This is a genomic window from Nonomuraea marmarensis (assembly GCF_043197025.1).
Taxonomy (GTDB): domain Bacteria; phylum Actinomycetota; class Actinomycetes; order Streptosporangiales; family Streptosporangiaceae; genus Nonomuraea; species Nonomuraea marmarensis.
In genome coordinates this window covers 114,770-226,843 of sequence record NZ_JBICRM010000012.1, presented here as the reverse complement: position 1 = coordinate 226,843, position 112,074 = coordinate 114,770, and the positions used below count along the sequence as shown (strand labels likewise).

Annotated in this window: 108 protein-coding genes (2 of these 108 only partly in view); 63 read left to right on the top strand and 45 right to left on the bottom strand. The window is 71.4% G+C overall.

Annotation, left to right across the window (positions count from 1 at the left end):
- A protein-coding gene (locus tag ACFLIM_RS21970) for a TIGR02679 family protein (RefSeq protein ID WP_393168210.1) crosses the window boundary here: on the top strand, positions 1-728 show its 3' portion. Its footprint begins 424 nt before the window's first position; 728 of the gene's 1,152 nt are visible here — the last part of the coding sequence; its start codon lies beyond the left edge, outside the window; it ends in the stop codon at positions 726-728.
- 45 nt (positions 729-773) lie between these two features.
- On the opposite strand, the gene ACFLIM_RS21965 is transcribed toward ACFLIM_RS21970, so the two are convergent.
- Complete coding sequence (locus ACFLIM_RS21965; RefSeq protein WP_393168208.1) at positions 774-1,763, bottom strand: carbohydrate kinase family protein; 990 nt, start codon at positions 1,761-1,763, stop codon at positions 774-776.
- Between the two features lie 148 nt (positions 1,764-1,911).
- On the opposite strand from ACFLIM_RS21965, the gene ACFLIM_RS21960 reads away from it, so the two are divergent.
- From ACFLIM_RS21960 to ACFLIM_RS21945, 4 genes are read left to right on the top strand one after another with little or no spacing between them, the layout of a single operon-like run.
- The gene (locus ACFLIM_RS21960) at positions 1,912-2,910 is read left to right on the top strand and encodes a sugar ABC transporter substrate-binding protein (RefSeq protein WP_393168206.1); all 999 of its coding nucleotides are present in this window, start codon (positions 1,912-1,914) and stop codon (positions 2,908-2,910) included.
- Positions 2,911-2,921: 11 nt separating this feature from the next.
- Positions 2,922-3,884, top strand: coding sequence for an ABC transporter permease (locus ACFLIM_RS21955; protein ID WP_393168204.1), 963 nt, complete (start codon positions 2,922-2,924; stop codon positions 3,882-3,884).
- Positions 3,881-4,699 (top strand): ATP-binding cassette domain-containing protein, encoded by an 819-nt coding sequence (locus ACFLIM_RS21950; protein ID WP_393168202.1) that lies wholly within the window; start codon positions 3,881-3,883, stop codon positions 4,697-4,699. Before ACFLIM_RS21955 ends, ACFLIM_RS21950 begins: the two co-directional genes overlap by 4 nt.
- A 21-nt stretch (positions 4,700-4,720) precedes the next feature.
- A complete protein-coding gene (locus ACFLIM_RS21945; RefSeq protein WP_393168200.1) occupies positions 4,721-5,731 on the top strand; it encodes a LacI family DNA-binding transcriptional regulator in 1,011 nt (336 codons plus the stop codon).
- A gap of 25 nt (positions 5,732-5,756) precedes the next feature.
- On the opposite strand, the gene ACFLIM_RS21940 is transcribed toward ACFLIM_RS21945, so the two are convergent.
- Positions 5,757-9,164 carry a S8 family serine peptidase gene (locus ACFLIM_RS21940; RefSeq protein WP_393168198.1) on the bottom strand — a complete coding sequence of 1,136 codons (3,408 nt, stop codon included), beginning with the start codon at positions 9,162-9,164 and terminating at the stop codon, positions 5,757-5,759.
- Positions 9,165-9,302: 138 nt separating this feature from the next.
- Between ACFLIM_RS21940 and ACFLIM_RS21935 the strand changes: the two genes are divergently transcribed.
- Positions 9,303-10,268: a helix-turn-helix transcriptional regulator gene (locus tag ACFLIM_RS21935; RefSeq protein ID WP_393168197.1), complete on the top strand. Its 966-nt coding sequence runs from the start codon at positions 9,303-9,305 to the stop codon at positions 10,266-10,268.
- Between the two features lie 133 nt (positions 10,269-10,401).
- On the opposite strand, the gene ACFLIM_RS21930 is transcribed toward ACFLIM_RS21935, so the two are convergent.
- The gene (locus ACFLIM_RS21930; RefSeq protein ID WP_393168196.1) at positions 10,402-11,244 is read right to left on the bottom strand and encodes a PIG-L family deacetylase; all 843 of its coding nucleotides are present in this window, start codon (positions 11,242-11,244) and stop codon (positions 10,402-10,404) included.
- Positions 11,245-11,459: 215 nt separating this feature from the next.
- Between ACFLIM_RS21930 and ACFLIM_RS21925 the strand changes: the two genes are divergently transcribed.
- Positions 11,460-11,918: an SRPBCC family protein gene (locus ACFLIM_RS21925; RefSeq protein WP_393168194.1), complete on the top strand. Its 459-nt coding sequence runs from the start codon at positions 11,460-11,462 to the stop codon at positions 11,916-11,918.
- Between the two features lie 197 nt (positions 11,919-12,115).
- Here the strand turns inward: ACFLIM_RS21925 and ACFLIM_RS21920 are convergent, their stop codons facing one another.
- Both ACFLIM_RS21920 and ACFLIM_RS21915 read right to left on the bottom strand, forming a co-directional pair.
- A complete protein-coding gene (locus ACFLIM_RS21920; protein ID WP_393168192.1) occupies positions 12,116-13,528 on the bottom strand; it encodes a tetratricopeptide repeat protein in 1,413 nt (470 codons plus the stop codon).
- 96 nt (positions 13,529-13,624) lie between these two features.
- Complete coding sequence (locus ACFLIM_RS21915; protein WP_393168190.1) at positions 13,625-14,719, bottom strand: glycerophosphodiester phosphodiesterase; 1,095 nt, start codon at positions 14,717-14,719, stop codon at positions 13,625-13,627.
- Between the two features lie 74 nt (positions 14,720-14,793).
- Between ACFLIM_RS21915 and ACFLIM_RS21910 the strand changes: the two genes are divergently transcribed.
- From ACFLIM_RS21910 to ACFLIM_RS21885, 6 genes are all read left to right on the top strand, one after another.
- Entirely contained in the window at positions 14,794-15,189 is a 396-nt protein-coding gene (locus ACFLIM_RS21910; protein ID WP_393168189.1) for an SDR family NAD(P)-dependent oxidoreductase, read from the top strand.
- A 66-nt stretch (positions 15,190-15,255) separates the two neighbouring features.
- Positions 15,256-16,080 carry an ABC transporter permease gene (locus tag ACFLIM_RS21905; protein WP_449291478.1) on the top strand — a complete coding sequence of 275 codons (825 nt, stop codon included), beginning with the start codon at positions 15,256-15,258 and terminating at the stop codon, positions 16,078-16,080.
- Positions 16,056-16,781 carry an ABC transporter ATP-binding protein gene (locus ACFLIM_RS21900; protein ID WP_393168187.1) on the top strand — a complete coding sequence of 242 codons (726 nt, stop codon included), beginning with the start codon at positions 16,056-16,058 and terminating at the stop codon, positions 16,779-16,781. Before ACFLIM_RS21905 ends, ACFLIM_RS21900 begins: the two co-directional genes overlap by 25 nt.
- Positions 16,778-17,749 (top strand): ABC transporter substrate-binding protein, encoded by a 972-nt coding sequence (locus tag ACFLIM_RS21895; RefSeq protein ID WP_393168185.1) that lies wholly within the window; start codon positions 16,778-16,780, stop codon positions 17,747-17,749. Before ACFLIM_RS21900 ends, ACFLIM_RS21895 begins: the two co-directional genes overlap by 4 nt.
- Complete coding sequence (locus ACFLIM_RS21890) at positions 17,746-18,834, top strand: LLM class flavin-dependent oxidoreductase (protein ID WP_393168183.1); 1,089 nt, start codon at positions 17,746-17,748, stop codon at positions 18,832-18,834. Before ACFLIM_RS21895 ends, ACFLIM_RS21890 begins: the two co-directional genes overlap by 4 nt.
- A gap of 72 nt (positions 18,835-18,906) precedes the next feature.
- Entirely contained in the window at positions 18,907-19,806 is a 900-nt protein-coding gene (locus ACFLIM_RS21885) for a hypothetical protein (protein WP_393168181.1), read from the top strand.
- Positions 19,807-19,824: 18 nt separating this feature from the next.
- Here the strand turns inward: ACFLIM_RS21885 and ACFLIM_RS21880 are convergent, their stop codons facing one another.
- The gene (locus ACFLIM_RS21880) at positions 19,825-20,814 is read right to left on the bottom strand and encodes a sulfotransferase family protein (RefSeq protein ID WP_393168179.1); all 990 of its coding nucleotides are present in this window, start codon (positions 20,812-20,814) and stop codon (positions 19,825-19,827) included.
- Positions 20,815-21,034: 220 nt separating this feature from the next.
- On the opposite strand from ACFLIM_RS21880, the gene ACFLIM_RS21875 reads away from it, so the two are divergent.
- The 4 genes from ACFLIM_RS21875 (at position 21,035) to ACFLIM_RS21860 (ending at position 23,733) form a co-directional block, all read left to right on the top strand.
- A complete protein-coding gene (locus ACFLIM_RS21875) occupies positions 21,035-21,562 on the top strand; it encodes a flavin reductase family protein (protein WP_393168177.1) in 528 nt (175 codons plus the stop codon).
- A 16-nt stretch (positions 21,563-21,578) separates the two neighbouring features.
- Complete coding sequence (locus ACFLIM_RS21870) at positions 21,579-21,827, top strand: ABC transporter permease subunit (protein ID WP_393168175.1); 249 nt, start codon at positions 21,579-21,581, stop codon at positions 21,825-21,827.
- Between the two features lie 74 nt (positions 21,828-21,901).
- Positions 21,902-23,008, top strand: coding sequence for an LLM class flavin-dependent oxidoreductase (locus ACFLIM_RS21865; protein WP_393168173.1), 1,107 nt, complete (start codon positions 21,902-21,904; stop codon positions 23,006-23,008).
- The gene (locus ACFLIM_RS21860; RefSeq protein WP_393168172.1) at positions 23,005-23,733 is read left to right on the top strand and encodes a GNAT family N-acetyltransferase; all 729 of its coding nucleotides are present in this window, start codon (positions 23,005-23,007) and stop codon (positions 23,731-23,733) included. Before ACFLIM_RS21865 ends, ACFLIM_RS21860 begins: the two co-directional genes overlap by 4 nt.
- A gap of 45 nt (positions 23,734-23,778) precedes the next feature.
- Here the strand turns inward: ACFLIM_RS21860 and ACFLIM_RS21855 are convergent, their stop codons facing one another.
- Complete coding sequence (locus ACFLIM_RS21855) at positions 23,779-24,363, bottom strand: 1,2-dihydroxy-3-keto-5-methylthiopentene dioxygenase (RefSeq protein ID WP_393168170.1); 585 nt, start codon at positions 24,361-24,363, stop codon at positions 23,779-23,781.
- Positions 24,364-24,448: 85 nt separating this feature from the next.
- Between ACFLIM_RS21855 and ACFLIM_RS21850 the strand changes: the two genes are divergently transcribed.
- The 4 genes from ACFLIM_RS21850 to mtnK are packed head-to-tail and all read left to right on the top strand — an operon-like array spanning position 24,449 to position 29,419.
- The gene (locus ACFLIM_RS21850; protein WP_393168168.1) at positions 24,449-25,531 is read left to right on the top strand and encodes a substrate-binding domain-containing protein; all 1,083 of its coding nucleotides are present in this window, start codon (positions 24,449-24,451) and stop codon (positions 25,529-25,531) included.
- Positions 25,528-27,153 carry a sugar ABC transporter ATP-binding protein gene (locus ACFLIM_RS21845; protein ID WP_393168166.1) on the top strand — a complete coding sequence of 542 codons (1,626 nt, stop codon included), beginning with the start codon at positions 25,528-25,530 and terminating at the stop codon, positions 27,151-27,153. Before ACFLIM_RS21850 ends, ACFLIM_RS21845 begins: the two co-directional genes overlap by 4 nt.
- Positions 27,150-28,178, top strand: a complete 1,029-nt coding sequence (locus ACFLIM_RS21840) for an ABC transporter permease (protein WP_393168164.1) — start codon at positions 27,150-27,152, stop codon at positions 28,176-28,178. The genes ACFLIM_RS21845 and ACFLIM_RS21840 overlap by 4 nt, the downstream gene beginning before the upstream one ends.
- Positions 28,175-29,419 carry an S-methyl-5-thioribose kinase gene (gene mtnK, locus ACFLIM_RS21835; RefSeq protein WP_393168163.1) on the top strand — a complete coding sequence of 415 codons (1,245 nt, stop codon included), beginning with the start codon at positions 28,175-28,177 and terminating at the stop codon, positions 29,417-29,419. The genes ACFLIM_RS21840 and mtnK overlap by 4 nt, the downstream gene beginning before the upstream one ends.
- Here the strand turns inward: mtnK and mtnB are convergent.
- The 8 genes from mtnB to ACFLIM_RS21795 are packed head-to-tail and all read right to left on the bottom strand — an operon-like array spanning position 29,370 to position 37,114.
- Positions 29,370-29,993 (bottom strand): methylthioribulose 1-phosphate dehydratase, encoded by a 624-nt coding sequence (mtnB, locus tag ACFLIM_RS21830; RefSeq protein ID WP_393168161.1) that lies wholly within the window; start codon positions 29,991-29,993, stop codon positions 29,370-29,372. The two genes, mtnK and mtnB, sit on opposite strands and share 50 nt — an antisense overlap.
- Positions 29,990-30,667, bottom strand: coding sequence for an acireductone synthase (gene mtnC / locus ACFLIM_RS21825; protein ID WP_393168159.1), 678 nt, complete (start codon positions 30,665-30,667; stop codon positions 29,990-29,992). Before mtnC ends, mtnB begins: the two co-directional genes overlap by 4 nt.
- A gap of 11 nt (positions 30,668-30,678) precedes the next feature.
- Positions 30,679-31,629 (bottom strand): nucleoside hydrolase, encoded by a 951-nt coding sequence (locus ACFLIM_RS21820; RefSeq protein WP_393168158.1) that lies wholly within the window; start codon positions 31,627-31,629, stop codon positions 30,679-30,681.
- Positions 31,626-32,633, bottom strand: coding sequence for an S-methyl-5-thioribose-1-phosphate isomerase (locus ACFLIM_RS21815; RefSeq protein ID WP_393168156.1), 1,008 nt, complete (start codon positions 32,631-32,633; stop codon positions 31,626-31,628). Before ACFLIM_RS21815 ends, ACFLIM_RS21820 begins: the two co-directional genes overlap by 4 nt.
- Positions 32,630-33,520, bottom strand: coding sequence for an ABC transporter permease (locus ACFLIM_RS21810; RefSeq protein WP_393168154.1), 891 nt, complete (start codon positions 33,518-33,520; stop codon positions 32,630-32,632). The genes ACFLIM_RS21815 and ACFLIM_RS21810 overlap by 4 nt, the downstream gene beginning before the upstream one ends.
- Complete coding sequence (locus ACFLIM_RS21805; protein WP_393168152.1) at positions 33,517-34,584, bottom strand: ABC transporter permease; 1,068 nt, start codon at positions 34,582-34,584, stop codon at positions 33,517-33,519. The genes ACFLIM_RS21810 and ACFLIM_RS21805 overlap by 4 nt, the downstream gene beginning before the upstream one ends.
- A complete protein-coding gene (locus ACFLIM_RS21800) occupies positions 34,581-36,086 on the bottom strand; it encodes an ABC transporter ATP-binding protein (protein WP_393168150.1) in 1,506 nt (501 codons plus the stop codon). Before ACFLIM_RS21800 ends, ACFLIM_RS21805 begins: the two co-directional genes overlap by 4 nt.
- A gap of 2 nt (positions 36,087-36,088) precedes the next feature.
- Complete coding sequence (locus tag ACFLIM_RS21795; protein ID WP_393168148.1) at positions 36,089-37,114, bottom strand: BMP family ABC transporter substrate-binding protein; 1,026 nt, start codon at positions 37,112-37,114, stop codon at positions 36,089-36,091.
- Positions 37,115-37,506: 392 nt separating this feature from the next.
- On the opposite strand from ACFLIM_RS21795, the gene ACFLIM_RS21790 reads away from it, so the two are divergent.
- Positions 37,507-37,851, top strand: a complete 345-nt coding sequence (locus tag ACFLIM_RS21790) for a hypothetical protein (protein ID WP_393168146.1) — start codon at positions 37,507-37,509, stop codon at positions 37,849-37,851.
- Positions 37,852-37,927: 76 nt separating this feature from the next.
- Here ACFLIM_RS21790 and ACFLIM_RS21785 read toward each other — a convergent pair whose 3' ends face one another.
- On the bottom strand, positions 37,928-41,245 hold the full coding sequence (locus ACFLIM_RS21785) for a CARDB domain-containing protein (RefSeq protein WP_393168144.1): 3,318 nt from the start codon (positions 41,243-41,245) through the stop codon (positions 37,928-37,930).
- A 517-nt stretch (positions 41,246-41,762) separates the two neighbouring features.
- On the bottom strand, positions 41,763-42,455 hold the full coding sequence (locus ACFLIM_RS21780) for a sulfotransferase family protein (RefSeq protein WP_393168248.1): 693 nt from the start codon (positions 42,453-42,455) through the stop codon (positions 41,763-41,765).
- Between the two features lie 168 nt (positions 42,456-42,623).
- On the opposite strand from ACFLIM_RS21780, the gene ACFLIM_RS21775 reads away from it, so the two are divergent.
- From ACFLIM_RS21775 to ACFLIM_RS21765, 3 genes are read left to right on the top strand one after another with little or no spacing between them, the layout of a single operon-like run.
- The gene (locus tag ACFLIM_RS21775) at positions 42,624-43,445 is read left to right on the top strand and encodes an aldo/keto reductase (protein WP_393168143.1); all 822 of its coding nucleotides are present in this window, start codon (positions 42,624-42,626) and stop codon (positions 43,443-43,445) included.
- Positions 43,446-43,502: 57 nt separating this feature from the next.
- Positions 43,503-43,871: a YciI family protein gene (locus ACFLIM_RS21770; RefSeq protein WP_393168141.1), complete on the top strand. Its 369-nt coding sequence runs from the start codon at positions 43,503-43,505 to the stop codon at positions 43,869-43,871.
- On the top strand, positions 43,868-45,097 hold the full coding sequence (locus ACFLIM_RS21765; RefSeq protein WP_393168139.1) for an RNA polymerase sigma factor: 1,230 nt from the start codon (positions 43,868-43,870) through the stop codon (positions 45,095-45,097). Before ACFLIM_RS21770 ends, ACFLIM_RS21765 begins: the two co-directional genes overlap by 4 nt.
- A 137-nt stretch (positions 45,098-45,234) precedes the next feature.
- Here ACFLIM_RS21765 and ACFLIM_RS21760 read toward each other — a convergent pair whose 3' ends face one another.
- Positions 45,235-46,410, bottom strand: a complete 1,176-nt coding sequence (locus tag ACFLIM_RS21760) for an MFS transporter (RefSeq protein WP_393168137.1) — start codon at positions 46,408-46,410, stop codon at positions 45,235-45,237.
- 63 nt (positions 46,411-46,473) lie between these two features.
- Between ACFLIM_RS21760 and ACFLIM_RS21755 the strand changes: the two genes are divergently transcribed.
- From ACFLIM_RS21755 to ACFLIM_RS21745, 3 genes are all read left to right on the top strand, one after another.
- A complete protein-coding gene (locus tag ACFLIM_RS21755; RefSeq protein WP_393168135.1) occupies positions 46,474-47,454 on the top strand; it encodes a LysR family transcriptional regulator in 981 nt (326 codons plus the stop codon).
- A gap of 90 nt (positions 47,455-47,544) precedes the next feature.
- Entirely contained in the window at positions 47,545-48,351 is an 807-nt protein-coding gene (locus ACFLIM_RS21750; protein WP_393168133.1) for an NUDIX hydrolase, read from the top strand.
- Between the two features lie 133 nt (positions 48,352-48,484).
- On the top strand, positions 48,485-50,059 hold the full coding sequence (locus ACFLIM_RS21745) for a benzoate-CoA ligase family protein (RefSeq protein ID WP_393168131.1): 1,575 nt from the start codon (positions 48,485-48,487) through the stop codon (positions 50,057-50,059).
- Here ACFLIM_RS21745 and ACFLIM_RS21740 read toward each other — a convergent pair.
- The 7 genes from ACFLIM_RS21740 to ACFLIM_RS21710 form a co-directional block, all read right to left on the bottom strand.
- Positions 50,056-50,697 carry a class I SAM-dependent methyltransferase gene (locus ACFLIM_RS21740; RefSeq protein WP_393168129.1) on the bottom strand — a complete coding sequence of 214 codons (642 nt, stop codon included), beginning with the start codon at positions 50,695-50,697 and terminating at the stop codon, positions 50,056-50,058. The two genes, ACFLIM_RS21745 and ACFLIM_RS21740, sit on opposite strands and share 4 nt — an antisense overlap.
- Before the next feature lie 146 nt (positions 50,698-50,843).
- Positions 50,844-52,358, bottom strand: coding sequence for an acyl-CoA synthetase (locus tag ACFLIM_RS21735; RefSeq protein WP_393168127.1), 1,515 nt, complete (start codon positions 52,356-52,358; stop codon positions 50,844-50,846).
- An 86-nt stretch (positions 52,359-52,444) separates the two neighbouring features.
- Positions 52,445-53,200 (bottom strand): aminotransferase class IV, encoded by a 756-nt coding sequence (locus ACFLIM_RS21730; RefSeq protein ID WP_393168126.1) that lies wholly within the window; start codon positions 53,198-53,200, stop codon positions 52,445-52,447.
- A gap of 5 nt (positions 53,201-53,205) precedes the next feature.
- A complete protein-coding gene (locus ACFLIM_RS21725) occupies positions 53,206-54,207 on the bottom strand; it encodes a hypothetical protein (RefSeq protein WP_393168124.1) in 1,002 nt (333 codons plus the stop codon).
- Positions 54,204-54,686, bottom strand: coding sequence for a SigE family RNA polymerase sigma factor (locus tag ACFLIM_RS21720; protein WP_393168122.1), 483 nt, complete (start codon positions 54,684-54,686; stop codon positions 54,204-54,206). The genes ACFLIM_RS21725 and ACFLIM_RS21720 overlap by 4 nt, the downstream gene beginning before the upstream one ends.
- 71 nt (positions 54,687-54,757) lie before the next feature.
- On the bottom strand, positions 54,758-55,714 hold the full coding sequence (locus ACFLIM_RS21715) for an adenylate/guanylate cyclase domain-containing protein (protein ID WP_393168120.1): 957 nt from the start codon (positions 55,712-55,714) through the stop codon (positions 54,758-54,760).
- A 30-nt stretch (positions 55,715-55,744) separates the two neighbouring features.
- Complete coding sequence (locus ACFLIM_RS21710; protein WP_393168118.1) at positions 55,745-56,497, bottom strand: FadR/GntR family transcriptional regulator; 753 nt, start codon at positions 56,495-56,497, stop codon at positions 55,745-55,747.
- 88 nt (positions 56,498-56,585) lie between these two features.
- Here ACFLIM_RS21710 and ACFLIM_RS21705 point away from each other — a divergent pair, with 88 nt between their 5' ends.
- The 9 genes from ACFLIM_RS21705 to ACFLIM_RS21665 are packed head-to-tail and all read left to right on the top strand — an operon-like array spanning position 56,586 to position 68,302.
- Entirely contained in the window at positions 56,586-58,082 is a 1,497-nt protein-coding gene (locus tag ACFLIM_RS21705) for an ABC transporter substrate-binding protein (protein ID WP_393168117.1), read from the top strand.
- Entirely contained in the window at positions 58,079-59,017 is a 939-nt protein-coding gene (locus ACFLIM_RS21700) for an ABC transporter permease (protein ID WP_393168115.1), read from the top strand. The genes ACFLIM_RS21705 and ACFLIM_RS21700 overlap by 4 nt, the downstream gene beginning before the upstream one ends.
- An 8-nt stretch (positions 59,018-59,025) precedes the next feature.
- Positions 59,026-59,847, top strand: coding sequence for an ABC transporter permease (locus tag ACFLIM_RS21695; protein ID WP_393168114.1), 822 nt, complete (start codon positions 59,026-59,028; stop codon positions 59,845-59,847).
- Positions 59,834-60,748, top strand: a complete 915-nt coding sequence (locus ACFLIM_RS21690) for an ABC transporter ATP-binding protein (RefSeq protein ID WP_393168112.1) — start codon at positions 59,834-59,836, stop codon at positions 60,746-60,748. The genes ACFLIM_RS21695 and ACFLIM_RS21690 overlap by 14 nt, the downstream gene beginning before the upstream one ends.
- A complete protein-coding gene (locus ACFLIM_RS21685) occupies positions 60,717-61,517 on the top strand; it encodes an ATP-binding cassette domain-containing protein (RefSeq protein ID WP_393168110.1) in 801 nt (266 codons plus the stop codon). The genes ACFLIM_RS21690 and ACFLIM_RS21685 overlap by 32 nt, the downstream gene beginning before the upstream one ends.
- Positions 61,514-62,692, top strand: a complete 1,179-nt coding sequence (locus ACFLIM_RS21680; protein WP_393168108.1) for a M20 family metallopeptidase — start codon at positions 61,514-61,516, stop codon at positions 62,690-62,692. The genes ACFLIM_RS21685 and ACFLIM_RS21680 overlap by 4 nt, the downstream gene beginning before the upstream one ends.
- Positions 62,692-63,798 (top strand): P1 family peptidase, encoded by a 1,107-nt coding sequence (locus ACFLIM_RS21675; RefSeq protein ID WP_393168106.1) that lies wholly within the window; start codon positions 62,692-62,694, stop codon positions 63,796-63,798. The genes ACFLIM_RS21680 and ACFLIM_RS21675 overlap by 1 nt, the downstream gene beginning before the upstream one ends.
- Entirely contained in the window at positions 63,795-65,225 is a 1,431-nt protein-coding gene (locus ACFLIM_RS21670; protein ID WP_393168105.1) for an aldehyde dehydrogenase family protein, read from the top strand. Before ACFLIM_RS21675 ends, ACFLIM_RS21670 begins: the two co-directional genes overlap by 4 nt.
- A 53-nt stretch (positions 65,226-65,278) precedes the next feature.
- Positions 65,279-68,302, top strand: coding sequence for a chondroitinase family polysaccharide lyase (locus ACFLIM_RS21665; RefSeq protein ID WP_393168104.1), 3,024 nt, complete (start codon positions 65,279-65,281; stop codon positions 68,300-68,302).
- 28 nt (positions 68,303-68,330) lie between these two features.
- Here ACFLIM_RS21665 and ACFLIM_RS21660 read toward each other — a convergent pair whose 3' ends face one another.
- Both ACFLIM_RS21660 and ACFLIM_RS21655 read right to left on the bottom strand, forming a co-directional pair.
- A complete protein-coding gene (locus tag ACFLIM_RS21660; protein WP_393168102.1) occupies positions 68,331-69,092 on the bottom strand; it encodes an SDR family NAD(P)-dependent oxidoreductase in 762 nt (253 codons plus the stop codon).
- Between the two features lie 156 nt (positions 69,093-69,248).
- Complete coding sequence (locus tag ACFLIM_RS21655) at positions 69,249-70,259, bottom strand: zinc-dependent alcohol dehydrogenase (protein ID WP_393168100.1); 1,011 nt, start codon at positions 70,257-70,259, stop codon at positions 69,249-69,251.
- Between the two features lie 30 nt (positions 70,260-70,289).
- On the opposite strand from ACFLIM_RS21655, the gene ACFLIM_RS21650 reads away from it, so the two are divergent.
- Positions 70,290-70,901, top strand: a complete 612-nt coding sequence (locus tag ACFLIM_RS21650; RefSeq protein WP_393168098.1) for a nucleotidyltransferase domain-containing protein — start codon at positions 70,290-70,292, stop codon at positions 70,899-70,901.
- Here the strand turns inward: ACFLIM_RS21650 and ACFLIM_RS21645 are convergent.
- Positions 70,898-71,539, bottom strand: coding sequence for a TetR/AcrR family transcriptional regulator (locus tag ACFLIM_RS21645; protein ID WP_393168096.1), 642 nt, complete (start codon positions 71,537-71,539; stop codon positions 70,898-70,900). The two genes, ACFLIM_RS21650 and ACFLIM_RS21645, sit on opposite strands and share 4 nt — an antisense overlap.
- Before the next feature lie 46 nt (positions 71,540-71,585).
- Here ACFLIM_RS21645 and ACFLIM_RS21640 point away from each other — a divergent pair, with 46 nt between their 5' ends.
- The 6 genes from ACFLIM_RS21640 to ACFLIM_RS21615 all read left to right on the top strand — a co-directional run bounded on the left by ACFLIM_RS21640 (position 71,586) and on the right by ACFLIM_RS21615 (position 75,097).
- Positions 71,586-72,455, top strand: a complete 870-nt coding sequence (locus ACFLIM_RS21640) for an NAD(P)-dependent oxidoreductase (RefSeq protein WP_393168094.1) — start codon at positions 71,586-71,588, stop codon at positions 72,453-72,455.
- A gap of 88 nt (positions 72,456-72,543) precedes the next feature.
- A complete protein-coding gene (locus ACFLIM_RS21635; RefSeq protein ID WP_393168092.1) occupies positions 72,544-72,729 on the top strand; it encodes a DUF1918 domain-containing protein in 186 nt (61 codons plus the stop codon).
- Positions 72,730-72,747: 18 nt separating this feature from the next.
- Positions 72,748-73,152, top strand: coding sequence for a hypothetical protein (locus ACFLIM_RS21630; RefSeq protein WP_393168090.1), 405 nt, complete (start codon positions 72,748-72,750; stop codon positions 73,150-73,152).
- Positions 73,149-73,559 (top strand): hypothetical protein, encoded by a 411-nt coding sequence (locus ACFLIM_RS21625; protein ID WP_393168088.1) that lies wholly within the window; start codon positions 73,149-73,151, stop codon positions 73,557-73,559. The genes ACFLIM_RS21630 and ACFLIM_RS21625 overlap by 4 nt, the downstream gene beginning before the upstream one ends.
- Positions 73,560-73,695: 136 nt before the next feature.
- The gene (locus tag ACFLIM_RS21620) at positions 73,696-74,511 is read left to right on the top strand and encodes an SDR family NAD(P)-dependent oxidoreductase (RefSeq protein WP_393168086.1); all 816 of its coding nucleotides are present in this window, start codon (positions 73,696-73,698) and stop codon (positions 74,509-74,511) included.
- Between the two features lie 43 nt (positions 74,512-74,554).
- Positions 74,555-75,097: a GNAT family N-acetyltransferase gene (locus ACFLIM_RS21615; protein WP_393168084.1), complete on the top strand. Its 543-nt coding sequence runs from the start codon at positions 74,555-74,557 to the stop codon at positions 75,095-75,097.
- Between the two features lie 5 nt (positions 75,098-75,102).
- On the opposite strand, the gene ACFLIM_RS21610 is transcribed toward ACFLIM_RS21615, so the two are convergent.
- Complete coding sequence (locus ACFLIM_RS21610) at positions 75,103-75,909, bottom strand: class I SAM-dependent methyltransferase (RefSeq protein ID WP_393168082.1); 807 nt, start codon at positions 75,907-75,909, stop codon at positions 75,103-75,105.
- Positions 75,910-75,924: 15 nt separating this feature from the next.
- Entirely contained in the window at positions 75,925-76,311 is a 387-nt protein-coding gene (locus ACFLIM_RS21605) for a MerR family transcriptional regulator (RefSeq protein WP_393168080.1), read from the bottom strand.
- A gap of 72 nt (positions 76,312-76,383) precedes the next feature.
- On the opposite strand from ACFLIM_RS21605, the gene ACFLIM_RS21600 reads away from it, so the two are divergent.
- The 4 genes from ACFLIM_RS21600 to ACFLIM_RS21585 all read left to right on the top strand — a co-directional run bounded on the left by ACFLIM_RS21600 (position 76,384) and on the right by ACFLIM_RS21585 (position 81,765).
- Entirely contained in the window at positions 76,384-76,725 is a 342-nt protein-coding gene (locus tag ACFLIM_RS21600) for a hypothetical protein (RefSeq protein ID WP_393168078.1), read from the top strand.
- A 5-nt stretch (positions 76,726-76,730) separates the two neighbouring features.
- Complete coding sequence (locus ACFLIM_RS21595) at positions 76,731-77,063, top strand: YnfA family protein (RefSeq protein ID WP_393168076.1); 333 nt, start codon at positions 76,731-76,733, stop codon at positions 77,061-77,063.
- 69 nt (positions 77,064-77,132) lie between these two features.
- Positions 77,133-77,639: a methyltransferase family protein gene (locus tag ACFLIM_RS21590; RefSeq protein ID WP_393168074.1), complete on the top strand. Its 507-nt coding sequence runs from the start codon at positions 77,133-77,135 to the stop codon at positions 77,637-77,639.
- A 118-nt stretch (positions 77,640-77,757) separates the two neighbouring features.
- Positions 77,758-81,765 (top strand): hypothetical protein, encoded by a 4,008-nt coding sequence (locus ACFLIM_RS21585; protein ID WP_393168072.1) that lies wholly within the window; start codon positions 77,758-77,760, stop codon positions 81,763-81,765.
- Here ACFLIM_RS21585 and ACFLIM_RS21580 read toward each other — a convergent pair.
- Positions 81,762-82,958 (bottom strand): alpha/beta hydrolase, encoded by a 1,197-nt coding sequence (locus tag ACFLIM_RS21580; RefSeq protein ID WP_393168070.1) that lies wholly within the window; start codon positions 82,956-82,958, stop codon positions 81,762-81,764. The two genes, ACFLIM_RS21585 and ACFLIM_RS21580, sit on opposite strands and share 4 nt — an antisense overlap.
- Before the next feature lie 122 nt (positions 82,959-83,080).
- On the opposite strand from ACFLIM_RS21580, the gene ACFLIM_RS21575 reads away from it, so the two are divergent.
- On the top strand, positions 83,081-84,061 hold the full coding sequence (locus tag ACFLIM_RS21575) for an acetylxylan esterase (RefSeq protein ID WP_393168068.1): 981 nt from the start codon (positions 83,081-83,083) through the stop codon (positions 84,059-84,061).
- Between the two features lie 45 nt (positions 84,062-84,106).
- Here the strand turns inward: ACFLIM_RS21575 and ACFLIM_RS21570 are convergent, their stop codons facing one another.
- Positions 84,107-84,394 (bottom strand): HesB/IscA family protein, encoded by a 288-nt coding sequence (locus ACFLIM_RS21570; RefSeq protein ID WP_393168066.1) that lies wholly within the window; start codon positions 84,392-84,394, stop codon positions 84,107-84,109.
- Between the two features lie 149 nt (positions 84,395-84,543).
- Here ACFLIM_RS21570 and fxlM point away from each other — a divergent pair, with 149 nt between their 5' ends.
- From fxlM to ACFLIM_RS21545, 5 genes are all read left to right on the top strand, one after another.
- Complete coding sequence (fxlM, locus tag ACFLIM_RS21565; RefSeq protein WP_393168064.1) at positions 84,544-85,680, top strand: methyltransferase, FxLD system; 1,137 nt, start codon at positions 84,544-84,546, stop codon at positions 85,678-85,680.
- Between the two features lie 140 nt (positions 85,681-85,820).
- Positions 85,821-86,366, top strand: coding sequence for a DUF4142 domain-containing protein (locus ACFLIM_RS21560; RefSeq protein WP_393168063.1), 546 nt, complete (start codon positions 85,821-85,823; stop codon positions 86,364-86,366).
- 190 nt (positions 86,367-86,556) lie between these two features.
- Entirely contained in the window at positions 86,557-87,039 is a 483-nt protein-coding gene (locus ACFLIM_RS21555) for a cation:proton antiporter regulatory subunit (protein WP_393168061.1), read from the top strand.
- Between the two features lie 9 nt (positions 87,040-87,048).
- Positions 87,049-88,209: a cation:proton antiporter gene (locus tag ACFLIM_RS21550; protein ID WP_393168059.1), complete on the top strand. Its 1,161-nt coding sequence runs from the start codon at positions 87,049-87,051 to the stop codon at positions 88,207-88,209.
- 17 nt (positions 88,210-88,226) lie between these two features.
- Positions 88,227-88,820 carry a pentapeptide repeat-containing protein gene (locus ACFLIM_RS21545; RefSeq protein WP_393168057.1) on the top strand — a complete coding sequence of 198 codons (594 nt, stop codon included), beginning with the start codon at positions 88,227-88,229 and terminating at the stop codon, positions 88,818-88,820.
- A 5-nt stretch (positions 88,821-88,825) separates the two neighbouring features.
- Here ACFLIM_RS21545 and ACFLIM_RS21540 read toward each other — a convergent pair whose 3' ends face one another.
- Entirely contained in the window at positions 88,826-89,692 is an 867-nt protein-coding gene (locus ACFLIM_RS21540) for a helix-turn-helix domain-containing protein (RefSeq protein ID WP_393168246.1), read from the bottom strand.
- A 117-nt stretch (positions 89,693-89,809) separates the two neighbouring features.
- Here ACFLIM_RS21540 and ACFLIM_RS21535 point away from each other — a divergent pair, with 117 nt between their 5' ends.
- Positions 89,810-90,409 carry an NADPH-dependent FMN reductase gene (locus tag ACFLIM_RS21535; protein ID WP_393168055.1) on the top strand — a complete coding sequence of 200 codons (600 nt, stop codon included), beginning with the start codon at positions 89,810-89,812 and terminating at the stop codon, positions 90,407-90,409.
- Positions 90,409-91,377, top strand: a complete 969-nt coding sequence (locus ACFLIM_RS21530) for an aldo/keto reductase (RefSeq protein WP_393168244.1) — start codon at positions 90,409-90,411, stop codon at positions 91,375-91,377. The genes ACFLIM_RS21535 and ACFLIM_RS21530 overlap by 1 nt, the downstream gene beginning before the upstream one ends.
- 6 nt (positions 91,378-91,383) lie before the next feature.
- Here ACFLIM_RS21530 and ACFLIM_RS21525 read toward each other — a convergent pair whose 3' ends face one another.
- From ACFLIM_RS21525 to ACFLIM_RS21515, 3 genes are all read right to left on the bottom strand, one after another.
- A complete protein-coding gene (locus ACFLIM_RS21525; RefSeq protein ID WP_393168053.1) occupies positions 91,384-92,376 on the bottom strand; it encodes a hypothetical protein in 993 nt (330 codons plus the stop codon).
- The gene (locus tag ACFLIM_RS21520; RefSeq protein WP_393168051.1) at positions 92,366-92,971 is read right to left on the bottom strand and encodes a copper resistance CopC family protein; all 606 of its coding nucleotides are present in this window, start codon (positions 92,969-92,971) and stop codon (positions 92,366-92,368) included. The genes ACFLIM_RS21525 and ACFLIM_RS21520 overlap by 11 nt, the downstream gene beginning before the upstream one ends.
- A gap of 115 nt (positions 92,972-93,086) precedes the next feature.
- Positions 93,087-93,656: a hypothetical protein gene (locus ACFLIM_RS21515; protein ID WP_393168049.1), complete on the bottom strand. Its 570-nt coding sequence runs from the start codon at positions 93,654-93,656 to the stop codon at positions 93,087-93,089.
- 72 nt (positions 93,657-93,728) lie between these two features.
- On the opposite strand from ACFLIM_RS21515, the gene ACFLIM_RS21510 reads away from it, so the two are divergent.
- Positions 93,729-94,034 (top strand): hypothetical protein, encoded by a 306-nt coding sequence (locus tag ACFLIM_RS21510; protein WP_393168047.1) that lies wholly within the window; start codon positions 93,729-93,731, stop codon positions 94,032-94,034.
- Here the strand turns inward: ACFLIM_RS21510 and ACFLIM_RS21505 are convergent.
- The 7 genes from ACFLIM_RS21505 to ACFLIM_RS21475 form a co-directional block, all read right to left on the bottom strand.
- Complete coding sequence (locus ACFLIM_RS21505; protein ID WP_393168046.1) at positions 94,024-95,064, bottom strand: fatty acid desaturase family protein; 1,041 nt, start codon at positions 95,062-95,064, stop codon at positions 94,024-94,026. The two genes, ACFLIM_RS21510 and ACFLIM_RS21505, sit on opposite strands and share 11 nt — an antisense overlap.
- A gap of 199 nt (positions 95,065-95,263) precedes the next feature.
- Entirely contained in the window at positions 95,264-96,403 is a 1,140-nt protein-coding gene (locus ACFLIM_RS21500; protein ID WP_393168044.1) for an FAD-dependent monooxygenase, read from the bottom strand.
- A gap of 26 nt (positions 96,404-96,429) precedes the next feature.
- Positions 96,430-98,010 (bottom strand): MFS transporter, encoded by a 1,581-nt coding sequence (locus tag ACFLIM_RS21495; protein WP_393168042.1) that lies wholly within the window; start codon positions 98,008-98,010, stop codon positions 96,430-96,432.
- An 81-nt stretch (positions 98,011-98,091) separates the two neighbouring features.
- Positions 98,092-99,492 (bottom strand): FAD-binding oxidoreductase, encoded by a 1,401-nt coding sequence (locus tag ACFLIM_RS21490; protein WP_393168040.1) that lies wholly within the window; start codon positions 99,490-99,492, stop codon positions 98,092-98,094.
- A 66-nt stretch (positions 99,493-99,558) separates the two neighbouring features.
- Positions 99,559-99,813 (bottom strand): hypothetical protein, encoded by a 255-nt coding sequence (locus tag ACFLIM_RS21485; protein WP_393168038.1) that lies wholly within the window; start codon positions 99,811-99,813, stop codon positions 99,559-99,561.
- A gap of 72 nt (positions 99,814-99,885) precedes the next feature.
- A complete protein-coding gene (locus ACFLIM_RS21480) occupies positions 99,886-100,785 on the bottom strand; it encodes a hypothetical protein (RefSeq protein ID WP_393168036.1) in 900 nt (299 codons plus the stop codon).
- Between the two features lie 554 nt (positions 100,786-101,339).
- Positions 101,340-102,182: a DUF2382 domain-containing protein gene (locus tag ACFLIM_RS21475; RefSeq protein WP_393168034.1), complete on the bottom strand. Its 843-nt coding sequence runs from the start codon at positions 102,180-102,182 to the stop codon at positions 101,340-101,342.
- 224 nt (positions 102,183-102,406) lie between these two features.
- On the opposite strand from ACFLIM_RS21475, the gene ACFLIM_RS21470 reads away from it, so the two are divergent.
- The 3 genes from ACFLIM_RS21470 (at position 102,407) to ACFLIM_RS21460 (ending at position 104,664) form a co-directional block, all read left to right on the top strand.
- Positions 102,407-103,051 (top strand): response regulator transcription factor, encoded by a 645-nt coding sequence (locus tag ACFLIM_RS21470; RefSeq protein ID WP_393168032.1) that lies wholly within the window; start codon positions 102,407-102,409, stop codon positions 103,049-103,051.
- A gap of 100 nt (positions 103,052-103,151) precedes the next feature.
- On the top strand, positions 103,152-103,592 hold the full coding sequence (locus ACFLIM_RS21465) for an ATP-binding protein (protein ID WP_393168030.1): 441 nt from the start codon (positions 103,152-103,154) through the stop codon (positions 103,590-103,592).
- Between the two features lie 40 nt (positions 103,593-103,632).
- Positions 103,633-104,664 (top strand): PAS domain-containing sensor histidine kinase, encoded by a 1,032-nt coding sequence (locus ACFLIM_RS21460; protein ID WP_393168028.1) that lies wholly within the window; start codon positions 103,633-103,635, stop codon positions 104,662-104,664.
- Here the strand turns inward: ACFLIM_RS21460 and ACFLIM_RS21455 are convergent.
- Entirely contained in the window at positions 104,659-105,831 is a 1,173-nt protein-coding gene (locus tag ACFLIM_RS21455; protein ID WP_393168026.1) for an acetate/propionate family kinase, read from the bottom strand. The genes ACFLIM_RS21460 and ACFLIM_RS21455 overlap by 6 nt on opposite strands.
- Complete coding sequence (locus ACFLIM_RS21450; protein WP_393168024.1) at positions 105,807-108,110, bottom strand: phosphoketolase family protein; 2,304 nt, start codon at positions 108,108-108,110, stop codon at positions 105,807-105,809. Before ACFLIM_RS21450 ends, ACFLIM_RS21455 begins: the two co-directional genes overlap by 25 nt.
- Before the next feature lie 61 nt (positions 108,111-108,171).
- On the opposite strand from ACFLIM_RS21450, the gene ACFLIM_RS21445 reads away from it, so the two are divergent.
- The 3 genes from ACFLIM_RS21445 to zwf all read left to right on the top strand — a co-directional run.
- Complete coding sequence (locus tag ACFLIM_RS21445; RefSeq protein ID WP_393168022.1) at positions 108,172-109,878, top strand: IlvD/Edd family dehydratase; 1,707 nt, start codon at positions 108,172-108,174, stop codon at positions 109,876-109,878.
- Positions 109,879-109,973: 95 nt separating this feature from the next.
- Positions 109,974-111,605 (top strand): glucose-6-phosphate isomerase, encoded by a 1,632-nt coding sequence (gene pgi, locus ACFLIM_RS21440; RefSeq protein WP_393168021.1) that lies wholly within the window; start codon positions 109,974-109,976, stop codon positions 111,603-111,605.
- A 1-nt stretch (position 111,606) separates the two neighbouring features.
- Positions 111,607-112,074, top strand: the beginning of a protein-coding gene (zwf, locus tag ACFLIM_RS21435) for a glucose-6-phosphate dehydrogenase (protein WP_393168019.1). The gene runs 921 nt beyond the window's last position; the window shows 468 of its 1,389 coding nt (coding positions 1-468); its start codon is at positions 111,607-111,609; its stop codon lies beyond the right edge, outside the window.

Below are 112,074 nucleotides of genomic sequence, written 5' to 3'. Positions count from 1 at the left end.
TGCCCGGCTCCGGACGGCCGCTGGCCGCGGTGGCCGCCGACGTCACCGGAGATCCGCACGCCCTCGACGACGGCACCCGGCTGTCGGCGCTGGTCATGAAGGCCCTGTCCGTGCTGTACGACGTGCCCGCCCCGGAGGGTGCCCAGGAGCGGCGGGCACTGTGGGAGCGGGCGGGCGTGGCCTGCGACGCCCTGTCCACGACCGTGCTCGTCGCCGGATTACTGCCGGAAGGCGACGATCCGCTGGCCCGGGTGTTGCGCATCTGGGGCGGCCAGGCGAGCGTGATCACGCTCGCCCAGCTCCAGCACACCTTGGAACTGCGGGAACGGGACGTTTGGGTGGTGGAGAACCCGACCGTGCTGGCGCTCGCCCAGCAGCGGTTCGGCACGGCCTGCCCGCCCATGGTCTGCACCTCCGGCTGGCCCAACAGCGCCGCCATCCGCCTGCTGCGCTCGCTGCCGGGTGCCCGACTCCGCTACCACGGCGATTTCGACGGGGAGGGGCTGAGGATCGCGGCTTACACGATGGCCAAGACGGGTGCGGAGCCGTGGCGCATGTCCACCACCGACTACCTCCGAGCCCTTGAAGACCGCCCGTCCGGCTGCGTTCCGCCTGGCCGGGTGACCGATGCGCCGTGGGATCCCGAGCTGGCCCCCGCCATGCGTTCGCACGGGCTCGCGGTCCCCGAGGAACTCGTCGCGGAGCGGCTGCTCGACGACCTGGCATGACGGCGGACATGACGGCTGGTTGCGGGGCGACGCGCACGCATCCCGTCAACTCGTGAGCTGGGCGGCCCAGGGCGGGTCGGCGCCGGGCACCGAGCACGTCAGCGCCGACACCCGGGCCGCGAACTCCGCCGCCTCCACCGCCGCCCCCAGGTCCACGTCGTCGAGGCGGCCGCCCAGCAGGCCCTTCGTACCGAGGTGGTGCAGGAGCCCGGCGGTGAAGGCGTCTCCGGCACCGACCGTGTCCACGACCTCGACCTTCGGTGCTCGTACGGTGGCTCGTTCGCCGTCCAGGGACACCAGCGCGCCCGCCGCGCCCCTCGTGACGACGATCAGGCGGGCGCCGGCGGCGTGCCAGGTGTCGCAGGCACGTTCCATGGGCACGCCGGGCAGCAGGAACGCCAGGTCGTCGTCGCTGAGCTTGAGGATGTCGGTCCACTCGCACCAGCGGGCCACCGGGTAGTCGTCGATGGAGGCGAGGCTGGGGCGTACGTTCGGGTCGATCGAGATGGTGGCGCGCTCGGCGGCGGCCCGCGCGAGCTCCTCCACCGCCGTCCTCCCCGGCTCCCTGACCAGCGCCAGCGAGCCGGTGTGCAGGCACTTGACCGGGCCGAGGCGCTGGAGATCCAGCTCGTACGGACTCCACTGCCAGTCGGCCGTGCCGTCGGCGTAGAAGGTGTACTCGGCCTGGCCCCCGGCGTCCAGGGCGGCGACCGCCAGCGTGCTCGGCTCCTTGGCTTCAACGGACGAGGACAGGTCCACGCCGGAGGAGGCGAGGTGCTCGCGGAACAACCCGCCGAACACGTCGCCGGAGATGCGGCCGAGGAACCGGGTGGGAGTGCCGAGCCGCGCCAGCGCAACCGCCGTGTTGGCCGGCCCGCCACCAGGCAACACCCGCAACGCCAGCCCTGCCACCCCGCCGCCCACTGCGTCGCCGATGGGCCCATCGGTGGGATGCCCCGTGGAGAGTGCGGGTGGCGGGCCGGGGTGGCGCTCGGTGAAGCCGTCGGCGACGCACTCGCCCAGGACAGCGATCATCGGGCCTGCCTTTCTGGCACGTTGCCGATTTGTTACGGCATAAGGGCATTGACGTTTCTCGGATCGGAGTCCATCATCGCAGCACGGCAGATGTCAACGTTGACATATGTCAACGATGACATCGAATTCTCGCTGATAGGAACCGCCCATGAATGCAAAGCTTCCGGCCGGCCTCCTCGTCACCGCGCTACTCGTCACCGGGGTCACCGGCTGTGGCGGGAGCGGCGGCAGCGGTCAGAGCGCCTCCGGCACCCCCAAGGTCGGCCTGATCACCAAGACCGAGACGAACCCGTTCTTCGTCAAGATGAAGGAAGGCGCGCAGAAGGCCGCCCAGGCCAACGGCATGGAGCTGATGAGCGCCGCGGGCAAGTTCGACGGTGACAACGCCGCGCAGATCACCGCCATCGAGAACATGGTCGCCGCCGGCGTGAAAGGCATCCTCATCACCCCGAGCGACACCAAGGCCATCGTTCCGGCGATCAAGAAGGCGCGCGACGCCGGGGTCCTGGTCATCGCGCTCGACACGCCCACCGAGCCGCAGGAGGCCACCGACGCGCTGTTCGCGACCGACAACCTCAAGGCCGGCGAGCTGATCGGTCAGTACGCCAAGGCCGCCATGGCCGGCAAGCCAGCCAAGATCGCCACCCTCGACCTGGCCCCCGGCATCACGGTCGGGCAGCTCAGGCACGACGGGTTCCTCAAGGGGTACGGGATCCAGGAAGGCGACCCGTCCATCGTGTGCTCCCAGGACACCAGGGGCGACCAGGCCAAGGGCCAGACCGCCATGGAGAACTGCCTGCAGAAGGCCCCCGACATCAACCTCGTCTACACCATCAACGAGCCCGCCGCGCTGGGCGCGTACACGGCGTTGAAGGCCAAGGGCCGCGACAAGGAGGTGCTGATCGTCTCCGTGGACGGCGGCTGCACCGGCACCAAGGCCGTGCAGTCCGGCCAGATCGCCGCCACGAGCCAGCAGTACCCGCTCAAGATGGCCGAGGACGGCGTCAAGGCGGTGGCCGCGTTCGCCAAGAACGGGCAGAAGGCCAGCGGCTACACCGACACCGGCGTCACCCTGATCACCGACAAGTCCGTTACCGGCGTCGAGGCCAAGGATACCGCCTTCGGCCTGGCGAACTGCTGGGGCTGAGCATGGCAGTGATGGAAGCGACGCTGCCGCGCCGCCTGATCAGCACCCCCGTCGCGGGCCCGCTGGCCGCCCTCGTGCTGGCCTGCCTGTTCTTCGGGCTGAACACCGGCCAGTTCTTCACCGGCCCCAACTTCTCCCTGATCATCCAGCAGGTCATGGTGGTCGGCACGCTGGCCATCGGCCAGACGCTGATCATCCTCACCGCCGGCATCGACCTGGCGAACGGCGCCATCATGGCGTTCGGCGGGATCGTGATGACCAAGCTGGCCGTGGACAGCGGCCTGCCCGCGCCGCTGGCGCTGGCCGCCGGGCTCGTCGTGTGCGCCGGGTTCGGGCTGGTCAACGGGTTGCTGGTGACGCGGATCTCGCTGCCGCCGTTCATCGTGACGCTCGGCATGCTGAACGTGGTCTTCGCGCTCACCCACATCTACTCCAACGAGCAGACGGTCACGGACCTGCCGGCACTGCTGACGTTCCTCGGGCAGACGTTCCAGGTCGGCCAGACGAACGTCACCTACGGCTCGCTGCTCACGATCCTGCTGTTCCTGCTGTTCGCGTACCTGCTCGGGTCCACCGCGTGGGGCCGCCACGTGTACGCCCTGGGCAACAACCCCGAGGTGGCCCGCCTGACCGGCATCAGGACGAAGCGCCTGACCATCGGCGTCTACACGCTGGCCGGCTTCGTGTACGGCATCGCCGCCCTGCTGCTCGTCTCCCGTACCGGCGTGGGCGACCCGCAGGCCGGCCAGACCGACAACCTGGACAGCATCACCGCGGTCGTGCTCGGCGGCACCAGCCTGTTCGGTGGCCGCGGCATGGTGATCGGCACGCTGGTCGGAGCGCTCATCGTGGGGGTGTTCCGCAATGGCCTGCAGCTGATGGGCGTACCGTCGATTTACCAGACGCTCATCACCGGCATCCTGGTGATCCTCGCCGTCGCCGTCGACCAGCTCTCCCGCAGGAGGAACCGATGACCGGCCAGACCCCCGTGCTGCAGGCCCGCGGCCTGGTCAAGCGCTACGGTCAGGTGACCGCGCTCGACGGCTCCGACTTCGACCTGATGCCCGGCGAGGTGCTCGCGGTCATCGGCGACAACGGCGCGGGCAAGACCAGCCTGATCAAGGCGCTGACCGGCGCGCTCCAGCCCGACTCCGGCGAGATCCGGCTCGACGGCGAGCCGGTGCGCTTCCGCGACCCCCTCGACGCGCGCCGCCACGGCATCGAGACCGTCTACCAGGACCTCGCGGTCGCGGCCTCGCTCGACATCGCCACCAACATGTTCCTGGGCAGGGAGATCCGCAAGCCGGGCGTGCTCGGCAGCGTCTTCAGGCTGCTGGACAAGAAGCGGATGCGCGAGGAGTCGGCCCGGCACATGGCCGAGCTCAAGATCGGGCTGCGCTCGCTCACCCAGCCGGTCGAGTCGCTGTCGGGCGGGCAGCGGCAGGGCGTAGCCGTGGCCAGGGCGGTGGCGTGGGCCACGCACGTCGTGGTCATGGACGAGCCCACGGCCGCGCTCGGGGTCAAGGAGTCCGGCCAGGTGCTCGACATGATCAAACGAGTCCGGGACCGAGGCACGCCGGTCGTGCTGATCAGCCACAACATGCCGCACGTGTTCGAGATCGCCGACCGCATCCACATCCAGCGCCTGGGCCGCAGGGTCGCCGAGATCGCTCCCGGCGACCACAGCATGGCCGAGGTGGTGGCCATCATGACCGGCGCGCTCCAGGTGTCGGAGGGCAAGGCCGTGGTGGCGGACAAGGATGCGGCGGAGGCGATCGGCCTGTCCTGATGAGCATCTAGCATGGGCGGAATGCGCCGTCCGACGATGACAGATGTGGCCCGTGAGGTCGGGGTCACGGCGAAGACCGTCTCGCGGGTGCTCAACGACGACGGCCCGGTCGCCGTGGAGACCCGCGAACGCGTCATGGCGGCGGTCACGAAGCTGGGCTACCAGCCCAACCTGATGGCCCGCAACATGCGGGTCGGCGCCCGCGATGCCGCGATCGGCCTGGTCATCCCCGAGATGGGCAACCCGTTCTTCGGCATGGTCGCGGGCGGCATCGAGAGCGCCGTCCGCGCCCGCGGGCTCACCCTCATCGTCGGCTCCTCCAGCGAGACGGCGGACCTGGAGCAGTCGCTGATCGCCACGTTCCTGGCCCGCAGGGTGAGCGCGCTCATGGTCGTCCCCTCGGCCGCCAGCGACCACCGCCACCTGCGCACCGAGCGGGTGGCCGGCCTGCCGATCGTCTTCCTCGACCGCCCGGCCGTCGGGCTGCGGGCCGACAGCGTGGTCAGCGCCAACCGGGAAGGCGCCCGGTCGGGTGTCGCCCACCTGGTCGCGTACGGCCACCGCAAGATCGGCTTCGTCGGCGACCTGCCCGCCACCCTCTACACCCGACGCGAACGTTTCCAGGGCTACCGCGACGCCCTCGACCAGGCGGGCCTGCCGTTCGACCGGTCGCTGGTGGAGACGGGCCACGACCAGGAGGCCGCGTCCCGCGCCGCCTTGCGGCTCCTGTCCCTGGACGATCCGCCGACGGCGCTGTTCGCGGCCAACAACCTCGCCTCGATGGGCACGGTGCTGGCGCTGTCGCGGGCGGGGCGCAGGGATGTGGCGCTCGTCGGGTTCGACGATCTGCCGCTGGCGGAGGTGCTCGATCCGCCGTTGACGGTCGTGGCGCAGGATCCGGCGGGGATGGGGGCCACGGCGGCGGAGCTGGTGTTGTCGCGGCTGGACGGCGACCGGTCCAGGGCCCGCAGGTCACTGGTGCCCACCCGGCTGCTCGTCCGGGGTTCGGGCGAGTTGCCCCCGCCCCGATGACGCTCGGGACGGGGGCGACTCGACGTCAGCGTTTGACGGTGAACTGGCCCGCGAGCGGCCCGAGCACGACACTGTACGTGCCGGGTTCGGTGCGGCGCACGTCGAACGAGATCCGCGTGCTCCGCCCGTTCTGCAACGGAACGCTCTTGTGCTGCTCGTCCTCTCCGTTGATGCGGAGCACGGCGTCGTACGAACCGGGCTTTTCGCCCACGTTCGTTACCCAGGCTCCCACCTGGACGCGCCCTGAGCGGGACGCCGACACCTCCAGGTCGCTCACCGCGAACAACGCCTCCGGGCCGGCCACCCGGTCGTGCACGAAGACGTCGGTGCGCTTGTTCGTGTCGCCTTCGACCAGGTTCGACGAGTCGCTCTCGAAGGCCACGTACCGGCCGTCCTCGCTGATCGACGGCAGGTCCGCCCGGGCGTCGCCCTCCACCCCGTTCGGAGCGGTGGAGATGCGCTTGGTGGTGCCGGCCGCGACGTCGCGGACGAACACGTCGTTGCGCACGTTGGCGTCGTCGCCGACGATGTCGTTCCCGTCGCCGTAGAAGGCCACCGTACGCCCGTCGGCGCTGAGCGAGGGGGCGAAGGACATGCCCTTGGACCCGTTGCCGTCGAGCGCCACCGACACCAGGTCGGTCTTGCCGGTGGTCAGGTCCTGGACATACAGCTGGCCGAGCCCGACGCCGTTGCTGAAGGCCACCGCGTTGCCGTTGGCGCTGATCACCGGCCCGGTGCTCTCGGTGTCCGGGTAGGGCCCGGTGACCCGCTTGACGGCCCCGGTCTGCCGGTCCTTCACGAAGACGTCGATCAGGTCGTTCGTGTCTCCGGGCACCAGCGTGGCGGCCGCGCTCTGGAACGCGACGTAGCGGCCGTCGGCGCTGATCGTCTCCTCGCGCGAGTGGCCGTCGAGCTGGGACCCGTCCGGGCCGACGGAGACCCGCTCGGTCCTGCCCGCCTGCCGGTCGCGGACGAAGATGTCGGTCTTCCCGTTCGTGTCCCCTGGCACCAGGTTCGTCGCGTCGCTGTTGAAGACCGCGTACCGGCCGTCGGCGCTGAACCGCGGCGCACCGGACAGCCCGTCTCCCGGCACGCCCTCGGGCGACACCGAGAGCATCTCCGTCTTGCCGGTCTGCCGGTCGTGCACGAACGTGTCCGTCTGGCCGTTCGTGTCACCGGCCACCAGGTTGGTGGCCCCGCTGTTGAACCCGGCCAGGCGCCCGTCGCGGCTGACCGTCGGCGACACCGAGAACGCGTCGGCCAGCCCGCCGCCGGACGGCACCGAGACCCGCTCGGTCACCCGGGTACGCAGGTCGGTGGCGAAGATGTCCAGCTCGCCGTTGGTGTCGTCGCCGCCGGCCAGGTTGGACGCCGGGCTGGCGAACACCACCACGGAGCCGTCGCCGCTCAGCTCGGGCCACCACGCCTCGTGGTTGCCCTGCCGCCCGTCGGTGCCCAGCGACACCCGCTCGGTGTCCGGGCGGCGCGGCAGGGTCACGTTCGCGTCGGGGTTCCGCTTGCCCACTTCCACGTCTGCGGGTTCCGACCTGGACACGCCGGAGGCGTTCGCGGAGATCCGGTAGTCGCCGTAGGGGACGTCCTTGATCGTGTACCGGCCGCTCCTGTCGGTCGTCGCCGCCAGGGGGTCGGGCACGTCGAGCACCGCGACCGTGGCGCCGGGCACCGCCGTGCCGGTCGGGCCGTACACCACCCGTCCCGAGATCGTGCCCCGGCGCGTCTGCTCCAGCTCCATGCGCACGTCGGAGAGCCGGTCAGCCTGGACGCGCACGGTCTCGGTGTCCGTCTCGTAGCCGAACCTGGACAGCGTGAGCTCGTGCCTGCCCGCGGGCAGCCGCAGCTCGAACCGCCCATGCGCGTCCGTCTCGACGCTGCGCCCATCCGCCCTGGCGACCTTGACGCCGGCCAGCGGCTTGCGGGTGCGCTCGTCGGTGACGGTGCCGCGGACGCCGCTCTTCAGCCCCGCCTCCGCGACGGCCGCGGCGGCGTCGATCCGGCCCCGGCCGACGCGCGGGTTCGGGCGCGCGCCGTAGCGGTCGTCGGAGACCGACGTGCCCTCCAGGATCTCCAGCGCGGCGTCCACGGTCAGGCCGGGGCGGGCCTGCAGCATGAGAGCGACCGTGCCGGACACGTGCGGGGTGGCCATCGAGGTGCCGCTCAGCGTGGCGTACTCGCCGCCGGGCATCGACGACACGACGTCCACGCCAGGCGCCGAAATATCCGGTACGACGTACGAATCCGGCCACTCCGGCGGCGCGTCGATCCAGTCGGTGTGCTTGACCACGCCACCGCAGGAGAAGTCCGGCACGTCGTCGTTGACGTCGGTCGCGCCCACGGCCACGGCCTCGTACACGTTGCCCGGGCTGCTCGACTGCCCAGCCGCGCAGTCGTTGCCGATGGCGAAGGAGGGGAACGCGCCGGCGAAGTAGATGTTCCTGGCCGGTTCGATCAGCTCGTCGGCGTAACCCTCGCCGCCCAGCGACATGCTGACCACGTCGGCCGGCTCGCCCGCCGGCTTGCCGTCGGCGCCGAACGGCGCCACCGCCCACTGCATGCCCGCGACGACCTGCGCGAGCGTGCCCGAGCCGTGCGGGATGACCAGGCCGGCCATCAGCTCGGCGCCGGGCGCGACCCCGATCTGCGTGCCGGACGCGTTCCCGCCCGCGATCGTGCCCGCCACGTGCGTCCCGTGGTACGCGCTGTCGTGCGGCTCCGAGGCCACCGGCTTGCCGTCGGCGTCGAACTCGATCCAGCCGCCCGGATGCTTGGCGTCCGCGGCGTCGTCGCTGACGAGCTTGCCCTGCAGGTCCGGGTGGGTGAGGTCGATGCCGGTGTCGAGGATGGCCACCCGCACGCCCTTGCCGGTGATCCCCTCGCTCTGCACCTTGTCGGCGCCGATCTTCTCGACACCCCAGGCGGCCTGCTGAGCTGCTGTCTTCTGCGCTTTGCCCTGCTCGGGCTCGGGAACGGTGAGCGTGAAGTTGGGGATGATCCGCTCGACCACGTCCAGCTCGGCCAGGGCGTTCAGGGTGCCGGGCGTGGCCCGTACCAGGACCATGTTCTTCAGCCAGAACGTGTTGAGCACCTGGTCGCCGCGCGACTCGACAAGTTGGACCACGGGGTCCTGCACGGGCTCGGCGCTCGCGGACAGCGCGGCCCGCGCCTCGGCGCGGGACTTCGGCGCGGGCAGGTCGCCCGGCGTGCGCAACACGACGGCCGCTTCGACGCTGCCGCTCCTGAGCTGCGCGGTCAGCCTGGGATCGATCTTAGGCGGCGGAGTCGGCTCCGCGATGGTGTTGACGGCGGCGCTCGCCGTCGCCGGGCTTGCGGCGAACGTCCCGGACGCCAGTAAAACGGCAGATAAGGCGGCTACGAGCAGGCGTCGCCCAGGGGATCGGCGGGGGGACAGCGGCATGACGCTCCTTCGTTCCTGTGGCCACAGGGGGCCCAATCGTGCTCATGAACGCTGACATCTTCCGCTGTTTGCTGACAAGCTAAGTCGATGACGAGTTTCCGTCATGTGACGTAAACCCGACACGAGGAGGGGTCACGGGTGCTCGAGGCGATCGGACTCGGCCATCAGGACGAGGAGGTGTACGACGCCCTGGTCAGCCGGACCCAGGCGACGGTGACGGAGATCGTCCACGACTGCCACCTCCCGGCGTCGGCCGCCCGGCGGATCCTGCAGTCACTGGTCGACCTGGGCCTCGCCACCCGCTCGACCGGCCGGCCCACCCGCTACGTCGCCGTCTCGCCGGACAGCAGCCTGGAGGCCATCCTGCGGGAGCGCGAACGGGAGCTGGACGGCGTACGTACCCACATCCGGGCACTGATGGACGTCTACCGCGCCAACACCCGCTTCGCCCACCCCGGCGAGCTGATCGAGGTGGTCTCGGGGCGCGACGAGGTCAACCACCGGTGGGTGCAGATGCAGCACGACACGCGGGCGCAGATGCGCGGCTTCGACCTCCCGCCGTACGCGGCCCCGCAGGAGCACACGGAGTCGAACCCGATCGAGCTCAACCTGCTACGACGAGGCGTGAAATATCGCGTCATCTACGACACCAGCGTGCTGGAACTGCCGGGCTGGCTGGAGGACGTCACGGTGGGGGTGCAACACGGGGAACAGGCCAGGATCGCCGCGAACCTGCCGATGAAGCTGGGCATCTCCGACGACCGGCTGGCCATCATCCCGTTGTTGCGGGCGGGCGACAGCGTGGTCACGGCGTCGTACCTGATCCACCCGTCGCCACTGCTGGACGCCCTGGTGGCGCTGTTCGAGGCACTGTGGGAGCGCAGCGTCCCGGTCCGGTTGACGGCTCCCGGAGGGGACCTGTCGGAGGACGAGGAACGGCTGCTGATGTTGCTGGCGGCGGGGGCAACGGACAAGGCGGCCAGCCGGGCGCTGGGATGGAGCGAACGCACGGTGCAACGGCACATCACGCGGCTGATGCGGCGGCTGGGGGCGCAGACCCGCTTCCAGGTGGCCATGGAGGCCACGCGCCGCGGCTGGATCTGACGGCCTGTTTGACCCAGGTAGGTCGGGGTTCTCCGCATCAAGGCGCGACTCATTGCCCAGCGGCAAGGTTCACTTCAAGGCCGACTGGCGAGGCGGTGGAGAAGCGTCGGCCGCCACCACGCCCGCCTTCGCCTTACTGATCCGGATGCGAGGCGTCACGTAGGCCGGCGAACAGGTCCTCCTCGTGGTCGGGAGCGTCCACCCTGCACAGTTTCCGCTCGAACGCCTCATGCGAGAACGCCTGGTGCTGTGCCTCCTCCGGCATGCGCAGCAGGAAGATGTTCTCCCCCTGGCTCTCGTGCGCCTTGAGAGCCTTGAGCTTGCGCTCCACGTAGGGTGTGACATCGATGATGCTGGTGACCCGATCGTCGGGGGTGCCGAAGTCGTCGGAGGGCTCGAAACCGCCGAGGTCGACCCCGCTGTCGCGCATCAGCTCGAACATTCGCAAAATGGCGGTCCGGGGCATGGCCGTGTAATAGAACTTGTCGGGAATGCCTGTCGATTCCACCGCCGCTGCCGTGATGCGGTGGGCCTGGACGTGGTCCGGATGGCCGTAACCGCCGCCGCCCGTCTCGTCGTACGTCACCACGACCTGCGGCCGGTAGTGCTCCATCAGCGCGGCGAGCTTGGCGGCGGCCGTCTCGACGGGCACGTTCGCGAACGCGTCGGGGTGGGCGTTGGTGTCCCAGCCGTCCATGCCGGAGTCGCGGTAGCCGAGCAGCTCCAAGTGGTCGAGGCCCAGGTGCGCGACCGACTCGCGCAACTCGGAGAGCCGCCGCTCGGCCACCGCCGCGTCGTCGTGACCGGGCTCGCCCGGTTTGACGCCGCCCTGGTCGTCGCCCTGTTCGCCGTTGGTGCAGGTGACCAGGACCGTGCGGATGCCCTCGTCGGTGTAGCGGGCGAGGATGCCGCCGGTGCTCAGGCATTCGTCGTCGGGGTGAGCGTGCACGACCATCAAAGTGAGTTGCCGATCCATGGCTTGGGACACTACCCGCCGGCCCCGACAATCCCGGTACCCGGTGCTCGCCAACTGGGCTGGGCAGGACTTGCCCGGATGCAGCCCACGCTACGCCAGGAGGCGGACGGCTGGACCGTCCATGTGGCGCTGGCCAGGAGGGCGTGAGCGGCGAGGCGGTCACCCATAGGGCGAATTTCGGTCGGCTCGTGTCGTCACGACCGTAAGCTGGGCACATGTATTCGACGCAGATCTCTCGTCGCGTGAACGCACCGCGTTCGGCGGTGTATCGGGCGCTTGTCGATGCGGACGCGATCGCGAAGTGGCGGGTGCCGACCGGTATGACCAGCCACGTGCATGAGTTCGAGGCCCGCGAAGGTGGTTTGTTCCGGGTTTCGCTCACGTACGACGCGCCGAACGAAACCGGCAAGTCGATGGCGCATACCGACACCTACCACGGCCATTTCGTGAAACTCGTGCCGGACGAGCAAGTAGTCGAAGTGTTGGAGTTCGAGACGGTGGATCCCGCGCTTGGCGGCGAGATGAAGATGACCACGACGCTCACTGAAGTAGACGGTGGCACCGAAGTTCTCATCGTGCACGAAGGCATTCCCGACATTGTGCCTGCCGCCGACAACGAGACCGGTACGCGGCTGGCGCTGGAGAATCTCGCCAGGCTCGTTGAGGGGGAGTAGGGCCTATTGAGGGCCGCCCGCCTCGTTGGCCCGGCTTGAGATCCAGACCGACCAGACCATGGCCAGCGCGAAGCCAAGATCGTCGAAGCAGGCTGACGAAACGGTCATAGTCGAGCGCGAACCGGTCGAAGGACTGCGGATCAGCCACCGGCGTCATGCCTCTCCCTCCGCGGTGGGTCAGCCGCGATGGCAGAACGTTAGTACGCCCGGCCGCCGTTTCGTGCCAGTTCGTCGGCTTGGAGGCGGGCTGCGGTTGCTGCCGCGCGGTTGCCCAGGGTGTCGGCGAGGGTTGCTTGTTTGAGCCAGTTGTACGGGCTGCACGGTCGTACGTTGATTCGTTCGCTCACCAGGACCCGCGCCACGTCCCGCCGGCCTGCCCGAAGTGCCGCCTCCAGGAGTGTTTTCTGGACGGCGTCCCGCTGTGCGTGGCTGCCGCCGAACTCGTTGATGCGGTGCCTGATCGGGTACAGCAGGTCCACCACCGACTCATAGTCGGCGCGGCCGAATGCCACGATCGCGCGGCACACCGGCAGGCCCACGTGGAGGGTCATGTCCCGGTTGGTGATGCCTGGGTGCGGCTCGAGTACGTACGCCTCCCGCGTCGCGATCAGCTTCTCCGCGTCCCCGATCCGGCCGGCGCCCACGTACGACATCACCGCGTGCATGTCGTTGAACGCGTAGAACGGCTCGGCCACCCTCAGCGGCCAGGCGTCGGCCAGGGCTCGCCAGCGTTCGTCGAGCTCCGGCTGGTCGGAGCCCTCCAGGAGGAGCCGCCAGAGCAGGGCGGCCGCGTCGAGCAGCTCCATGGAGGACTGCCCGTCGGCCAGCACCGAGTCGTAGATCGCCAGCGCCCGCGGCACGTCCCCGGACTCCAGCGCGTACAGGGTGTAGTGCCACCAGTTGTGGATGTTGAAGAACGTGCCCGTCGACCAGTCCCGCGTGCGCGCGTCGAGGTAGCGCACCCCGTCGCCGAATCTGCCCTGCATCTCGTACGTGTGCACCACCGCGTGGATGCCCCACACGTCGCGCGGGTTCAGCTCGACCGCCCGCAACCCGACCTCTTCCGACCTGTCGTAGTGTCCCGCCTCTTCCAGGCCGAAGGCGTACATGCCCAGCATGTGTCCGAAATGCCGGTCGTCTTCCCGCCAGGCGGTCAACGCCCCGCCGATCCGGTCGCGGAGCGAGCGCGCGTCGCCGGTGAAGAAGTCGATCTGGTGCCCGGCGGCCAGCGCCAGCGCGTCGCGCGGGTGCGCCACGGTGATCTCGCCCAGCAGTGCCCCGCACGTGAGGAAGTCGCCGTCGAGCAGGGCCTGGACGGCCGCCACGTGGGCGCGTTCGCGGGGCAGCAGCGCCGGCTCGTCGATCCTGCGGCGGAAGGCGCCGAACCGCACTCGCGCGGTCCGGGCGTCCTCCACCTCGGTGGTCAGCAATCCCAGGTACGCCGACAGGACGTTGCCCATCGCGAAGTCGGGCGACTCGGCCAGCGCCGCGTTCGCCTCGGCGTCGACCTCCACCCGGAAGTGCAGCAACTCGTCGATCGCACGGTCGTAGTGCCGTGCCGCGGCGGCGCCGGCCCCGGTCATCGCCAGGCCGTGCTGGTCGTTGGTCACCGATCCAATGTACCCACCGCTTCAGTGGGGAATGAGGCCCTGGTCCGCGTATGGGTACAACCAGGCACGCCGCCGCAGCACCGCACCGTGCGCCGGTTACAGGGAACGCTGCGCCACCACGGCCCTGCCCATGGCCGGGTCGTCGCAGAACGCGCCGTCGATGCCCAGTTCGAGGAGCCGCGACAGCCAGCCCATCACGTTACCGGTCGCCCGCGGGTAGGCGGGGCTCGCCGGGTTGCCCAGCCGGTAGTCGGCCGGGAGCTGGGAGTTCTCGTTGCGTATCGTCCAGACGACCACGTCCAGCTGCCTGCGGTGGGCGTCCGCGACGAGCGTGGTGGGCTCCAGGGTCTTGCCCGCGGCGTCCACCGGCACCACGCGGCGGGTGTCGACGCCGATCCCGTTCGCGTAGCGGGCCACCTCGCGCAGCCCGTCCGGCTTCACCATGTCGTCGTAGGTGCGCGTGCTCCCCGAAGCGACCCAGTCGTACGGCGCGCCGGTGGCCGTGATGAGCTGGACCAGCGGCAACCGGGTCTTGGAGCGCAGCTCGCGCAGGTTCGCGGTCTCGAAGGACTGGATGTACGCCTTGCGCACGTGATAGCGGTTCAGCAGGTCGAGCAGCGGCTCCTCCAGCGACAGGCCGATGGAGTCGAAGTAGGTCGGGTGCTTGGTCTCGGGGTAGACGCCGACGCCGTGCTGGAGGGCGAGCTTCACGACCTCCTCGAACGTCGGGATCTCCGCCAGCCCGTCGAAGGCGGTGTTGTCCGGCCGCAGGTCGGGAACACGTTCCTTGGCCCGCAGCGTCTTGAGCTCGGCCAGCGTGAAATCCTCGGTGAACCAGCCGGTGACCGCCACGCCGTCCACGGTCTTGGTGGCGCGCCGGGCGGCGAACTCGGGGTGCGCGGCCACGTCCGTGGTGCCCGAGATCTCGTTCTCGTGCCGGGCCACCAGCACGTGGTCCTTGGTGGAGACGAGGTCCGGTTCGATGTAGTCGGCGCCCATGGCGATGGCGGCCTCGTACGACAGGAGGGTGTGCTCGGGCCTGTGCGCGCTGGCGCCCCTGTGCCCGACCACGATGGGGGCCTGGCCGCGGCGCTCGGCCGTGGCGGGTGGTGTCTGGACCAACACAACGGCGACCGTACCGCCGGCCAGGACACCGGCCAGTACGCTCGCGAGTAACCTGCGCATCGTCATGCGCGCACCGTAGACCGTTCAGATGGACCGCGAGTTACGCGTGGGCACACAGGGGAAGAGGCGTTACAGGCGGGATGGCCGTCAATCTGCGGGCGCCGTTCCTGCTGGTGCAGCGGGCGCTGCCGGGGATGGTCGAGCGGGGGTTCGGGCGGGTGTTGTTCATGTCGTCGGTCGCGGGCTTCACCGGTGGCATCGTCGGGCCGCACTATGCGGCGTCCAAGGCGGGGCTGCACGGGCTGGTGCACTACCTGGCCGCGCGGGTGGCGCCGCGCGGTGTGACCGTGAACGCCCTGGCGCCCGCGCTGATCGAGGACACCGACATGCTGCCGGCCACGGCCAGCCCGGGTAACCTGACCGTCGGCCGGTTCGGGCGCCCGGAGGAGGTGGCCGACCTGGCGATGGCCGTGCTGGGCAACGGCTACCTCACCAACCAGGTCCTGAGCTTGGACGGCGGCGCGTACCCGCGCTGAGAGAAGCCGCACCAATCCCCTGATTACCGATTGACTTTATAGGTTTTTCGACACAGCATGATAATCGTGTCCTCAATCGAGCTGGACGTCCGAGCCACCTCCCCGCCCGCCCGCGTCAGGTCACGACGGCGACTGCCGGGCACGGGCTGGAAACGGCTGCTCAGCCCGCTGGCCTTACTGGGACTCTGGCAGGTGGCCAGCGTCACGGGGCTGCTGCCCGAACGCCTGCTCGCCGCCCCCGCCGCGGTCGCGGCGACCGCGCTCGACCTGGTCCTCGACGGCACGCTGCCCGAGGCCATCGCCGTCTCCATGCAACGCGTCCTCATCGGGTTCGGCGCCGGGGCCGCGATCGGGGTCGGGCTCGCGCTGGTCGCGGGGCTGAGCCGGGCGGGCGAGCACACCGTGGACCCGCCCATGCAGATGTTGCGGGCGCTGCCGCTGTTCGGGCTGATCCCGCTGTTCATCCTGTGGTTCGGGATCGGCGAGACGCCCAAGATCGTACTGCTCGCGCTGGGCGTCGCCTTTCCCCTCTACCTCAACACCTTCTCCGGCATCAGAGGCGTCGACGGCCGGCTGGGCGAGGTGGCCGAGATGCTCCGGCTCACCCGGGCCGAGCTGATCAGGCACATCGTGCTGCCGGGCGCGCTGCCGCAGGCCCTGGTCGGGTTGCGGCAGAGCCTGGGCGTCGGCTGGCTGGCCCTCATCGTGGCCGAGCAGATCAACGCCGACGCCGGGCTCGGCCACATGATCAACGACGCGCGGGAGTTCCTGCGCACGGACGTCATCGTGGTCGGCCTGCTCGTCTACTGCGTGCTCGGCCTGCTCACCGACTCCCTCGTACGGCTGCTGGAACGGAGGGCGCTGACGTGGCGACGCGGGCTGCTGACCTGAAGGTGGCCACCGTACGCGGGCTGACCAGGGACTTCGACGGGCGGCGGGTGCTCGACGGGCTCGATCTGGACATCGCGCCCGGCGAGTTCACCGCCCTGCTGGGACGCAGCGGCTCGGGCAAGTCCACGCTCCTGCGCATCCTGGCCGGGCTGGACCGCGAGGCCAGGGGAGAGGTACGCGTCGAGGGCGAGGTGGCGGTCGCCTTCCAGGAGCCCCGCCTGGTGCCGTGGAAGCGGGTGCTGGCCAACGTCGTGCTCGGCCTGCGCGGGCCCGCCGCCGTCGACCGGGCACGATCCTCGCTGGCCGAGGTCGGGCTGGAGGGGCACGCGGGGGCGTGGCCGCTGACCCTGTCCGGCGGCGAGGCGCAGCGGGTCTCGCTGGCCCGCGCGCTGGTCCGCGAGCCCGGCCTGCTGCTGCTCGACGAGCCGTTCAGCGCGCTCGACGCGCTCACCAGGATCGCGGTGCACCAGCTCGTGCTCGACCTGTGGGCCCGCCATCGGCCCGGCATCCTGCTCGTCACGCACGACGTGGACGAGGCGCTGCTGCTGGCCGACCGGGTCCTCGTCCTGGACGAGGGCCGGGTCGCGCACGAGAGCGCGGTGCCGCTGGCCCGGCCCCGCCATCGCGACCACTCCGACCTCGTCACCCTGCGCGCGGAGCTGTTGCGGCGGCTCGGCGTCAACCCGGAGGAGACGGCATGAAGCGAGCCCTGGCGCTCATCGTCCTGTTGATCGCCGCGACGGCCTGCGGCGGAGGCGGGCCATCGGGCGGTACGCAACCGTCGCCGGGCGGCGAGGTGACGCTGCGCATCGGCGACCAGAAGGGCACCGGGCTGCGGGCCCTGCTGGAGGCGTCAGGGCAGCTCGACGGCCTGCCGTACCAGATCACCTGGTCGCAGTTCACTTCCGGCCCGCCGATCCTGGAGGCGATCAACGCCGGGTCGCTGGACCTGGGCGCGGTGGGCAACGCGCCGCCGGTGTTCGCCGCCGCGGCCGGATCGAAGATCGCCGTCATCGGCGTGGCCGAGAAGGGGGTGGGCGGCGCGGCGATCCTGGTGCCGCCGGATTCGCCCATCAAGACGCCGGCCGAGCTCAAGGGCAAGAAGATCGCCGTCGCGAAGGGCAGCTCGGCGAACTTCCACCTGCTGGCCGTACTGAAGAAGGAAGGGCTCGGCTTCTCCGACATCAGCCCGCAGTACCTCCAGCCGCCGGACGCCCTGGCCGCCTTCTCCACCGGCCGGGTCGACGCCTGGGCGATCTGGGATCCGTACACCGCGCAGGCGCAGGACCAGGCCGACGCCCGCATCCTGGTCGACGGGACCGGCTACGCCAACGGCTTCGAGTTCCAGATCGCCGGTACGGACGCGCTCGCCGACACCGCCAGGGCCAAGGCGCTCGGCGACTACATCACCCGCATCCGCCGGGCGCACACCTGGGCCAACGACCATCCCGCGGAGTGGGCCACGGTGTTCGGCAAGCTGAGCGGGCTGCCCGCGCCGGTCGTGGAGCAGGCGGTCGCCCGCAACAAATACACCGATCTCAAGCTCGACGCCGACGTCATCGCCCGCGAGCAGCAGGTCGCCGACGCCTTCCACGAGGCGGGCCTCATCCCCACGGCAGTGCAGGTCGCCGACATCACCGACAGCCGGTTCAACGAGGGAGCGCAGTGAGGTTCCACTGGTTTCTGCCGACCAACGGAGACAGCAGGCAACTCGTCGGCGGCGGGCACGGCCTCACCCGCGAGCACGGCCACCAGGGTGGGTTCCGTGAGCCCGACATCGAGTACCTCGCGCAGATCGCCCGCTCGGCCGAGCAACTCGGCTTCGAGGCCGTGCTCACCCCGACGGGCACCTGGTGCGAGGACGCGTGGCTGGTCACCGCCGCGCTGACCCGGGAGACCGAGCGGCTGAAGTTCCTCGTCGCCTTCCGCCCCGGCTTCGTCTCCCCGACCCTGGCGGCGCAGATGGCCGCCACGTACCAGCGCCTGTCGCGCGGCCGGCTGCTGCTGAACGTCGTGACCGGCGGCGAGCCCGCCGAACAACGGCGCTTCGGCGACCACCTGTCGCATGACGACCGCTATGCCCGGACGGCCGAGTTCCTGCAGATCGTGCGCGGCGCGTGGAGCGGCACCCCGTACGACTTCAAGGGCGAGCACTACCACGTCGACGGGGCCACGGTCTCCATCCCGCCCGACCTGCTGCCGCAGATTTATTTCGGCGGCTCGTCCACGGCGGCGGGGCCGGTGGCGGCCAGGCACGTCGACGTCTACCTCACCTGGGGCGAGCCCCCCGAGCAGGTCGCCGCGAAGGTGGCGTGGATGCGGGAGCTGGCCGCCGAACAGGGGCGCGAGCTGCGCTTCGGCATCAGGCTGCACGTCATCTCGCGCGACACCGAGGCCGCGGCCTGGGCCGAGGCCGAACGCCTGCTGGAGGCGCTCGACCCCGCCGACATCGCCCGCGCCCGCCAGGTGCTCGGCCGCAGCGAGTCCGTCGGGCAGCAGCGCATGCTGAACCTGCACGCGGACTTCGACGGCGGCGGGGCGCGGTCCCTGGAGATCCATCCCGGCCTGTGGGCGGGGGTCGGCCTGGTACGGGGCGGCGCCGGCACGGCCCTGGTCGGCAGCCACGCCCGGGTCGCCGAGCTGGTGGAGGAGTACGCCGCGATCGGGATCGAGGAGTTCATCCTGTCGGGCTATCCGCACCTGGAAGAGGCCTACTGGTTCGGTGAGGGCGTGCTGCCCAGGTTCGCCGGCTGACCGGGGTCAAGAAGTGACCATGAACGGGGGATCTTGATGAGTGCTGCCGCCCTGCCGCCTAGTCTCGTGCCCATGCCGATCGACGAGAACGCCTGGCTCCCCGATCCCGAACGCTCGCTCGCCGCGGTCGTACCACCCGGATCCGGGCCGGGGCACTGGGCGGGCGCGCCCAGCGCGGTGGCCGCCGACGGGTGGATCCATCTGGCCTACCGGCTGCGCAGGCCGGTAGGGGAGGGGCGCGGTCACGCCGTCGTCGTGGCGCGCTCCCGTGACGGCGTGCGGTTCGAGAGCCTACTCACGATCATCCGGGAGGAGATGGACGCCGAGTCCCTGGAACGCCCGTCGCTGGTGCGCACCCCCGAGGGCCGCTGGCGGCTCTACCTCAGCTGCGCCACCCACGGCACCAAACACTGGCGGATCGAGGCCCTCGAAGCGGGCGACCCCGCCGGGTTCGACTCCCGGTCGCGTACGACGGTGCTGCCCGGCGACCCGAAGACCGGGGTGAAGGACCCGGTGATCGTATGGCGGGGCGGCATGTGGCATTTGTGGGCCTCCTGCCATCCGCTGGCCGACCCCGGCGAGGCCGACCAGATGACGACCTGCTACGCCACCAGCGCCGACGGCCTGTCCTGGGCCTGGCACGGCACCGCGCTGAGCGGCCGGCCGGGGAGCTGGGACGCGCGTGGCACCCGGGTGAGCGCCGTGCGGTTCACCGGTGGCGGGGTGCTGGCGTACTACGACGGGCGGGCGAGCGCGGCGGAGAACTACGAGGAGCGGACCGGGGTGGCCGTGGGGGTGGACCCGGCGGCGCTGACGCCGCTCGGCGACGTGCCCGCCGCCGCCTCGCCCCACGCCGGCGGCGGGCTGCGCTACCTGGACCTGGTCGATCTGCCTGGGGGAGGCGTGCGGCTCTACTACGAGTACGCCCGGCCGGACGGCGCCCACGAGTTGCGGACGGAGTTGCGCGTCTGACCGATCGTCCCGCGGGGTTCATTGCGGGCGTGGGCGGCCGTTGCGGGACTGGCGCTGGCCCTCCGGCCGGGAGCCGACCAGTCCGCCTGAACGTTCGCGCGGGCGCAGCCAGTCGGAGAAGTCCTCGCCGGTGACGCGCTGCAGCAGCTCGATGTCGTCGGCGAAGCCCGGGATGAGCCGGCGCCGCTGCTCCCAGGTGAGCGGGCGCCGCGCATCGCCGCGCCGCTGCAGCAGGTGCTCGATCGGCTCGGTCAGCGCCCGCGCCAGACGGTACGGGAGCAGCCGGCTGGCCTGCGCCCCCGCCCTGAGCGCCGCCGACAACAACGTGTGCCGGCCGCCCGCCTCCGGTTGGGCGGTCACGTTCTGCCTGGGCACCTTCGTGAGCAGGCCCTGCTCGACGCCGAGGAAGGCGCAGATCCTGTCCAGCGTGCGCGCGGGGTCGTCGAGCAGATCCCGGTATCTGAAGATCAGCACCTGCTCGCGCGGGAACAGGGTGAGCAGGTGCGCGAGCTGCTCGCCGTACCGGCCGAGTGCCGTGTAGTGCCAGAAGTGCGCCCAGCCCGCCTCGATGCGGTCCGGCTCGGCCTCGCAGGCGCGGACCAGGTCGCCGATCGGCTCCAGGCCGGCCGACCACAGGTGGGTCCAGTTGGAGTGGGCGCGCTCGACGGGATCGCGCAGGATCGCGATGAGCCGCGCGTGCGGGATCGCCGCGTGGATGCGGCGCTGCGCGGCCAGGTCGTACAGGTAGAACGGGGTGGACTCGCCCAGCAGGGCGGCTTCGGGCGCGGTGGCGAACAGGGCCTCGTAGTCGGCGCGCCGCCAGACGTGCTCGCGGTAGGTCTGGGCGTCGCCGGGCCCGCCGCGGGCCGGGGGCGGGCCGTCGGTGAGGAAGAACTTGGGCTCCTTCACGTGGGACAGGAAGAGCGCGGGGTGTTCCTGGAGCGCCGCGTGCAAGGCCGTGGTCCCGGCTTTCGGGGCGCCGATCACTAGGAAGTTCGGTAAGGGCATCGTCCTCGTCCTTCCTGCTCCTCGCCAGTTTTCCCAATTTTCCTACCAAATGTGTGGGACATCCACCCGTTGACAGATATACCCAGTTTTCCTACTGTTTGACTAGGTATTGGCTTTCATGCTGATCCGCGCGAGGAGCCACAGTGATCGAACGCAAGCGCGCCGACCGGGCGCGGCCGTACTCCACTTCTGCCGACGCCGGGCGAGAGACGGCGCTCTCATGACCGAGACCCTGCCCAGCCGTTCGCGGCGCGCCCTCGACCCGGATGGGTTCAGGCGTGCGCTGGCCGTGCACGCGGCGGGCGTCGTCGTCATCACGGCGCAGAGCGGCGGCGTCCCCGTCGGGCTCACCGCCACGTCGTTCTCCTCCGTCAGCCTGGACCCGCCGCTGGTGTCCTTCTACGTCGACCGGTCCTCGACCACCTGGCCGTCGCTCCGGTCGGCCGGGCACTTCGCCGTCAACGTGCTGGCCAGCGACCAGGCGGAGCTGGCGGCCAGGTTCGCGCGCAAGAACGTGGACCGCTTCGCCGAGCCCACCCGCTGGCGGCCGGGCCCGCTCGGGGCGCCGTTACTGCAGGACGTCTCGGCGCACCTGATCTGCCTGCCGCACGAGACCGTGTACGTGGGCGACCACATCCTGGTCGTCGGCCAGGTCGCCGAGGCCACGGTGCACGGGCCCGGCCGTCCCCTCATCTACCACCAGGGCCGCTTCGGCCGCTTCATCGCCCATCCCGAGGAACGGGCATGACCGCCGGGGAGCCGTTATGACGCTTCCCGGCGTACAGGCTCGGCCGCGGCAGGAAGAGGAGCGGCCGCTGGAGGTCGGCCACGGGCAGCGGGAGGCGGCGGCCGCGCTGGGCATCCCGCGGGTGCGGCGGTTGTTCCGGATCATCCTGCCGCAGGCCATGCGGACCATCGTGCCGACCGCCGGCAACGAGATCATCGGCCTGGGCAACGAGGCGATCCCGGCATCGCAGATCAACCCGCCGGGGCTGCCCAGGCAGACCGCCTGAAGATTTTCCTAAAATCGAGTAGGGATTAACGGAATACTGATATCCGTTCACGCACACCAGAAAGGCCTCGGCTCATGCCTGTGGAGTTTCTCGGGATCGGGGGGACGAACGACGGCTCGGAGACCTCGCCGCGCTCCGGTCCCTCCTTCGACAAGCAGTACACGCTGCGGCTCGCGCGTGCGCACCAGGAGTACGGCTGGGATCGGGTGCTGTTCGCCTACGGCTCGGGCTCGCCCGAGCCGGCCCAGGTGGCCGCCTACGTGGCCGACCGGGTGGAGGACCTGCAGATCCTGCTGGCGCACCGCCCGAACGTGTCGTATCCGACGTACGCGCTCAAGACGTTCGCCACCCTCGACCAGATCAGCGACGGGCGGCTGACGGTGCACTTCATCACCGGCGGCAACGACCACGAGCAGGGCCGGGAGGGCGACGTCCTGACCAAGGACGAGCGCTACTCCAGGACCAGGGAGTACATCCAGATCGTCAAGCAGGGGTGGACGTCGCGCGAGCCGTTCGACCACGAGGGGCCGCACTACTCGTTCAAGGACTTCGTCTCCGACGTGTTCCCGGTGCAGCAGCCGCGGCCGCGGGTGTCGTTCGGGGGGTCGTCCGCGGCCGCCTACGCGGCGGGCGGGGCGGAGGCCGACATCTACTGCCTGTGGGGCGAGCCGCTGGCGGAGACCGCGCAGCAGATCGCCTCGGTGAAGGAGGCCGCGGCGCGGGCGGGGCGCACCGACGTGCCCAAGTTCCAGGTGGCGTTCCGGCCGATCATCGCGCCGACCGAGGAACTGGCGTGGGAGAAGGCGCATCGGATCCTGGGTGATCTGCAGCGGGTCGGGGCGAACCGGCGGCGATTGTCCGGCCCGCCGCAGAACGCCGGGTCGCAGCGGCTGCTGGAGGTGGCGGCCAAGGGGGAGCTGTACGATCGTGCGCTGTGGACGCCGACTGCGGCGGCCACCGGGGGTGCCGGGAATTCGACGGCGCTCGTGGGCACTCCGGAGACCGTGGCCGAGGCGCTGCTGGACTACTACGACCTGGGGGTAGAGATCCTTTCGGCGCGTGGCTACGACATCCTGGACGACGCCATCGACTTCGGGCGGCACGTGATTCCGCTGGTCCGGGAGGGGGTCGCCGAACGCGACCGCCAGCAGGCGACCCCACTGACCCCGGTCGCCCCATGACTACACCAGCCGTGCCCCCGCCCGCCGTGGCGGGTGCGGTGCATCCGTTGGATGATCCCGCTCGGGTCTCGCTTCTTGGGGCGCATGCGCACCTCGCCGAGCGGCGCGGCCGGGTGTTGCGCTACCTCGTCGACGTGGCCCCGTTCCATTCGATGCCGCCCGCGCCGGGTCCCGCCGACTGGGCCGACATGGCCGCGCTGGTCGGGCCCGGCGGGCTCGTGCCCCTGACCGGGGTGGTGTCCCCTCCGGCCGGATGGGAGGAGGCCCAGAGCGTTCCGGGAGTACAGCTCACCGGTGACGACGTCGTCGGTGGGCACGACGCCGAGGCGGTCCGGCTGGGAGCGGCCGACGTGCCGGAGATGCTGGACCTCGTCGAAAGGACCAAACCGGGCCCGTTCCGGCTACGTACCGTCGAACTCGGCACCTATCTCGGGATCCGGCGCGGCGGCGCGCTGGTGGCGATGGCCGGGGAGCGGCTGCACCCGCCGGGCTGGACCGAGATCAGCGCCGTCTGCACCGACCCCGCCCACCGCGGCCAGGGGCTGGCGACCCGGCTGGTGCTCGCCGTCGCGGCGGGCATCCGGGATCGGGGCGAGACCCCGTTCATGCACGCGGCCGCCGCCAACACGAGCGCCATCCGCCTGTACGAGTCGCTCGGCTTCCGGCTGCGCCGCACCACGACCTTCCGCGCGGTACAGGTGCCGGCGGACCTCCTGGTCGGCTGACCACCGGCACCCGGCTGGCCGCGGGCCCGTTCGGCGGGAGAAGGCCTAAGCCCCCGAGCGGCCCGCGGCGATGGTGTCGTAGTCGGGGATGCGACCGGCGATGCCGTCGCCGGTGAAGTCCCCGACCCAGCCGTCGTCGTCGTGGAAGAAGCGGATGGCGGTGAAGTCCGGCCGGGTGCCCATGTCGAACCAGTGCGTGGTCTTGGCCGGCACGCTCAGCAGGTCGCCCGCCTCGCAGAACACCGCGTGCACCTTGCCGTCCAGGTGCAGGTAGAAGATCCCGGAGCCGCTGACGAAGAAGCGCACCTCGTCATCGTCGTGGGTGTGCTCGTTCAGGAACTTCGCCCGCGCCGCGGCGGCCCGCTCCGGCCAGTCGGCGGAGTCGTCCGGGTGCAGCTGGGCGACGTCGACGAACGTGTAGCCCTCCTCGGCGACCACCCGTTGGACGTGCTCGCGGTACGCGTCGAGGATCTCCTCCTGGCCGGCTCCGTCCGGCAGGCCCGCCACGATCCCCCAGTGGCGCAGCACGACGCCGATCTCCTTGAGCGAGACGGCGATCCGCTCCTGGTCCTCGGTCCGCAGCAGCGTCTGCGGGCTCTCGTCGTCGGTGTACACGGTGAGGTACGTCATGGGTCCATCATCCCCTACTCCATCTTCTTGGTAAATCCTACATGTAAAGTGGACAATACGGGTGAACTGCGCTTAGCATCCGCATGTGATTCGTGCAAGACACCTCGGAGCGGCCTTCCTGCTGTGCGCCCTGGCGCTGGCCGGCTGCTCCCAGGCAACCACCGCCCCGAAGCCGGCCGCCGCCCCCACCACCGCGCCGGCGTCTCCCACCGGCGCCGTTCCGGCGAAGTTCGCCGCCGGCGGCGTCAGGATCGCGCTGGTACGCCAGCTCTCCTCGGGCGACTACTTCGAGCAGTGGCTGGCCGGCGCGCAGGCCGAGGCCAAGGGGCTGAACGTGACGCTGGAGCTCTCCAGCGGCGACGGCAACAACGACAAGCAGGCGCTCAACCTGGAGCAGGCCGTCAACCAGAAGCCCGACGCGATCATCGTCGACCACGGCTTCGCGCAGACGGTACAGCCCGCGATCAAGAAGGCGGTCGCGGCGGGCATCCCGCTCGTCGCCTTCGACGTCGAGGCCGGCACCTCCGAGGCCGTCACCCTGTCCCAGGACGACCACCAGATCGCCGCGCAGACGCTGGGCGCGCTCAAGGCGGACACCGGAGGCAGCGGCGACGTCGTGTACGTGTACGTCGCCGGCTTCGCCCCCCTCGACCGGCGCAACGAGACCTGGGAGCAGTTCAAGAAGGACAACCCGGGCATCAAGCAGGTCGCCCAGATCGGCGTGGTCAACAGCTCGACCGCCTCGGCGGTCGCCGACCAGGCCAAGGCCGCGCTCCAGGCCAACCCGAACGTGAAGGCGATCTTCGCCCCGTACGACGAGTTCGCCAAGGGCGCGGCGCTCGCGGTCAAGGAGCTCGGGCTGCAGTCCAAGGTCAAGATCTACGGCGCGGACATCTCGACCGCCGACATCGCCGTCATGACCGAGCCGAACAGCCCGTGGGCCGCCACCTCGACCACCGACCCGTCCAACGTGGGCCGCGTCGCCGTACGCGCCGCCGCCCTGCTCGTCGCCGGGCAGCAGGTGGCCAAGGACCTCAAGGTGCCGCCCGCGCTGGTCACGCAGCAGCAGCTGCACGACGGCGGCATCACCAACATCGAGCAGCTCACCCAGGCGGTGCCCGCCCTGCGCACTCCCGACGTCGCGCGGGTGCCCTGGGCCGCGTCGTGATCGCCGTCTCCGGTCTGTCGAAGGTGTACGGGGCCACCCGGGCGCTCGACGACGTCACGTTCGACGTACGGGCCGGTGAGATCGTCGGACTGATCGGGACCAACGGCGCGGGCAAGTCCACGTTGATCAAGGTGCTGTCGGGGGCCGTCCGGCCGAGCTCGGGCACGATCACGCTGGACGGGCGGCCCTTCGAACCCCGCGACCCGCTGGACGCCCAGGCGGCGGGCGTGCAGACCGTGCACCAGAACATCGACGACGGCATCGTCCCCGGCGCCACCGTCGCCGAGAACCTCACCCTGGACCTCATCGCCCGCCCGGGGACCGGCTGGTTCACCACCCGTTCCGGCATCACGGCGCAGGCGCGGGCCATCGCCGCCGAGGTCGGGCTGCCGGTGCCGCTCGGGGCCCGGGTCGAGGCCCTGCCCGCGAGCGACCGGCAGCAGGTCGTGATCGCGCGTGCCCTGTCCCGCCGCGCCCGCCTGCTCGTCTTCGACGAACCCACCTCCACGCTGTCGGCCACCGAGTCCGAGGTGCTGACCGCGAGGGTGCGCGAGTCGGCGGCCTCGGGGGTGGGGGTGCTGTACGTGTCGCACCGGCTGGCGGACATCGAGTCGCTGTGCGACCGCGTGGTGGTGCTGCGGGACGGGCGGTTGCGCCGCGTCTTCACGGCGCCGTTCACCCGCGCCGCGATCGTGCGGGCCATGCTCGGCGAGATGGCCACGCATGGGCTGGGCCCGCATGGGTCGGTCCCGCATGGGTCGGTCCCGCCTGGGTCGGGCGCGGACGGGTCGGGCGTGCCCGGGGCGCCCGACCTCCAGGCCCCGTCTGGGGCAGTCGTGCTCTCGGGGCGTGGAGTCCGGGTCGCGTCCGGGCGGGCGGCGTTCGACTTCGAGGTGCGGGCGGGGGAGGTGCTCGGTGTGACCGGGCTGGTCGGAGCGGGCAAGACCGAGCTGCTCGAACAGCTCGCCGGTGCGCGCCCGCTCGTCTCCGGTGAGTTGCGGCTCGACGGCCGCCCGTACCGGCCGCGGCACGTGAGCGGGGCGATCGCCGCCGGGGTGGCGTTCGCGGGGGAGGAGCGTTCGGCTCAGGCCGTGGTGCCGGGCTGGTCCGTGCGGGCGCTCGTCACGCTGCCGTGGTTGCGTGCGCACAGCCGGGCCGGGCTGCTGTCCCGCCGTTCCGAGGCCGCCTCGGCGCGGCGGGTCGCGCAGCGGTTCGGGGTGCGGCTGGCCGGGGTCGAGGCGCCCATCGAGACGTTGTCCGGGGGCAACCAGCAGAAGGTGGTCGTCGGGCGGTGGCTGGAGCAGGCGCCGCGTGTGCTCCTGCTCGACGAGCCGTTCCGCGGCGTCGACGTCGGCGCCCGCGCCACCATCGGCCAGACCGTGCGCGAGGCCGCCCGTGGCCTCGTCCAGGAGGCGGCCGGCAACCCGGCCGGTGACGGTGCGATGGCGGTGGTGGTGGCGTCGTCCGATCCGCAGGAGATCGTCGAGGTGGCCGATCGGGTCCTGGTGCTGCACGAAGGCGTGCCCGCCGGAGAGCTGGCCGTCGCCGACGCCACTCCCGAACGGCTCGCCGCGCTCATGTCCGGCTCCGACCACGCCGAGCACGCCGGGGAGGGTGCATGACCGCCACCCGCCAGGCCGCCGCCCCTGCCACGGGCGCGGCGGGCGGGCGCAGGGCGGGGGCGCTGGCGTACCGTTACGGGCTGCTGATCGTGCTCGCCGCCATGATCGTGATGTTCGCGGCCCTGCGGCCGGGTGCGTTCGGCACGTACGCCAACGCGCTGATCGTGCTCCAGTCCGTCGCCGTCGTCGGCATAGTCGCGCTCGGCGTGACCGTCTCCATGACGACCGGCGGCTTCGACCTGTCGGCCGGCGCGTGCGTCGGCGCGGTGGTCATGGTGACCGCCCTCGCCATGGTCAAGTACAACCTGACCGGCGCCACCGCGGTCGTCGCGGGCCTGCTCACCGGGCTGCTCGTCGCGGGCGTGAACGTGCTGCTCACCGTCGTGGCCAGGGTCCCCGACCTGGTCGCTACGCTGGGCACGATGTTCCTGTTCCAGGGCCTGGCGCTGATCATCACCTCGGGGCAGTCGGTCTCGGCGGGCATGACGGTGGACGGCGCGCCCGCCCCCGGCCGCTACACGGAGGGCTTCGCGTGGCTCGGCGGCGGATCGGTCGGCTCTGTGCCGGTGCCGGTGATCGTGTTCGGCCTGCTCGCCGCCGCCGTGTACGTCCTGCTCAACCACACCCGCTGGGGCCGCGCCCTGTACGCGATCGGCGGCAACCCCGAGGCCGCCAGGCTGGCCGGCATCCGGGTCGCCCGCTACCGGGCGCTGGCCTACGCCGTGTCCGGGCTGTGCGCCGCGGTCGCGGGCATCCTGCTGTCCGCCCGGCTGGGCCGCGGTGACGTCGGCGCGGGGGACCCGTACCTGCTGCAGTCGGTGGCGGCGGCGCTCATCGGGTACGCCGTGCTCGGCGCCAACCGCCCCAATACCCTGGGGACCGTCGTCGGCGCGCTGTTCATCGGTGTGATGATCAACGGCATGACGATGCTCAACGCCCCGTACTATGCGCAGACCTTCGTCCAGGGGGCGCTGCTCGTCGGCGCCCTCGTCGCCGGCTACACGTTCAAGGAGAAGATCAAGTGACCGTGGTCTCCGGGCAGTCGTACGAGCTGCTCACCGCCGAGACCGTGCCCGCCTATGTCGCCGGCCGCCCCGCGCTGCGCGCCAGGATCGACCCCGCGCGGATCACGCGGATCCGCGAGGTCGGCGACGGCAACATGAACACCGTCTTCGCCGTCGAGGTCGACGGCGGGCCCGGCGTGGTGCTCAAACAGTCGATGCCGTACGTGCGGGTGGACCCGGACTGGCCGATCACCCCCGACCGCAACCGGATCGAGGCGACCGTGCTGGCCGAGCACGGCAGGGTGGCGCCCGGCCTCGTGCCCGAGCTGTATGACGTGGACGAGGCCGGCCACGTGCTGGCGATCGAGGACCTGTCCGACCACCGGGTATGGCGCGGCCTGCTGAACGAGGGCCGGCGGTACGACGGGGTGGCGGCGGACCTCGGCCGGTACGTGGCCCGGGTGGCGTTCGGCACCTCGGTCTTCGGGCTCGGCGCCGAGGCGCACAAGGCGGCGGTGGCGGCCTCGGTCAACCCGGAGTTGTGCGAGATCACCGAGGACCTGGTGTTCACGGAGCCGTACATCGAGCACGAGCACAACAAGATCCTTCCCGCCAACGAGGCCGACGTGGCCGCGTACGCGGGGGATCCCGCCGTGCGCACCGCGATCGGGCTGGCCAAGCTGGCGTTCATGACGCACGCCGAGGCGCTCATCCACGGCGACCTGCACACCGGCTCCGTGCTGGTACGCGACACGCCGCACTCGACCCGCGCGTTCGACGTGGAGTTCGCCTTCTACGGGCCGGTCGGGTTCGATATCGGGGCGTTGTGGGGCAACTACGTGCTGGCCGCGGCGCGCGCCCTCGCGCTGGAGGACGAGGAGCACGCGGCCTGGGTGCTCGAACTCCCCGGGCAGACGTGGGAGGCGTTCCAGGAGGAGTTCACCAGGTTGTGGCCGGGCCGCGAGGACCCGCGCGTGTACGGCGACGGCGTGCTCGACGCGTACCTGGCCAGGGTTCAGGCTGACGCGGCGGCGTTCGGCGCGGCCAAGGCGGCCCGCAGGGTGATCGGCTTCTCCCGCGTCACCGACATCGAGACCCTGGGGGAGGACCTGCGGGTCAGGGCCATCCGCGGTGTGCTCCACTCCGCCCGCCACCTGCTCACCAGCGCCGCCCCGACGTTCGACCGGGTGGGCGAGCTGCTGGCGGACGCGCTCAGCGGATGGCGATCGCGTACGACAGCAGCCATTCCACGCACTCAGTGACATGCCGGGCCCGGCGCAGATTCGGGCCCCACGTGTACAGGCCGTGGGAGGCCACGATCACCGCCGGGGTACGCGGATCGTAGGCGGCCTCGAACCGGTCGCCCAGCTCCACCATGTCCTGGCTGTTGGCGATCACCGGGATGAGCACCTCGTCGTCGTGCGCCAGCCGCCCGATGCCCTTGAGCGTCTCGACGTCCCGCAGCAGCACGCCCTTCGGCCAGTGGTGACCGGCGACGACGGCGCTCAGGGCGTGCACGTGCACGACCGCGTCCGCGCCGGTCAGCGCGGCCACCCGGGCGTGCAGTCCCGCCTCCGCCGACGGGACTAGCGGCTCGACGCCGTCCACCGCGACCGCGGCGCCGTCCGGGCCCACGACGGCCACGTCGGTGGCGGCCAGCTCGCCCTTGTCCAGGCCGCTGGCGGTGACGGCCAGGCGCAGCGGGTCCCGGGTCACGACCTCGGACAGGTTGCCCGACGTGCCGCGCATCCAGCCGAACCCGGTGTAGCGGGCGGACTCGGCCGCCAGCCTGCCGCCCGCCGCCAGGACGTTCTCGGCGGTGGGAAGGTCGCTCATTTGATCTCCTCGAAGGACGTGACCACGGGGTGGTCGCCGAAGCCGGCGTGTTCGCTGGGCTCTCCCGGGCGGCGCACGCCCGTCGTACGCCAGCCGGCCGCTCCGGCGGCGTCCAGCTCGGCGGGCACGTCCGACAGGAACAGCAGCTCGCCCGGCTGGGCCCCGAGCGCCTCGGCGATGCTCTGGTAGGAGGCGGGCTCGCGCTTCGGCCCGGCGTTGACCGTGTCGAAGTGCCGCTCGACCAGCACCGACAGGTCGCCCGCCGCCGTGTGCGCGAACCACGGCCGCTGGCTGGCGACCGACCCCGACGAGAACACCGCCAGCCGCCGCCCCTCCTCCCGCCAGGCCCGCAGCGCGGGCGGCACGTCGTCGAAGAAGTGCGCGGTCAGCTCACCGCGGGCGAAGCCGTCCGCCCAGATCTGCCCCTGCAACGTCTTCAGCGGTGTCGCCTTGACATCGCCGTCCATCCAGCCGTGCAGGATCGCCACGGTCTCCGCGGTCGTGGCACCGCCGGTCTCAGCTACTGCGGCGGCCACCACGGGGTCGTCGCGGTGCGCGTCGATCCACGGGCCGAGGCGGGGGCGGGCGTAGGAGTAGAGCCCGACATGTACGGACTCGGTCGAGCTCGTCGTGCCTTCGATGTCGAGCACGATCCAGACTGGTGATTCGCTCATCGGGTCTGTGCTCATTGGGTAAGGGCCTCCACGAAGTCGGCGACGAAACGCGGCGCGTCGACCGCGGTGATCACCCGGGTGTCGGGCGCGGGCTCGTACGGGAAGGCCGGCGGCAGCCCGTCGTGCGTGCGCATCAGCCGCGCCCTGGACAGGAACCCGTCGCTCCTGATGTTGACGGGACCGTACATCGACGCCGTCGCGAACCCCGGATCCAGCAGGATCCCCGCCGCCAGCGGGTCGTGCAGCGGGATGATCCGGCGCCCCCACTCGTTCTGGTAGAAGTCCAGGTAGGAGTCCAGGATCTCGGTGGCGAACCTGGCCCGGGGCGTGCCCGCCGCCCGCAGCGCCCCGATGGCCCGCTCGTCCAGGATGGTCGTCCCGGTGACGTTGACGCCCACCATCACCAGCTCGTTGCGCGGCGCGGCGAACACGGCGCGGGCGGCGGCCGGGTCGTTGTGCACGTTCGCGTCGATCATCAGCAGCGTGCCGGGCGGCGCGTACGGTCCCGAACCGCCCATCAGCACCACGGACCGGTACCGGGTGAACAGCTCGGGGTCGAGGCGCAGCGCCGCCGCCAGGTTCGTCAGCGGGCCGAGCGCCAGCAGGTCGAGCTCGCCCGGCTGCTCGGCCGCCAGGCGCACCAGCAGCTCGGCGGCGCTCTCGCCGGTCACGGGCGGCAGCGGCCGGTGGTAGCCGCGGTCGCCGAGGCCGTCTTTGCCGTGCACGTGCCCGGCGATGTTCGCGGTCCCGGCCAGCGGCTCGGCGGCGCCGCGGGCCACCGGCACGTCCAGGCCGATCAGCCGGTTGACGTGGCCGATGTTGCGTACCGCGTCCTCCTCCTCGCAGTTGCCGAACACCGACGTGATCGCGACGATCTCGGCGTCCGGGCGTCCGGCGAGGTAGAGCAGGGTGTGGGCGTCGTCGATGCCGGTGTCGGTGTCCACGACGATCCTGCGAGTCATACGGCCTCTTTCACGTGTTCCGGGCGGTAGACGCCGCTTTCGGTGATGATGCGGGTGACCAGGTCGGGCGGGGTGGTGTCGAAGGCCGGGTAGTGGCCGGTGACGCCATCGGCGGCCGTACGGGTGCCGAGCACGTGCAGCACCTCGTCGCCGTCGCGGTGCTCGATGACCACGTCGGCCGCCGTGGGCGCGAGCGGGTCGGGCGCCTGCACCATCGCGTAGAACGGCACCCGGAAGCGTTGCGCCGCCAGTGCCACCCCCAGCGTGCCGACCTTGTTGACCACGTGCCCGTCGAGCGTCACCCGGTCGGCCGCCACCAGCGCCACGTCGGCGAGCTTGTCCGCCAGCACGGCGGCGACCATGCCGTCGGTGATCAGCGTGGGCCGGTAGCCCATCTCGACCAGCGTAGCCGCCGTGAGCCTGGCCCCCTGCAGGTAGGGGCGCGTCTCGGTGCAGACGAACTCCAGCCGCTTGCCCGCCTCCTGCGCCGCCTCCACGGTCGCGATCAGGTACGCGTCCGCCCAGCAGTGGGTCAGCACCCGGGCGCCGTCCGGCAGCAGCCCGGCCGCGTGCCGCCCAAGTGACGCGCTCCTGGCCCGGTACGCCGCGTCGTGCTCGGCCGCCGCCGCCTCGACCGCCTCCGCCAGCTCGGCGCCCGACGCCTGGGCGAGCGGCCCGTCGATGGTGGCCGCCAGGATCGCTCGCACGGCGTCGCGGATGTGGTTGTTCGTCGGCCGCGTCACCACGAACCGGGCGCCGGCCGCCCGCAGCCGGTCGGCCGCGACGCCGGGCGGCTCGTGCCGCGCCTCCCTGGCCGCCAGCACCAGCCCCGCCGTGGTCGCGAACAGCGGCCCCGAGCTCTGCGTCACCATGCGCTCGATGGCCACCGCCACGTCCTCGCTGGTGGCGCAGCGCACCCACCGCCGTTCGAAGGGGTAGACGCGCCGGTCGAGTATCTCCACCACGTCGCCGGTGAGGCGTACCGAGTTGGCGAGCGTGCTCATGTCGACTCCCTCGGGCGCCGCCTGGCCGCCGCACCGGCCAGGATCAGCGCGATCAGCGTGATCACGTACGGTGCGGCGTCGGCCGCCTGCTGCGGCAGCCCCACGCCCTGCAGCCGGAAACCCACCGCCTCGGCGACGCCGAACAGCAGGCAGGCCAGCAGCACGCGGTACGGCAGGACGCCGCCGAGCATGACGGCGACCACCGCGATCCAGCCCCGGCCCGCGCTCATGCCCTCGCTGAACAGCGTCACGTTGCCCAGCGCGAGCTGCGCCCCCGCGAGCCCGCACAGGGCGCCCGCCGCGAGCACGGAGCCATGCCGGTATGCGCCCGCCTTCAGCCCGAGCGCCTCCGCGGCCTCCCGATGCTGGCCGATGGCCCGGATCCGCAACCCGGACCGGGTGGCGCGCAACCACCAGGCGACGGCCGCGACCAGCACGAGCGCCAGCGGCACCAGCGGTGACTGCGGCCCGAGCACGGGCACGTCCAGGCCCAGCTCGGCCAGCGTCGGCAGCCCCGCCAGATCGGGGGAGCTGTAGGTGCCGCCGCTGCCGAAGATCTGCCGCATCAGGAACCCGGTCAGGCCCAGGGCGAGCAGGTTCGTGCCCACGGCGACCACGATCGGGTCGGCGCGGAAGGTCACCGAGGCGGCCGACAACATCGCCGCGTACAGGACGGTGGCCACCACCGCGCCCGCGACGCCCGCCCAGGCGCTGCCGGTCAGATCGCTGAACACGACCGCGGTGAACGCGCCCCACAGCAACTGGCCCTCCAGGGCGATGTTGAACACGCCCGCGGCCTGGCACAACATCCCGCCCAGCGCGGCCAGCACGACCGGCGCGGTGGCGGTGAGCACGGCGGACAGGAACGACCATTCGAAGATGTTCACGCGCCCGCCCTCCGCCTGCGCACGGTCGCGAACACGGCCACGATCACGATGATCAACCCCTGCACGACCTGGGTGAGCTGGCTGGGCACCCCCGCCTCGCGCTCCATCCCGGGCCCGCCCGCCTGGATCACGGTCAGCAGCGCGACCGTGAACGGCACGGCCACCGGCCTGGCCGCCGCCAGCAGCACCGCCGCGACCGCGGTGAAGGTGTAGCCGGGGGCGGTCAGCGCGCCGTCCACGAACCGGTACGGGGGCCCGAGCACGATCAGCCCGCCCACCAGGCCCGCCATCGCGCCGCCGCCGGCCAGGGTGATCGCGGCCAGCCGGTCGACCGGGACGCCGCCGTACCGGGCGAACTCCCGGCTGTGGCCGGTGGCGCGGATCTCGTAGCCGAGGACCGTGCGCGTGTCGGCGTAGAGCCAGGCGGCGGTGAGGATCGCGATCAGTGGGAGGCCGAGCGTCACGTAGGCGCTTCCCGCCAGGGCCGGCAGGTGGGCGGCCTCGGGGAGCGGTGGTGTCTGGGCGATGCCGGTGCCGCGTTCGGCGAGCGGGAAACGTACGAGGTAGGAGGAGAGCGAGACCGCCGGGGCGCTGATCAGCAGCGTGGTGACGATCGCGGGGACGCCGAGCCGGGTGCGCAGCGGCGCGGACACGCCCGCGACCAGGCCGCCCGCCAGCGCGGCGGCGATCAGCGGGAGCAGGACGGCGAGCACGGGCGGGAGCGGAGTGTGCAGGGCCAGCGCCGCCGCCACCACCCCGCCGATGGCCAGCTGGCCGTCGCCGCCCAGGTTGAACTCGCCCGCCCGCAACGGGATCGCGAACGCCAGCGCCATGCCCAGGGTGGGGACGAAGGCGGCGATCGTGTATTCCAGGTTGCCGTCGGCGATGGCCCCCCTCACCAGGGCCGGGTACGCCAGCGCGGGGTCCACGCCGACGGCCAGCATCACGAGGGTGGTCAGGACGAGTGCCCCGGCCACGGCGATGACCGGCGTGGACAGGACGGCGCGGCGCGCGAGGCCGAGAGAAGCCCGTGGTGGCGCTTCAGATGTCGAGGAGACCGTCATGCCGCGCTCCCCGTCATGGCCTGGCCCAGGAGGGCGTCGGTCGCGTCGGCGGCGGGGTACTCGGCCACGACGCGGCCCTCGTACATGACCAGGATCCGGTCCGCCAGGTCGCGCAGCTCGGACAGCTCGCTCGACTGCAGCAGCACCGCCTGGCCCCGGTCGCGGGCCTCGGTCAGGAGCGCGTGGATGCGTTCGCGCGCGCCCACGTCCACGCCCTGCGTCGGCTCCTCGACCACGATCACCGGGGTGTGCCGGGAGAGCTCGCGGGCCAGCACCGCTTTCTGCGCGTTGCCGCCGGACAGCGCCGAGACGGGCACGTCCGCGGAGGCGGCGCTGATCGAGAACCGCTCGACCAGATCCCGCGCCCGCGCCCGCACCACGCCCCTGGCCAGCCGCCAGCCGCCCACCTCGTGCTGGTCGCCCATCAGGAGGTTCTCGGCGAGGGACATCTCCGGCGCGGTGGCGCGGCCGTGGCGGTCCTCGGGCACGTAGGCGACCCGCCGATCCCGGCCCGGCCGGACCGGGGTGCCGCCAAGGAGGACCTGGCCGGTGTCGCCAGCGCCGGACGTCCGCAGGCCGGTCACCGTGTCGACGAGCTCGCGCTGGCCGCTGCCCGCGACGCCCGCGAGGCCCACGATCTCGCCCGGCCGCACGCCGAACGACACCTCGGACAACCGCGCGACGCCGTCTCGATCCCGGACGCTCAGATCGCGCACTTCGAGCACGTGATCCGCATCGGACACCGCCCCCGGGCGGTGTGTCGCGGTGGCGGTGAGGGAGCGGCCGATCATCGCCTGGACGAGTTCGTCGGCCGTGGTCTCGGCCGTGGTGAAGCGGCCCGTCACCCGGCCCTGGCGGAGGACCGTGACCCGGTCGCTGGCCGCCAGCACCTCGCCCAGCTTGTGCGTCACCAGCAGGACCGACACACCCCCGGCGGCCAGCGTGCGCAGGACCTCGAACAGGCGGTCCGCCTCGCCCGGCGTGAGCACGGCGGTCGGCTCGTCGAGGATCAGCACCTCGGCCCGCCGGTAGAGAGCCCTGAGGATCTCCACCCGCTGGCGTACCCCCACCGGCAACCGGCCGACGCGGGCGGACGGGTCGGCGCGCAGGCCGTACCGTTCGCCCAGGTCCGCCACCGCACGGCGGGCGGCGGCGCGGTCGACCGCGCCGCGTGCGACGGGCTCGGCGCCGAGCACCACGTTCTCCGCCACGGTCAGCTCGGGGAAGAGCCGGAAGCGCTGGTGCACCATGCCGAGGCCGTGCGCGATCGCGTCGGCGGGGGAGCGCAGCCGCACCCGCCGGCCCTCGCGCAGCACGTGACCGGCGTCCGGCCGGTGCAGGCCGTACAGGACGGACATGAGGGTGGACTTGCCGGCCCCGTTCTCGCCCACGACGGCGTGCACCTCGCCCCTGGCCACCGCCAGGTCGATCCCGTCGTTGGCGAGCACGGAGCCGAACCGTTTGGTGACGCCAACGAGCTCGGCGGCGGCGGAAACCGTCACCGTTAGCCCTTGAGCGGGTCGGCGACGGTGATCTTGCCTGCCACGATGTCGTCGCGGGCCTGCTTGACCTTGGCGATCACCTCGGGGCTGGCGGCCACGGTGCAGCCGGAGGAGGCCACGTCGGCTTCCAGCGCGTTCACGCCCACGCCGCCCTCGGCCAGGCCGTACACCTTGACGCCGCCGGTCTTGCCCGACGCGATCTCCTTGATGGCGGCCTGCTCGGCCACGTCGACGTTCTTGAGCACGTTGTCGATGACGTTGCCCGCGCTCTGCCCGCACTGGTTGACGTCCACGCCGAACGCCTTGGCGCCCGCCGCTGCGGCCGCCTCGAACACGCCCTGGTTGCCGCCGGAGGCCGCCGCCGCGACGATGTCGCCGCCGCGGCCGATGAGCGCCTGCGCCTGGGACTTCGCGCGGGCGGGGTCGCTGAACGGGTTCGCGCCGCCGACGTAGAGGGGCGTGCCGGTGACGCCCTCCTTGACCGAGGCGGCGCCGGCGAAGAACGGCTCGATCCAGCGGTGTACGAAGGGCGAGTCGAGCGCGGCCACCACGCCGATCTTGCCGCTCTTGGTGAGGAGTCCCGCCTCGATCCCGGCCAGGTACGCCGCCTCGTGCTCCTTGAACGACACACACGCCAGGTTGGCCGCCTGGTCCTTGGCACACGAGTCCACCTGCAGGAACTGCTGGTCCGGATGCTGCTTGGGCACCGTGGCGAACACGTCGTCGAAGGAGAAGCTGATGCCCACGATGACGGCCGGCTTGGCGCGTACCGCGGCGTCGACGTTCTGGGCGATGCTCGTGGGGTCCTTGCTCTCGTACAGCTTGAAGGAGGCGCCGATCTCCTTGGCGGCGGCTTCGGCGCCCTTGACGCCGAGCTGCAGGAAGCTGTTCGTGCCGACCGGGTTGGGAGTGATCAGGATGACCGACTTGGCCGGCGCGGCGGCGGTGCCGCCGGAGGTGCCCTGCCCGCCGCACGCGGCGAGGGTGAGGAGTGCGGCGGCCGCGGCGATGAGTGGGGAGATTCGCATGGTTTCCGGTTCTGTCTTTGCGGGTGGTGCAGATGGGATCATATCTCCATATTTCCTACCAAACCAACCTGTATAGTCGCTCCCGCTCGTTCTTACTACATCGAGCGGGCCAGCGCGACTCTCGCCTGCCGGGCGGCCGCGATGACCTCGCTCGGACCGGCATCCGTCCCCTGCGCCGCTAGGAGCGCGGCGAGCCACTCCACCAAGTCGTCGATGCTTCAACTCCAGCGACAGGTCGTCGACGGCCAGCCGGTCGCTGTAACGCTTGCTCAACCTTTGGGACTGATCACGCCGCCCCACGCTCGGCGGGCGTCGAGGCCCAGCTTCACTCGGCCGCGCCGCGACGGACGGCCGGGCCGTGCGCGCTGCGCGGGTTCCGTACCGCCGAGGTGGTGGACGCGGGGGCGCGCGGGGCGCGGCTGGCGGCCGGGGTGTCGCTGGTGCTGGCGGCGGGACGGCTGCGCGACCAGGCAGCCGACGGCGACGCCGCCTTTCCCGCGGCGCGGCGGCGGCTGGCGGCGCGGTGGGAGGCGGGCGGGACGCGGCTGGCAGCTGGGGTCGGCTTCGACACCGGCCCGCCCCGGGCTGCTGACGTTTCTGACGTGCGGGTTGTGGCGGCCCCGGTGGAGCAGGAAGGCCGGCCGGCCGTGCGGCGAGCGCTGCTACCTGCGCGACGGCTGCGACTGCGACTGCAGCGGCTGTTGCGACTGCTGTGGCTGTTCATGCGACTCATGTGACTGCTGTGACTGCTCGTGCGGCCATTGAGCCCGCCCCGGTATCGCGGCCAGGGGCGGGCCCAAGGCGCCGGAGCGGCTAGCCGCCCGTGATCACGAAGCCCGATCCCGGTTCGCGGACGATGTCGCCGGTCGCCGAGTTGGTGATGGTCACGTTGGTCAGCCGGGCGCTGCCGCGGGCGCTGCCCATGGCCAGGATGCCGGCGCCGTTGTTGGACTTGTCGATGCGGACATTGATGATCGCGACGTCCGGCATGTTGCCGCCGCCGGCCTTGAACTGGATTCCGTCGTAGGTCGAGTCGGAGATGTCGGTGTCGCGGATGGTGACACCGGGGATGTCCCCGTTCGGCGCGAAGAGGGTGATGGCGCCGAACTTCTGCGCCTCGCCCCAGAACACCCCGCCGGTGCGGTGGAGCGCGTTGCCGGCGATCAGGGTCTGCCCCGAGAAGGGCAGCGGGTCGTGGTCGGTCGCCAGCATGATGCCGGGGTAGTTCATGGTGTCGTAGATCAGGTTGTTCTCGATGGTGTTGCCGTAGCCGCCGTAGATCGCGATGCCGTTCGCCCGCCACGGCAGCTGGACGGTGTTGTTGACGAAGTGGTTGTCGTGCGCGATGTCGGTCGTCGTGTTCTTCACGAACCGGTTGGCCCAGACCGCCAGCGAGTCGTCGCCGGTGGTGCGGAACGAGGAGTTGAACACCCGCGAGTTCCGTGTGCCGTTGGTGAAGTTGATGCCGTCGGCGTAGGTGTCGCGGATGCGCATGCCACTGAACTCCAGCCCGTCGCCCGGCCCCCACAACTCGGGGATGTTGTCGTAGTCGCGGCCAACCCAGACGCCCACGTTGGCGTGCTCGATCCAGACGTTGCTGATCTTGGTGTTCCGGCCGAACCTGCCATTGAGGCCCACTCCGCCTTCGGCCCCGCCCGGCCCGCCGCGGATGCGGCCCGAGCCGAAGATGGCAATGTCGGAGATCTGGACGTTGTCGTCGATGTCGAAGCCGAAGTTGCCCTCGTGCGGGTGGTTGATGCTGCCCGTGGCGAGGTGCGGCTCGGTCAGGGTGTACAGCTGGGAGTGCCACATGCCCGCGCCGCGGATCGTGACGTTGCTGATGCCCACCTGGTTGTACTGGCCCCGGTTCAGCGGGTCGTCGGTGAGGATCTTCTTCTCTTGCCGCCACTGGCCCGGCGGGATCCACACGCAGCTGATGACGCCGTTCTGGTCGTCGGTCACGGCCCGCTGGATGGCGGCCGTGTCGTCCTGCCCGTCGTTGGGCACGGCGCCGTAGGTGGTGATCGAGGTGCACCCGGCCGGTTGGCCGGCCGGCGGCGCGACCTGCTCCAGGTCGATCAGGTCGATGATGTAGAACGGCGCCGAGTCGGTGTTGTCGCGCTGCAACCGGAACTTGGTCCCGACCGGGTACGACTGCGACAGCAGCGCGTGCGACTCGTCGAACAACCGGCGGGCGTCGGCCTGCGGGGTGTTCGTCAGGTCCTCCGCGCCGTCGCTGTTGCCGTACAGCCAGCTGTGGCGTGAGGAGAGGGTCAGTTTCTGGACGAAGGCGCCGTTGACGTACAGGCTGATCGTGGCCTCGGTGCCGCCGCCGCCCGGGGCGTCGGGGATGGAGTTGCGCACCACGATCGAGTTGGCGGGGGTGGTCGAGGTGAACTCGACGTACTGGCCGGTGCTGTTCAGCCGGACCGACTTCCGGCCCGAGGACTCGGTGGCGAAGTTGGTGTGGCCGAAGGTGCGCAGCGGATCGGTCTCCAGCAGGGTGCCCTGGTAACCGGCGGCTTCGGCCTCGTACTCGGTCCACGGCACCGCCGCGCCGCGCCCGACCACGATGGCCTGCGTGAACGTGTTGTTGTTCTCGTTGGTCTCGGCGACGACGCCGGTGGCGTCCGCGGTGGCGGTGATGGTGGCGCCGCCGCTGGTGGCGGTCCAGCTGCCGCTCATGGCCACGTTGGCGGTGGCGCCCGCGGCGATGGCCGCGGTGCTGGCGTTGAGCGTGGTGCCGCCCACCGCCAGCCGGGTGACCGTGGTGGCGCTCACGGCGCTGGTCCCGCGGTTCTTCACTGCCACGGTGAACGTGACCGCCGCCCCGACGGCCGGGTTCGGCGGGTTGGAGGTGACGCCGAGCACCTGGAGGTCGGGGCCTGGCGCCTCGGCGACCGTCAGGGAGGACGTGGCGGTGTTGTTGTCCTCGTTCTGCTCGATGATCGTGTTGTCCGCGTCCGCCTTGGCGCCGACCGTGTAAGTGCCAGCACCCCTTGTCCCGATATTTGCGGACACGGTGCTTGACGCTCCTGCGGCCAGGCCCGGGACCGCGGCGGTGCCGACCGATGTGCCGTCGAGGGAGAAGGTGACGTCGTCCGCGCCGGAGGCCGTGCTGCCCGCGTTCCTTACCGTGGCCGACAACGTGATCGCATTCGTGGCGGTCGGGGAGGCCGGGGTCCACGAGAGGTTCGAAAGCGTGAGGTCGGGGTTGGGCGCCGGGGTGCCGAAGATCTGGAATTCGGCGACCTGGCCGCCGGGGGCGCCGGTGTTGGCGGTGATCTGCAGGCGGACGTCGGCGGCCTTGGCGGTGACCGGGATGGTGACGGTGTTGCCGGTGGCCGGGTCGAAGGTGTAGGTGGCCGAGCTGACCAGGTTGGTGAAGGTGGTGGCGCTTTGTTCGCGGCCGAGGACCTGGATGGTCTGGGTGCGGCGGCTCCAGGCCGGGTCGGGGTTGAGTTTGAGGGTGAGGGAGGTGAGGTCGGCGTTGGCGCCGAGTTGCACGGTCAGGGTGTTGGGGTAGGCGGCGCCTTCCCAGTAGGTCTGCAGGTTGTTGTCGTTGGCGTTGGTGGCGATGTAGGTGTGGGTGTGGGAGGACTCGGTGATGGTTTTGCCCAGGGCCAGGTTGGTGCCGTCGCCTGGGGGGTTGTCCGGGGTGCTGCCCCAGATCTCGAGTTCGGAGAGTTGGCCTGCGGGCCAGCCGGTGTTGGCGGTGATGCTCAGGCGGACGTAGCGGGTGCTGGTGGCGGCGAAGGTGATGGTGGCGGTGGGGTTGAAGGTGTAGGTGGCCGAGCCTGCGAGGGTGGTGAAGCTGGAGCCGTTCGGGCTGGTCTGGACGGTCAGCGTCTGGGTGCGGCTGGGCCAGCCGGCGGGCAGCTTGAGGACCAGTTTGTTGATGTCGGCGGTGGTGCCGAGGTCGACCTGGATCCATTGCGGGAAGGCGTTGTTGGCCGATTCCCAGTAGGTGGCCTGGTTGCCGTCGGTGGCGTTGGCGGCGGTGTAGGCGTCGGTGGAGCTGCTGGCGGTGGCGGGTTTGCCGGCGGCGAGGTTGGTGTCGGCGGCGGCGTGGGCGGCGGGGGCGGCGAGGAGTCCGATGGCTAACGTAAGGGCGGCTAAGAGTGCTCTCATGGGGGTGGCCCTTCGGGTAAGGCGGTTGGCCGAACCATAAGATGTCGAGCAGATAGCCGCAATATTTCGACTTAATTTCGCAAAAAACTACTTGTGATCTGTCCGGTTATGAGGGGCCTTTCTGCTTGTCAGGAGGGGTGAAAGGGACAGAGCCATGGCTTCGGCCTCACGTAAGAGACGACGTCGGAAATCCGCAAGCGCACGCAAATATTTGCGGTGAGCGTGGTGCGGTTTGCGCGGGTTCAGCTGGACTGTTCGCGACGGTAATCGGCGCCCGCCGCCACGTACCTCTGGTGTTCCGCCTCGTGGTCGGCGATGCTCGCCGACGGGCGCCGCGATCAAGGTGGAACGAGGGCGCGCCGCGACGCCAACTTGCAGAGCAGGGCAACCCGAACACCGCCGACGAATCGATGTTCATGTCAGCTTTTCTGGTGGAAGCCGGTTGGCCGCAGGGGTATAGCGGTCAACCGGCCGCCATTTCAGCGCTCCCGCGCGAAGAGTCCGCGCGAAAAGCCGGTTACGCGAACGGCGAGTCGATGTTGCCGCCGCTGATCAGCTTCTCCATCGTGCGCGCCATCGACTTGGCGTCGTTGAGGTGCGGGAACGGCTCGGCGGGCACGTCCACGCCCAGGAACCGGCAGAGCGGCTCCCATCCTTCACGCACGTCGAACACCAGGAGCCGGTCCGCGGGCAGGCTCTCCTTGACGGTGGTCACGTGCCGCTCGAACGCCGCCACTGCGACCTCCTCGTCGGGCAGGCCCTCCCTGAAGCCCCCCGTGCCGCCGAGCGCGGAGCGGCTGATGTGCTCCAGCAGGGGACCGAGCCGCCTCATGCCCGCGAACACGGCGGCCGCCGCGTCGGGCAAGTCCTCGGGGAGCTGCCGGCCGGGGCCGTTGGCGACGAGCGTCCGCATGCTGACGTACCAGGCGTGCGGGTCGCGTACGGTCAGGACGACCTTCGCCTCCGGGTACGCCTGCGCGTGCTCGCGCCAGAAGAAGGAGGCCGGCCAGTCCTGTGTGGACCGGAACCCTTCGAACACGTGCTCCCAGTCCACCTGCGCGCCGGTGGTGAGGGGCAGCCACCTGTCGACGCGAGCAGGGTTGGTGAGGATGTCGAACATGTGGTGGCAGGGACCGAATCCGAGCCGTTCGAGTGCCGCCTTCATCGAGCTGGTGCCCGTACGCGGGAATCCCGCGCCGATCACGGTCAACATGATTGTGCCTCCATGGGGTGTTTGGCTGGCTATTCCCGATGCTGAGCCGGGAAGGAGGGCCTGGCAACCGCCGGGCCCGTCCCCTTGAGTTGGAGCGGCGCCGGAGTGTGACACCTCATAACGCGGTGGCGGTTGACCCCGGCGGCGAGGGGGAGGAGGCACGTTATGACCATCATGCTTTCCGACGGCCGCCCGATGCCGCGCATCGGCCTCGGCACCTGGCCCATGAACGACAACGAGGCCCGCCAGGCGGTCACCCACGCCGTCTCGCTCGGTTACCGGTTGATCGACACCGCCGCCAGCTATGGCAACGAGACAGGCGTCGGCGCCGCTGTGGCGGACGCGCGCGTGGCCCGCGAGGAGCTGTTCGTCACCACGAAGCTGCGCGGCTCCCAGCACGGATACGACGCGGCCATGCGCGGGTTCGAGGAGAGCAGGGCCCGGCTCGGCCTCGACTACGTCGACCTCTACCTCATCCACTGGCCCCTGCCCGGCCGCGGCCTCTATGTCGACACCTGGCGGGCCTTCGTCCACCTGCGCGAGCAGGGTCTGGCCCGGTCCATCGGCGTCTCCAACTTCACCCCCGAGCAGATCGAGCGCCTGGTGGCGGAGACCGGCGTCTGGCCGGTCGTCAACCAGGTCGAGCTGCACCCCCTCTTCGCCCAGCGCGACCTGCGCGCCTGGCACGCCGAGCACGACATCGTCACCGAGTCGTGGAGCCCGCTCGGCGCCGGCGGCAAGCTGCTCGACGAGCCCGTCGTGGCCGACCTCGCCACCGCTCACGGCCGCACCCCCGCCCAGGTCGTGCTGCGCTGGCACGTCCAGCTCGGCGCGGTGCCGATCCCCAAGTCGGCCGATCCCGGGCGCATGCGGCAGAACTTCGAGGTGTTCGACTTCAGTCTCTCGGACGAGGAGATGGCGCGGCTGGCCGCACTCGACGGCGCGGGCCGCATCGGCGGCGACCCCGACACGTACGTCGAACTCTGAGAGGTTTGTCGTATAGCGTCGGTCGCCGATCGTCTTCCTTGCAACAGATCGAAGGAGATGGGCGACGTGAAGTACGTGCTGATGTTCGTGGACACCGAGCAGTACGCCAAAGAGCTGGCGGCCATGACCGACGAGGAGCGGGCGCAGGTCGTACGGCAGGTCGAGCACTGGTTCGCCGACCACGCGGACAAGGTGGGCGTCGGCAGCAAGCTCCAGCCCGCCCACACCGCCACCACCGTGCGCTTGGGCGGCGGGGGCGAGCCGGTGATCACCGACGGGCCGTTCGTCGAGGGCAAGGAGGTGGTCAGCGGGTTCTGCGAGATCGAGGTGGCCGACCTGGACGAGGCCCTGCGCATGGTACGCACCTGGCCGGCCTGCCCGACCGTCGAGATCCGGCCCGTCGAGACCATGCCCCCCGGACGATGACCGACGTCCCCCGCGCCGAGCCGGCCCACCCCGGGCTGCCTCGCGCCGAGCTGGCCCGCGTCGTGCGGGAGCACGCGGGCCGGCTCGCGGCGTCGCTGGTGTCGCTGCTCGGCGACTTCTCCGCCGCCGAGGACCTGGTGCAGGACGCGGTGGAGACGGCCCTGGTGCGCTGGCCCGTGGATGGCGTGCCGGAGCGACCCGAGGCGTGGTTGTTCACGGTGGCCCGCCGCCGCGGCCTGGACCTGCTGCGCCGCGAGTCCAACTACCGCGACAAGCTCGCCGGGCTGCACGAGCCCGAGAGGGGCGAGCCCGACGACCGGCTGCGGCTGATCTTCATCTGCTGCCACCCGGCGCTGCCGCGCCAGGCGCAGATCGCGCTCACCCTGCGCGTGGTGTGCGGGCTCACGACCGCGCAGATCGCCGCCGCGTTCCTGGCGCAGGAGAGTACGGTCGCCCAGCGCATCACCCGCGCCAAGAAGAAGATCGCCGAGGCGGGCATCCCCTACCGCGTGCCCGCGGCCGACGAGCTGTCCGGGCGGCTGCGGGAGGTGCTGACGGTCATCTACCTGCTGTTCAACGAGGGCTATCTGTCCAGCACGCTGGAGCGGGCCCAGGCGCGTGACCTGGTCGACGACGCCGAGTGGCTGGCCTCGCTGCTGGCCGGGCTGATGCCCGACGAGCCCGAGGCGGCCGGACTGCTGGCGCTCATCCGGCTGCACCGGGCCCGCGGCCCCGCCAGGTTCGGCCCCGGTGGCCGGCTGGTGCTCCTCGCCGACCAGGACCGCTCGCTCTGGGACCGTACGGCCATCGACCAGGCCATCCAGCTCCTGACCCGGACGGCGCGCAGGTATCGACGTCCTGGGTCGTACCAGCTGCAGGCGGCCATCGCGGCCTGCCACGCCGAGGCGGAGCGGTGGGCCGACACGGACTGGCGGCAGATCGTCGTGCTCTACGACATGCTGCTGTGCCTCGACCCCTCACCGGTCGCCCGCCTCAACAGGGCCATCGCCGTGCGCTACGTGGACGGCGCCGAAGCCGCGCTCGCCGGGCTCAAGGACCTCGGCGAGGCGCTCGGCCGCTACCCGCTCTACCACGCCACCCGCGCCGAGCTGCTGCGCGACCTGGGCCGCCGCCAGGAGGCCAGGCAGGCCGACGAACGCGCCCTGGCGCTGACCGCCAACCCCGCTCAGCAGGCGCTGCTGGAAGAGCGCATCACGTGGGGCTAAAACGTCGTACGCGCCAGCCAGTGGTCCAGCAGCGCGCGACGTGGTGGTGGCGCGCGGGCGGGACTATTCGGACGTGCCGCCGCTCAAGGGCATCTACCAGGGCCCGCCGGACAGCACACAGGAGATCACGGTGACGGTTACCCGCCGACGCGGGTAGCACCGTTCCTGGACACGAGCACGGCGAGTGCGGCCAGCAGCAGCCAGGCCGATGTCAGGACGATCAGCCAGGTCCAGCCCGCGTGACCGTACACGACGCTGCCCGCCGTGCCGCCCGCGCCGCTGCCAAGGTAGTAGCAGAGGGTGTAGCCACCGGCCGCCCCGCCGCGGGCGTGCGCGGGCGCCTCGGCGGTGACCCAGGCGTTGGCGATCGCGTGCGCGGCGAAGAACCCCGCGGTGAGTACGGCGAAGCCGACGGCTATGAGGGGGAGCGCGGTGGGGATGGTGAGCACGGAGCCCGCCGCCGTCACGATCAGTGCCGTGACCAGCGCGGTCGAACGTCCCACGCGACCCGCCATGCGACCGGCGGCGGCCGAGGAGGCGGTGCCCATGGCGTAGGAGAGGAAGACCAGGGAGGCCGCGGCGGGAGTGAGGGAGAGGGGCGGTGCGGCCAGGCGGAAGCCGGCGGCGTTGTAGAGGGCGACGAACGCCCCCATGGCCAGCGCACCCACGGCGAACGGAGCGACCATCCCCAGCCGCCACCCCCGCACCGGCGCCGTCCCGGCATGGGGCTCGACCGCGGCTGCCGGCGGCAGTGTCAGCACCGTGAACAGCGCACACACCACGCATACCCCCGCGACCACCAGGAGCGCGCCCTGCCAGCCCAGGCGCTCGGCCGCGAAACCGGCGCCGAGCCTGCCCAGCATCCCTCCGACCGAATTCCCCGCGATCATCGCCCCCACCGCGCCCGCCAGCCTGGCCGTGCCAAGCCGATCGGCCAGGTACGCCGCCGCGACCCCCGCGAACCCGGCGATCGCGACCCCCTGCACCGCCCGCATCGCCAGCAGCACCGGAAAGGACGGCGCCAACGGCAGCAACAGCCCGACCACCGCCGACACGACCACCGACCAGAGGATCACCCGCCGCCGCCCCACCAGTCCAGCGAGCCCGGCCAGCGGTAACACGGCCACGGCGAGCGAACCCGTCGCCACCCCGATCGCCAGCGAGGCGCTCCCAGGAGCCAGCCGGAAGGCCGAGGCGAGCTGCGGAAGGACGGGCTGTGGCGCGTACAGCAAGGCGAACGACGACACCCCGGCCGCCGCCACGGCCGCACTGACCCGCCGCGTGTCAACGGGGGAATCCTGGATGAGCACCACGTTCACAACGCTAAGCAAGGCTAATAAATACGTCTAATGCGGAAATGGGCGATAATTCATACCATGATGGATGGGTCCGACGAACAGCTGGCCGCCCGCCTCGCTCCCGCCCTGGCCCTGCTGGCAGCCGTAGGAGAGACGGGCCACGTGACGCGCGCGGCCGAGCTCCTCGGCATCCCCCAGCCCACCGCCAGCCGCCGCCTCGCCGCGCTGGCGGACCTGTTCGGCGCTCCGCTCGTACTCCCGTCCGGTCGCGGCATCCGCCTGACCAGCGCGGGCCGCACCCTGGCCGCCGCCTCCGCCCGCGCACTCACCACCATGGCCGCCGCCACCCGCGAGGTGCGAGAGGAGATCGACCCGGGCACCGGCCGCATCGTCCTCGGCTTCCTGCACCTGCTCGGCCGTACCCTCGTCCCGTCCCTGATCCGCGGCTTCCGCGAGCGGAACCCGGGAAGCCGGTTCAGTCTGGCGCAGGGCTCGCGCCAGGACATGCTGCGTGCGTTGCGCGAAGGCGAGATCGACCTGGTGTTCGTCGCTCCCATGCCGCTGGACGACCCGGACCTGATCAGCACGCCTCTCGCCGACCAGGAGCTGGTCCTGTCCGTGCCGCGGTCCCACCGTTTCGCGACCCGCGAGTGGGTCGGGGCCGGCGAACTGGCGGGGGAGGAGCTGGTGACGCTTGAACACGGGCACGGCCTCCGTCAGATCACCGACGACCTGTGTGCGGCGGCGGGGTACGAGCCGCGGATCGCGTTCGAGAGTCAGGAGTCGGAAACCGTACGCGGGTTGGTGGCGGCCGGCCTGGGCGTGGCGATCCTGCCCCGCTCCGGCCCGGCGCCACCCCCGAATGCGGCCCGCCCCACTCCGGGGGTGGTGGAGATTCCCCTATCGCCACCGGTGTTCAGGACGATCGGAGTGAGCTGGCCCGCCGGAGAGCGCCTGACCCCGGCCGTGCGGGCGTTCAGAGACCATGTGCGCTCGGGTGCCACCGACCTGGGTCCAGGTTTCCGCCCCGCGCCTCTCACGGAATCGGGTGGCACCTGACCTTCCGCTACCCGGAACGCCTCGGCATCCCGGTGCCCCACCATCGAATTCCTGTCCGACCGGCGCGGCGACTGGGCCAAACTGGGGCTCATGACACACGACGGGGATGCGCACGACGGGGACGCGGGCGTGCCGGGCTCATTGGCGGGAGTGCTCGCTGACGTGGCAGCCGAGCGGTCGGCTCAGGACGCGAGGTGGGGCATGCAGATGCTCCCAGACGGAACCGGTGGCGAGGAGAGGGTGACCGACTCGGACCTGGCCAGGCACGAGACGGAGACGGCGGCCAAGGCCGGAGCCCTGACCTGGCGCCACATCCTGGCGGAGGAGGTGCTGGAGGCGTTCGCGGAAACGGACCCGGAACGATTGCGCGCCGAACTGGTCCAGGTGGCCGCCGTGGCCGTCAAATGGACCCAGGCCCTCGACCGCCGCCCCACCGAGCCTCCAACATCCGCGAATCGCTTCCGGGTCATCGTTGACGTGCACATACTCCTGCTACGCCACGTTGCAGAACGAGGCGAAGTGCTGCTCGGCAGGCGAGCCGGCACCGGTTACGGCGATGGCCTGTGGCACCTGCCCTCCGGTCACCTCGAGGCGGGTGAGTCGGCGACCGACGCGGCGGTCAGGGAGGCGGGCGAGGAAGTGGGCGTGACGATCGACCCGGCCGACCTGACGTTCGCCCACGTCATGCACCGCGCCCCCGACCGCGTCGGCCTCTTCTTCGTCACCGACACCTGGACCGGCGAGCCCTACAACGCCGAACCGGCCAAGTGCTCCGAGCTCGCCTGGCGGCCCTTGAACGATCTCCCCCACGACATGATCGACTACCCGGCGGCGGCCATCGCGCACATCCTCGACCACGTCCCCTTCGCGCTGCACAAATGGTCTACAGAACATTAATTAACCGCTAAGAAATGTATATGGTCTGGGCTGCATCTGATCAGACGCGGACGAGTGCTACAAGTCATTGACGGAGCTTCGATTCTGTGTAGAAGATTTGCCTACGAATGTCCGCCTGTGGATGGGGACGGTCATGACGTCCGAGTCATTCAACGCCAGCGTCTTTCTCGTGGACCGCCAGGTCGAAGCAGGCCGAGGGGATCGTACAGCGATCACAGGCCCTGCGGGCGGCCTTACCTATGCCGAGCTCGCCGCCCACGTAGCCGAGCTGGCCACCGGATTACAATCCCTGGGCGTCAGGCCCGAGGAGCGGGTGCTGCTCGTCATGTCCGACCGGCCCGAGACGGCGATCACCATCCTGGCCGTCATGCGGATGGGGGCGGTCGCGGTGCCGGTCTCCACCATGTACAACGGCACAGAGCTCGCCACCCTGATCCGGGACTCTCGGGCGAGGGTCGTCGTGGCCACCCCGGAGTTCGCGCCGACCGTGCAAGAAGCCCTGCTGGGCGCCCCTGAAGTGGTGCTGTTCGTCCTCACGGACGCTCCCGATCGCCGGCCGGCTCAGTCGATCCGGCCAACTGTGCGCCTGTGGTCCGACGTGCTGGAGACCGGCGGCCAGGCCGGCCGTACGTACGACACCTGGCGCGACTCCTCCGCACTCTGGCTCTACACCTCAGGCACCACCGGCGCTCCCAAGGCGGCCATGCACCGGCACGGCGCCATCCAGGACGTCTACGAGACCTACGGCCGGCAGGTGCTCGGCATCCGCCCGGAGGACCGGTGCTTCTCCGTCGCGCGGCTGTTCTTCGCGTACGGGATCGGCAACTCCCTGTTCTTCCCCCTGGCCGCGGGTGCCACCGCCATCCTCGACCCGGCCCGCCCGACCCCAGGGGGCGTGATCGCGAGGGTGATGGAGGAGCGGCCGACGTTGTTCTTCGCGGGCCCGACGTTCTTCGCGGCGCTGCTCGCCTCCGACGCCCCGGACGACGCGTTCCAGTCGGTACGCCTGGCCGTCTCCGCGGGCGAGGCGCTGCCCGCCGAGATCTACCGGCGCTTCACCGACCGGTTCGGAGTCGACATCATCGACGGGCTCGGCTCCACCGAGGCGCTGCACATCTTCGTCTCCAACCACCCGGGCCGGGTACGACCGGGCAGCTCGGGAACCGTCGTACCCGGGTATGAGGCCAAGCTGCTCGACGACTTCGGCGCCCCCGTCAAGGACGGCGAGCCCGGCCACCTGTACGTCCGCGGCGACTCGGTCGCCACCGGCTACTGGTGCCGCACGGCCACCACCCGCCAGGTGTTCCAGGGCGAGTGGCTGCGCACGGGAGACACCTACGTCCGCGGTGAGGACGGCTTCTACCAGTGCCTGGGCCGTTCCAACGACATGATCAAGGCGGGCGGGATCTGGGTGTCGCCGATGGAGGTCGAGGCCAGGCTGCTGCAGCACACGTCGGTGGGCGAATGCGCCGTCGTGGCCTACGTCGACGCCGACGGGTTGGAGAAGCCGGTGGCCTGCGTGGTGTCCGCCCCAGGTCGCACGGTGGACGCCACCGAGCTCATCGGGTTCTGCCGGGACGGCCTGGCCTCGTTCAAACGGCCGCGCGAGGTCCTGGTCCTGGACGAGCTGCCCAAGACGGCGACCGGCAAGATCCAGCGCGTGGTGGTCCGCCAGATCGCCGCCGACTTGCTGGGCAAGACCCGTTAGACCGACTTCGTACCGTAGACCGCGACCGCGAACGGCCGCGGAGGGGCCTGGTAGACCTGCTCGGTGAGGCGGGACAGCGCCGCGTGCGAGTCCAGATAGTGGTGCAGCCGGGTGGCCTCGGGCCAGGGGTGGACCGCCACTAGCACGCCGTCGGGCTCGAGCAGGGCGCTGAGCTGCGCCGACGCGCGCCGCAGGCGTTCGTGGCGGCCCAGGTAGTAGAGCGTCTCCGAGCAGAACACGAGGTCGAAGCTCCGGTCCGGCCGGTGGGTGAGGATGTCGGCCTGGATGAACCGCACCCGCCCGTCCTCCGGCACCCGCTGGCGCGCCCGCGCCAGCGCCCGCGCGGACACGTCCACGCCGATGATCTCCGCGTCGGGGTACGTCGTCGCGAGCGTGTGCGTGAACACCCCCTCGGCGCAGCCGACCTCGATGATCCGCCGATACGGCCTGGCGGGCAGGTGCTTGAGGGTAGAGCGGTATTTCTGCTGCTCGTAGCTGTCGGTCGCCAGCTTCCACGGATCAGGGACCCGGTGGCGCCAGTCGAAGTAGCGTCGGAGGATCAACCCCTGCCCCGCCGGTGACAGCAGGGACAGCGTCCGGAAGAGCGTACGGTGCATGATCTCTGGAAAACTTGGCATGCGGCCTCTCTCGGTCGAGACGCGAGCGGCGTCCCGGGGCTTGAGCTGAAGTCGTCGCCGAAAGGGGATGCCCGCTGAGGGCGGGGATGACGCCTGATAATCGGCGTCCTGCTGGGAGCGGAGATGGTGCCCGATGCCGGGTGCCGTCAGTATGTGTGGCGCAGCTCCCTTTTGAGTACCTTGCCGGAGGCGTTCTTCGGCAGCGAGTCCATGAACACCACGCGCTTGGGCGTCTTGAACGCGGCCAGCCGCCCCCGCAGAAACGTGATCAGCTCGTCCGCGGTCACCCCGGCTCCCTCGCGCAGCACCACCGCCGCCGTCACCGCCTCGACCCACTTCTCGTCCGGCACCCCGAACACCGCCGCCTCCGCGACCGCCGGATGCTGATAGATGGCCTCCTCGACCTCGCGGCTCGCGACGTTCTCGCCGCCCGACTTGATCATGTCCTTCTTCCTGTCCACGACCGACAGGTAGCCGTCGTCGTCCATGACGCCCAGGTCGCCGCTGTGGAACCAGCCGCCGCGGAACGCCTCCGCGGTCTTGGCCGGGTCGTTCCAGTAGCCGAGCATGGCGTGCGGGCTGCGGTGCACGATCTCGCCGACCACGCCGGGCGGCACCGGCTCGTCCTCGTCGTCGACGATCCTGGTCTCGACGTTCAGCGCGGCACGCCCGGCCGAGCCGAGCCTGGTGAGCTGCTCCTCAGGGCCGAGGATCGTGGCGACGGGGGCCATCTCGGTCTGGCCGTAGAAGTTGAACAGGCGCACGTCCGGCAGCCGCGCGGCGATCTCCTTCAGCACCTCCACGGGCATGATCGAGGCCCCGTAGTAGCCCTTGCGCAGCGACGACAGGTCCCTGCGGTCGAAGTACGGGTGGCGCAGCAGGCCGATCCAGACGGTGGGCGGGCAGAAGAGTTTGGTGGCGCGCTCGCCCTCGATCGTGGCCAGGATCGTGCCCGGGTCGGCGCCGGGCAGGATGATGTTGGTGGCGCCCAGGTAGAGGCCGGGCGTGAGGAAGCAGTGCAGTTGCGCGCAGTGGTAGAGGGGCAGGGCGTGCACCTCGACGTCGTCGTGGCTCATCTCGCCGTCCACCAGGCACGTGACGTACTGGGAGATCAGGCTGCGGCTCGACAGGGTGGCGCCCTTGGGGCGGGCCTCGGTGCCGCTGGTGTACATGAGCTGGATCGGGTCGTCGTCGGCGATCTCGGCGAGCGGCTCCGAGGCGTCCCCGAAGGCGGCCCACGCGGCGAACGGCTCCCAGCCGTCCGCCGACCCGATCACACCACGCACCGACACCTGAGGCCCCGCCGCCGCCGCGGCGACCGGCAGCAGCGCCTCCTCCACCAGCATCCCGGTGGCGCCCGAGTGCTCCAGGATGTACGCGACCTCCTCGGCCCCCAGCATGAAGTTGATCGGAACGGAGATCGCGCCCAGCCGCGCCAGCGCGAAGTACGTCACCACGAACGCGTGGTTGTTGTGGCTCAAGACGGCGAACCTGTCGCCCTTGCCCACCCCCCGCGCGGCCAGCGCGTTGGCCGTGCGGTTCACCGCCCGGTCGAGGTCGGCGTAGCTCTGCCGCAGGTCGCCGTACACGATGGCGGTCTTGGCGGGATAGCGCGCGGCCGAGCGCCGCAGCAGGTCACCGATGGCATGCTGACGAGTCATCCGGACACCCTTCAGTCGCGCAGAGCGATGTTCGGGTGATCCTAACTCCTAAATCGCGCCGCGAGTCGACGGCGGGAGTCGAGAAGTCAATCCAGCGGATCGCCAGGAATGCCGTCGTAGTGCTCGCGCAACAGCGCCATCAGCTTGTCGTCCTGGCGCAGCTCGACGCCGTCCACCGAGCCCACCGCCATGACCCCCCACGAGTTGCTCAGGAACACCTGGTCGAGCTCCAGCAGGTCGGCGACCTTCAGCGGCCGCCTCTCCTGCGGCACGTCCAGCCGCTCCAGCAGCCTCATCGTGATCCCGCGCAGCATGGGCGCGTCCGGCCAGACCAGCCGGCCGCCGGAGAAGCCGCCCAGGTTCGTGATCGAGCCCTCGCTGATCAGCCCGTCCCCGGTGGTCAGCAGCGCCTCGTCGAAGCCCTCCTGCCGGGCCCGCCGCCCGATGTGCGCCTGCTGGAACCCGGCCGCCTGCTTGATGTGCGGCAGATACCGCTGGTAGACGACCGGGGTGACGCGGAACGGCCGGCTCGGCGCCTGTCTCGGAGGGGCGGCGGTGGCGAGGACGTGCGGCCGGCCGGACTCCACGACGTAGACGCGCACGCTCGCGTCCCGCAGGTCGTCGCCGAGCACGGCCCTGATCGAGCCGAGCACCGCCGCACGGTCCAGCCCGACGCCGAACAACTCCCTGCTGGCCCCTTCGAGCCGCTCGAAGTGCAGGTCGAGCCCCCGCACCCGCCGGTCCCTGACCTGCATGGCGGTGAAGTGCCCGTAGCGCGCGCCCAGCGCGAACCGCGCGTCGGCGTCCACCAGCCTGCCCTCGATCGCGGCGCGTTCCGTCACGTGATCTACTTTACGTAGACGCCGAACGACCAGCGAACCGGGCGGTTGGTGTAGTCGCCCCAAAGGCCCATCCTGCCGCTGATCGTCGCCCGCTTGCCCTTGGGTACCGCGAACTCGTGCAGCGCCATCGGGAACGGGCCCTCCTTCCAGACGCCGCAGCTCGCCGTCACGGGTATGTCCGCGCCATCGATCTGGTACCTGAACCACATCCGGCCGGCCAGGTCACCCGTGCAGAGCTGGTCGATGGCTACCTTCCCGCCGGGGCTCGTGACCTGGAGCGTGAAGGCCGAGTCCTTCCCCCACATGCCCGACGTGAACGTGGCCAGCTTCATGCCGCCCAGTCGCGCGGGGAAGGCCCTGACCGGCTCGGGCTCGATCTGCCGGGCGGGCGGGTTCCACTCGTAGACGGCCAGGCTCCAGTCGGCCTGCCGGGGCCTGGTCGGCACGCACGGCCCGTTCTTCTTCTCCAGCACGCAGCCGTAGGCGGTCGTGTCGAACGTGACGGTGACCTCCGTGGCGCCCGTGGGCACGATCAGGGGCCGCAGCTCCATCTCCTTCGCGCAGGGCGTGAAGCCGGGGCCGCCGGTGTGGTTGCCGTTCACGCTGATCCTCGGCATGTCGCTGCCGAACGTGCCGTTGCACAACCCGGCCACGTCCAGCGGCCTGCCGGAGACCGGGACCGTGACGGAGGTCTTCCTCTCGCCGTTCGCCTTGAGCGTGGCCGTAGCCACGCGGCGGTACTCGGTGCCGTCGTCTGAGGTGAATCGCTCGGGCAACGAGGGCGCGGGCTGCGCGGCCGCCGTGATGTCGCGCGGCGGCTCCGCCGTACCGGGGAGCAGGGAGAAGCCGACCACGACGGCCGCCGCCACCGCGGCGCCCGCTGTCGCCCGCCTGCGCAGCCGGGTCCTGCGGATGCGGGAGCGGACCTGGTCGTGGCGGTACGGGTTCGCGGGCGACGGGGCCTCGGCCCGCTCCCGCAGGACGTCACGCAGGTCTTGCACGGTCATGGGCGCAGCTCCTTCACGATCGACTCGTCCACTCGCAGCTTGGCCAGCGCCTTGGCGGTCTGGCTCTTGACCGTGCCCTCCTGGCAGTCCAGCAGCCTGGCCACCTCGGTCACCGGCAGGTCCTCGTAGAAGCGCAACACGATCACCGCGCGCTGCTTGGCGGGCAGCCTGCCCACCGCCTGCCACAGCTCCTCGCCCTCGCCGCCCACCGCGTCGTGCGCGCCCGGATCGGGCAGGTGGTCGCTCGGCAACTCCCTGCGCCACCTGCGCCGCCACCACGACGTGTACGTGGTCACCAGCACCCTGCGCACGTACGCCTCCGGCTCCTCGATGCCCGGCCAGGCGAACCAGGCCTTGGCCAGCGACTCCTGCAGCAGGTCCTCCGCCGTGCCCCAGTCGCGGGTCAGCAGGTACGCGGTGCGTAACAGCCGGTCCGACCTCGCCACCACGAAGTCCTGAAATATCGCCCTATCCGCCAACTTGTACTGCCCTCCGTCGGAGCCTGACGACGGTAGTGACGCATCGAGCGCGACCCCAGGTTGCCCGTGAGTCAGGTCGGCTCGGCACGGGTGACCGTGAACGGTGCCAGCTCGCCCAGCCCCCGCACCGACAGCCGGTTGACCTCGCGCACCCGGAACGCCCGATCCCCTTCCAGTTCCTCGGCCAGCTCCGGGTCGGCCAGGATCGTCCCGGGCAGCGACAGCGCCGTGAGCCGGCTCGCCAGGTTGACCGTCGTGCCGAACACGTCCCCCATGCGCCACATCACCGGCCCGGCCGCCAGCCCCACCCGCAGCTCCGGCATGTCCCGGCCGCGGGCGTGCGTCTCCACCAGCCGCACCGCGATCTCGGCCGCCACGTGCGACTTGTCGGCCACGAACAGCACCGAGTCGCCCAGCGTCTTGACCACCCGCCCGCCGGAGGAGGTCACGATGTCGGCCGAGCGCCCCTCGAACCTGTCGATCAGCCGGGCCAGCTCAGCGGCCGTGATCTGCCTGCTCAACCGGGTGAACGCGACGAGATCGGCGAACCCGACGGCCAGGCGTACGGCGCTCATGTCCTGGTAGGCGATGCGCCCGGCGGCGGCGGCGAGCTGCCGCTGCCAGGCGTAGACCAGCAGCTTCGCCAGGTCGGGCACCACCCGTTCCGCGCGCCTGCGCCAAGCCCGCGGCCGGTCCACCAGCGGCACGCCCGCCTGGTCGAGCGCCTCCACGCCCAGCTCGGCCTGCGACTCGGCCAGCCTGGCCGTGGCCCGGCCGAGCGAGCGGGCCAGCAGGAGCACGTGCTCCTCGTCGTAGATGCCCGAGGTGACCATGCCGAGCAGCGTCTTGAGCGCCTCCACGTCGGAGTCGGTGAACTCGACCGCGTCGTCGGCCACATTCGCGAACCCCAGGGCACGCCAGAACCGTCGCGCGCGGTAGACCGGCACCCCCGCCATGTCGGCGACCTGGTGGCTGGTGTAGCGGCGCGGTTCGCGGAGGAAGGCCTCCACCAGCCCATCCCCGTCCATGCGCGCCAAGATAACACCCTGTGGGCCAGGTCACTCCAACAGTGCCCGCAAGGAGGAACGCTCACCGACCGGCACATAGCCGGCGTAGTAGTCGTACATTGCTTTTCTCGACAAGCGAGCCGCCAGCGGGCCGTCTTCCGCGCGTACGGCGGCGATCACCTCCTCATGGTGCCTGATGCTCTGCCGCATCAGCGCCTCACGGTCGGGAGCGGTGGCGATCTTCTCCGAGATCAGGTCGAACACGATCGAGCGGACCACGTCGGTGCAGATCTGGATCAGCTTGTTCTTGCTCGCCCGGGCCACCGCGTCGTGGAAGGCCACGTCGGCGGCCCCGAACGCGTCGTGGCCCGCCTCCACGGCGGCCCGCATGCGGGCCACGGCCTCGTCCATCTCGGCGAGTTGTTCCTCGGTGCGCAGCCGCGCGGCCAGCAGGCTGGCCGAGGAGTCCAGCACCATCCTGAACTGCACCAGCTCGGCCAGCGACAACCCCTCCACCCGGGCCAGCGTGGTCATCGACTTGTGCAACGCGGCGGGCGAGAAAGGCAGCACCTCCGCCCCGTGCGGATCCCCCGGCCGCGAGCGCACCAGGCCGCGCGCCTGCAGCACCCGCAGCGCCTCCCGCACGGTGGACCGGCTGACGGAGAACTGCACCATCAGCTCGCGCTCGCTGGGCAGCCGCTCGCCGGGGCACAATGAGCCGCTCTCGATGGCCTCCTCGACCTGCTCCACGACCCGCTCATAAGCGCGTACGGCACGTACCGGCTCGAAGCGCGGACCACCCATGCAAGCCCCCTTGACCTGAGCCGCCGACGACTGGCATCGTGCGTAGCCTACTGGTCCGACCAGTGCACTAGCCAGGAGGCTGTAAGAGATGAGGCGAATCGGGATCTGGGTCGCCGCGGGCGGTCTCCTGCTGGCCACGGCCGCCTGCGGGGGCGGCTCCGGCAGCGGCGGCGGCGCCGGCACCACCCCTGCGAACCAGTCGTTGTCCGTCGGATTCGTGGCCGAGCCCGCGAACCTCGACTTCACCTCCACCGAGGGCGCGGCCATCCCGCAGGCGCTGCTCGTCAACGTCTACGAGGGCCTGGTCAAGCTCGGCCAGGACGGCAAGATCGTGCCGCTGCTGGCCGAGAAGTGGGACGTCTCGCCCGACCGGAAGACCTACACGTTCACGTTGCGCAAGAACGTCAAGTTCAGCAGCGGCGCGCCGTTCACGGCCGACGACGTGGTGTTCTCGCTCGACCGGGTCAAGACGGACTGGAAGCTGAAGATCAAGTCGCAGCTCGACGTCATGGACAAGGTGGACAAGACCGACGACTCCACCGCCGTCGTCACGCTCAAGCGGCCGAGCAACGGCTTCCTCTACTCGATGGCCACCAGGCTCGGCGCCATGTTCAGCCGCACCGGGGTCGCCGACCTGGCCAACAAGCCCGTCGGCACCGGCCCGTACGTGCTCGGCTCGTGGCGGCGCGGCGACTCCATCCAGCTCAACCCGAACGCCTCCTACTGGGGCACGAAGCCGTCGCTGCCGGCGGTCACGCTGAAGTACTTCAAGGACGCCACGGCGATGAACAACGCGCTGCTGACCGGCGGCATCGACGTCATCTCCAGCGTGCAGGCGCCCGAGTCGCTGCAGCAGTTCGCCGACCCCAACCGCTTCCAGACGGTCGAGGGCACCACCAACGGCGAGGTCGTGTTGTCGATGAACAACAGCCGCCCGCCGTTCAACGACCAGAAGGCCAGGCAGGCCGTCCGCTACGCGATCGACCACAAGGCGCTGCTGGAGACCGCCTGGGCCGGGCGCGGGCAGCTGATCGGCTCGATGGTGCCGCCCACCGACCCCTGGTACGAGGACCGCACCGCCGACTACCCTTACGATCCGGCCAAGGCCAAGGAACTGCTCGGCGGCAAGACGCTCGACGTCAAGATGCGCATCCCCAACCTGCCGTACGCGGTCGCCAGCGCGCAGGTCGTCAAGTCACAGCTCGCCCAGGTGGGCATCACGGCCGAGATCGAGCCGCTGGAGTTCCCGGCGCGCTGGCTGGACGTGGTGTTCGCGAAGGGCGACTACGACCTGTCGATCATCAATCACGTCGAACCCCGGGATATGGGGATTTTTGCGGATAAGTCGTACTACTTCCGTTACGACAACCCCGAGTTCGGCAAGCTGCTCGCCGCCGCCGACGAGGGCACCGAGCAGCAGCAGACCGACGACCTGAAGCAGGCCGCCAAGCTCCTGTCCGACGACGCCGCGGCCGACTGGCTCTTCCTGTTCCCGAACCTGATCGTGGCGAAGAAGGGCGTCACCGGGCTGCCGAAGAACGCGATCGCGGAGGCCTTCGACTTCACCGCGCTCGCCAAGCAGTGACGCTCTACCTGCTCAAACGGCTGGCTGTGCTGCTCGCGAGCACCGCCGTGGCCGGGGTGGTGGTGTTCGCGTTCATGGCGCTGCTGCCCGGCGACCCGGCCGAGATCGCGCTGGGCGTCAACGCCACGCCCGGCGCGGTGGCGGAGCTGCGCCGGCAGTTCGGCACCGACCGGGCCCCCGTCGTGCAGTTCCTCGACTGGTTCGGCGGGCTCGTCCAGGGCGACTTCGGCACCTCCTACGTCACCCAGTCCGCCGTCGGCCCGCAGATCAGCGACCGGCTCGGCGTGACGGCGGTGCTGGTGCTCGGCGGCATGGTCGTGGCGCTGGTGATCGCGGTGCCGCTGGGCACGTTCGCCGCGGTGCACCACCGCAACCCCCTCGGCGCGGCCATCAGCGCGGTCAGCCAGCTCGGCATCGCCATCCCGGCGTTCCTGGCGGGGATCCTGCTGGTTTTCGTGTTCGCGGTGCAGGCCCAGGCGCTGCCGTCCGGCGGCTACGTGCCCATCGCGGAGAATCCGGGGGAGTGGCTGCGCAGCCTGCTGCTCCCGTGGCTCTCCCTGGGGCTCGTGCAGGGCGCGGTGCTCACCCGCTACGTGCGCAGCGCCGTACTCGACGTGATGCGCGAGGACTACCTGCGCACGGCCCGCGCCAAGGGCAGGGGCAGCACCGGCGCGCTGTGGCGGCACGGGCTGCGCAACGCCTCGATCCCCGTGGTCACCGTGCTCGGGCTGCAACTGGCCACGCTGCTCGTCGGCGCGGTCGTGGTCGAGCGGGTCTTCGTCATCCCCGGGCTCGGCGACCTGCTGCTCAACGGCGTCGCCGGGCGTGACCTGCTGCTCGTGCAAGGCGTGGTGATGGTGCTGGTGGCGGCCGTGCTGCTGATCAACTTCGTGGTGGACGTGACGTACCACCTGCTCGACCCGAGGCTGCGATGAGGGGGCGGGTGAACGCCGGGCTGCTGGTCGGCGGCGTGCTCGTCGGGCTGGTGGCGCTGGCGGCCGTGGCGTCGTTCTTCTGGACGCCGCACGACCCGACGCTCGTGGACGCGGCGCGCAAGCTGCGCGAACCGGGCGGCGGCTACCTCCTGGGAGCCGACAAGTTCGGCCGCGACACCTTCAGCCAGCTCATGGTCGGCGCCCGCACCACGCTCTACGTGGGCATCGTGGCCGTCGGCATCGCCGCCGCGCTCGGCGTGCCGCTCGGGGTGATCGCCGGGATGACGCCGCGCGGGTGGTTGTCCGAGCTGATCATGCGGGTCAACGACCTCGTGTTCGCCTTCCCGGCGCTGCTGCTGGCCGTCATGCTCGGCGCGGTCTACGGCGCGGGCACGCTCACCGCGATGATCGCGATCGGGGTGGCCACCGTGCCCGCGTTCGCCCGGGTGGCCCGCGCCGCCACGCTCCAGGTCATGGTGACCGACTACATCCTGGCCGCCAGGGCCGCCGGGCGACGGCTGCCGGCGATCGCCGTGCGGCACGTGTTGCCGAACATCTCGTCCGTGCTGATCGTCCAGGCGTCGGTGTCGTTCGCGATCGCGATCCTGGCCGAGGCGGCGCTGTCGTTCCTCGGCTTCGGCACCCGCCCGCCGACCCCGTCGTGGGGGAGGATGTTGCAGGAGTCGCAGGAGCTGTTGTTCTCGACCCCGCGCCTGGCGCTCTGGCCGGGCCTGGCGATCGCGCTGGCCGTGCTCGGCTTCAACCTCCTCGGAGACGGCCTGCGCGACTATCTCGACCCCAAGCTCAGGAGGATCCGTGCTGAGCGTTGAGGGGCTGACCGTCCGGGCCGATTCCGTCGACCTCGTGCACGAGGTGTCGTTCGAGATCGCGCCCGGCGAGCGCGTCGGGCTGATCGGCGAGTCCGGCTCGGGCAAGTCCTTGACCGCGCTGTCGCTCATGGGCCTGCTCCCGGACGGCGTCACCGCGTCCGGGCGGGTCAAGCTCGGGGAGCACGACCTGGTCGGCGTGCCCGAGAGCCGGATCAAGGCCCTGCGCGGCCGCGACGTGTCGATGGTCTTCCAGGAGCCGATGACCGCGCTGAACCCACTCATGCGCATCGGCGCCCAGGTGGCCGAGGTCATGACCCTGCACGGCACGGCCCGCTCTCAGGCTCGGGAAAGGGCTCTCGACCTGCTGGAACGCGTGCGCCTGCCGGAACCAGGCCAGATCGCCCGCGCGTACCCGCACCAGCTCTCCGGCGGCCAGCGGCAGCGCGTCATGCTCGCCATCGCCCTGGCCAACGAGCCCGAGCTGCTCATCTGCGACGAGCCCACCACCGCGCTCGACGTCACCGTGCAGAAGCAGATGCTGGAGCTGATCGCGGAGGTCGCGCCCGCGCTGCTGTTCATCACCCACGACCTCGCCGTCGTGGCCTCCGTCTGCGAACGGGTCCTGGTCATGTACGGCGGCCGCGTCGTCGAGAGCGGCCCCATCCGCGAGGTCTTCACCAGCCCCCGCCACCGCTACACGCAGGGCCTGCTGGCCGCCTCCAAACTCACCCCGCGCGGCATCCGGCTGCCCACCATCAAGGGCAGCGTCCCCCCGGCCGGGCGGTTCCCCGGCGGCTGCGTGTTCCGGAACCGCTGCCCGCACGCCACCTCCACATGCGAGAAACTACCGGCGCTGACAGGAGACGGACATGCCCACGCATGCTGGCACCCCGCTGATTGAGGCCCGGAACCTCAGCCGCGTCTACCACCGGCCGCGCACCTCGCTCACCAAGCCCGGCGCCGCCGTCCACGCGCTGCGCGAGGTGTCGCTGACCGTGCACCGCGGCGAGCGGTACGGCATCGTCGGCGAGTCCGGGTCGGGAAAATCCACCCTGCTGCGCCTGCTCTGCGCACTCGACCAGCCCACCAGCGGCTCCATCCGCTTCGACGGGCAGGAGATCACCGGCAGATCGGAGCAGCGGCTGCGTTTCCTGCGCGAGAACCTGCAGATCGTCTTCCAGGACCCGATGAGCTCGCTCGACCCGCGCATGCGCGTCCGCGACCTCGTCGCCGAGCCGCTCGCCGCCCTCGGCCTGCCCGCCGGCGACCGGGTGGCCGAGCTGCTGGAAGCGGTCGGGCTGCCCGCCACGGCCGCCGACCGGTACCCGCACCAGTTCTCCGGCGGGCAACGCCAGCGCATCGCCATCGCCCGCGCGCTCGCGCCCCGGCCGAAAGTGCTGGTCGCCGACGAGCCCGTGAGCGCCCTGGACGTCTCCGTACGCGGCCAGATCCTCAACCTGCTGGCCGACCTGACCGACGAGCTCGAGCTCACGCTCGTGTTCGTCTCGCACGACCTGTCCGTGGTGCGGCATGTGTGCGAGACGGTCGCGGTCATGAGCGGGGGCGAGATCGTGGAGACCGGACCCGTGGACGACGTCTGGGCCGCGCCCGCCCACGCCTACACGCGTACGTTGCTGCAGGCCGTACCGACTCTGGAGGGGTTGTTGTGATCGACGTCGATGCCGCGGGAGTGGTGGCGTTCACCCAGGCGCTGGTGCGGATCCCCAGCACCAACGACCCGGCGCGCGGCCGGAACGAGCGGCCCGCCGCCGAGCTGGTCGAGGCGAAGATGCGGGAGTGGGGGTGGCGGCCGGTCGTGTACGAGGCCGCGCCCGGCAGGCCGAACGTGGTGGCCGTGGTCGAGGGCGGCGGCGGTGACGGGCCCACGCTGATGTTCGAGGGGCACACGGACGTGGTGACCGAGGGCGACCTGTCCACCTGGAGCGTGGACCCGTTCGGCGGGGAGATCCGCGACGGGCGGTTGTGGGGCCGGGGCAGCGCCGACATGAAGTCCGGCCTGGCCGCCACCCTCTACGCCACCCGCGCCCTGCAACTGGCTGGACCGTTCCCCGGGCGGATCAAGGTGTGCGCGCTGGCCGACGAGGAAGGCCTCATGATCGGCGCGCACCACTTCGTGTCCGAAGGGCTCACCTCCGGCGTGGACGGCGCGATCGTGGCCGAGCCCGAGGCGGGGGAGATCTGCGCGGTGGCCAAGGGGGCGCTGCGGCTGCGGGTGGACCTCACCGGCAAGATGGCGCACGGGGCGATGCCGCACCACGGCCGCAACCCGATCCCTGTGGTCGGCGCGCTGCTGGTGGCGCTCGGGTCGCTGCAGGAGGAGCTCCAGGCGCAACATCCGGCGCACGAGCACCTCGGCGAGGTGTACGTCACCCCCACCGTGCTGCGGGCCGGCTCGGAGGAGCAGGTCAACGTCATCCCCGCCGTCGCCTCGGTCTTCGTGGACGTGCGGACGATCCCCGGGGTCGAGCACAAGGTCGTCGCCGATCGGGTGGCGGCGCTGGCCGCTCGCGACGGGATCTCGGCCGAGGTGTCGGTGCTGGTGGACCGGCCGCCGGTGGACGTTCCCGCGTCCGACCCGGTGGTGGCCGCGCTGGCCGCCGCCCACCGGTCGGTGACGGGGGAGGAGCCGGTGTACGGCGGGGTGCCGGGCTCGACGGACGGGACCGTGCTGACGCATTGGGGCGGGATCCCTTCGGTGGTGTACGGGCCCGGCGGGAAGTGGATCGCGCACCAGGCGGACGAGTTCGTCGAGGTCGAGGAGATCGTCCGCTGCACCCGGGTGTTCGCCGAGGCCGCCCGCCGGTTCCTTCGCGGTGACTTCTGATGCGGGCCGGACCGACGAACTCGCTGATGGACGTGGCTGGGTTGCGTGTCGGGCACGCCCATCGGGTCGGGGACGGCTACCGCACCGGCACCACCGTCGTCCTGGCGCCCGCCGGAGGTGCGGTGGCGGGGGTCGACGTGCGCGGGGCCGCTCCGGGGACCAGGGAGACGGAGCTGCTCGACCCGCGCAACCTGGTGGAGCGGGTGCACGCCGTCGTGTTGACGGGCGGGAGCTCGTACGGGCTGGGGGCCGCCTGCGGGGTGGTGGACCGGCTCGCGGACGCGGGCATCGGCTACCCGGTGGCGGGCGGCGTGGTGCCGATCGTGCCGGCGGCGGTCATCTTCGACCTGGGCCGAGGCGGCACGTTCCGCGCGGTCCCGGACGCGACCCTGGGCACCGCCGCCTACGACGCCGCCGCGCCGGGCACCGCCCCTTTCCCCCAAAGGGCCGTAACCCCGGACGGTGGGATGGACGCTCTCCCGCCGGCCGGGGCTGAAGTGCCTTGGGGGAGGGAGGGGACGGCCGCGTTAGGGACGGTGAGCGGGTCGATCGGGGCCGGGACCGGGGCGGCGGCGGGTGGGCTGGCCGGAGGCGTGGGGACGGCCAGCGTCATCCTGCCCGGCGGCGCCACCCTGGCCGCCCTGGTCGTGGTCAACCCCGCGGGCTCCGTCCTGGACCCCGCCGACGGCACACTGGCCGGCACCAGGTACGGCCTCCCCGGCGAATTCCCCCTCCGACCCCCCGCCAAGCACGAGGTCGAAGCCTGGCACCCGCAGCACGAGCCCTCGTTCAACACCACCATCGGCGTGGTGGCCACCGACCTCACCCTCACCAAGGCCCAATGCGGAAAACTGGCGGGGGTGGCCCACGACGGCCTGGCCAGAGCCATCAGACCGGCGCACACCATGACCGACGGCGACACCATCTTCGCCCTGGCCACCTGCGCCCGCCCCGCCCCCGGCCACGACACCCTCCAGGACGCCCTCGCTGCCGCGGCCGACGTGTTCAGCCGCGCCATCGCGCACGCGGTCCTGGCCGCCACCGGCCGCGAGGGCGCACCCGCGTACCTCGACGTGTTCCCCAGCGCCACAGAGAAGCGATCATGACCATCGACACCGCCTGGCCGCCGGGCCTGCCCATCGGAGACGGATGGGTGGAGACCGCGGACACCACCGACGTGCTCTTCCCCTACGACGGATCCCTGGTCGCCAGGGCCCCGCTGGGCACCCCGGCCCACGCCACGAGAGCCGTCGAAGCAGCCCTGGCCGCGACGCCCGCCATGGCCGCGCTGCCCTCGCACGCCCGCCGCGCCGCCCTCATGAAGGCCCACGACACCCTGGAGGCCAGGCGGGAGGAGTTCGAGCGGCTCCTGGTCCTGGAGACCGGCAAGCCGCTGGTCGACTGCCGGGTAGAAGTCGCCAGGACGCTCGTCACCCTGGCCACGGCCGCCGAGGAGGTCGCCAGGCTGCACGGTGAGACCGTACCGCTCGATCTGCTGCCGTCCGGCGAGGGCCTGGTCGGGTTCTGGACACGGCGGCCGATCGGCGTCGTCGCCGGGATCACCGGCTTCAACTACCCCCTCCTCCTCGCCGCCCACAAGATCGCCCCGGCCGTGGCCGCCGGCTGCCCCGTGATCGTCAAGCCCGCCCCCGCGACCCCGCTGGCCACGCTCTGGCTGGTGCACCTCCTCCGCTCGTCGAACGCGCTCCCGCCGGCCGCCGTGCAGCTCGTCACCGGAGCCGTCGAGGTCGGCCGGACGCTGGTGGAGGACCGCAGGATCGGCGCGGTCTCGTTCACCGGATCGGCCGCCGCGGGCCACGCCATCGCCCGCAACGCCGCCCCCACCAAGGTCCTGCTCGAACTCGGCTCGAACGCGGCGCTCGTCGTGGCGGCCGACGCCGACCTGGAGGCCGCCGCCGACGCGGTCGTGCGCGGCGGCTACTACGCCTCCGGCCAGGCGTGCATCTCGGTGCAGCGGGTGCTGGTCGAGGACCCCGTACGCGACCGCTTCCTGTCCCTGCTGGCCGACCGCGTCAAGGACGTCTCCGTCGGCGACCCCCGCCTGCCCGGCACCCGCGTGGCCCCGCTCATCGACCGGGCCGCCACCGACCGCGTACTGGAGTGGATCTCCGCGTCGGGAGCCGAGCTCATCACGGGCGGGCACCGCGACGGCAGGGCCATCGCCCCGACCGTGCTCGACGGCGTGCCGGACGGGGCGGCGGCGTGGGAGGAGGAGATCTTCGGGCCCGTCGTGTGCGTGCGCTCGGTGCCCGACCTCGATGCCGCCTTCGCCGCCGTCAACAAGTCCCGGTACGGCCTGCACGCGGCCGTGTTCACCCGCTCGCTGGCCACGGCGTTCGCGGCGATCGAGCGGATCGAGGCCGGGGGAGTCGTGGTCAACGAGGTGCCGGGGTTCAGGGCGGACAACATGCCGTACGGCGGCGTCAAGGACTCGGGCGCCGGGCGCGAAGGGCCGCGGTTCGCCATCGAGGAGCTGACGGTCACCAGGATGGCCATCATCCGGCCGCTGTAACGGTTTGACGAGTTGTCTTTACCTTCGGACGGCGTTCGCGTTTGATGGCGGCCATGGCGAAGATCACGCGCAGGACGGTGTTCAAGGCCGGGGCGGCAAGCGCTTTCCTCGCGGTCCCCGCCCGGGCGGCCGACCTGGAGCAGCGGGCGATGGCGATGGAGCCGCCGGTGTTCCTGCTGGAGAGCGCGGTCCCGCCGCACTTCACCGGCTCGGGGTTGTCGATCAGCGACCGGGTGGCGGTGTGCGGGACCAGGTCGCTGCGCTGGGACCACGGGGCTCGAAGCGTGATCACCGTCAAGGCGCCGCTGAAGTGGGCGCCCGACGCCTACCGGTACGGGGACGACCAGGCGTGGCAGGGGCTCGTGGACGCGTTCTGCGTGTGGGTGCACAACGAGACGCCGGTGGACGACGTGATCAGGTTCGAGTTCGGGCGGGGGGAGCGTACCGACGTGTGGTTCGAGTTCAGGCTCGGCTTCAGCGGGTGGCGTACGGCGTGGGTGCGGTACGCGTACGACATGCACGGCAAGCCCCACCCCGCCATGGACACGCTGCGGATCATCGCCCCGCGCCGCACCGGCACCCTGCACCTCGACCAGCTCATGCTGAACGTGCCGCTGCGCCCCGACGCCCCCAACAGCGACTACCAGCTCCCGGACATCGCCCCGGAAGGGGACGAGTACGACAACCAGCACTGGCAGGCCCTCTACCGCTTCGACCGGCTGCTCTCGACCGTCAAACCCGACATGTCGCCCCCGACCGCCGAGGAGCTGGCGTCGCTGCGCGCGCTGCATACCCGCTACCACGACGAATACCTCATCGCCCCGGTCAAGGCGGACGTCCCCGGCCTCACCGCCCAGCTGAACGCCCTGGCCGGACGGCCCACCCACGCCTACCAGTCGCAGATCTACCCGGTGGAGATCGCGGCCGAGCTCAAGGCGTTCGTGAACCCGGTGACGCTGCGGGCCTGCACGGACCTGATGAAGGCCATCGCCCAGGCGTACCAGGCCAGTCCCGCCGACCGGCCCGCGCTGGCGCTGCTCTACCTGCGCCTGCTCGCCCACCTGCGCGAGCAGGGCTGGACCAGGGGCAGCGGCCAGGGCACCATCCACCACCTCGGCTACGACACCCGCGGCTACTACGACTCCGTTTACCTCATGCGCGACGCGCTGCGCGAGGCGGGGGAGTTCGAGCGGGTACGAGCGGATCTGGACTGGCTCACCGGTCTCGGCCGGATCTTCCGCGGCTTCGAGTTCCGCATGGCGCGCGGCAGCATGATGGACATCCACAACACCACCTTCCGCGGCATGCTCGCGGCCGTGCTCCTGCGCGACACCGAAGCCCAGCAGGTCGCCTACCTGCGGGTGCTGCGCGACTGGCTGGACGACACGCTGCTGCCCACCGACGGCATCCAGGACGGGATCAAGGCGGACGGCACCGCGTTCCACCACGTCGGCTTCTTCCCCGACTACGTCCGCGACGGCTTCGCCGGACTCGCCCCCCTCGTCTACGTCCTGCACGGCGGCGCCTTCGCGCTGTCCGGGGAGGCGTCCGGGTGGCTCAAGAAGGCGCTGCTCATGCAGCGCGTCTACGCCAACAGGAACCACTGGCCGATCTCCATCAGCGGCCGGAACCCGAACGGCACCACCGCCCTGTCGATCGTCCCCTTCCAGTGGCTCGCCCCCGTCGACGACGAGATCGCCGCCGCGTTCCTGCGACTGCTGCCCGCCTCGCCCACCCAGGAGCAGAAGGACCTCGCCGCCCGGCTCGCCGCCCGCGGCCTCACCGCCGAGGCCGCGCCGACCGGCGCGTGGGCGCTCAACTACGCGGCCCTCGCCGTGCACAGGCGCGACGACTGGCAGGTCACGGTACGCGGCCACAACCGCTACCTGTGGAGCACCGAGATCTACGCCGGAGCCAACTGGTACGGCCGCTACAACACCTACGGCCAGATCCAGGTGCTGCACCGCGGCAACCCGGTCACGAACCTGGACAGCGGCTACGCACAACCCGGCTGGGACTGGAACCGGCGGCCCGGCACCACGGTCATCCACCAGCCGCTCGACCAGCTCAAAGGCGACCTGACCGGCGCCATCGAGGAGATGCTGCTCACCGACTCCCGCTTCGCCGGGGCACACACCATCGACGGTCGCAACGGCATGTTCGCCATGGACCTGCACGGCCACCCCAAGTACGACGGTTCGCACCGGGCGCGCAAGTCGGTGTTCCTGTTCGACGACCGGATCGTCGCCGTCGGCACCGGCATCGCGAACGACGACGCCACCAACGAGACCGAGACCACCCTGTTCCAGACCCGGCTGGCCGCCAAGAGCGCGCCCACGGTGGTGGACGGGGTCGCGGTGACGGCGTTCCCGCACGAGGCGCTCGACGGCGGGCCGCGCTGGCTGCTCGACGACAAGGGCATCGGCTACTACCTGGCCGCCGATCAGAAAGTCGCACTGACCCGCTCGACCCAGGCCTCCCGCAACAACGCCACCGAGGAGCCCACCAGCGCAGACTTCGCCACAGCCTGGATCAGGCACGGCAGTGCGCCTCGTGACGGGACATACCAGTACGCGATGGTGGTGAATACGACTTCCGACCGGATGGCCGAGTTCGCCGCGGCGATGGGGGATCCTTCGCGGGCGCCGTACCGGGTGCTGCGGGCGGACCGGACGGCGCACGTCGTCAGCGACCGCGCGACCGGCATCACCGGGTACGCGGTGTTCGAGCGCACCCGCCTGGAAGGTGTGGTGCGCGAGGTGGACACGCCTTCGATGGTGCTCGTCCGGGAGGAGGGCGAGGCGCTGGTGCTGGCGGTGTGCGATCCGGACCTGCGGCTTTACAGCGGAATCGACCACGACCAGTACGAGAAGGGGCGCTATGTGGGGCACTACAGCCCGTGGTCGCGGCCCTGGCTGGCGAACCCGAGCCATCCGCACCGGCTGCGGGTGACCCTGGACGGGCGCTGGCGGGCCGACGGGGATCAGCCGTGCCGGGTCACGGTCACGGGGTCGCGCACGGTCGTGGAGTTCGAGACGGTGCACGGGCGACCGGTGCAGGCCCGCCTGCGCCGCTGACGCGAACGGGCGCCGGCCTCCCAGGGGCTCAGTCGGGCGGGTCGAAGCGGCCGTCCACGGCGGTCCAGCCGCCGTCCACGTACAGCACCGAGCCGGTCACGAAGCTGGCCGCGTCACCGGCCAGGTAGACCACGGCCCCGGCCATCTCCTCCGCCGCCGCCCACCGGCCGAGGGCGCTCTTGGCGGCGTAGGCGGCGTACCAGTCGGGGTTGTCCTTGATCTGCCTGGTCAGCGGCGTTTCCACGACGCCGGGCGCGATGGCGTTGACCCGCACCCCGTGCGGCCCGAACTCGGCCGCCGCCGTCCGCAACAACTGCACCAGCCCCGCCTTCGTGGCCGAGTAGACGCCCTGCCCCGGCTCGGTGACGGACGCCCGGATCGACGCGAACCCGATGATCGACCCGCGCCCCCGCTGCACCATCCCTGCCCCGAACGCCCGCACCACGTCGAACGAGGCCCGCAGGTTCAGCCCCACCACCCGGTCGAACTCCTCGCCGGAGTAGTCGAGCAGCCGCTTGCGCACGTTCGTGGCGGCCGTGAACACCAGCACATCGGCCGGCTCCGCGTCGGCGAGTCCGCGCACCGCCTCGTCGTCCAGCACGTCGACCCGCCGGGCGGCCCCTCCGCACCCCGCGGCGGTCTCCTCCGCCGCGGCCAGATCGAGGTCGGCGCACACCACGGAGGCCCCGTGAGCGGCCAGGGCCAGCGCCGCCTCCCTGCCGATCCCGCTCCCCGCCCCGATCACCACGGCCCGCCGCCCATCCAGGCGAAACAGCGCGTCATATCCCATACGAGGCACCCTAGCGGACTGGTCTGACCAGTACACCAGGTGCCGCCGCGGGAATGTCGGTGGCGGTCGGCAGGATGTGCCGCGGGTGTGGGAGGCCGACGGCACAGTCCTGGACCGGCGACACCGCGCGTCGCCTGATCGTTCCGGGCGGGGCGGTTACGGCAGGCGGGGGTCGACGTGGATCTTCGGGGCGTCGCCCCACTCGGGTCGCCGCTCGCCCGCCAGGACGGTGGCCACCTCGCCCAAGGAGACGGTGGCCGCGACCAGGGGCCGGGGATCGACCTGGCCCGAGGCGTACAGGTCGATGGTGCCCGCGAGGCCGCCCGAGGCGCTGAGGACGCCGACGGCGGTGACGTCCTTGAGCACCATCCGGCGCGTGTCGAGGTGGCTGGGCTCGGCCGACAGGCCGATGAAGACCACGTGACGGCCGGGTTCGACGGCGTCGAGCGCGAGCGCGGGCGACCCGGGCCCGTTCGAGGCGTCGATCACGGCGTCGAACCCTGGGCCCGGCGGCGCCGTCCAGGTGCTCGTGAAGCCGAGGGAGCGGGCGAAGGCGAGCGACCGCTCGGTCAGCCCCAGCAGCTGGACCTCCACCCCCTGCGCCACCGCCATCAGCGCCGCGAGCAGCCCGATCGTGCCAGGCCCGATCACCAGCAGCCGCTCACCGGGCTCCAGCGCGGCGGCGCGCACGGCCCGCAACGCGTTCCCGCCCGGCTCCACCAGGGCGCCGAGCACCGGATCGACCGCGTCGGGCAGCGGCCGCAGCGCGCGTACGGGCACGGGAAGGCGTTCGGCCAGCGCGCCGGGCCAGCCGTGGCGGATGCCGATCTCGTACCGGTCCGCGCAGAGGTGCTGCCTGCCGGACCCGCACCGGGCGCACCGCCCGCACCCCAGCATGGTGTCGCCGGTGACCCGCCGGCCGAGCCAGGCGGGATCCACGCCGTCGCCGGCCTCCCGCACGGTCCCGGCCCACTCGTGCCCGATCCGTACGGGATAGCGGGCCTCGCCGGTACGCAGGTACGCCATCGCGCCGGAGAAGACCTCCGCGTCGGTACCGCACACCCCGGCCCGCTCGACCTCGACGACCACCTCCCCGGGGGCGGCCACGGGCGGCTCGACCTCTTGGACCTCCGCACGTCCCGGACCCGTGATGACGAAGGCACGCATGGCGGCAGACGCTACCACCATGATGTCGGGATGACGCGTATTGAGACACCGTGGGGGCCATGGGAGGCCGCACCCCTGGGCGAGGTCGTCGAGCTGTTCCGGGGGGCGGCGGCGACGTGGTGGGTGAGCGGCGGGTACGCGATCGAGCTGGCCGTGGGAGGCGCGTACCGCGAGCACGGGGACGTGGACATCTCGGTGTTGCGCCGGGATCAGCTCGCCGTGCGCCGCCTGCTGTCCGGCTGGGACTGCCACGTGGCCGCCGTGCCGGGGACGCTGCGGCCGTGGGAGCCGGAAGAGGTGCTGCCGGAGACCGCGCACGACATCTGGGTACGCGAGCATCCGGGCGGGCCGTGGCGGTTCCAGCTGATGCTCGACGAGGCCGAGGGCACGGACTGGGTCTACCGGCGCGACCCGCGCATCCGCCGCGAGCTGGGCGCGCTGACGGTCGAGGAGCCGGGTTTTCGCCGCCTCGCTCCGGAGGTACAGCTCCTCTACAAGGCCAAGGGCCCACGTCCGAAGGACGAGCTCGACTTCGCCGAGGTGCTCCCGATGCTGACCGGGGAGCAGCGGCTCTGGCTCGATGCGGCCCTGGAGCTCGAACACCCCGCGCATCCCTGGCGCGACCGCCTGCGCGGCTCCTAGCCGTGGGCGGCGTGGGTGCGCGGGTCGCCGGTGACCTGGCGGCTGTGTTCGACCAGCGCCGGGTAGTCGGTGGCGATGCCGCCCAGCAGCGCCTCCACGGCGGCCTCCACCTGGCCGCCGCTGACCGGCGCGTGGCCGAACAGCGCCCGGTAGTGCACCAGCGACCCCAGCAGGTCCAGGACCAGATCGCGGTCGATGTCGGCCCGCAGGTCCCGGCGGGCCACCGCCCGGTCGATCATCTCCGCCACCGCCGCCCGAGGCGGCTCGAACAGCGTGGTCATGAACGTCTCCCGCAACCCCGGCTCGGCGGCGCAGTCCGCGAGCAGCGGCCCGAGCACGTCCGGCCGGATGCGGCGGAAGGCCGCGATGAAGACGTTGATGCCCTCGTTCAGGTCGCACAACGTGCAGCCCGTGTCCGGCGCGCGGGCTGAGCCGAGGCGGGCGGCGAGGGCGGCCAGCGCCAGGCGCTGGCGGTCCGGCCAGCGGCGGTAGACGGCCGGTTTCGTGGTGCCCGCGCGGCGCGCGACCTCCTCGATCGTGAGCCTGGCGTAGCCGCTCTCGTCGAGAACGGCGAGCGTCGCGCCCAGCACCGCCTGGTCGATCTGCGGGTCGCGCGGGCGCCCGTAAAGTGGTGGCATGGCTCTTATGTTACGGTACGACTCGTAACGTAATCGGAGGGATCCCATGAACGATGTGACGGTGCTCGGTCTGGGCGCCATGGGCAGCGCCCTGGCTCGTACCTTCCTCGAACACGGCCTGGCGACGACGGTGTGGAACCGTACCGCCGCGAAGGCCGACGACCTGGTGGCGCGAGGGGCGCGGCGGGCCGGCACGGTCGCGGACGCCGTGGCGGCCGCCCCGCTCGTCGTCGTGTGCCTGACCGACCACGACGCGACCGAGCAGATCCTGGAGGCTTGCGGGGACGCCATGGCGGGCCGCACGCTGGTCGATCTCACGACCGGCACTCCCGAGCAGGCCCGCGAGACGGCTCAATGGGCGGGCAAGCACGGGGCCGGCCATCTCGACGGCGTCGTCCAGGCCGGGCCCGGTCAGATCGGGACGCCGGACGCCACGTTGTTCTACAGCGGCGCACCGCAGGCGTTCGCGGCGCACCGGGCGGCGCTGGAACTGCTCGGAACGACCCATCACGTGGGCGACGACGCCGGCCAGGCCGCTCTGTACGACCTGGCGCTGCTCGGCCTCTGGTACGACACCACGCTCGCCTACCTGCACGCACTCGCGCTCGTCGGCGGGGCGGGCGATGTCGAGCCGTTCGCACCGTTCGCGGCCAGGCAGATCGACCATGTCGTCCAGGCGGCGCCCGAGGTCGCCCGCGAGATCCGCGACCGCGCCTACCCGCGCGGCCCCGCCTCCCTGACCGAGCACGCCCCGGTCCTGGAGCATCTCGTACGGCTGCGCACCGCCTCGAACCTCGACACCGCCCAGCTCGAACACGTCCTGTCCCTGGTGAACCGGCCCATCGCCGCCGGCCACGGCGCGGAGGGCTTCACCAGCCTCATCGAGGAACTCGCCCCGATCATCTTCGCAGCGTAAGCGGCCTGTCGCCTTTCCGAGGCGGCCGCTCTCGTGCACTGTGGGATGGAACCTCAAGGTGGCCAGAGCCCGGCGGAGAGGATCCATCATGCACGCGAACGTCGGTGACATGCTGATCGTCCACAGTCACGTCGTCGGCCAGCGGGAACGGAAGGGCGAGATCATCGAGATCCGCGGCCCGGAGGGGACGCCGCCCTACGTCGTCCGCTTCGACGACGGACACGAGCAACTCGTCTTCCCCGGCCCCGATGCCGTGGTCGAGCCTGCCGAGTAGTCACCCTCCGCCAAGGGAGTGGAGCGCATCGCCGATGTCGCCGCCGGATCCGGCCGCGATCTCGTTGCCCTCGCGGTCGCGGGCGGTGGCCGTGACCACACCTTCGGCCTGGAGCGCCAGGGTGATGGTGTGACCCTCGGACAGCAGCCCGTCGGCGGACGGGCGCCGCCGGGGTGCGGGCCGGTCCAGCAACACAATGACCTGCTCAAGCGGATGGCTCGCCTGGCCAAGAAGTTCGGCTTCGAGTTCTCGAAGACCCCTGACGTCAATGGCGCCAACCATGACAAGTGGTACGTCGGAGGCGAGGTGGTCATCGTGCCACGACACAATGAGATCAACGAGTTGACGGCCAGAAGCATCCTCCGCTCCTGGGAAGAGATGCTTGACGAGGCGATGCGACCGCAGGAGGAAGAGGGCGAGTGAGGACGTTCCGTGTTACGGCGCAGAAGTCCGGTGACTGGTGGGCGTTGACGGTCGAGGGGCCAGGGTTGAGCCGTCCGGCGTACACCCAGGCCAAGCGCCTGGACAAAGCGGAGGCCATGGTTCGCGACCTGCTCGCCTTGCACTTCGACGTCGCGCCCGGCGACGTGGGGGAGATCGATATCGCCCCCGCCGACGAATCCCTGGCCGATGAGCTGGCTTGCACTCGCAAAGTACGCCGGGACGCCGAACGCCTTCGCGACGAGGCGACCACTCGCACGCGGGCGACGGCGCGGCATTTGCGGGAGCGCGGCTACGCCCAACGTGAAATCGGCGCACTGCTCGGTGTGAGCCATCAAGCTGTTGGAAAGCTGCTTGGTGAGCGGCCGGCACCCCGTGTGGATGCCTGATCAGGGTGCGGGATGCGCCACTCCCTCATGTTCGGCGCTGTTCAGCAGGCCCACGCTTCCCGAATCCAACCGGGTCGCCGGTGGGGGTCGGCTCGGCTGGTAGCGTCGGAGCGGGAGGGCCGGAGCGGAGGTGGGCATGCGTCCCATGGAGCAGCGGACGATCCTCGTCACAGGGGCGACCGACGGTCTCGGCCGGGCGCTGGCGGCCGATCTGGCCGGGCGCGGCGCCACCGTCCTCGTGCACGGCCGCGACGAACGGCGCGGGCAGGACACGATGGAGGAGATCAGGGATCGTGTTCCCGGTGCCCGGTTGCACTGGTACCGCGCCGATCTCGCCTCGCTCGACGAAGTACGTGAGCTCGCCGACGCGGTCGGGGCCGAGCACAAAGGGCTGGACACGGTGGTCAACAACGCCGGGATCGGCTCGACCGTGCCCGGGGGCGGGATGCGGCAGGAGAGCGCGGATGGCCACGAGCTCAGGTTCGCGGTCAACTACCTGGCCGGATACCTGCTGACCCGGCTCCTGCTGCCGGTGCTCAGGGCGGCGGCCCCGTCCAGGATCGTGAACGTCAGCAGCCTCGGCCAGGCCCCGATCGACTTCGGCGACGTGATGCTGGTCAAGGACTACAGCGGGGTGCGGGCGTACTGCCAGAGCAAGCTGGCGCAGGTGATGTTCACCGTGGATCTGGCCGAGGAGCTGGCGGGGAGCGGGGTGACGGCCAACGCGCTGCATCCGGCCACGTACATGCCGACCAAGATGGTCGCCACGCCCGCGAGCGAGCTGCGGGAAGGCGTCGAGGCCACGTCGCGGCTGGTCACCGACCCGGAGCTGGACGGGGTCTCCGGGCGGTTCTTCGACGGTGCGCGGCCCGCGCACGCCCTCGATCAGGCGTACGATCCGGACGCCCGCGCCCGCCTGCGCGCGCTGTCCGACTCCCTGAGCGGGTGGTGAAAACCGGTCGAGCCCGAGCCCTCTGGCTGGCTAACGTTTGCCGGTGCACGTTTATCTGGAGACCGACCGGCTGACCCTGCGCCGGTTCGCCGAGTCCGACGCCGACGACCTGTTCGCGCTGCACAACGATCCGGAGGTCATGCGATACCTCAACGGCGGCAGGCCGACGCCGCGCGAGGTGATCGTCGGGGAGACGCTGCCGAGGTTCATCGCGTCCGGGTTCTTCGCGGCGTTCGAAAAGTCCTCGGGCGGCTTCCTCGGCTGGTTCCATCTGCGGCCGGGGCAGGGGAACCCCGCCGACGAGCCCGAGCTGGGCTACCGGCTGCACAAGGCCGCCTGGGGCAAGGGGTACGCGACCGAGGGGTCGCTGGCGCTGATCGACAAGGCGTTCGAGGAGTTGGGGGCCCGTCGGGTGTACGCGGAGACGATGACGGTCAATCTCGGGTCGCGGCGGGTCATGGAGAAGTGCGGGCTGAGGTTCGTACGGACCTTCTTCGAGGAGTGGCCCGAGGTCATTGACGGGTCGGACCAGGGCGAGGTCGAGTACGAGATGTGGCGGTCCGAATGGGAGGCCCGCAACAGCTGAGACGCCTACGTCAGCGCCACCACCGCATAGCGCTCGTCGTCGATCTCCTTGCCCCACAACGCCGGGTCGGTGAGCGGGTCGACGCGGACATCGGCGACGATCGGCCGCAACGCCGTCACCAGGTCGCCCGCGCCCACTCCGCCCGCCCACGGCAGATCGCCGCTCACCCCGCCTGCGCCGGGCGAATCGCCGCTCGCCTCGGCCGGCGTGCCCCAGCGCCCCTCCACCAGGACCAGCCTCCCGCCCGGCCGCAGCAGCCCGGCCCAGCGCGCCAGTGCCGCCTCCGGGTCCGGGATGGTCCACAGGAGGTGGCGGGCGAGCACCACGTCGAAACTTCGCTCCCCGACGGGTGGCCGGGCGGCGTCCGCCACCAGCACGGCCGCGCTCGTGCCCGACAGCTTGGCGCGGGCCCGCTCCACCATCCGTGGCGCCAGATCCACGCCCAGCACGCGATGCCCGCGCTCGGCCAGGAGCAGCGACAACGACCCCGTGCCACACCCCAGGTCCAGCACGTCGAGCGGCCCCCGAGGCACCCAGGCGGCCAGCCGGGCGGCCCAGGCGGCCCTGACCTCGGGGTCGCGCAGGCCATGGTCGGCCTCCTCGTCGAACGTGCCGGCGGCGGTGTCCCAGTACGCGGCGATGCTCGTCATGCGCGCATCCTGCCAGCGGCCACCGACATTCTCGTGATGCCGCTGCTCCAGCACGAGCTCGGCCCGTCCGGGCTGGACCGCCTCCACGGTGACGGCCTCGTCCGGGTTCTCCCCGGCCGGCGGCGGGCGGTCCGAGGGGAGACCGGTCGAGCGGACGTCCACGCGGACCGCCCCAGGTCACCGATGATCGGCGGAACCTGCCGAGGTGAGCCGGCACCGGCCCGCGCGGCAGTCCTCCAGGCTCGCCGCCGCGTTGTCCCGGACCCTCGCCAGTTCCGCGATCCTGGCGTCGATCCGGTCCACCACCGCCTCCAGCCGCCACCGTTCGCTCTCGCAGGTAGCCCCGCCCGCGTCGTGGGCGTGCAGGGCGTCCACGACCTCGTCCAGGGTGAAGCCCAGCTCCTGCAGCGCCTTGGCCGAACGGATCCGCTCCACCGCCTCCGCGCCGAACATCCGATACCCCGACGGCCGGCGCCGCGCCTCGGGCAGGACGCCGCGCCGCTCGTAGAAGCGAACCGTGTCGACGCTGACTCCGGCCTCCCGCGCCACCTGTCCGATCTTCACGTGTCACCCTTTGACTCTGGACCTAAGTCCAGACTCTAGGGTTTCGCCAACGACACCACAAGGAGCGCCACCATGGACATCCCCGTCGTCTGCGACATGACCAATGCCCCCGACACCCCGCAGGAGCGCCTGGAGGAGTACCAGCGGCTCTTCAGCCAGGCCCTCGCCGCCAAGGAGCGAACCCCCGAGGGCATCCGCTTCCGGTTCAGGGCCGCACCGGGCGTGGAAGCGTGGGTGCGCGACCTGGCCGCCCGGGAGCAGGCCTGCTGCGCGTTCTTCGGCTTCGACGTCACCCTCGATGGTGCGGAGGTGGTCTGGGACGCCACCGTGATCGACGACGCCGCCGCCCGCGCCGTCCTCGAGGAGTTCTACCTCCTGCCGGAAACCGGGACCACGGACGTCCTCGTACGCTGATCGCCATGACCGTGCTGCGTTCCGTCGCCCTGTTCGTCCTGGCCGCCGTCGCCGAGATCGGCGGCGCCTGGCTGGTCTGGCAGGGCTGGCGGGAGCAGCGCGGCGCGTGGTGGATCGGCGCCGGGATCCTCGCCCTCGGCGCCTACGGCTTCGTCGCCACCTTCCAGACCGACCCGCACTTCGGCCGCATCCTGGCCGCGTACGGCGGGGTCTTCGTGGCCGGATCCCTGGCCTGGGGCATGGTGATGGACGGCTTCCGCCCGGACCGGTGGGACGTGATCGGCGCGCTGATCTGCCTGGCCGGTGTCGCCGTCATCATGTACGCCCCCAGGAGCTGACCGTTGACGCCGTTCCCGATCGCTCGGTAAACTCATCAATGAGTGAATTCCGTGTCAAGGAGCGATCTCATGCGCAGGACACCCGCCGCCATCGTCAGCGCCCTCTTCTTCGCCGCCGCCCCGGGCACCGCCGCCGTCCTCGCCCCGTACTGGATCACCGGCTGGCGGATGCGCGACCCCTTCCCCGACGCGGTCATGATCCCGCTCAAGCTGCTGGGCGGGCTGCTCGTGCTCGCCGGGGTCGCCGTGCTGGTCAACGCGTTCTACAGGTTCGTGGTCGAGGGGTTCGGCACGCCGATCCCGGTCGCGCCGCCCGCCCGGCTGGTCGTCGGCGGCCTCTACCGGTACGTCCGCAACCCCATGTACGTCGCCGTCTTCGCGGCCGTCATCGGGCAGGCCATGGTGTTCGGGAACGCGTGGCTGCTGTTCTACGTGGCCGTCATGGCGATCCCCGTCTACTCCTTCGTGCACTGGTACGAGGAGCCGACCCTGCGCAGGAAGTTCGGCTCGGACTACGACGCCTACCGCTCGCACGTGCCGGGTTGGTGGCCGCGTCTGCCCGCCTATCGGCCCTGATGCGGAGAAATTGGAGTTCCATGTCGGAACCGGTTTGACACTCCGTGAGGAAGTATGGTCGTCTCGTGACCATTGTTTCTGATGGGATGAATTAGACCGGTCCGGGGGAGAACGCTTCATGCCGCACGCCCTCCTGCGCGTGCTCGCTTCGGCGTCCATCGCCAGCACAGTCCTGGTGGCCCTGCCACCCGCCGCCCAGGCGCAGGTCCAGCCCGTGCCCGCCGTACAGGTGAAGCCCGTGCCCGCGATCCAGGAGCCGCCGGCCGCCGTGGTGAGCGTCCCGACGCAACCGTCTCTCGCGGTTCGTCCCGCGGGGAACGAACGGGTCGGGCCCGGCGCGCCCGAGGTGACCACCCCCGCGGGACCCCAGCTGATCAACCAGATCGCCGCCGAGGCCGCCGCCGTCCAGGAGGAGCGGGGCCTGGGCAGGCAGGCGCCCGCGGTGAACCAGGTGCTGCCGGACACCGCCCAGGCGCAGCCGCTGGGGCTGCTGAAGCCGCTGGCCTCGGTCGCCAAGTTGTTCGACGGACTGGGGAAGGCCGTGCCGGGGCTGACGTACCGGCTGTGTGTCGAGAGCGCCGCCGTGCCGGTCTCCTGCTCGATCAGCCGGCCCGTCGGCGTGCCGGTGGCCGCCGACGTCACCGGCGACGTCACCCCCGACCTGGCCGCCGACCTGGTGCCCACCGCCAGCCCTTCGGAGGGCGCCGTCGGGCTCGGGTTCGCCGTCAGGCGGCTGTCGAAGGAGAACCTCAAAGCCCAGGTCTGGGCCGAGTACGACGGCAAGGTGTCGGTCGGGTTCGACGGGCTGCACCGCGGGTCGTCGCTGTCGAAAACCGACTGGGGCACGTTCACCGTGGACCTGGCGGGCAAGCGGGTCAAGGCCAGCCTCAAGCGTACGGAACCGGGCGAGTCCGTGGCCATGGTCGCGGGGCTGGCCGGGCGCAGCGCGGTGAGCCTGCGCCAGACCCCGGCCACCGAGCGGCTCACCGTGAACGCCGCCCTCGACTCGCCCATGCTGGACGTCACCGCCTCCGCGCCGGCCAAGCTGGAGGCGCTGGCCGTGACGGGCCGTCAGTTCACCGAGGCCGTGCTCGACCGGATGGCCACCCGCGCCGAGGTGCGGCTGTCGGGCAGCGAGGTCCGCTTCACCAGCCCGTCCTCGGTCGGCCGCGCCCGGCTGCACAACTTCACCTACCGCGACGGCCGGCTGGCCAGGGTGGTGAGCGCCGAGATGCGGAAGGTGCCGCCGTCCTTCACCGCCAGGTACGGCGCCGGGAACGGCAAGCAGACCCTGTCGGTCGACACGCGCGGCCCGCGCGCCGGGGCCGCCAGCCTGCTCTACTTCGACCGGACCGCGGGCAAGACGGTGCTGAAAGCCGAGCTGAGCGACCTGCCCGCCAAGGTGCGCCTGGTCAACGACCTGGCCGAACACCGCGTCACGCACACGACCAGCTCGCCCATCGGCAGGTTCGCGGTGGTGCTGCAGCGCAACGAGGGCGCCGTCTCCAGCCCGCGCGGCGGCCACGTCACCATGATCAAGAACGGCGCCGCGGTGGGGGTGTCGGGGCTGCTGTCGGGGTTGTCCGCGTTCGACGTCACGTACGGGGCCGCGCCGCACGCCCACCTGGAAGTGGACTCCAGCGGCAAGTCGTTCCTCGGCGCGGCCAGCATCGACGGCACCCACCTGGCCAGGCTGGAGATCTCGAACACGCCCGCCACCGTGGACGTCACCCTCGACCCGGCCGCCAGGAAGGCCGTCTACCAGGCCAGCGGCATGATCGAGAAGATCCGCGCCGCCTACGCCAACCTCAAGTCGGGCCCGACGATCGACGGCACCGTGCTCGGCGTGCACGACGACGTCAAGGCGTCGTGGGAGCTGGGGGAGCGGTCGACCGTCAAGGTGGCCAGTTCCTCCAAACTTGAGCAGGTCCGGATTTATGCCAATAAAGCTAACGTAACCACCACGTCCGGCTCTGGTGAGGACCTGAAGGCGACCGTCGAAGGCGTGCGCAAGCAGGCCGAACTGGTCGCCGACACCAAGGCCAGGACGCTCACCTGGACCTCGGACGGTCCGGTCACGAAGGTCTCGGCCCTGGCCAGGGCCAAGCTCGGGGACCGCTACGTCAGGGCCGCCGCCGAGGTGACCGGCGTGCCCACCAGGTTCGACGCCTCGTGGGACGCCGCTTCGTACCGTTTCCGGGGTTTGTCAGGGCCCGTCGGGTCGGCGGCGCTGGCGTTCACCAACCACGACGGCGCCACGTCGCCCACGGGGCCGCACCTGTCGGCGCACTACGACCAGGCGTCGGGGGACCTGGACGCCAGCGTGCTGGTCAAGGGACTGTCGCAGGTCGAGTTCAGCCCCGCCGCGCAGGGCTTCGACGCCGACTTTCGCTCGGCCAGGCAGACGCTCGCCGTGGACGCCGACGTCATCCAGGGCGACACGCGCTTCGGCCTGATCGGCACGCTCGGTCCCGTGCCGGGACGCCTGGCCGTGTCCGCCGCCGACGGCAAGCTCACGTACTCCGGCTCGCGCCTGGACGTGCGCGCCCGTGCCTGGCTCGGCAAGGTCGGGGCGTTGTCCCGGATGCGGGCCGCCCCCGCGGTGCCGGGTGGCGTGTCGCTGGTGGACGGCGGTTGCGCCGCCGGGTCGGCGGGGTGCGCCCAGGGTCCGTTCTGTGTGGCGCAGCGCGGCTGCTTCGGCCTGCAGGGCTACCTGGATGTGACGGGGCTGCCCGACCAGGTGTCGGTGGACCTGGCGGGCAAGACGTTCGCGTTCTCGGGGTTCAGCCCTAAGCGCAGGAGCCTGGGGGTGTATCTCGCGAGCAGCGTGTTGTCACCCGTGCCGATCAAGGCCAGGGCCACCCTGACCGGGCTCCCCGCCAAGATCACCAGCATGGCGCTGGGGCCGTTCGAGGTGGCGCAGGGCAACGCCGTGCGGGCCGGGTACCGCATCGAGCCCGCGGCCACCCTGGGCGCGCTCGACGTGCAGGCCGAGACGGCCGGGCTGCGCGGCCACGTGGCGATCGACCCGGTGCCCGCCGCGGTGGACGTCCGGGGCACGTACGGCGCCCAGACCCGTATCCGCGTGACCAACTCCGCGCCCGTCAAACGCCTGACCGCCAAGGTCACCCTGGCCGGGAAGGGCACCGGAGAGCTGGGGTTCTCCGACGTGCCCGCCGTGTTCGGGGTGGACGCCGACGCCTCGGCCGCCGGGCTCAGCGTGCCCGCGGTCACGTACAAGGCCGTGGGCGGCGTGAACACGCTCGACGGCCACCTCGACGTGGAGGGCGGCCTGGTGGACCCGCGGGGCCGCCTCGGCGACGTGTCGTTCGCGGTCAAGGACCTGGCCGCCGACACCACGATCCGGATGAACCCCGACCAGTCGCTCGACCTGGTCTCGAAGCCGGTGCCCACGGGCGGCATCTCGCTGCGCGCCGGGCTGAAGGTGGACCCGGTGGCCCCCCAGCGCATCGCCGTGAGCAAGGAGGTCCCGTACACGACCGGCTTCCTCACCTACCACGTCGGCGGCCAGTTCGGGCTCGGGCAGAGCTCCGTCAAGCAGCTCGCGCTGTCCATCCAGCGCCTGTCGTGGCTGCGCGTCAGACCGGGCAAGATCCCCTTCGGCATGAAGGCGCCCCCGGCCCTCGGCTACGTCGCCCCCGGCTTCGAGGGGAACTACGGGCAGCTCAAGCTCGCCGCCAAGGGCGTGGACCTGCGGCCGGACGTCTCGGTGGACGTCAGGCTGAGCAGGGACATCGGCAACGACGTCTTCCGCGACTCGGTACGGCTCACCCGCACCGGCTCGCTCGCCCTGCGCCGCTACGACCAGCGGATGAGGCGGATCGGGTCCAAACAGGAGATCAAGGCGGCCGGAATCAGCCTGGCCTGCGTGACGGTGGACGCCAAACCCGGCTTCGCCGCGGGCGGCGGCAACTCCATCACGCTGCGCGGCGCCGACGGCCCCCAGATGGTCTCCCTGCTGGACCCGGGCGGCAAGGTGCCGGACTACGCGGTGGACCTGCTCACCCACTTCATGAGCCCGTTCCCCGGCGCGGAGTGGAAGGTGGCGGGCACCAAGGCCGGATCCTGCCAGCCGGCCGAGTCGCCGCGGCCGGAGTCCCGCTAGGCGGGGCCCAGATAGCCCGGCGGCGGCCCGTCGCCGTCGTAGGTGTGCAGCGGGCGGTCGGTGAGGAACGCCCGCAGCACCTCCAGGTACGCCGTGCCGTCCCCGGCGTAGGCGAACCTGGCGGAGGGCAGCGCCCGCCGGTACGCCGTGGCCGCGGACCAGCCCTGCTCGTCGCACGCTCCCTTGACGATCAGCACCGGCGCCGGGACCCCGCCCAGGCTCTCCGCGAGCGAGCCGGGCGGCAGGCGTCCCAGCAGGCCGACATAGCCTCCTGAACCGGTCGGCACAGGGGCGGGGCAGGGATGCGGGGCCCGCCGCCGGACGTGGTCGAGATAGGCGTCCAGCTCCCGGTCGCCCGCGAACGCGTGCGCCGCCCGCGGCTCGACCCTCAGCAGCGTGTAGACGGCCAGCACCCGCGGGTCCAACCGGCCGCCGGGACCCGGCAGGGCCGCCGCCGCTGCCTGCGCCCGGTCCAGCCCGGCGGGCGAGTACAGGACCGCCCTGGCCACCCGGTCCCGGTGCGCGGCCAGGTAGGCGGCCGCGAGCTGGGCGCCGTAGTCGCGGGCGATGAGGTTCAGCCGCCGCGCGCCCACGGCCTGGCGGATGGCCTCCAGGTCCGCCACGTCGCGGGCCAGGCCGTACCCGCGCGGGTCGGCCAGCCGGGCCGAGCGGCCCGCGCCGAGCTGGTCGTAGACGTAGACCTGGTAGCCGTCGGCCGCCAGCTTCCCGTAGAACGCCGAGTCCGCCTCCAGATCGGCCACGCCGGGGCCGCCGTGCAGGAAGAGCACCGGGTCGGTACGGGTGACCCGCCTGGGCTCGATCCGCACGTACGCCAGCCTGGAGCCCGTCGGGAGCCGCCACTCCCGCTGTCCGGCCACCGGCGCGGGGACGGGGCGGCCGGGGGCCGGGCGCAACGTGGCGCCCGTGACCTGCCACACGACGGCGACCTCCACCCCGAGGATGACGACCGCCCGTAACCAGCGCCCCCACGCCACCCCCGGCCTGGGCACGCACAGCAGCAGCCCGAGAAACAGCACCGACGCGAACACCGCCAGCCCCGTCACCGCGAACACCGTCGGCTCCGCGCCCACCATCGCCGTCCCGGCCAGCGCGGCCAGCCCCAGGACCGGCGACAGGGCCAGCACCCCCGCGCCCGTCACCACCCGCCCCGCCAGCCTGGCGAAAGAAGCCACAAGGGGACGCTAGTCCACCCGCCCTGATCCGGTCAGGGAAGTGAGCAGCCTCCGGCCCCCGGATAGCGCTTGCCGATGCTATGGGGTGGAATATCAGCATCCTTCTACAGGCTGGAGATCTCGTGCCACTGTTCGACCTGCCGCTTGAGCAACTCCGCGGCTACCTCCCCGACCGCGACGAGCCCGCCGACTTCGACGCGTTCTGGTCCCGCACCCTGGCCGAGGCAGGGGAGTTCGACCTGGCCGCCGAGTACGTCCCGTACGACCTGCCCTTCGCCACCGTGGACGTCTTCGACGTCTCGTTCGCGGGCTGGGGCGGGCACCGGATCAACGGCTGGTTCCTGGTGCCGCGCGGCGTGGAGGGGCCGGTGCCGTGCGTGATGCACTACATCGGCTACAGCGGCGGGCGCGGGTTCCCCAAGGACCACCTGATGTGGCCGGCGGCCGGCTACGCGGTGTTCGTGATGGAGACCCGCGGGCACGGCGGCGCCAACACCCAGAGCCCGGGCGCGACCGGCGACCCGCACGGCAGCGCGAGCCCGCAGGCTCCGGGCATGATGACGCGCGGCATCCTCGACCCCGACGACTACTACTACCGGCGCGTCTTCACCGACGCCGTCCGGGCGGTGGACGCGGCCGCCGCGCACCCGGCGGTCGACGAGAGCCGCATCGTCGTCTCGGGCGGCAGCCAGGGCGGCGGCATCGCCCAGGCCACGGCCGCGCTGCACCCGTCGGTCAAGGCGGCGCTCGTCGACGTGCCGTTCCTGACGCACTTCCGGCGGGCCGTCGAGATCACCGGGCGGGAGCCGTATCAGGAGCTGGTCCGGTTTCTGGCCACCCGGAGGGACAGCGCCGACCAGGTGTTCCGCACGCTGTCGTACTTCGACGGGGTCAACTTCGCGGCGCGCGGGCAGGTGCCCGCGCTGTATTCGGTGGCGCTGATGGACGACGTGTGCCCGCCGTCCACGGTGTTCGCCGCCTACAACCGCTGGCAGGGCCCCAAGGAGATCACGGTCTGGCCCTGGAACAACCACGAGGGCGGTGGCGGCTTCCAGTCGGAGGAGCAGCTGCGTTACCTGCACAAGCTCCTCGCCGACGGCTGAGCGGGCCCCCGCCGTGCCGGAGGGCTCCGGCACGGCGGGGCCGCGTCATGCTGTTTGCTCGGTGACCAGGAACGACACGCTCCCCTGGTCATCGGCTCCGGCGTCCAGGGACTTGTCCTCCAGCACGGTCGCGGCCACGGGATCGAGATAAACCCGCGCCCCTTCGGCCTCGACCACTTCGTCTGCCGGCTCCGGGGCGGTGGCCAGCGTAAGAGTGAGCGAACTCGCGCCCTCTCCCTGGGACGAGATGCGTATCCCGCTCTGGGAAGGCTCGGGCGCGGACGCGGTCAGGTCGCGTATCGCCTGGGCTGCGTTGGCTGTCAGGGTGAGCACTACGGCTCCTCCTCACGGTCGACGTTCAGGAATTGCCTGCCCTTCCCGCTACTTCTGAGCTCAACCCTTCTTGACTGTTTCTTTACCAAGAATTCCTAAACGATCTCGCACGGGCGCGGCGCGGGTCCTGGCCGTTGGACAATGGGGACATGGACTACGCGACGCAGAGGGAAGCCATGGTGGCGCTGCTGCGAGAGCGTCAGGAGGTCAGCGACCCCGTGGCCGCGGCGTTGCTCGCGGTGCCGCGTCACGTCTTCCTGCCCGGGATCGACCCCGAGGTCGCCTACCGCGACGAGGCCATCGTCACCAAACGCGACGACGAGGGCCGGCCGATCAGCTCCTCGTCGCAGCCGGCGATCATGGCCGCGATGCTCGACCAGCTCGCGGTGGAGCCCGGGCACCGGGTGCTGGAGATCGGCGCGGGCACCGGCTACAACGCGGCGCTGCTGGCCCACCTCGTGGGACCCGGCGGGCGCGTGGTGAGCGTGGACATCGACGACGACGTCGTCACGCGGGCCCAGGGGCACCTGTCCGCCGCCGGGACCTCCTCGGTCGAGGTGGTGTGCGCCGACGGGGCCGAGGGGTTCGCCGGGCGGGCCCCGTACGATCGGGTGATCGCCACGGTCGGGGTGTGGGATCTGGCCCCCGCCTGGCTGGAGCAGTTGAAGGGCGACGGGCGGCTGGTGGTGCCGCTCGACCTGCGCGGCGTGCAGGCGTCCGTGGCCATGGAGCGGGCCGGCGGGCACTGGGCCAGCCGGTCGGTGGTGCCGTGCGGGTTCATGCGGATGCGCGGGCCGTTCGCGGGGCCGGAGGTGACCGTGGTCCTGCGCCGGGATCCCGACCTGATGTTGTCGCTGCCCGAGCCGCGCGAGATCGGCGACGTGCTCGCCGCGCTCGACGCCGTGCCCACCGAGATCTCCACCAGGGTGGACCTGCTGTCGTCGGGGTCCGTGACGGGCATGGGCGTCTCGCTCTGGCTGGCGCTGCACGAGCCCCGCTGGTGCGCGTTGAGCGGGAAGCTGGGCGCCGGCTACGGCGTGACCGCAGGGCTCGTCGAAGGCGACAGCATCGCCCTGCTCGCGGTGGAGAGGTCGCTGGTGGCCCGTGGCCACGGCGCCTGCGGCGCCAGGCTGGCGGCCGAGCTGGCCGCGCACGTCAGAGAGTGGGATCAGGCGGGCCGGCCGGAGACCCGCGACCTGCGCGTCGAGGCGCACCAGGGGCCCGTCTCCAGCGAGGGGACCGTCATCGGAAAGCACCACACCAAACTGGTGCTGAGCTTTCCCTAGACTTCGCGCGGGGGCGACTTCGACGCGCTGGTGGCCCTGCTCGACTCCTGACGCGCCAGGGCGCCCGCAATGCCGGGTCGCCACTCCTATGGCGATTACTCTCAGTATCTGGGATGTATCACCGTGTCATAGGAAAGCTCATGCGCACTCGTCTGACCATGTCGCTGGCCGCCGTGGCCGTCGCCGTCCTCGCGGGCTGCGGCGACGACGTACCGCCGAGCACCGCGGGCCTGGCGCCGCCGCAGACCGGCGCGCAGCCGTCGGAGCAGGACAGGGCCTGGATGCGGACCATCCACCAGGGCAACCTGGCCGAGGTCCAGGCGGGGCAGCTGGCGCAGGGCAAGGGCATGACGCGCGAGATCAAGTCGATCGGCAAGATGCTCGTCCACGACCACACCGAGCTGGACACCAAGGTCACCCAGGCGGCCTCCCGGCTCCGCATCGAGCTCCCCACCTCGCCGACCGCCGAGCAGCGCGCCGAGCGGGTCCGGTTGCAGGACGCCACGGGCAAGGACTTCGACCAGGACTTCCTGGCCGGCATGATCAAGGCGCACACGGCCGCGATCGCCGCCACGAACACGGAGATCTCCCGCGGCTCCTCCCAGACGGTGGTGGCCCTCGCCAAGACCGCCGCCCCATCCCTCCAGAAGCACCTGTCCGCGCTCCGGCAGGCCCAGAAAGGCTGACATAGGCCGTCGGCGACCACACTGCCGCACGCTTCGCCTCCCGCGCGGTATCAACCGCCGTCCTGTCCCGTAGGACCTCAGCCACAACGTACGGAAAGTCCCGCTGGAGCCCGCAGATGAGCCAGGGTTCGGGGGAATGAAGCGTTGGTAGGGTTGTCCGGAAATATGTGGATCTGGACGGGTGGGATAGGTGGAGGTCGAACAAACAGCACTGCCGGGAATCGGACTGCGCCACGATTTCACCACCCGCAAAGGACAGCGGGTGGGCGTGGTGTCCCATCGCACCGGTCAGCGGGTCCTGGTGATCTACGACCAGGACGATCCCGACCGCGCGTGCCAGACGGTCAAGCTCAACGACGAAGAAGCCGACGCCCTCGCCGAGCTCCTCGGCGCACCCCGCATCGTGCAGCGGCTCAACCAGTTGCACGAGCAGGTCGAGGGCCTGGTCAGCGTGCAGTTGCCCATCCCCGCGGGCTCCCCCTACGTGGGCCGGCCCATGGGTGAGGCACGGGTGCGGACCCGTACCAGCGCCTCCATCGTCGCCGTCGTGCGCGGCGGGCAGGTGTTCGCCAGCCCCGGCCCCGGCTTCGTGTTCGGCGCGGGGGACGTCGTGGTCGTGGTCGGCAGCGAGGACAGCACGGCCGAGGTCGCCGGCATCCTGGTCGACGGGTAGGGCCGCGGGTTGCACGAAACCGCGGTCATCTTTCTCGAGTTCGGTGCCGTACTGCTTGGCCTGGGAGTCCTCGGCGCGCTGGCGTTGCGCGCCGGGATCTCCCCGATCCCCCTCTACCTGATCGCCGGTCTGGCGTTCGGGACCGGCGGGGTGCTGCCGCTGGCGACCAGCGAGGAGTTCATCTCCGTCGGCGCGGAGCTGGGCGTCGTCTTATTGCTGCTCACCCTCGGCCTGGAGTACAACGCCGACGAACTCGTGACGAGCCTGACGGGCAACGCCCGCGCGGGCATCGTCGACCTGGTGCTCAACGCCGCCCCCGGCGCGATCTGCGCGTTACTGCTGGGCTGGGGTCCGGTGGCGGCCGTGGCCATGGCGGGCGTCACGTACGCCACCTCCTCGGGCATCACCGCCAAGGTGCTGTCGGACCTGGGGTGGATCGGCAACAGGGAGACGCCCACGGTGTTGTCCCTGCTGGTGTTCGAGGATCTGACGATGGCGGTCTACCTGCCGGTCCTGACCGCCATGCTGGCCGGGCTGAGCCTGGTGAGCGGGGCCATCTCGGTGGGCATCGCGCTGCTGACCGTGAGCGTGGTGCTGGTCGTGGCGCTGCGGTTCGGGCGGTTCATCGAGGCGTTCGTGTCCAGCCCGAACTCCGAGGTGCTGCTGCTCAAGGTGGTCGGGCTGGCGCTGCTGGTGGCCGGGCTGGCGCAGCAGCTGCAGGTGTCGGCGGCGGTCGGCGCGTTCCTGGTCGGGATCGCGCTGTCCGGGCAGCTCGCCCACGACGCGCAGGCGCTGCTGGCCCCGTTGCGCGACCTGTTCGCGGCGGTGTTCTTCGTGTTCTTCGGCTTCCAGACCGACCCCCGCAAGATCCTCCCCGTGGCCGGGCTGGCCGCGCTGCTGGCCCTGGTCAGCATGGTCACCAAGCTCCTCACCGGCGCGTACGCGGCCAGAAGGGCGGGCATCGCCAGGGCAGGGCAGGCGCGGGCGGGCATCGCGCTCATCCCGCGCGGCGAGTTCAACATCGTCATCGCGGGTCTGGCGGTGGGCGCGGGAGCCCATCCCGACCTGGGCGCGCTGGCCGCCGCGTACGTCCTCATCCTGGCGGCCTTCGGCCCCCTGGCGGCCAAGCTCGTGCAACCCCTCATCGAGGCCGTTGCGAAACGGGCCTGAGCCGCTAGTTTGTTCGCATGGCGTACCCCACGGAGAAGACGATCTGGGCCACGGACTGGGACACCCTGGAGATCTCGGGAGAGAGCTACCGGCGGGTCCTGTTCCAGGACGTGGACATGACGGAGCTGGCCGACCACGGCTCGTCGTTCGAGGAGTGCCACTTCAGCAACGTGCGGTTCAACGTGTCGGTGCACGAAGACGCCCGGTTCCTCAACTGCACGTTCACGCGGTGCTCGCTGTTCGACGCGACGTTCACGGGGTGCAAGCTGACGGGCAGCGTGTTCGACGGATGCACGTACGGGCTGCTGAAGGTCGAGGGCGGCGACTGGTCGTACGCGGCCCTGCCGGGTGCCGACCTGCGGGGCAGCGCCTTCCACGGCACCCGGCTGCGTGAGGCCGACCTGACCGGAGTCCGATTGGAGGGCGCCGAGCTGCGGCGGGCCGATCTGTCCGGGGCGGCGCTGCGCGGCGCCGACCTGACGAAGTGCGACCTGCGCGGCAGCGACCTGAGCACCCTCGACCCGCACGCCGTCACGCTCAAGAACGCGATCATCGATCCCTTCCAGACCACGGTCATCGCCACCGCGCTGGGCCTCGACGTGCGCGAATAAGAGGATCAGCCGTTGACGGCGCGCAGGGCGCCGGGGAGGCGGCCGGTGAGCCGGTCGAGCGCGGCAGAGGTGGCGGCGTCCGCCGGCAGGTAGACCATGATCCGCTGGTCCGGGTCCGACAGGTGGAGTGGCTCGCGCGCCAGCCGTAGCTCGCCCGCCTCCGGATGCGCCAGCCGCTCCACGGGAGCCAGCCGCGGCGGCGCCGAGGGCCCCGCGATGCGCTCGGTGAAGGCCTCGCCCGCCGCGAACGACAACTCGGAGACCAGTTCGGCCGCATAAGGGTCGTCGACGCCAGCCTCGAATCTGAGCGCGGCGGCGTGCTCGTCGGCGACCCGCTCCCAGTCGGGAAAGGCGATCCTGGCCCGCCGGTCCACGAACACGAACCTGGTCACGCTGGGCGGGTCTCCGTCCAGCAGCCCGAGCGGGCCGAAGAGCCGTTCGTAGCCGGTGGTGTGGGCGAGCACCTCGCCCAGCCGGTTGAGCACGGCGGCCGGGGCGGGCTCCAGCCGGTCGAGCAGCGCGCGTACCGTGGGGCGTACCGTGCGGGCGGGCGCCTGTCCCGCGCTCGGGCACAACACGACGTTGCCGTTGATCGCCTGGGACAGGTGCTTCAGGTGGAGGCGTTCCTCAGACGTCATACGAAGCGCGTCGGCGAGCGTACCGAGCACCTGCGCGGATGGGTTGCGGTCGCGGCCCTGCTCCAGCCTGGTGAGATATTCGACGCTCACCCCCGCCACCGTGGCCAGCTCCGACCTGCGCAGCCCCGGCGTGCGCCGCCGCGGCCCGTCCGGCAGCCCGACGTCGGCGGGCTTGACGGCCTCGCGACGGGCGCGCAGGAACGCGCCCAGCTCGTTGTCGCGCCCGCGTCCCATGCTTCGCTCACTCACAGTCCCGAGTGTACGAGGCGGGCCACGCCCCTATCGTGGCCCTGCGAGGGCCAGTCTCGCCCCGGCCTTCCTCGGCCGCGCGGACGGCGGTGAGCTTGGGCCATGAAGAAAATGACATTGGCCGTGATCACCGGCAGCATCCGCGAAGGGCGGTTCGGCCCCGTGGTCACGCGATGGTTCACCGAGCAGGCGAACGCCCACGGGCTGTTCGACCTGGACCTCATCGACCTGGCGGAGACGCCGCTGCCGCAGGTGCTGCCCGCCACGCCCGAGGAGCTGGCCGCCGTGCACGAGCGTCCCGAGGACCTCAGGCGGCTGGCCGGGCGGCTGGCGGCGGCGGACGCGTTCGTGGTGGTGACACCCGAGTACAACCACAGCTACCCCGCCTCCCTCAAGAACGCCATCGACTGGCACTACACCCAGTGGCAGGCCAAGCCAGTGGCACTCATCTCGTACGGCGGCTACGGCGGCGGCGTGCGGGCGGCCGAGCACCTGCGGCAGGTCTTCGCCGAGCTGCACGCCGTCACGGTGCGCAACACGATCAGCTTCGACAACCACTGGGAGCGCTTCGACACCGATGGCCGGCTGACGGCGCCCGAGGGCCCCGACGGCGCCGCCAAGGCGCTGCTCGACCAGCTCGGATGGTGGAGCAGGGCGCTGCGCGAGGCCCGCGCCGCCGTCCCCTACGAGGGGGTGCAGTGATGCGTTACCGCCTGCTGGGCCGCACGGGGCTGCGGGTCTCGGAGATGTTCCTCGGCGGGATGATCTTCCACGAGTCCTCGCCCGAGGTACGGCGCGTCTTCGACGAGTACGCCGGCGCCGGCGGCAACGTCGTCGACACGGCCCTGATGTACGGCGACAGCGAGAGCGTCGTCGGCGACCTGCTGCAAGGCCGCCGTGACCGCTTCGTCCTGGCCACCAAGTACACCCCCACCCGCGACCGCACCGACCTGAACGCGGCCGGCAACCACCGCAAGAACCTGGTGTTGTCGCTGGAGCAGTGCCTGCGGCGGCTGCGTACCGACTACATCGACCTGTACTGGGTGCACGTCTGGGACCGGCACACCCCGATCGAGGAGACGATGCGCGCGCTGGACGACGCCGTCCGGGCGGGAAAGGTGCTCCACGTCGGCATGTCCGACGCTCCGGCGTGGGTGGTCAGCCGGGCCAACACCCTGGCCGAGTGGCGCGGGTGGACGCCGTTCGCCGGGGTGCAGGTGCCGTACAGCCTGCTCCGGCGGGACGTCGAGCGGGAGCTGCTGCCGATGGCGCGGGAGCACGGCATGAGCGTGGCGGCGTGGGGCGTGCTCGGGCACGGCGTGTTGTCCGGGGTGCCGACCTCCCGCGTGCCCCCGGAGTCCATCGGCAAGCGGGACCGGGCCGTGGTAGGCGCCGTGCTGGAGGTCGCCGGCGAACTGGGGGTCACGGCGTCGCAGGTGGCGATCGCGTGGACCATGCGGCGTGGCGTGCACCCGATCATCGGCGCGGGCGACGCCGGTCAGCTCAAGGAGAACCTGGGGGCGTCCGGGCTCGCGCTGCCCGAGGAGGCGGTGCGGCGGCTGGAGTCGGCGGTGGAGTTCGAGCCGGGTTTCCCCGCGGACTTCATCGGCGAGGTGGACCGCAGCCCGGACATCTACGGCGACGACCTCCTCCTGCTGGACGGCCGCTGACTCCCGTCAGCACAGGGCCATGGCCGTCTGCCACACCCCCGGCAGCGCCGCGAGCACCCGGTCCCCGCGGCGGCGGCGGTCGGCGAAGGTATCCGCACCGAGCTCGGCCAGCAGCTCCAGGAACCCGTCCTCGTACCCCGCCACCCCGGCGGCCGCGCGTTTGTCCAGGCAGCGCGCGTACGTCGCCACCAGCCAGAACACGGCCTCCCTGTGCAGTCCCCGCGCGATGAGCTCGCGGCTGCCGTCGATGGCGAGGGGCCGCGCCACGGCCGTGATGTCGGAGTCGAACCGGTAGGAGGGCGCCCGCAGGCTCGACGTGGCGTCGAACACCTTCTCCAGCGCGGCCAGGTGCCGCTCCACCTGGCCGGGGCCGAAGTTCGCGCAGCCCAGCAGGGCGAGCAGATTCTCGTGGAAGTCCTGCCGGCCGTGCGCGGCGAGCAGGTCGCGTACGGCCGCGTACCGGCGGCGGACGGTGGGGTTGCGCAGCCCCGCCGTCAGCAGCACGTGCGTGGTCACCCCCGTGCCGAAGAGCCACGAGGTGACCTGGTCGGTCAGCGGCTTGGACTCGTCCATGCCGTTGATCCAGCCGCGCACCCGGTCCATGGCGTTGGTGCAGCGGGCCAGGATCCACGGCCGCTCGGCGAAGTCGCGGGCCACCACCCGCTGCAGCTCGGTCAGCCGCCCGGACGGGTCGGCCAGCACGCACGGGAGGTGGAAGGCGCCGGCCAGGTGGTAGTCGCTCAGCACGTCGTGCGTGGAGCCGAGCCGGGCGACGGCCGAGACCTCGATCAGCACCCCTTCATAGCGGAACTTCCCGATGCGACCGGGTGGGTCCTGGAGCAGGACGATGTCCACGTCGGTCGTCGGGGCCAGCTCCGCGCCCGGGTCGGGCGCCCACAACACGGACCCGGTCAGGAAGGCCCCGCCGAACCCGGGCAGCGCCGCGCCCTCCCGCTGCACCCACTGCCGCGCGACCTGTCTGGCCTGCTCAATCCGCATCCACTTCCTCCCGATCTGGGCTGCGGCGCGCGGTCCTGATCAGGACGAACGCGCCCAGCACGACAAGCCCCGCCAGCCCGCCCCAGATCCAGCCGGGAACGCCCGCCGATGCGGCGGGGCGCTCGCCGGCCGCCCCGGACGGCTCGACCGCCGCCGCGCTGGACGGCCCGCCCGCCGTGGATCCCCCGCCGGTGGGCGAGGGCGAAGCCGATGGAGAAGCTGATCCTTTCACGCTGAAGGGGATTTCGCCCTCAATGGGATGACCGTCGGAGGACACGACCCGCCAGCCGATCACGTACGCGCCCGGCGCGAGCGGCTGGGGGACCCCGGCGAACACCATATGCCCATCCAGCCGCGGCTCGCCGAGAGTGACCTCCTTGCCCGCCGCGTCGTGCAGCACGACGAACGGGAACTTGACGCCCGCGCTGTATTCGAGCTCGATCTCCTCGACCGAGGAGACCTGCGCGTTCTTGGCCGGTGAGCTGCGCTTGAGCGTGTCGTGGGCGAATGCGGGGGAGGCGGGAAAAGTCAGCAGAAGGGCGCAGGCGAGCACCGCCGGCACCGCCTTGCGGATGTTGCGTGGCAGGAATGCCATGATGATCGGTCTCCAGAATGATCTTCCGGACCGCGCCCGTGGCGCCATCCGGAGCACAGGCAAGGGCGCGCGCCAGAAACGACGCGCCAAGGGCTTCGGCGGAATGCCGAGCGCTTCAGCGGAAGTGCTCCGGCGCGGCGGGCGGCCCTCGCCTGCTGACCGTCCTGGAGACGGTCTTTCCCGCGGACGCGGGGACGTCGGAGATCACCGGCCGCCACGACGGCAGGGCGACCTCGATGGGGGCGGTGACCAGCAGCCGGACGACCGGCGGCGGTGCGGCGTACAGGCGGATCATGAGCCACAGGGCGCGCTCGCCGCGGTGCAGCCACCACGCCGTGAGCGCCGCCACCGTGAGATGGGCCAGCGCCATGCCCGGCGCCGGATGCGCGTGCGGGGGATCGGCCCCCGCGGCGGGCGCCAGCCGCTCGAAGAGCTGGTGCAGCACCATCTGGGCGGTCACGGTCGCGACCAGCACCGCGACGGGCCCGCGCTCGCGCCCGTCGATCAGGTACGCCAGCCCGAACGCGGCCAGCACCCCGGCCAGGTAGACCTCGAACGGCACCAGCCCGCCCCCGGCCAGCGCGTGCCCGCCCGCCGACACGGCCCCGCAGACCGCCGCGAACACGACGGCCCGCGACGACCGCAACCGGGACGACGCGACCGGCTCGGCTGACGACGAGGACACAGCCGACATCCTTACACAGGGTTCGCGCGGTCCCGGAGGTTCATCACCCGCGTGTGTGGGCAGCAGGCACTGATGGACACCGCCTCGAGCCCTGGCCCGGACCTGGAACGGCTGGTCCGCCAGGAGTTAACGGACGCGGGTTTCACCGTCGAGCCGTCCCTGTCGACGGCCGACGGAGGGCTCGGCGTCTGGCATGATCCCACCCGCGGTGTGGTCGTCACCTGGGGTGCGCCGGCCGCGCGCCGGCCGGTGAGCCGTCTGGTCAGATACGCCACCATCCGCACCGCGGTCCAGCTCGCGCTGCGCACGGTCCTGGCCGACGCCGGTCATCAGATCACCGAGGACCACGACGGGCAGGAGCTGATCGTCACGTCCTGACCTCGCGCAGCGGCCGCCCCACCTCGTGCAGGTGGCGCAGCGCCTGCCCCCATGACGCCAACAGCCCGCATTCGGCGTAGTCGACGCCGAGCGAGCGGCAGTAGTCGCGGACGATGGGCTGCGCCCTGCGCAGGTTCGCGGTGGGCATGCTGGGGAACAGGTGGTGCTCGATCTGGAAGTTCAGGCCGCCGAGCGCGGTGTTGACCAGGCGCCCGCCGCGTACGTTCCGGGAGGTCAGGACCTGGCGGCGGAGGAAGTCCAGCTCGTCTTCCGCGGTCAGGACCGGCATGCCCTTGTGGTTGGGCGCGAACGTGCAGCCCAGGTAGACGCCGTAGCACGCCTGGTGCACGGCCAGGAACAGCAGCGCCTTGCCGGGCGGCAGCACCAGGAACACCGCGCCCAGGTACGCCACGACGTGCCCGGCCAGCAGCAGCCCCTCGACCCTCCGGCTCTTGAGCGACTCCCGGCGCAGCGCGCGGAAGCTGGACACCTTCAGGTTCACCCCTTCGAGGGTGAGCAGGGGGAAGAACAGGAACGCCTGCCGGCGTCCGAGGAACCGCGGCACCCCGCGGGCGGCCTCGGCCTGCTTCTCCGACCAGAGCAGGACGTCGGGCGAGACGTCGGGGTCGTGCTCCTCGTGGTTGGGGTTGGCGTGGTGGCGGCTGTGCTTGTCCATCCACCAGCCGTAGCTGAGCCCGACGGCCAGGTTGCCCGCCAGCAGCCCGGCGATCCGGCTGGTACGCCGGGACCGGGAGATCTGCCCGTGCGCCAGATCGTGCGCCAGCAGCGTGACCTGGGCGAACGCCACGGCCAGCAGCACCGCGACCGGGACCTGCCACCAGGAGTCGCCGACCAGGGCGAACACCGCCCAGCCGCCCGCGAACAGGCCCGCCACCAGGGCGATCCTGACCGCGTAGTAGCCGGGCCGCTTGCCGAGCAGCCCCTCCTGGGCGATGCGGCGCGACAACCTCGCGAAGTCGCTGCCCCTTTCTCCCTGCGCGGGGGCGCGGGAGGTGTCCACCACAGTCACAGTTCTCTCCGATGCTGACGAGTCGTGGGCGATCACTCATCAGCATCGCGAGAGACGTGGCCGGGCGGACCCCCGCTGTCACCCGTCCTGGCGGTAGTGCAGGCCCCACCGTGGGCGCCCCCGCCGCCTGGGGGATCGGGCCGGCCAAGCGCCCGGCGACCTCACCCGGTGGGAATGGCGGGCGGGCGGGGGCACCGGCTCAGGTCGGCTGCAGCATCGGCGGCTCCGCCGGTGCGGCCGCCTCGCCGTAGATGTGCAGGTCGGCGCGGAAGGCGGCCAGGTAGGCGGCCCGGTCGCGGAAGGTGGCGGCCAGGGCGTCCCCATAGTCGATGAGCTCCCTGTGGGCGTGCCTGCGGGGCTCGTAGCGGGCGTAGAGCAGCCGGTCGAGCAGCTCCTCGTCGCCTCCGGCCGCGCAGATGACGTCGGCCAGGATCTCCGCGTCGTACAGCGTGTAACTCATGCCCATGCCCGTCATCGGGTGGCAGGCGAACGCGGCCGAGCCCAGGAGCGCGGCGTTGCCCTTGTGGTAGGCGCCCACCCGCAACGAGGACACCTTGATGCGCTGCCAGGTGGCGGGTTGCAGGGAGTTGAAGGCGTCCGAGCTCTCGGTGACGAACTTCTTCAGCTCGTCGATCAGCGCGGGGATGCCGTCCTGGAAGATCTCCTTGTCGTCCTCCGGGGGCAGGCCGACGAACACCCTGGCCTGGTCCCGGTTGATCGGATAGAGGTAGGCGAGCCAGCCTTCCGAGCTGAAGTAGAGCCGGTTGAGCTGGGCGATGCTGGCGCTCAGCGGCACGGTGGCCACCCGCATCAGCAGCCGCTCGTACGGCATCGTGCGCTGCTCGATGTCGAGCGCCTGGCGGATGGCCGACTTGGTGCCGTCGGCGCCGATCACGACGCCGGCCCGCAGCCGGTCCCCGTTGGACAGCGCCAGCTCCTCGACGCGGCCGTCGCCGATCGTGATGTCCTCGATGGTCGCGTCGAACCGGAACTCCACGCCCTCCATCGCGCAGCTGGTGTAGATGAGCTCGACCAGCTCGCGGTAGGGGCGGATGAGGAAGCCGCCGTCGGGGAAGCGGCACTCCCGGATCGGGTCGCCGTCGTGGTAGTAGCGGATGACGTCGCGTCTGAGGCCATGGCGTTCGACGAGGTCCGCGAGTCCGTGGCGGGCGAGCACCCGGAGCCCGGGTGGCTTGAGGAAGTCGGCGCCCGCGCTGGGGACGGAGGGTCCCTGCTCGACGACGACGACGTGCCGGCCGCGGCGGCCCAGTAATAAGGCCAGGAAGCAGCCGCCGAGACCGGCGCCGACGATGGCTACGTCGCAGGATGTGGTTGCCATGACGAGAGCCCTTCTGACTGGTTGAACTAGTGCGTGTGCCCGCGGGTGCCGGCCAGCGGGCCGGATTCGGCCCTCCGCGGCTGCGGGACACTGTCCATTGGGGGGTTCATGGGGGGTGTGCGGGTCTCGACTGGCAGCAAGGCATCGGCCTCCGCCGCGACGGTGGCGAGGGTCATGCGCAACTCCAGCAGCATCCGGCGCGGCACCTTGATCATGACGTCGCCGGGGTCGGTCCGCAGCCGGGTGATCTTGGTCAGGGCTATCGCGCCGATCAGCACGGAGATGGCCACGCACATGGCGAGCGCGCCGGCCAGCCCGGCCAGGGGTCCCGTCATGAACGGGTGGTCGATGACGACCGACACGACCGCGACGCCCACGGCCCCGCCGACCATGCGCGCCATGGTGGCGGCGCCGACGGCGGAGGCGTACTGGTGGGGGCGGGCGGCCAGGGTGGTGGCCACGGAGGTGCCGGGCGCGAGCGCGCCGACCCCGATCCCGACCACGACGCTGGCGACCAAGCCCCACACGGTGGGCCCGGCCTGGGTCAGCACGAGCACGCAGGCGCCGCCGCAGAGCAGGGAGCCGGCGTAGATCAGGCCGTACGCGCCGACCCGTTTCACCATGCGCCCGGCCAGGAAGCTCGTCACGACGACGGCCACCGACGTGGGGGTCAGCCACATCGCCACTTCCAGCATGGGGTAGCCCAGATGGAGCAGGTACAGCGGCTGCACGGTCAGCAGGCCGTACGACAGCGCGCCGAAGCACCATGTCGCCAGCCAGCCCCAGACGAACCTGGGCCGCCGCCACAGGGCCAGGTCGATCGCGGGCAGGCGGTGGTGCCTGGCCTGCGCGAGCGCCCCGCCCAGCAGGGCGACCGCGGCCAGCGCCAGCCACAACACGTCCATGCCCCAGGCCATCGCCTTGGAGATGGCCAGCACGATGACGGCGATGCCGGCGGCGAGCAGCCACGCGCCGAGCATGTCCGGCAGGCCCCTGGCGCCGGCGCGCTTACCCGGCGGAAGACCGGCGCAGGCGATCAGGAGCGCGACGCCGATGACGACGTCCGGAACGAACAGGGCCCGCCAGTCGACGGTGGCGGCCAGCCAGCCGCCGCCCGCCTGCATGAGCAGGCAGCCCAGGCCGGACGCGGAGCTCCACAGCGCGATCGCGCCGCGGCGCTGCGACTCCGGCAGCTCGCCGAGCAGCAGCCCGAGGCTGGCCGGGATCATCGCCGCGGCACCGGCGCCCTGGACGGCGCGTGCGGCCAGCACGTACGACCAGGAGTCCACGGTGACGGTGGCGATCCCGCCCAGCACGAACACCACGAGCCCGACGGCCAGCACCCGGCGCCGGCCGAACAGGTCGGCCCAGCGGCCGGCGGTGGCCAGCAGCGCCGCGATCGGGATGAACGCCGCGCTGGTCAGCCAGACCAGGTCACCGAGCGGCATGCCGGCGCCCGCCGGCGTGTACCGCAACACTCCGACCGCCAGGGTGGTGGCCGTGGTGTCGGCCATCACCGTCAACATGACACCCGCGCCGACCAGCCGCAGCATGAAGCCGTGACGGCGGTCTACGGTGCTCGTCCCCCGCGCTGGTGACGAACGCACTGTGGTCACCTCCAAGCTATGAGTCGCCTCCGCCGACCGGCGCAACTCCGGCTGTGCGACCGGCGAAGTCGGAATGGTCTTTCAGGCGCCGTAACGGCCGGGTGAGAGCAGGCCGTCCGGGTCGAGCGCTGTCTTGAGCCGGTGCAGCATGCCGAGGCTGGCGGTGCTGGTCTCGGACCAGACGTCGGCGGCGGCATGGTCGATGTCGGAGCGGTAGATGGCGCAACCGTGCCCGCGCAGCAGGCAGTTGCCGTCGTTGCGGAGCTGGTGCGCACGGTAGGGCGCGTCCGGTGCGCCGCGGTCGAAGAAGATCTGGATGACGCCGTTGGCCAGGTGCTTGCTGACCAGGTTCCACTCGACCATGAGCGCGGTGGTGTGCGCGTCCACGGCCGTCTGGAGGGCGGCCAGGATGTGCTCGGTCCTGCGCGCGTGCATGGGCATCAGCGGCAGCAGCGCCAGGAAACCCATCCCGCTCCCGTCGATCTGGTCGCAGGAGGTCACGCCGAGGGCGTTGCGCACGCCCAGGCAGGTGGGGATGCCCTGCGACATGAGCGCCCGGGGATAGAGCGGGTCGTCCGGGCCGACCTCGGCGGCGTCCACGACACGCAGCGCCTCCGCGCCCTCGACCTCGATGAGCGCCTTGCGCAGCAGCTCCTCGGCCAGCTCGACCGTGGCGTCGCTGCCCATGAGCGGCCCGAGGATGGTGAACAGGCTGGGATCGACCCCTGCGGGCAACATCCAGTCGCCGTGACTCGGCGTGAGCGACAACTCGCGCACGCGCAGCAGCCCGTCGGCCGGGTTGCCGCGGCGCAGGAAGGCGGTGACCGCGCCGAGCGCGACGCTGGCCTGGTCCCGCTGGATCCGGCCGTGCACGAGCCCGATGGTCTGCGGGCGCGGCACCAGCGCGACGGCCATGGCGGTGACGATGCCCAGGTTGTGCTGGACGAACGCGGGCGTCAGGTCGGGTCCGGCGACCCGCCCGTGGTAACGCCCGGCCGGGTCCAGCCCGCCGGTGGTGACCACGCTGCCGTCGGCCAGTACGGCCTCGATCCCGGCCACGTCGTGCACCCGGGAGCGTACGCAGCCGTCGCCGCGGTCGAGCGCGTTGCCCACGACGGAGGTGTCGGCGCAGGAGGCGGTGACGTTGAGCATCCACGGAGTGTCGCGCAGCACCTCGGCGAGCTGCGCCTGGGTCACTCCCGGCTCGATGACGGCGTAGCCCGACTCGAGGTCGAGGCTGCGGATCCGGTCCATGCCGCTGAGGTCGACGACCACGTTGTCGTCGGTGACGGGCACGGCCGAGCCCATTCCCCAGTTCCGGCCGGTGCTGATCGGGTACAGGCGGGTCTTGGTGACCATGGCCCGCCGTACGAGTGCGCGTACCTCGTCCAAGGTGCGCGGCGCGTCGGTGCCCGCTATGGAGCGTGGCTGGTGGCCCCCGACATCACGCGACTTCAGCTCCAGTCGCGATAGTCCCTGCATGACTCTCCTCTAAAGGGTGAGATATCGCTCTTCCGGCTCCCGTCCGGGGGCCGTTGGGGGCACACTTCAGGCGGTGTGCTGGAGCAGGTCGTCGATGGAGCCGATGGCCTGGTTGGACATCTCCCTGATGCCGAGCAGCCGCTGCTCGACGTACACGTCGGGCTCGCCGGGCGGGACGGCGTCGGGGAGGTCGAGCGTGCCGCGCGGCGCCGCCTGCACGGGGACCTCGTGCAGGCCGTACGGGTGCCGGCGGGCTCTGGCGGTGTCGGTGTCTCGGGGCTCGTGCCTGGATCGGGCGGGCAGGTGCGGGGGGGTTCGCATGACGGGAGCTCTCCTACCGGATTCGAATGGGGTCTTTTTCCGGACGACCGCTCGCCGTTGAGCGGCTCGAGGTCAGCGCGCGTCCTCCTCGTGGCCGCGGTGTTCGGCCCGTGGAGCGACTGCCGCGGGGGTGGCCCGCGGCGTGCCGTGGTTGATGACGCTCGCGGCGATGCGGCGTTCGGCCAGCCCCATGTGGGGGCGGCCGCCGCCGGCGGCGGGGCTCGGCCGTGCGGTGGCCGAGCCACGGATCATGGAGCTGGCGTGCACCCATCGGCGGGTCTCGGCCAGCACGTCTCGTTGTGCCCGGCGCAGGTCGGAGTGCCGCGCGTAGTGCTCGCAGACGGCCCGCGCCAGCACCCGTGCCATGACGAGGTGCTCTTCGCAGGCTCCCGCGACCTTCGCTTCCAGGCCGGTGACCTGGGCCAGGAGCAGTTGCAGGTGGGGCAGGCCGGAGCTGCGGTCGTATCCGTCGAGCTCGGCCAGCCGCTCCGGCCAGCGCAGCCGCTGCTCGATCGAGTCGCAGACGGCCGTCGCGACCTGCGCGGGCGGCTGGTCGTCGGGGCTCCGCCCGTCGAGCTGCACGGCCCGCTGGGCGGTGTGCTCGAAGTCGGACAGCCTGCGCAGCCCGCTCTGCAGCAGGCGTACGCGGTTGTGCAGGCAGGCGGCGCTCCAGCCGAGGACCAGCAGGCGGTCGGTGTCGGCCTCGCAGTGCCAGCCGACCAGTGCCACCTCGCGGGCCATGCGGTGATGGAGCACCCAGGACTCCTGCGGGCCGACCGGCCCCGGGTCGTCGATCCACACCTGCAGGCCGCCCGGGGGCAGCTCGCCGACGCCGACGACCATGCCGTCGGGCGCGACCCTGGTGCAGATCCGCTGGACCACTCGCTGCTGCGCGGCTGTCTCCGGCGCCATGGGCACCGGGCCTGGCAGCACTCGCTCTGGGGCCACCTTCGCCCTCGGCTCGATGCTCATCTGAAGCCACCTCCTGACCCGTGGGTCGGGCTGATCTCCGTAAATTGTCACTTAATAGTGCCGTGTCGATCGTCGTCAGAGAGCGGTTTCCTGTCAACTGTCACTTTACGAATACAGTATGGATCCCTTGCCGCCCGGGCGGGGGCCGTACGTGAACGGGTGACTTCCCGCAGGTGAAGTCGGTGTTACGCGGGGTGGATGATCTCGGGCCGGTACGGTCCGGCGACCGCGTAAATCGGGCTCCGGAACCCGTGCAGCGGTGATCTAAGCCGTGGTCGCGGCCCTGCGGGCGTCGTCCGCGTCCGCCGGGCTCGGCGCAGGCTGGGGGCGGTCACTGCCTGCGACCAGGGCACTCCCGGCTGTCCGCACGGGGCGTGCCTTACCCGATCGATACTGATTGCTCACTAGACCGGATTCGTTCCAATCGGCCGCCCGCCACCGGCAGGGGGCATCCAGCACGAGAGTCACAGCGGCAAACGGCTGCGGGGGTGCCCGACGTTGTCTGGCGCCCCCGCGGGACAACCTCATGCGGCTGGGGGATCAGGCCCGGGAGCTCACCGCTCCGGCGGCTTGTCCTTGCCGCGCCGGCCGAACCTCTCGGCCTCGCCCCTGGTCACCCCCTCCTCGTCGATCTCGAACCGCTCCTTCCTGACCTCGCCCTCCACGGTCTCCTCGTGCCGCACATCCTGCTTGTGGATGTGGATGCGCTCGACGGGCTTGGTCTCCTTGCCGACGACCGGGCGCTGCTCGTGCAGGATCATCTCCCGGTCCTCCTCGTGGATCTCCTGCGCTCCGACCGCCTCTCCGTCGTTGATGGCCTCGCGCTCGATCACGACCTCCTCGTGCGAGAGCGGGACCGTCTCGCGGACCGTCTCGGTCTCGACGTACTTGTGCAGGTGCACGCGGCCCGTCTCCCTGCTTTCCGTGCCGATCCGGAGCCGCTCTTCCGACCTGGTGATGTCGATGTCACGGTCCTCGGTGACGTCGCCGCGCGTCTCGCCGGCCAGGCGGCCGGTCTGCCGCTCGATCCGCTCTCCTGTGATCGGTCCCCGCGTACGCGGTTCGCCGGTACGTTGCTGCGGGACGGCCGACGGCTGCATGCCGTAGTAGCGGTAGAGGTCGGCCTCCTCCTGCAGGGACAGGCGGCCGTCCACGTCGATGTTCGGCGCGCCCTTGATCATCTCCCTGTCGAAGGGGACCCGGATCTCCTCGCCCGAGCGGCGGGCGTTGGCCAGAGGCACGAAGGTCTGCTTCATTCCGAAGAACCCCGTGCGTACGGTCACCCACTCCGGCTCGCCCGTATGATCGTTGAGGTAGACCTGACCCACCTTGCCGATCGACTGACCGTCCGACCCCACCACATGGCAGTCGAGCAGGTTACGGATCTCTGTTTGCATAGCCACGACGATCCCCCCGATGTGTTCGTCCTGGTTCAAAAGGGACAAATACCCCATATTGCTACAAGGCCACACTCGGCCAGGCCAGTTTTTCGCCACGTTCGGTGACCATCGGATGAGCTTCTGTCGCTCACAGTGACGGCCGTCCCCGTGTTCCGCCGCCCCGTGGGACACTGCTCGTGACGCAGGCCGTGCGACGGCGCGGCCCATACGGAAGCAAAGACATGCCGACCTCCCCTTCGATCCGGCTGGTTCTCGTGGAGGACCACGCCATGGTCGCGGAGGCCATCGGGCTGGCGCTCGGCCGGGCGCCCGGCATCGACGTCGTGGCGCAGGCCGGCACCATCGTCGCCGCCGTGGCCGAGACCGGCAGGTGCCGGCCCGACGTCGTGGTGCTCGATCGGCGCCTGCCCGACGGCGACGGCATCTCCGCCATCGGCCGGCTCGCCGCGGTCGCGCCCGAGGCCCGCGTGCTGGTGCTGACCGGTGAGGCGACAGCGTCCGTGGCGGCCAGAGTGGTGGCGGCGGGTGGCGCGGGGCTGGTGCTGAAGTCGTCGCGGCTGAGTGAGCTGGAGTCCGCGGTGCGGGAGGTGGCGGCCGGTGGCGTCGTGTTCGCGCCGGGACTGCTGCCGGGCGTGCTCGATCGGCTGACCGGGAGAGCAGGGCATCTCGGCTCTGCCCTGACCGCGCGGGAGCGGGAGACGTTGCTGCTCCTGGCCGAGGGCGCAGGCACGTACGAGATCGGCGAGCGCCTCGGCGTGGCCCGCAACACCGCGCGCAACCATGTGCAGCACGTGCTGGAGAAGCTGGGCGCGCGGTCCAAGCTGGAGGCGGTGGCGCTGGCCCGCAGGGAAGGGCTGCTGGACTGAGGCGACCCCGGTGAAAGCCATCGGATTGACGCAATCGCATCAGGCCGCCTGGCGCGTTTGCGTCTCGTGACCGGCCGCCGGCCTCCCCGAGAGTAGATGGGTGGGCAGTGAGGAGGCGGAGCCGTACCAGGTGGACACCCGGCTGCCGGAGGAGATGGGCAGCATCACCCTGTCGCGGCAGATCGTCCGGCGTGCCCTGGCCGAGTGCGGCTACCAGGGCCACCACGAGGACGTGCTGCTGGTGGTGTCGGAGCTGGTGACGAACGCGCTCGTGCACGGCGTCGGCCGGCCCGCGCTGCGCGTGCGCGGCAGCGCCTCCCGCGTGCGGGTCGAGGTGGGCGACGCCGGCGCGGAGCTGCCCGAGCCGCGCGACCCGGGCCCGGCCAACGGCTGGGGCCTGCACGTCGTCAGGCTGCTGTCCACCGGCTGGGGCATCGCCGCGGGCGAGGACGGGCGCGAGGGCGGTGAGCACGGGAAGGTGGTGTGGTGCGAGCTGGCGGCCCGCCTGACACCGCTCCAGGTCCGCCCTTCCGAAGCGTGAGCAGGTTTCATTCCCGCACCCGGCCGTGTAAGGCTGCGGTATGCCCGAGCATGACCGCCCACCTGAGGATATGCGGCTGCTCGTGCAGAGCATCCGGGATTACGCAATCTTCATGCTCGACCCGCGGGGCGGGATCGTCAGCTGGAACGCGGGTGCGCACCGTATCAAGGGCTATTCCGCCGAAGAGATCATCGGCACCCACTTCTCCGTGTTCTACCCGCCCGAGGACGTGGCGGCCGGCAAACCGGCCAAGGTGCTGGAGGCCGCCGCCGCCGACGGGCGGTGGGAGGACGAGGGCTGGCGGGTACGCAAGGGCGGCACCCGATTCTGGGCCGGCGTGGTCATCACCGCCCTGTACGACGAGCACGGCGGCCTGCGCGGATTCGGCGAGGTGACGCGTGACCTGACCGAGCGGCGCAGCCTGGCCAGGGCGCTGGACGAGCGTGGCCTGCTGCTCGCCCGCCTGGTCCAGGCCCAGGAGCGGGAACGCCGCCGCATCGCCTCCGACGTGCACGACGACACCATCCAGTCCATGGTCGCCGTCGGGATGCGGCTTCGGTTGCTGGGCGAGAGCCTCCCCGAGGAGCACGCCGCCGCCGTGCGCGCGCTCGAAGCCGCCGTCGAAGGCGCCGTCGGACGCTTGCGCGACCTCGCCTTCCGGCTACGCCCGCCCGGCGACGGTCTGGTGGAGAGCCTGACCGCCTACCTGGAGCAGACGCTGGCGGGCACGGCGTTCGAGCTGGTGCACGACCTGGACGGCGAGCCGCCCGCCGAGACCGCGATCACCGTCTTCCGCATCTGCCAGGAGGCCGTGACGAACGTGCTCAAACACGCCCGCGCGGGCGCCGTCACGGTGGAGCTGGCCTCGCTTGACCGGGGCGTGCACGTCCGCGTACGCGACGACGGCATCGGCCTGCCCTCCCAGGCGGATCGGCCCGGGCATTTCGGGCTGACCGAGATGCGGGAGCGCGCCGAGGCGGCGGGCGGCTGGTGGGCCGTCCGCGGCACGCCGGGCACGGGCACGACGGTGGAGTTCTGGGTGCCCGCGGTGCCCCGCGGCGGGCACTCATGAGCTGATCAGCGCGAGGGCCTGCCGGGCGATCTCCCATTCCTCGTCCGTGGGGATGACCAGCACGGCCACCTCGCAGCCCGGCGGCGACACCGCCCGCTCGTCCGCCGAGACGGCCGTGTTGAGCGCCGGGTCCACGGTGATGCCCAGCCGGTCGAGCCCCGCCAGCGAGGCGGCGCGGGTGGCGGCGTCGTGCTCGCCCACCCCGCCGGTGAACACGACCGCGTCCAGCCGGCCGAGCAGCGCGTAGTAGGCGCCGACGTACTTGCGGATGCGCCGGGTGTAGATGTCCAGGGCCAGCAGGGCCTCGGCGTCGTCGCGGGCGCGTACCTCCCGCATGTCGCCCGTACCCGTCAGCGCGAGCAGGCCGCCCTGGCGGTCGAGCGCGTACTCGACCTGCTCGGCGTCCAGCCCGTCCACCCGCGCCAGATAGCCGCCCAGCGCGGGATCGACGTCGCCCGAACGGGTGCCCATGACCAGCCCCTCCAGCGGCGTCAGGCCCATGGAGGTGTCGACGCTGCGCCCGCCCGAGAGCGCGGTCGCGCTGGCTCCGTTGCCCAGGTGCAGCACGACGAGGTTCAGCCCGGCCAGGTCGCGGCCGAGGAAGGCGGCGGCGCGGCGGGAGACGTAGGCGCAGGAGGTGCCGTGGAAGCCGAAGCGCCGCACGCCGAGCCGCTCGCGCCAGTCGCGGGGCACCGCGTACGTGTACGCCTCCGGCGGCAACGTGAGCTGGAACGCCGTGTCGAAAACGGCCACCTGCGGCACCCCGGGAAAGGCCCGGCGCGCGACCCGGATCCCGATGAGGTTGACCGGATTGTGCAGCGGAGCCAGCGGCGCCAGCTCCTCGATGGCCCCGATCACGCCGTCGTCCACGAGCACCGCCTCGGCGAACCTGGTCCCGCCGTGCACGACCCGGTGCCCGACCGCGACCGGGTTCAGCTCCGGCCCTGCCGCCTCGAACGCCGCCAGGACCGCGGCCAGCCCCTCGCGATGCCCGGGAAAGCGCGCCTCCCGCTCGTACCGGCGCCCCGCGTGGTGCGTGAGCCGCCCCCGCTCCTCGCCGATGCGCTCGACCAGGCCCCTGGCCGGGCGTTCCCGGGTGCGGACGTCCACGAGCTCGTACTTGATGGACGACGAGCCCGTGTTCAGTACGAGGATGCGACCGGCCATGTCCACGACCTGATCGACGCCGGGTCCTCGCCGTGCTCTCTCGTGTAGGCGCGGGCCTGCAACCGCTCGTCGCTCATGCGCTGGCGCAGATGCGCCTGGTTGGCGCCGAGGCCGGGCACCCGGTCGATGACGTCCATGACCAGGTGGTAGCGGTCGATGTCGTTGAGCATGGCCATGTCGAACGGCGTCGTCGTGGTGCCCTCCTCCTTGTAACCGCGCACGTGGATGTTGTCGTGGCCGTGGCGGCGATAGGTCAGCTCGTGGATGAGCGACGGGTAGCCGTGGAAGTCGAAGATGACCGGCTTGTCCGTGGTGAACAGCGTGTCGAACTCGGCGTCGGACATGCCGTGCGGGTGCTCCGACGGCGGCTGCAGCCGCATCAGGTCGACCACGTTGACGACCCGCACCTTCAGCGCGGGCAGGTGCTCGCGCAGCAGCGCCGCGGCGGCCAGCGTCTCCATCGTGGGCACGTCGCCCGCGCAGGCCAGCACCACGTCCGGCTCATGCCCCTGGTCGTTGGACGCCCACGGCAGGATGCCCAGGCCGCGCGTGTTGTGCGCGACGGCCTCCTCCATCGTGAACAGGTCCAGCACCGGCTGCTTGCCCGCGACGATCACGTTGACGTAGTCGCGGGAACGCAGGCAGTGGTCGGCGACCGACAGCAGCGTGTTGGCGTCCGGCGGCAGGTAGACGCGCACCACGGACGCCTTCTTGTTGACCACCACGTCGATGAAGCCGGGGTCCTGGTGGCTGAACCCGTTGTGATCCTGCCGCCACACGTGCGACGACAGCAGGTACGTCAGCGACGCCACCGGCCGCCGCCACGGGATCTTCTGCGACGACTCCAGCCACTTGGCATGCTGGTTGAACATGGCGTCCACGATGTGGATGAACGCCTCGTAGCAGTTGAACAACCCGTGCCTGCCGGTCAGCAGATACCCCTCCAGCCAGCCCTGGCACAGATGCTCGCTCAGCACCTCCATCACCCGCCCGCCCGGGGCCAGGTGCTCGTCGGTCGGCAGCACCTCGGCGTCCCACGCCCGGTCGGTGACCTCGAACACCTCCGACAGCCGGTTCGACGCGGTCTCGTCCGGACCCATCAGCCGGAACGTCCGCGGATTGCTCGCGATCACATCACGCAGGAACCCGCCGAGCACCCGGGTGGGCTCGCTGAACTGCGTGGCGGGCGACTTGACCTCCACCGCGAGCCGGCGGAAGTCCGGCAGCCGCAACGGCTCCAGCAGCTCGCCGCCGTTGGCGTGCGGGTTGGCGCTCATCCTGCGCGGCCCGCGCGGCACCGTGCCGAGGATCCCCTGGACGGGCCGCCCCGCGCGGTCGAACAGCTCCTCGGGCCGGTACGAGCGCATCCACTCCTCCAGCATGGCCAGGTGCCCGGCGTCCTCGCGCACCCTGGCCAGCGGCACCTGGTGCGCCCGCCACGTGCCCTCGACCGGCTTGCCGTCCACCTCGCGCGGGCCGGTCCAGCCCTTCGGCGTGCGCAGGATGATCATCGGCAGCCGGTCGGCCCGGCCCTGCTTGTAGCAGGCGATCTGGTCGAAGACCACATCCAGCGTCCGCGCCATCTGCTCGTGCTCGGGGCCGACGATGTGCGGGCGGTAGCCGTACCCTTCGATGAGCTTGTGCAGCTCGTCCATGGGAATGCGGGCGAGCACGGCCGGGTTGGCGATCTTGTAGCCGTTCAGGTGGAGGATGGGCAGCACGATGCCGTCCCGCTGCCGGTCCATGAACTTGTTGGAATGCCAGCTCGCGGCCAGCGGCCCCGTCTCGGCCTCGCCGTCGCCCACGATGCACGCCACGACCAGGCCGGGGTTGTCGAACGCGGCTCCGAAGGCGTGCGCGAGCGAGTAGCCCAGCTCGCCGCCCTCGTGGATCGAGCCGGGCGTCTCCGGCGCGACGTGGCTCGGGATCCCGCCGGGGAAGGAGAACTGGCGGAACAACCGCCGCATGCCCTCCGCGTCCTGCGAGACGTCCGGATACCGCTCCGAGTAGGTCCCCTCCAGCCAGGCGTGCGCCACGGCGGCGGGACCGCCGTGACCGGGACCGCAGATGTAGATCATGTCCTGGTCCCGCTCCGAGATCACCCGGTTGAGGTGGGCGAAACAGAAGTTCAGGCCGGGCGTGGTGCCCCAATGGCCGAGCAGGCGCGGCTTGATGTGCTCCGGCCGTAGCGGTTCGGTCAGCAGCGGGTTGTCCAGCAGGTAGATCTGCCCGACGGACAGATAGTTCGCCGCCCGCCAGTACGCGTCGATATGCTCCATGCCCTGCTGCTTCCTCCACAGAACGTGCTGAATCCCCCGAATGCCGGATAAGGTGCCGGACATGGCTTTGAGGAGTTCGCGCTGGTATTCGGGAAACGACCGCAACTCCTACATCCATCGGGTATGGATGCGGCGCGGCCTGCCGCGCGAGGCGTTCGAGGGCGGCAAGCCGCACATCGCGATCGCCAACACCGCCTCCGACCTCACCCCCTGCAACTCCCACCTGAACGAGGTGGCCCAGAGCGTCATGGACGGCGTGTGGGAGGCTGGCGGCGTGCCGCTCAACCTGCCCGTCGTCTCGCTGGGTGAGACGAACGTGCGCCCGACCGCGATGCTCTGGCGCAACCTGGCCGCCATGGCCACCGAGGAGATGCTGCGCGCCAACCCCATCGACGGCGTGGTGCTGCTCGGCGGTTGCGACAAGACGATCCCGTCGCTGCTGATGGCCGCCGCGTCCGTGGACCTGCCCGCCGTCGTGGTGCCCGGCGGTCCCATGCTGACCGGCCACTTCCGCGGTGCTCCGCTCGGCTGCGGCACCGACGTGTGGCGGCTCAGCGAGGAGGTACGCGCGGGCACCCTCTCCCGCGAGGCGTTCCTGGAGTCCGAGTCGTCCATGATCCGCAGCCGCGGCCACTGCAACACGATGGGCACCGCCTCCACCATGGCCTGCATGGCCGAGGCGCTCGGCATGACGCTGCCCGGCACCGCCGGCACCCCCGCCCCCGACAGCCGCCTGCTCGAACGCTCCCACGAGACCGGCCGCCTCGCCGTGGACCTGGTCAACCAGGGCCGCCGGCCGAGCCAGGTCATGACCAGGGGCTCGTTCCTCAACGCCATCGTCACCCTGGCCGCCGTCGGCGGCTCCACCAACGCCGTCGTGCACCTGCTGGCCATCGCCGGACGGCTCGGCGTCGACCTGAGCCTGGACGACTTCGACCGCACCGGCGCGGGCGTGCCGCTGCTGGTCGACCTCCAGCCGGCCGGAAAGCACCTCATGGACGACCTGTTCCGGGCGGGCGGCCTGGCGGCCGTGCTGAAGGAGGTCGAGGACCTGCTCGACCCCGAGGCGATCACCGTCACCGGGCGGCCGCTGGTCGAGCACCTGGCCGGGGCCGAGATCTGGGACGAGAGCGTCATCCGGCGCCGCTCGGACCCGCTGCAGCCGGACGCGGGCATCGCCGTCCTGCGCGGCAACCTCGCGCCAGGCGGCGCCGTGATCAAACCCGCCGCGGCCTCGCCCGAGCTGCTGCGGCACCGCGGCCGGGCCGTCGTCTTCGACAGCGTCGAGGACGTCTACGCCCGGCTCGACTCGCCGGACCTGGACGTGGACGAGACGTCGGTGCTGGTGCTGCGCGGCTGCGGGCCCAAGGGGTATCCGGGCATGCCGGAGGTCGGCAACCTGCCGCTGCCGGCGAAGCTGCTGGCCAAGGGCGTACGCGACATGGTACGCATCAGCGACGCCCGCATGAGCGGCACCGCGTACGGGACGGTCGTCCTGCACACCGCGCCCGAGGCGGCGGCCGGCGGTCCGCTGGCGAGGGTGCGCACCGGCGACCCCATCGTGCTCGACGTGGCCGCGAGAAGGCTCGACGTGGACGTCCCCGACGCCGAGCTGGCCGCCAGGGAGCCGGTCATGACCGGGCACGCCCGGCCCGCCCGCGGCTGGGAACGCCTCTACGTCGAGCACGTCACCCAGGCCGACCGCGGCGCCGACCTCGACTTCCTCACCGGCTCCAGCGGCGACCACGTGGGCCGCGAATCGCACTAGGCAAAGAGTCTCCTGCGCCATGCGCGGAATCAACATCGGTGGGTACGGGGTTACGGAACGATGGTGATCGGTTTGGCGACGCGAGGAGGAAGAGCGTGAACGGCGACATCAGCCAGAGCCAGGAGTGGGCCGCCCTGGACAAGCACCACGAGGAGCTGAAGGGCAGGCGGCTGCGCGAGCTGTTCGCGGCGGATCGGGGCCGGGCCGAGCGCATGACCGTGACCGCCGGCGACCTCTACCTCGACTACGCCAAGCACCGCGCCACGCAGGAGACGATCGACCTGCTGGTGGGCCTGGCCGAGCGCGCGGGGCTGCGCGACAGGATCGCCGCCATGTTCGGCGGCGAGCACATCAACGTCAGCGAGGACCGCGCCGTCCTGCACGTGGCGTTGCGCCTGCCCGCGGACGCCAAGCTGGTGGTGGACGGGCAGGACGTCGTGGCCGACGTGCACGCCGTGCTGGCCAAGATGGGCGCGTTCGCCGACCGGGTCAGGTCGCAGGAGTGGCGGGGCGCCACCGGCAGGCCGATCGAGACCGTCGTCAACATCGGCATCGGCGGCTCCGACCTCGGCCCGGCGATGGCCTACGAGGCGCTGCGCGACTACGCCGACGCGGGCATCACGGCCAGGTTCGTCTCCAACATCGACCCCGCCGACATCACCGGCAACCTCGCCGGGCTCGACCCCGCGACCACGCTGTTCGTGGTCAGCTCCAAGACCTTCACCACGCTCGAGACGCTGACCAACGCCCGGGTCGCGCGCCGCTGGCTGGTCGACGCGCTGGGCGCGGACGCGGTGTCCAAGCACTTCGTGGCCGTCTCCACCAACGCGGCGAAGGTCGCCGAGTTCGGCATCGACACCGCCAACATGTTCGGCTTCTGGGACTGGGTCGGCGGCCGCTACTCCTACGACGCCGCCATCGGGCTCTCCTTGATGATCGCCATCGGGCCCGAGCGGTTCCGCGAGATGCTGGCCGGCTTCCACACCATGGACCAGCACTTCCGCACCGCCCCGTTCGAGGCCAACATGCCGGTCCTGATGGGCCTGCTCGGGGTCTGGTACAACGACTTCTTCGGCGCCGAGACCCGCGCCGTGCTGCCCTACAGCCAGCGGCTGCACCGCTTCCCCGCCTACCTGCAGCAGCTCACGATGGAGTCCAACGGCAAGTCCGTACGCGCCGACGGCACGCCCGTCACCGTCAGCACCGGCGAGATCTTCTGGGGCGAGCCGGGCACCAACGGCCAGCACGCCTTCTACCAGCTCCTCCACCAGGGCACCCGGCTGGTGCCCGCCGACTTCATCGGCTTCGCCGAGCCCTTCGACGACCGCGAGGGCATGCACGACCAGCTCACCGCCAACCTGCTGGCCCAGACGTCGGCGTTGGCGTTCGGCAAGACGGCCGAGGAGATCGCGGCCGAGGGCACGCCGCCCGGGGTCGTCCCGCACAAGGTGATGCCCGGCAACCGCCCCACCTCCACGATCCTCGCGCCCAAGCTGACCCCGTCCACGCTCGGCCAGCTCGTCGCGCTCTATGAGCACATCGTGTTCGTCGAGGGCACGATCTGGGGCGTCGACTCCTTCGACCAGTGGGGCGTCGAGCTGGGCAAGAAGATGGCGCTCGACGTGGCGCCCGCGCTCACCTCCGCGGATCCGCCGACCACGTTCCCCGACGCGTCCACCGGGCGGCTGGTGCGCAAATACCGCGAGCTGCGCGGAAGGCGGGTCTGACATGGGGCACGGCTCGGGTCACACGCCCCGCGCGGGCGCGCTCGTCCTGTTCGGCGTGACCGGGGACCTCGCGCGCAAGATGGTCCTGCCCGCCCTCTACCACCTCACCGCCGCCGGCAAGCTCGACCTGCCGATCATCGGCGTGGCCAAGACCGACCTGGACCTCGAAGGGCTGCGTGAGCACGCCCGCAAGGCCGTCGGCGGGGTCGACGACGCGGCGTTCGGGAAGCTGGCCGGCAACCTGCGGCTGGTCGCGGGCGACTACCGCGACCCCGGGACGTTCGCCAGGCTGCGCGAGGAGGTGGCGGGCAAGGGCTTCCTCGTCCACTACCTCGCGGTGCCGCCGTCGCTGTTCTCGGTGGTCGCCGAGGGGCTGGCCGGAGCCGGGCTCAACCGCGAGGCCAGGCTCGTCGTGGAGAAGCCGTTCGGGGAGGACCTCGACTCGGCCCGCCAGCTCAACGACGAGCTG

Excerpts from the sequence above, each read along its gene's own strand:
- ACFLIM_RS21965 (WP_393168208.1), bottom strand. The coding sequence starts at position 1,763 with ATGATCGCTGTCCTGGGCGAGTGCGTCGCCGACGGCTTCACCGAGCGC.
- ACFLIM_RS21960 (WP_393168206.1), top strand. The coding sequence starts at position 1,912 with ATGAATGCAAAGCTTCCGGCCGGCCTCCTCGTCACCGCGCTACTCGTC.
- ACFLIM_RS21955 (WP_393168204.1), top strand. The coding sequence starts at position 2,922 with ATGGAAGCGACGCTGCCGCGCCGCCTGATCAGCACCCCCGTCGCGGGC.
- ACFLIM_RS21950 (WP_393168202.1), top strand. The coding sequence starts at position 3,881 with ATGACCGGCCAGACCCCCGTGCTGCAGGCCCGCGGCCTGGTCAAGCGC.
- ACFLIM_RS21945 (WP_393168200.1), top strand. The coding sequence starts at position 4,721 with ATGCGCCGTCCGACGATGACAGATGTGGCCCGTGAGGTCGGGGTCACG.
- ACFLIM_RS21940 (WP_393168198.1), bottom strand. The coding sequence starts at position 9,164 with ATGCCGCTGTCCCCCCGCCGATCCCCTGGGCGACGCCTGCTCGTAGCC.
- ACFLIM_RS21930 (WP_393168196.1), bottom strand. The coding sequence starts at position 11,244 with ATGGATCGGCAACTCACTTTGATGGTCGTGCACGCTCACCCCGACGAC.
- ACFLIM_RS21925 (WP_393168194.1), top strand. The coding sequence starts at position 11,460 with ATGTATTCGACGCAGATCTCTCGTCGCGTGAACGCACCGCGTTCGGCG.
- ACFLIM_RS21915 (WP_393168190.1), bottom strand. The coding sequence starts at position 14,719 with ATGACGATGCGCAGGTTACTCGCGAGCGTACTGGCCGGTGTCCTGGCC.
- ACFLIM_RS21910 (WP_393168189.1), top strand. The coding sequence starts at position 14,794 with ATGGCCGTCAATCTGCGGGCGCCGTTCCTGCTGGTGCAGCGGGCGCTG.
- ACFLIM_RS21895 (WP_393168185.1), top strand. The coding sequence starts at position 16,778 with ATGAAGCGAGCCCTGGCGCTCATCGTCCTGTTGATCGCCGCGACGGCC.
- ACFLIM_RS21885 (WP_393168181.1), top strand. The coding sequence starts at position 18,907 with ATGCCGATCGACGAGAACGCCTGGCTCCCCGATCCCGAACGCTCGCTC.
- ACFLIM_RS21880 (WP_393168179.1), bottom strand. The coding sequence starts at position 20,814 with ATGCCCTTACCGAACTTCCTAGTGATCGGCGCCCCGAAAGCCGGGACC.
- ACFLIM_RS21875 (WP_393168177.1), top strand. The coding sequence starts at position 21,035 with ATGACCGAGACCCTGCCCAGCCGTTCGCGGCGCGCCCTCGACCCGGAT.
- ACFLIM_RS21870 (WP_393168175.1), top strand. The coding sequence starts at position 21,579 with ATGACGCTTCCCGGCGTACAGGCTCGGCCGCGGCAGGAAGAGGAGCGG.
- ACFLIM_RS21865 (WP_393168173.1), top strand. The coding sequence starts at position 21,902 with ATGCCTGTGGAGTTTCTCGGGATCGGGGGGACGAACGACGGCTCGGAG.
- ACFLIM_RS21860 (WP_393168172.1), top strand. The coding sequence starts at position 23,005 with ATGACTACACCAGCCGTGCCCCCGCCCGCCGTGGCGGGTGCGGTGCAT.
- ACFLIM_RS21855 (WP_393168170.1), bottom strand. The coding sequence starts at position 24,363 with ATGACGTACCTCACCGTGTACACCGACGACGAGAGCCCGCAGACGCTG.
- ACFLIM_RS21840 (WP_393168164.1), top strand. The coding sequence starts at position 27,150 with ATGACCGCCACCCGCCAGGCCGCCGCCCCTGCCACGGGCGCGGCGGGC.
- mtnB (WP_393168161.1), bottom strand. The coding sequence starts at position 29,993 with ATGAGCGACCTTCCCACCGCCGAGAACGTCCTGGCGGCGGGCGGCAGG.
- mtnC (WP_393168159.1), bottom strand. The coding sequence starts at position 30,667 with ATGAGCGAATCACCAGTCTGGATCGTGCTCGACATCGAAGGCACGACG.
- ACFLIM_RS21820 (WP_393168158.1), bottom strand. The coding sequence starts at position 31,629 with ATGACTCGCAGGATCGTCGTGGACACCGACACCGGCATCGACGACGCC.
- ACFLIM_RS21815 (WP_393168156.1), bottom strand. The coding sequence starts at position 32,633 with ATGAGCACGCTCGCCAACTCGGTACGCCTCACCGGCGACGTGGTGGAG.
- ACFLIM_RS21805 (WP_393168152.1), bottom strand. The coding sequence starts at position 34,584 with ATGACGGTCTCCTCGACATCTGAAGCGCCACCACGGGCTTCTCTCGGC.
- ACFLIM_RS21795 (WP_393168148.1), bottom strand. The coding sequence starts at position 37,114 with ATGCGAATCTCCCCACTCATCGCCGCGGCCGCCGCACTCCTCACCCTC.
- ACFLIM_RS21785 (WP_393168144.1), bottom strand. The coding sequence starts at position 41,245 with ATGAGAGCACTCTTAGCCGCCCTTACGTTAGCCATCGGACTCCTCGCC.
- ACFLIM_RS21775 (WP_393168143.1), top strand. The coding sequence starts at position 42,624 with ATGACCATCATGCTTTCCGACGGCCGCCCGATGCCGCGCATCGGCCTC.
- ACFLIM_RS21770 (WP_393168141.1), top strand. The coding sequence starts at position 43,503 with ATGGGCGACGTGAAGTACGTGCTGATGTTCGTGGACACCGAGCAGTAC.
- ACFLIM_RS21765 (WP_393168139.1), top strand. The coding sequence starts at position 43,868 with ATGACCGACGTCCCCCGCGCCGAGCCGGCCCACCCCGGGCTGCCTCGC.
- ACFLIM_RS21755 (WP_393168135.1), top strand. The coding sequence starts at position 46,474 with ATGATGGATGGGTCCGACGAACAGCTGGCCGCCCGCCTCGCTCCCGCC.
- ACFLIM_RS21750 (WP_393168133.1), top strand. The coding sequence starts at position 47,545 with ATGACACACGACGGGGATGCGCACGACGGGGACGCGGGCGTGCCGGGC.
- ACFLIM_RS21745 (WP_393168131.1), top strand. The coding sequence starts at position 48,485 with ATGACGTCCGAGTCATTCAACGCCAGCGTCTTTCTCGTGGACCGCCAG.
- ACFLIM_RS21740 (WP_393168129.1), bottom strand. The coding sequence starts at position 50,697 with ATGCCAAGTTTTCCAGAGATCATGCACCGTACGCTCTTCCGGACGCTG.
- ACFLIM_RS21735 (WP_393168127.1), bottom strand. The coding sequence starts at position 52,358 with ATGACTCGTCAGCATGCCATCGGTGACCTGCTGCGGCGCTCGGCCGCG.
- ACFLIM_RS21725 (WP_393168124.1), bottom strand. The coding sequence starts at position 54,207 with ATGACCGTGCAAGACCTGCGTGACGTCCTGCGGGAGCGGGCCGAGGCC.
- ACFLIM_RS21715 (WP_393168120.1), bottom strand. The coding sequence starts at position 55,714 with ATGGACGGGGATGGGCTGGTGGAGGCCTTCCTCCGCGAACCGCGCCGC.
- ACFLIM_RS21710 (WP_393168118.1), bottom strand. The coding sequence starts at position 56,497 with ATGGGTGGTCCGCGCTTCGAGCCGGTACGTGCCGTACGCGCTTATGAG.
- ACFLIM_RS21705 (WP_393168117.1), top strand. The coding sequence starts at position 56,586 with ATGAGGCGAATCGGGATCTGGGTCGCCGCGGGCGGTCTCCTGCTGGCC.
- ACFLIM_RS21685 (WP_393168110.1), top strand. The coding sequence starts at position 60,717 with ATGCCCACGCATGCTGGCACCCCGCTGATTGAGGCCCGGAACCTCAGC.
- ACFLIM_RS21675 (WP_393168106.1), top strand. The coding sequence starts at position 62,692 with ATGCGGGCCGGACCGACGAACTCGCTGATGGACGTGGCTGGGTTGCGT.
- ACFLIM_RS21670 (WP_393168105.1), top strand. The coding sequence starts at position 63,795 with ATGACCATCGACACCGCCTGGCCGCCGGGCCTGCCCATCGGAGACGGA.
- ACFLIM_RS21665 (WP_393168104.1), top strand. The coding sequence starts at position 65,279 with ATGGCGAAGATCACGCGCAGGACGGTGTTCAAGGCCGGGGCGGCAAGC.
- ACFLIM_RS21660 (WP_393168102.1), bottom strand. The coding sequence starts at position 69,092 with ATGGGATATGACGCGCTGTTTCGCCTGGATGGGCGGCGGGCCGTGGTG.
- ACFLIM_RS21655 (WP_393168100.1), bottom strand. The coding sequence starts at position 70,259 with ATGCGTGCCTTCGTCATCACGGGTCCGGGACGTGCGGAGGTCCAAGAG.
- ACFLIM_RS21650 (WP_393168098.1), top strand. The coding sequence starts at position 70,290 with ATGACGCGTATTGAGACACCGTGGGGGCCATGGGAGGCCGCACCCCTG.
- ACFLIM_RS21645 (WP_393168096.1), bottom strand. The coding sequence starts at position 71,539 with ATGCCACCACTTTACGGGCGCCCGCGCGACCCGCAGATCGACCAGGCG.
- ACFLIM_RS21640 (WP_393168094.1), top strand. The coding sequence starts at position 71,586 with ATGAACGATGTGACGGTGCTCGGTCTGGGCGCCATGGGCAGCGCCCTG.
- ACFLIM_RS21635 (WP_393168092.1), top strand. The coding sequence starts at position 72,544 with ATGCACGCGAACGTCGGTGACATGCTGATCGTCCACAGTCACGTCGTC.
- ACFLIM_RS21620 (WP_393168086.1), top strand. The coding sequence starts at position 73,696 with ATGCGTCCCATGGAGCAGCGGACGATCCTCGTCACAGGGGCGACCGAC.
- ACFLIM_RS21600 (WP_393168078.1), top strand. The coding sequence starts at position 76,384 with ATGGACATCCCCGTCGTCTGCGACATGACCAATGCCCCCGACACCCCG.
- ACFLIM_RS21595 (WP_393168076.1), top strand. The coding sequence starts at position 76,731 with ATGACCGTGCTGCGTTCCGTCGCCCTGTTCGTCCTGGCCGCCGTCGCC.
- ACFLIM_RS21590 (WP_393168074.1), top strand. The coding sequence starts at position 77,133 with ATGCGCAGGACACCCGCCGCCATCGTCAGCGCCCTCTTCTTCGCCGCC.
- ACFLIM_RS21585 (WP_393168072.1), top strand. The coding sequence starts at position 77,758 with ATGCCGCACGCCCTCCTGCGCGTGCTCGCTTCGGCGTCCATCGCCAGC.
- fxlM (WP_393168064.1), top strand. The coding sequence starts at position 84,544 with ATGGACTACGCGACGCAGAGGGAAGCCATGGTGGCGCTGCTGCGAGAG.
- ACFLIM_RS21560 (WP_393168063.1), top strand. The coding sequence starts at position 85,821 with ATGCGCACTCGTCTGACCATGTCGCTGGCCGCCGTGGCCGTCGCCGTC.
- ACFLIM_RS21545 (WP_393168057.1), top strand. The coding sequence starts at position 88,227 with ATGGCGTACCCCACGGAGAAGACGATCTGGGCCACGGACTGGGACACC.
- ACFLIM_RS21540 (WP_393168246.1), bottom strand. The coding sequence starts at position 89,692 with ATGGGACGCGGGCGCGACAACGAGCTGGGCGCGTTCCTGCGCGCCCGT.
- ACFLIM_RS21535 (WP_393168055.1), top strand. The coding sequence starts at position 89,810 with ATGAAGAAAATGACATTGGCCGTGATCACCGGCAGCATCCGCGAAGGG.
- ACFLIM_RS21530 (WP_393168244.1), top strand. The coding sequence starts at position 90,409 with ATGCGTTACCGCCTGCTGGGCCGCACGGGGCTGCGGGTCTCGGAGATG.
- ACFLIM_RS21525 (WP_393168053.1), bottom strand. The coding sequence starts at position 92,376 with ATGCGGATTGAGCAGGCCAGACAGGTCGCGCGGCAGTGGGTGCAGCGG.
- ACFLIM_RS21520 (WP_393168051.1), bottom strand. The coding sequence starts at position 92,971 with ATGGCATTCCTGCCACGCAACATCCGCAAGGCGGTGCCGGCGGTGCTC.
- ACFLIM_RS21510 (WP_393168047.1), top strand. The coding sequence starts at position 93,729 with ATGGACACCGCCTCGAGCCCTGGCCCGGACCTGGAACGGCTGGTCCGC.
- ACFLIM_RS21500 (WP_393168044.1), bottom strand. The coding sequence starts at position 96,403 with ATGGCAACCACATCCTGCGACGTAGCCATCGTCGGCGCCGGTCTCGGC.
- ACFLIM_RS21490 (WP_393168040.1), bottom strand. The coding sequence starts at position 99,492 with ATGCAGGGACTATCGCGACTGGAGCTGAAGTCGCGTGATGTCGGGGGC.
- ACFLIM_RS21485 (WP_393168038.1), bottom strand. The coding sequence starts at position 99,813 with ATGCGAACCCCCCCGCACCTGCCCGCCCGATCCAGGCACGAGCCCCGA.
- ACFLIM_RS21480 (WP_393168036.1), bottom strand. The coding sequence starts at position 100,785 with ATGAGCATCGAGCCGAGGGCGAAGGTGGCCCCAGAGCGAGTGCTGCCA.
- ACFLIM_RS21475 (WP_393168034.1), bottom strand. The coding sequence starts at position 102,182 with ATGCAAACAGAGATCCGTAACCTGCTCGACTGCCATGTGGTGGGGTCG.
- ACFLIM_RS21470 (WP_393168032.1), top strand. The coding sequence starts at position 102,407 with ATGCCGACCTCCCCTTCGATCCGGCTGGTTCTCGTGGAGGACCACGCC.
- ACFLIM_RS21460 (WP_393168028.1), top strand. The coding sequence starts at position 103,633 with ATGCCCGAGCATGACCGCCCACCTGAGGATATGCGGCTGCTCGTGCAG.
- ACFLIM_RS21455 (WP_393168026.1), bottom strand. The coding sequence starts at position 105,831 with ATGGCCGGTCGCATCCTCGTACTGAACACGGGCTCGTCGTCCATCAAG.
- ACFLIM_RS21450 (WP_393168024.1), bottom strand. The coding sequence starts at position 108,110 with ATGGAGCATATCGACGCGTACTGGCGGGCGGCGAACTATCTGTCCGTC.
- ACFLIM_RS21445 (WP_393168022.1), top strand. The coding sequence starts at position 108,172 with ATGGCTTTGAGGAGTTCGCGCTGGTATTCGGGAAACGACCGCAACTCC.